Source organism: Rhizobium sp. WYCCWR10014 (assembly GCF_001657485.1).
In the GTDB taxonomy this organism is placed as follows: domain Bacteria; phylum Pseudomonadota; class Alphaproteobacteria; order Rhizobiales; family Rhizobiaceae; genus Rhizobium.
On sequence record NZ_LXFU01000035.1, the window covers coordinates 286,193 to 398,314 of the forward strand.

General features: G+C 61.8%; 107 protein-coding genes, 1 tRNA gene, 1 other RNA gene, 1 pseudogene and 1 riboswitch (2 of these 111 only partly in view). Of the genes and pseudogenes, 46 read left to right on the forward strand and 64 right to left on the reverse strand.

The window, feature by feature from the left end:
- Both A6U98_RS15630 and A6U98_RS15635 read right to left on the reverse strand, forming a co-directional pair.
- Positions 1-206: the 5' end (the start) of a 3-oxoacyl-ACP reductase family protein gene (locus A6U98_RS15630; protein WP_064651196.1), read on the reverse strand. It extends 535 nt beyond the left edge of the window; the window shows 206 of its 741 coding nt (coding positions 1-206); its start codon is at positions 204-206; its stop codon lies beyond the left edge, outside the window.
- Between the two features lie 74 nt (positions 207-280).
- Complete coding sequence (locus A6U98_RS15635) at positions 281-859, reverse strand: TetR/AcrR family transcriptional regulator (protein WP_064651198.1); 579 nt, start codon at positions 857-859, stop codon at positions 281-283.
- Positions 860-1,077: 218 nt separating this feature from the next.
- On the opposite strand from A6U98_RS15635, the gene A6U98_RS15640 reads away from it, so the two are divergent.
- The 3 genes from A6U98_RS15640 (at position 1,078) to A6U98_RS15650 (ending at position 4,128) form a co-directional block, all read left to right on the forward strand.
- Positions 1,078-1,878, forward strand: coding sequence for an inositol monophosphatase family protein (locus A6U98_RS15640; RefSeq protein WP_064651200.1), 801 nt, complete (start codon positions 1,078-1,080; stop codon positions 1,876-1,878).
- A gap of 111 nt (positions 1,879-1,989) precedes the next feature.
- Complete coding sequence (locus tag A6U98_RS15645; protein ID WP_064651202.1) at positions 1,990-3,093, forward strand: MotA/TolQ/ExbB proton channel family protein; 1,104 nt, start codon at positions 1,990-1,992, stop codon at positions 3,091-3,093.
- 3 nt (positions 3,094-3,096) lie between these two features.
- Complete coding sequence (locus A6U98_RS15650) at positions 3,097-4,128, forward strand: peptidoglycan -binding protein (RefSeq protein WP_064651204.1); 1,032 nt, start codon at positions 3,097-3,099, stop codon at positions 4,126-4,128.
- Between the two features lie 87 nt (positions 4,129-4,215).
- Here the strand turns inward: A6U98_RS15650 and A6U98_RS15655 are convergent, their stop codons facing one another.
- The 5 genes from A6U98_RS15655 to A6U98_RS15675 form a co-directional block, all read right to left on the reverse strand.
- Entirely contained in the window at positions 4,216-5,481 is a 1,266-nt protein-coding gene (locus tag A6U98_RS15655; RefSeq protein ID WP_064651206.1) for a DUF6596 domain-containing protein, read from the reverse strand.
- 7 nt (positions 5,482-5,488) lie between these two features.
- The gene (locus A6U98_RS15660; protein ID WP_064651208.1) at positions 5,489-5,827 is read right to left on the reverse strand and encodes a YciI family protein; all 339 of its coding nucleotides are present in this window, start codon (positions 5,825-5,827) and stop codon (positions 5,489-5,491) included.
- A gap of 272 nt (positions 5,828-6,099) precedes the next feature.
- Complete coding sequence (locus A6U98_RS15665) at positions 6,100-6,288, reverse strand: YegP family protein (RefSeq protein WP_064651210.1); 189 nt, start codon at positions 6,286-6,288, stop codon at positions 6,100-6,102.
- Between the two features lie 282 nt (positions 6,289-6,570).
- The gene (locus A6U98_RS15670) at positions 6,571-7,563 is read right to left on the reverse strand and encodes a tripartite tricarboxylate transporter substrate binding protein (protein WP_064651212.1); all 993 of its coding nucleotides are present in this window, start codon (positions 7,561-7,563) and stop codon (positions 6,571-6,573) included.
- 143 nt (positions 7,564-7,706) lie between these two features.
- On the reverse strand, positions 7,707-9,509 hold the full coding sequence (locus A6U98_RS15675; RefSeq protein ID WP_064651214.1) for an ABC transporter transmembrane domain-containing protein: 1,803 nt from the start codon (positions 9,507-9,509) through the stop codon (positions 7,707-7,709).
- Positions 9,510-9,701: 192 nt separating this feature from the next.
- On the opposite strand from A6U98_RS15675, the gene rpmE reads away from it, so the two are divergent.
- Positions 9,702-9,923 carry a 50S ribosomal protein L31 gene (gene rpmE / locus A6U98_RS15680; protein ID WP_003542805.1) on the forward strand — a complete coding sequence of 74 codons (222 nt, stop codon included), beginning with the start codon at positions 9,702-9,704 and terminating at the stop codon, positions 9,921-9,923.
- A gap of 191 nt (positions 9,924-10,114) precedes the next feature.
- On the opposite strand, the gene A6U98_RS15685 is transcribed toward rpmE, so the two are convergent.
- From A6U98_RS15685 to A6U98_RS15695, 3 genes are all read right to left on the reverse strand, one after another.
- The gene (locus A6U98_RS15685; RefSeq protein ID WP_003542804.1) at positions 10,115-10,630 is read right to left on the reverse strand and encodes a DUF1465 family protein; all 516 of its coding nucleotides are present in this window, start codon (positions 10,628-10,630) and stop codon (positions 10,115-10,117) included.
- Between the two features lie 391 nt (positions 10,631-11,021).
- A complete protein-coding gene (locus tag A6U98_RS15690) occupies positions 11,022-11,213 on the reverse strand; it encodes a DUF1192 domain-containing protein (protein ID WP_003542803.1) in 192 nt (63 codons plus the stop codon).
- 41 nt (positions 11,214-11,254) lie between these two features.
- A complete protein-coding gene (locus tag A6U98_RS15695) occupies positions 11,255-12,553 on the reverse strand; it encodes an MFS transporter (RefSeq protein ID WP_064651216.1) in 1,299 nt (432 codons plus the stop codon).
- Between the two features lie 172 nt (positions 12,554-12,725).
- Here A6U98_RS15695 and A6U98_RS37175 point away from each other — a divergent pair, with 172 nt between their 5' ends.
- On the forward strand, positions 12,726-12,890 hold the full coding sequence (locus tag A6U98_RS37175) for a hypothetical protein (protein WP_003542801.1): 165 nt from the start codon (positions 12,726-12,728) through the stop codon (positions 12,888-12,890).
- 45 nt (positions 12,891-12,935) lie between these two features.
- On the opposite strand, the gene A6U98_RS15700 is transcribed toward A6U98_RS37175, so the two are convergent.
- From A6U98_RS15700 to tkt, 8 genes are all read right to left on the reverse strand, one after another.
- Complete coding sequence (locus tag A6U98_RS15700) at positions 12,936-13,859, reverse strand: PhzF family phenazine biosynthesis protein (protein WP_064651218.1); 924 nt, start codon at positions 13,857-13,859, stop codon at positions 12,936-12,938.
- Positions 13,860-14,015: 156 nt separating this feature from the next.
- Positions 14,016-15,041 (reverse strand): class I fructose-bisphosphate aldolase, encoded by a 1,026-nt coding sequence (locus A6U98_RS15705; RefSeq protein ID WP_027683188.1) that lies wholly within the window; start codon positions 15,039-15,041, stop codon positions 14,016-14,018.
- A gap of 224 nt (positions 15,042-15,265) precedes the next feature.
- Positions 15,266-16,468 carry a phosphoglycerate kinase gene (locus A6U98_RS15710; RefSeq protein WP_064651220.1) on the reverse strand — a complete coding sequence of 401 codons (1,203 nt, stop codon included), beginning with the start codon at positions 16,466-16,468 and terminating at the stop codon, positions 15,266-15,268.
- A 71-nt stretch (positions 16,469-16,539) separates the two neighbouring features.
- On the reverse strand, positions 16,540-18,414 hold the full coding sequence (locus A6U98_RS15715) for a potassium/proton antiporter (RefSeq protein ID WP_064651222.1): 1,875 nt from the start codon (positions 18,412-18,414) through the stop codon (positions 16,540-16,542).
- A gap of 490 nt (positions 18,415-18,904) precedes the next feature.
- Complete coding sequence (locus A6U98_RS15720) at positions 18,905-19,084, reverse strand: hypothetical protein (protein WP_064651224.1); 180 nt, start codon at positions 19,082-19,084, stop codon at positions 18,905-18,907.
- Positions 19,085-19,322: 238 nt separating this feature from the next.
- Positions 19,323-19,637 (reverse strand): hypothetical protein, encoded by a 315-nt coding sequence (locus A6U98_RS15725; protein WP_064651226.1) that lies wholly within the window; start codon positions 19,635-19,637, stop codon positions 19,323-19,325.
- A 251-nt stretch (positions 19,638-19,888) separates the two neighbouring features.
- Positions 19,889-20,899 (reverse strand): type I glyceraldehyde-3-phosphate dehydrogenase, encoded by a 1,011-nt coding sequence (gene gap / locus A6U98_RS15730; protein ID WP_064651397.1) that lies wholly within the window; start codon positions 20,897-20,899, stop codon positions 19,889-19,891.
- A gap of 81 nt (positions 20,900-20,980) precedes the next feature.
- Positions 20,981-22,954, reverse strand: a complete 1,974-nt coding sequence (gene tkt / locus A6U98_RS15735) for a transketolase (protein ID WP_064651228.1) — start codon at positions 22,952-22,954, stop codon at positions 20,981-20,983.
- A gap of 333 nt (positions 22,955-23,287) precedes the next feature.
- Here tkt and A6U98_RS15740 point away from each other — a divergent pair, with 333 nt between their 5' ends.
- From A6U98_RS15740 to ssrS, 3 genes are all read left to right on the forward strand, one after another.
- Complete coding sequence (locus A6U98_RS15740) at positions 23,288-23,563, forward strand: DUF4164 domain-containing protein (RefSeq protein ID WP_012758879.1); 276 nt, start codon at positions 23,288-23,290, stop codon at positions 23,561-23,563.
- Positions 23,564-23,578: 15 nt separating this feature from the next.
- The gene (locus A6U98_RS15745) at positions 23,579-23,956 is read left to right on the forward strand and encodes a cell division protein ZapA (RefSeq protein WP_064651230.1); all 378 of its coding nucleotides are present in this window, start codon (positions 23,579-23,581) and stop codon (positions 23,954-23,956) included.
- A 69-nt stretch (positions 23,957-24,025) separates the two neighbouring features.
- Positions 24,026-24,184: non-coding RNA, 6S RNA (gene ssrS / locus A6U98_RS15750), on the forward strand.
- 81 nt (positions 24,185-24,265) lie between these two features.
- Here ssrS and A6U98_RS15755 read toward each other — a convergent pair.
- The 4 genes from A6U98_RS15755 to A6U98_RS15770 form a co-directional block, all read right to left on the reverse strand.
- Entirely contained in the window at positions 24,266-25,753 is a 1,488-nt protein-coding gene (locus A6U98_RS15755; RefSeq protein ID WP_064651232.1) for an esterase-like activity of phytase family protein, read from the reverse strand.
- Between the two features lie 246 nt (positions 25,754-25,999).
- Positions 26,000-26,983, reverse strand: coding sequence for an NAD(P)-dependent oxidoreductase (locus A6U98_RS15760; RefSeq protein ID WP_064651234.1), 984 nt, complete (start codon positions 26,981-26,983; stop codon positions 26,000-26,002).
- Positions 26,984-27,080: 97 nt separating this feature from the next.
- Entirely contained in the window at positions 27,081-27,617 is a 537-nt protein-coding gene (locus A6U98_RS15765; RefSeq protein ID WP_064651237.1) for a helix-turn-helix transcriptional regulator, read from the reverse strand.
- A 76-nt stretch (positions 27,618-27,693) separates the two neighbouring features.
- Positions 27,694-28,026: a metalloregulator ArsR/SmtB family transcription factor gene (locus A6U98_RS15770; protein WP_064651239.1), complete on the reverse strand. Its 333-nt coding sequence runs from the start codon at positions 28,024-28,026 to the stop codon at positions 27,694-27,696.
- Between the two features lie 69 nt (positions 28,027-28,095).
- On the opposite strand from A6U98_RS15770, the gene A6U98_RS15775 reads away from it, so the two are divergent.
- The 3 genes from A6U98_RS15775 to A6U98_RS15785 all read left to right on the forward strand — a co-directional run bounded on the left by A6U98_RS15775 (position 28,096) and on the right by A6U98_RS15785 (position 32,067).
- Positions 28,096-28,578 carry an SRPBCC domain-containing protein gene (locus A6U98_RS15775; RefSeq protein WP_064651241.1) on the forward strand — a complete coding sequence of 161 codons (483 nt, stop codon included), beginning with the start codon at positions 28,096-28,098 and terminating at the stop codon, positions 28,576-28,578.
- A gap of 137 nt (positions 28,579-28,715) precedes the next feature.
- Entirely contained in the window at positions 28,716-29,747 is a 1,032-nt protein-coding gene (gnd, locus tag A6U98_RS15780) for a phosphogluconate dehydrogenase (NAD(+)-dependent, decarboxylating) (RefSeq protein ID WP_064651243.1), read from the forward strand.
- Between the two features lie 208 nt (positions 29,748-29,955).
- On the forward strand, positions 29,956-32,067 hold the full coding sequence (locus A6U98_RS15785; RefSeq protein ID WP_064651245.1) for a mechanosensitive ion channel family protein: 2,112 nt from the start codon (positions 29,956-29,958) through the stop codon (positions 32,065-32,067).
- 6 nt (positions 32,068-32,073) lie between these two features.
- On the opposite strand, the pseudogene A6U98_RS15790 reads toward A6U98_RS15785, so the two are convergent.
- Positions 32,074-32,450 (reverse strand): annotated as a pseudogene (locus A6U98_RS15790) (DoxX family protein).
- Between A6U98_RS15790 and A6U98_RS37180 the strand changes: the two are divergent.
- The 3 genes from A6U98_RS37180 to A6U98_RS15800 all read left to right on the forward strand — a co-directional run bounded on the left by A6U98_RS37180 (position 32,367) and on the right by A6U98_RS15800 (position 36,669).
- Positions 32,367-32,570 carry a hypothetical protein gene (locus A6U98_RS37180; RefSeq protein WP_197496397.1) on the forward strand — a complete coding sequence of 68 codons (204 nt, stop codon included), beginning with the start codon at positions 32,367-32,369 and terminating at the stop codon, positions 32,568-32,570. The pseudogene A6U98_RS15790 and the gene A6U98_RS37180 sit on opposite strands and share 84 nt — an antisense overlap.
- A gap of 116 nt (positions 32,571-32,686) precedes the next feature.
- On the forward strand, positions 32,687-35,290 hold the full coding sequence (gene mprF, locus A6U98_RS15795; protein WP_064651247.1) for a bifunctional lysylphosphatidylglycerol flippase/synthetase MprF: 2,604 nt from the start codon (positions 32,687-32,689) through the stop codon (positions 35,288-35,290).
- Complete coding sequence (locus A6U98_RS15800) at positions 35,287-36,669, forward strand: AcvB/VirJ family lysyl-phosphatidylglycerol hydrolase (RefSeq protein WP_064651249.1); 1,383 nt, start codon at positions 35,287-35,289, stop codon at positions 36,667-36,669. Before mprF ends, A6U98_RS15800 begins: the two co-directional genes overlap by 4 nt.
- 50 nt (positions 36,670-36,719) lie before the next feature.
- Here the strand turns inward: A6U98_RS15800 and A6U98_RS15805 are convergent, their stop codons facing one another.
- From A6U98_RS15805 to ruvC, 10 genes are all read right to left on the reverse strand, one after another.
- Positions 36,720-37,283, reverse strand: a complete 564-nt coding sequence (locus A6U98_RS15805) for a DinB family protein (protein ID WP_064651251.1) — start codon at positions 37,281-37,283, stop codon at positions 36,720-36,722.
- 91 nt (positions 37,284-37,374) lie between these two features.
- Complete coding sequence (locus A6U98_RS15810) at positions 37,375-37,887, reverse strand: NUDIX hydrolase (RefSeq protein ID WP_064651253.1); 513 nt, start codon at positions 37,885-37,887, stop codon at positions 37,375-37,377.
- A 6-nt stretch (positions 37,888-37,893) separates the two neighbouring features.
- A complete protein-coding gene (locus tag A6U98_RS15815; RefSeq protein ID WP_064651254.1) occupies positions 37,894-38,796 on the reverse strand; it encodes a metallophosphoesterase in 903 nt (300 codons plus the stop codon).
- Positions 38,797-39,837 (reverse strand): Holliday junction branch migration DNA helicase RuvB, encoded by a 1,041-nt coding sequence (ruvB, locus tag A6U98_RS15820; protein ID WP_017968121.1) that lies wholly within the window; start codon positions 39,835-39,837, stop codon positions 38,797-38,799.
- Positions 39,834-40,238 (reverse strand): PIN domain-containing protein, encoded by a 405-nt coding sequence (locus A6U98_RS15825; protein WP_082933914.1) that lies wholly within the window; start codon positions 40,236-40,238, stop codon positions 39,834-39,836. Before A6U98_RS15825 ends, ruvB begins: the two co-directional genes overlap by 4 nt.
- A complete protein-coding gene (locus A6U98_RS15830; RefSeq protein ID WP_064651256.1) occupies positions 40,235-40,519 on the reverse strand; it encodes an AbrB/MazE/SpoVT family DNA-binding domain-containing protein in 285 nt (94 codons plus the stop codon). Before A6U98_RS15830 ends, A6U98_RS15825 begins: the two co-directional genes overlap by 4 nt.
- A 74-nt stretch (positions 40,520-40,593) precedes the next feature.
- Positions 40,594-41,208, reverse strand: a complete 615-nt coding sequence (gene ruvA / locus A6U98_RS15835) for a Holliday junction branch migration protein RuvA (protein ID WP_064651258.1) — start codon at positions 41,206-41,208, stop codon at positions 40,594-40,596.
- Between the two features lie 13 nt (positions 41,209-41,221).
- Positions 41,222-41,635: a type II toxin-antitoxin system VapC family toxin gene (locus tag A6U98_RS15840; RefSeq protein ID WP_064651260.1), complete on the reverse strand. Its 414-nt coding sequence runs from the start codon at positions 41,633-41,635 to the stop codon at positions 41,222-41,224.
- The gene (locus A6U98_RS15845) at positions 41,635-41,886 is read right to left on the reverse strand and encodes an AbrB/MazE/SpoVT family DNA-binding domain-containing protein (protein WP_017961997.1); all 252 of its coding nucleotides are present in this window, start codon (positions 41,884-41,886) and stop codon (positions 41,635-41,637) included. The genes A6U98_RS15840 and A6U98_RS15845 overlap by 1 nt, the downstream gene beginning before the upstream one ends.
- Positions 41,887-41,943: 57 nt before the next feature.
- Positions 41,944-42,453 carry a crossover junction endodeoxyribonuclease RuvC gene (ruvC, locus tag A6U98_RS15850; RefSeq protein WP_003542749.1) on the reverse strand — a complete coding sequence of 170 codons (510 nt, stop codon included), beginning with the start codon at positions 42,451-42,453 and terminating at the stop codon, positions 41,944-41,946.
- A gap of 243 nt (positions 42,454-42,696) precedes the next feature.
- On the opposite strand from ruvC, the gene A6U98_RS15855 reads away from it, so the two are divergent.
- Together A6U98_RS15855 and A6U98_RS15860 are read left to right on the forward strand one after the other, a co-directional pair.
- The gene (locus tag A6U98_RS15855; protein WP_064651262.1) at positions 42,697-45,012 is read left to right on the forward strand and encodes a methyl-accepting chemotaxis protein; all 2,316 of its coding nucleotides are present in this window, start codon (positions 42,697-42,699) and stop codon (positions 45,010-45,012) included.
- A gap of 125 nt (positions 45,013-45,137) precedes the next feature.
- The gene (locus A6U98_RS15860; RefSeq protein ID WP_064651264.1) at positions 45,138-46,139 is read left to right on the forward strand and encodes an LLM class flavin-dependent oxidoreductase; all 1,002 of its coding nucleotides are present in this window, start codon (positions 45,138-45,140) and stop codon (positions 46,137-46,139) included.
- A gap of 62 nt (positions 46,140-46,201) precedes the next feature.
- Here A6U98_RS15860 and A6U98_RS15865 read toward each other — a convergent pair whose 3' ends face one another.
- Entirely contained in the window at positions 46,202-46,948 is a 747-nt protein-coding gene (locus tag A6U98_RS15865) for a YebC/PmpR family DNA-binding transcriptional regulator (RefSeq protein ID WP_011653412.1), read from the reverse strand.
- Positions 46,949-47,089: 141 nt separating this feature from the next.
- Here A6U98_RS15865 and A6U98_RS15870 point away from each other — a divergent pair, with 141 nt between their 5' ends.
- Positions 47,090-47,593 carry a pyridoxamine 5'-phosphate oxidase family protein gene (locus A6U98_RS15870; protein WP_064651266.1) on the forward strand — a complete coding sequence of 168 codons (504 nt, stop codon included), beginning with the start codon at positions 47,090-47,092 and terminating at the stop codon, positions 47,591-47,593.
- A 137-nt stretch (positions 47,594-47,730) separates the two neighbouring features.
- Here A6U98_RS15870 and A6U98_RS15875 read toward each other — a convergent pair whose 3' ends face one another.
- From A6U98_RS15875 to A6U98_RS15905, 7 genes are all read right to left on the reverse strand, one after another.
- On the reverse strand, positions 47,731-48,576 hold the full coding sequence (locus A6U98_RS15875) for an MBL fold metallo-hydrolase (RefSeq protein ID WP_064651268.1): 846 nt from the start codon (positions 48,574-48,576) through the stop codon (positions 47,731-47,733).
- Positions 48,577-48,745: 169 nt separating this feature from the next.
- Positions 48,746-49,570: a TIGR00282 family metallophosphoesterase gene (locus A6U98_RS15880; protein WP_025395924.1), complete on the reverse strand. Its 825-nt coding sequence runs from the start codon at positions 49,568-49,570 to the stop codon at positions 48,746-48,748.
- A 3-nt stretch (positions 49,571-49,573) separates the two neighbouring features.
- Positions 49,574-50,161, reverse strand: coding sequence for a 5-formyltetrahydrofolate cyclo-ligase (locus tag A6U98_RS15885; RefSeq protein WP_064651270.1), 588 nt, complete (start codon positions 50,159-50,161; stop codon positions 49,574-49,576).
- Between the two features lie 117 nt (positions 50,162-50,278).
- Entirely contained in the window at positions 50,279-50,974 is a 696-nt protein-coding gene (locus tag A6U98_RS15890; protein ID WP_064651273.1) for a hypothetical protein, read from the reverse strand.
- Between the two features lie 59 nt (positions 50,975-51,033).
- Positions 51,034-51,951: an NAD(P)-dependent oxidoreductase gene (locus A6U98_RS15895; RefSeq protein WP_064651275.1), complete on the reverse strand. Its 918-nt coding sequence runs from the start codon at positions 51,949-51,951 to the stop codon at positions 51,034-51,036.
- On the reverse strand, positions 51,948-52,787 hold the full coding sequence (locus A6U98_RS15900; RefSeq protein ID WP_064651277.1) for a glycosyltransferase: 840 nt from the start codon (positions 52,785-52,787) through the stop codon (positions 51,948-51,950). The genes A6U98_RS15895 and A6U98_RS15900 overlap by 4 nt, the downstream gene beginning before the upstream one ends.
- A gap of 328 nt (positions 52,788-53,115) precedes the next feature.
- Positions 53,116-54,336 (reverse strand): NAD-dependent epimerase/dehydratase family protein, encoded by a 1,221-nt coding sequence (locus A6U98_RS15905; RefSeq protein WP_064651279.1) that lies wholly within the window; start codon positions 54,334-54,336, stop codon positions 53,116-53,118.
- A 119-nt stretch (positions 54,337-54,455) separates the two neighbouring features.
- Between A6U98_RS15905 and ybgC the strand changes: the two genes are divergently transcribed.
- From ybgC to serA, 15 genes are all read left to right on the forward strand, one after another.
- The gene (ybgC, locus tag A6U98_RS15910) at positions 54,456-54,911 is read left to right on the forward strand and encodes a tol-pal system-associated acyl-CoA thioesterase (protein WP_064651280.1); all 456 of its coding nucleotides are present in this window, start codon (positions 54,456-54,458) and stop codon (positions 54,909-54,911) included.
- A gap of 376 nt (positions 54,912-55,287) precedes the next feature.
- On the forward strand, positions 55,288-56,007 hold the full coding sequence (tolQ, locus tag A6U98_RS15915; RefSeq protein ID WP_003552507.1) for a protein TolQ: 720 nt from the start codon (positions 55,288-55,290) through the stop codon (positions 56,005-56,007).
- Positions 56,008-56,025: 18 nt separating this feature from the next.
- Complete coding sequence (gene tolR / locus A6U98_RS15920) at positions 56,026-56,481, forward strand: protein TolR (protein WP_003542730.1); 456 nt, start codon at positions 56,026-56,028, stop codon at positions 56,479-56,481.
- 8 nt (positions 56,482-56,489) lie between these two features.
- Complete coding sequence (locus tag A6U98_RS15925; protein ID WP_064651282.1) at positions 56,490-57,626, forward strand: hypothetical protein; 1,137 nt, start codon at positions 56,490-56,492, stop codon at positions 57,624-57,626.
- Positions 57,627-58,073, forward strand: a complete 447-nt coding sequence (locus A6U98_RS15930) for a cell envelope integrity protein TolA (RefSeq protein WP_064651284.1) — start codon at positions 57,627-57,629, stop codon at positions 58,071-58,073.
- A 22-nt stretch (positions 58,074-58,095) separates the two neighbouring features.
- Positions 58,096-59,403 carry a Tol-Pal system beta propeller repeat protein TolB gene (tolB, locus tag A6U98_RS15935; protein ID WP_064651401.1) on the forward strand — a complete coding sequence of 436 codons (1,308 nt, stop codon included), beginning with the start codon at positions 58,096-58,098 and terminating at the stop codon, positions 59,401-59,403.
- A 152-nt stretch (positions 59,404-59,555) separates the two neighbouring features.
- On the forward strand, positions 59,556-60,089 hold the full coding sequence (gene pal, locus A6U98_RS15940; protein ID WP_027683223.1) for a peptidoglycan-associated lipoprotein Pal: 534 nt from the start codon (positions 59,556-59,558) through the stop codon (positions 60,087-60,089).
- A gap of 163 nt (positions 60,090-60,252) precedes the next feature.
- Positions 60,253-61,239, forward strand: coding sequence for a tol-pal system protein YbgF (gene ybgF / locus A6U98_RS15945; RefSeq protein ID WP_064651286.1), 987 nt, complete (start codon positions 60,253-60,255; stop codon positions 61,237-61,239).
- A gap of 11 nt (positions 61,240-61,250) precedes the next feature.
- Positions 61,251-62,744: a tRNA lysidine(34) synthetase TilS gene (gene tilS / locus A6U98_RS15950; protein WP_064651288.1), complete on the forward strand. Its 1,494-nt coding sequence runs from the start codon at positions 61,251-61,253 to the stop codon at positions 62,742-62,744.
- 96 nt (positions 62,745-62,840) lie between these two features.
- The gene (ftsH, locus tag A6U98_RS15955) at positions 62,841-64,772 is read left to right on the forward strand and encodes an ATP-dependent zinc metalloprotease FtsH (protein WP_017961979.1); all 1,932 of its coding nucleotides are present in this window, start codon (positions 62,841-62,843) and stop codon (positions 64,770-64,772) included.
- 241 nt (positions 64,773-65,013) lie between these two features.
- Positions 65,014-66,366: a phosphoglucosamine mutase gene (glmM, locus tag A6U98_RS15960; protein ID WP_027668280.1), complete on the forward strand. Its 1,353-nt coding sequence runs from the start codon at positions 65,014-65,016 to the stop codon at positions 66,364-66,366.
- Between the two features lie 300 nt (positions 66,367-66,666).
- Entirely contained in the window at positions 66,667-66,906 is a 240-nt protein-coding gene (locus A6U98_RS15965; protein WP_064651403.1) for a hypothetical protein, read from the forward strand.
- Positions 66,907-67,200: 294 nt separating this feature from the next.
- Positions 67,201-68,037, forward strand: coding sequence for an outer membrane protein (locus tag A6U98_RS15970; protein WP_064651290.1), 837 nt, complete (start codon positions 67,201-67,203; stop codon positions 68,035-68,037).
- Between the two features lie 188 nt (positions 68,038-68,225).
- The gene (locus tag A6U98_RS15975) at positions 68,226-69,404 is read left to right on the forward strand and encodes a phosphoserine transaminase (protein WP_064651292.1); all 1,179 of its coding nucleotides are present in this window, start codon (positions 68,226-68,228) and stop codon (positions 69,402-69,404) included.
- An 81-nt stretch (positions 69,405-69,485) separates the two neighbouring features.
- Positions 69,486-71,081 carry a phosphoglycerate dehydrogenase gene (serA, locus tag A6U98_RS15980; protein WP_026158859.1) on the forward strand — a complete coding sequence of 532 codons (1,596 nt, stop codon included), beginning with the start codon at positions 69,486-69,488 and terminating at the stop codon, positions 71,079-71,081.
- A gap of 158 nt (positions 71,082-71,239) precedes the next feature.
- Here serA and A6U98_RS15985 read toward each other — a convergent pair whose 3' ends face one another.
- A complete protein-coding gene (locus A6U98_RS15985) occupies positions 71,240-71,506 on the reverse strand; it encodes a hypothetical protein (protein ID WP_011653392.1) in 267 nt (88 codons plus the stop codon).
- 165 nt (positions 71,507-71,671) lie between these two features.
- On the opposite strand from A6U98_RS15985, the gene A6U98_RS15990 reads away from it, so the two are divergent.
- The 3 genes from A6U98_RS15990 to A6U98_RS16000 all read left to right on the forward strand — a co-directional run bounded on the left by A6U98_RS15990 (position 71,672) and on the right by A6U98_RS16000 (position 75,685).
- On the forward strand, positions 71,672-73,825 hold the full coding sequence (locus A6U98_RS15990) for a bifunctional diguanylate cyclase/phosphodiesterase (RefSeq protein WP_082933916.1): 2,154 nt from the start codon (positions 71,672-71,674) through the stop codon (positions 73,823-73,825).
- A 448-nt stretch (positions 73,826-74,273) separates the two neighbouring features.
- Positions 74,274-75,473 carry a tRNA 2-thiouridine(34) synthase MnmA gene (mnmA, locus tag A6U98_RS15995; protein WP_064651293.1) on the forward strand — a complete coding sequence of 400 codons (1,200 nt, stop codon included), beginning with the start codon at positions 74,274-74,276 and terminating at the stop codon, positions 75,471-75,473.
- Positions 75,474-75,608: 135 nt separating this feature from the next.
- Positions 75,609-75,685 (forward strand) — tRNA-Met (locus A6U98_RS16000).
- Between the two features lie 448 nt (positions 75,686-76,133).
- Here the strand turns inward: A6U98_RS16000 and A6U98_RS16005 are convergent.
- The 7 genes from A6U98_RS16005 to pobA form a co-directional block, all read right to left on the reverse strand.
- The gene (locus tag A6U98_RS16005; protein WP_280950234.1) at positions 76,134-76,982 is read right to left on the reverse strand and encodes a VCBS domain-containing protein; all 849 of its coding nucleotides are present in this window, start codon (positions 76,980-76,982) and stop codon (positions 76,134-76,136) included.
- Positions 76,983-77,372: 390 nt separating this feature from the next.
- A complete protein-coding gene (locus tag A6U98_RS16010; protein WP_064651296.1) occupies positions 77,373-78,089 on the reverse strand; it encodes an ABC transporter ATP-binding protein in 717 nt (238 codons plus the stop codon).
- Positions 78,070-78,834 carry an ABC transporter ATP-binding protein gene (locus A6U98_RS16015; RefSeq protein WP_064651298.1) on the reverse strand — a complete coding sequence of 255 codons (765 nt, stop codon included), beginning with the start codon at positions 78,832-78,834 and terminating at the stop codon, positions 78,070-78,072. Before A6U98_RS16015 ends, A6U98_RS16010 begins: the two co-directional genes overlap by 20 nt.
- Positions 78,831-79,835, reverse strand: coding sequence for a branched-chain amino acid ABC transporter permease (locus tag A6U98_RS16020; protein WP_064651300.1), 1,005 nt, complete (start codon positions 79,833-79,835; stop codon positions 78,831-78,833). Before A6U98_RS16020 ends, A6U98_RS16015 begins: the two co-directional genes overlap by 4 nt.
- 1 nt (position 79,836) lies before the next feature.
- Positions 79,837-80,700: a branched-chain amino acid ABC transporter permease gene (locus A6U98_RS16025; RefSeq protein WP_064651302.1), complete on the reverse strand. Its 864-nt coding sequence runs from the start codon at positions 80,698-80,700 to the stop codon at positions 79,837-79,839.
- Positions 80,701-80,771: 71 nt separating this feature from the next.
- Positions 80,772-81,944 (reverse strand): ABC transporter substrate-binding protein, encoded by a 1,173-nt coding sequence (locus A6U98_RS16030; RefSeq protein ID WP_027683256.1) that lies wholly within the window; start codon positions 81,942-81,944, stop codon positions 80,772-80,774.
- A gap of 211 nt (positions 81,945-82,155) precedes the next feature.
- Positions 82,156-83,328 (reverse strand): 4-hydroxybenzoate 3-monooxygenase, encoded by a 1,173-nt coding sequence (pobA, locus tag A6U98_RS16035; RefSeq protein WP_064651407.1) that lies wholly within the window; start codon positions 83,326-83,328, stop codon positions 82,156-82,158.
- Between the two features lie 127 nt (positions 83,329-83,455).
- Between pobA and A6U98_RS16040 the strand changes: the two genes are divergently transcribed.
- Positions 83,456-84,346: a helix-turn-helix domain-containing protein gene (locus tag A6U98_RS16040; protein WP_064651304.1), complete on the forward strand. Its 891-nt coding sequence runs from the start codon at positions 83,456-83,458 to the stop codon at positions 84,344-84,346.
- Between the two features lie 68 nt (positions 84,347-84,414).
- On the opposite strand, the gene A6U98_RS16045 is transcribed toward A6U98_RS16040, so the two are convergent.
- From A6U98_RS16045 to A6U98_RS16055, 3 genes are all read right to left on the reverse strand, one after another.
- Positions 84,415-84,600: a hypothetical protein gene (locus A6U98_RS16045; RefSeq protein ID WP_064651306.1), complete on the reverse strand. Its 186-nt coding sequence runs from the start codon at positions 84,598-84,600 to the stop codon at positions 84,415-84,417.
- Between the two features lie 169 nt (positions 84,601-84,769).
- A complete protein-coding gene (locus A6U98_RS16050; RefSeq protein WP_064651308.1) occupies positions 84,770-87,154 on the reverse strand; it encodes a phosphoketolase family protein in 2,385 nt (794 codons plus the stop codon).
- Positions 87,155-87,225: 71 nt separating this feature from the next.
- Positions 87,226-88,404, reverse strand: a complete 1,179-nt coding sequence (locus tag A6U98_RS16055) for an acetate/propionate family kinase (RefSeq protein WP_064651310.1) — start codon at positions 88,402-88,404, stop codon at positions 87,226-87,228.
- Between the two features lie 293 nt (positions 88,405-88,697).
- Between A6U98_RS16055 and A6U98_RS16060 the strand changes: the two genes are divergently transcribed.
- Complete coding sequence (locus A6U98_RS16060; RefSeq protein ID WP_064651312.1) at positions 88,698-90,299, forward strand: inorganic phosphate transporter; 1,602 nt, start codon at positions 88,698-88,700, stop codon at positions 90,297-90,299.
- A 9-nt stretch (positions 90,300-90,308) separates the two neighbouring features.
- Here A6U98_RS16060 and A6U98_RS16065 read toward each other — a convergent pair whose 3' ends face one another.
- On the reverse strand, positions 90,309-91,880 hold the full coding sequence (locus A6U98_RS16065) for a bifunctional diguanylate cyclase/phosphodiesterase (RefSeq protein ID WP_064651314.1): 1,572 nt from the start codon (positions 91,878-91,880) through the stop codon (positions 90,309-90,311).
- 450 nt (positions 91,881-92,330) lie between these two features.
- Positions 92,331-92,885 carry a histidine phosphatase family protein gene (locus A6U98_RS16070; protein ID WP_064651316.1) on the reverse strand — a complete coding sequence of 185 codons (555 nt, stop codon included), beginning with the start codon at positions 92,883-92,885 and terminating at the stop codon, positions 92,331-92,333.
- 106 nt (positions 92,886-92,991) lie between these two features.
- Positions 92,992-93,067, forward strand: a riboswitch (cobalamin riboswitch).
- Positions 93,068-93,118: 51 nt separating this feature from the next.
- Here A6U98_RS16070 and A6U98_RS16075 point away from each other — a divergent pair.
- The 3 genes from A6U98_RS16075 (at position 93,119) to A6U98_RS16085 (ending at position 94,874) form a co-directional block, all read left to right on the forward strand.
- Positions 93,119-93,328, forward strand: coding sequence for a CbtB domain-containing protein (locus tag A6U98_RS16075; protein ID WP_003542661.1), 210 nt, complete (start codon positions 93,119-93,121; stop codon positions 93,326-93,328).
- 116 nt (positions 93,329-93,444) lie between these two features.
- Complete coding sequence (locus tag A6U98_RS16080) at positions 93,445-94,191, forward strand: CbtA family protein (protein WP_064651318.1); 747 nt, start codon at positions 93,445-93,447, stop codon at positions 94,189-94,191.
- A 50-nt stretch (positions 94,192-94,241) separates the two neighbouring features.
- Complete coding sequence (locus A6U98_RS16085; RefSeq protein ID WP_064651320.1) at positions 94,242-94,874, forward strand: hypothetical protein; 633 nt, start codon at positions 94,242-94,244, stop codon at positions 94,872-94,874.
- Here A6U98_RS16085 and A6U98_RS16090 read toward each other — a convergent pair.
- Positions 94,859-95,521, reverse strand: coding sequence for a sulfite oxidase-like oxidoreductase (locus A6U98_RS16090; RefSeq protein WP_064651322.1), 663 nt, complete (start codon positions 95,519-95,521; stop codon positions 94,859-94,861). The genes A6U98_RS16085 and A6U98_RS16090 overlap by 16 nt on opposite strands.
- Before the next feature lie 185 nt (positions 95,522-95,706).
- Here A6U98_RS16090 and A6U98_RS16095 point away from each other — a divergent pair, with 185 nt between their 5' ends.
- The 6 genes from A6U98_RS16095 (at position 95,707) to A6U98_RS16120 (ending at position 103,569) form a co-directional block, all read left to right on the forward strand.
- A complete protein-coding gene (locus tag A6U98_RS16095) occupies positions 95,707-97,509 on the forward strand; it encodes a sensor histidine kinase (RefSeq protein WP_064651324.1) in 1,803 nt (600 codons plus the stop codon).
- The gene (locus tag A6U98_RS16100) at positions 97,506-98,840 is read left to right on the forward strand and encodes a sigma-54 dependent transcriptional regulator (protein ID WP_017961950.1); all 1,335 of its coding nucleotides are present in this window, start codon (positions 97,506-97,508) and stop codon (positions 98,838-98,840) included. Before A6U98_RS16095 ends, A6U98_RS16100 begins: the two co-directional genes overlap by 4 nt.
- Before the next feature lie 229 nt (positions 98,841-99,069).
- Entirely contained in the window at positions 99,070-100,053 is a 984-nt protein-coding gene (locus tag A6U98_RS16105; protein ID WP_029872004.1) for a tripartite tricarboxylate transporter substrate-binding protein, read from the forward strand.
- A 212-nt stretch (positions 100,054-100,265) separates the two neighbouring features.
- Positions 100,266-100,727 carry a tripartite tricarboxylate transporter TctB family protein gene (locus tag A6U98_RS16110; protein WP_029872005.1) on the forward strand — a complete coding sequence of 154 codons (462 nt, stop codon included), beginning with the start codon at positions 100,266-100,268 and terminating at the stop codon, positions 100,725-100,727.
- A 9-nt stretch (positions 100,728-100,736) separates the two neighbouring features.
- Positions 100,737-102,242 (forward strand): tripartite tricarboxylate transporter permease, encoded by a 1,506-nt coding sequence (locus A6U98_RS16115; RefSeq protein ID WP_029872006.1) that lies wholly within the window; start codon positions 100,737-100,739, stop codon positions 102,240-102,242.
- A gap of 157 nt (positions 102,243-102,399) precedes the next feature.
- Positions 102,400-103,569, forward strand: coding sequence for a M20 aminoacylase family protein (locus tag A6U98_RS16120; RefSeq protein WP_064651326.1), 1,170 nt, complete (start codon positions 102,400-102,402; stop codon positions 103,567-103,569).
- Positions 103,570-103,651: 82 nt separating this feature from the next.
- Here A6U98_RS16120 and A6U98_RS16125 read toward each other — a convergent pair whose 3' ends face one another.
- The 9 genes from A6U98_RS16125 to A6U98_RS16165 all read right to left on the reverse strand — a co-directional run.
- Positions 103,652-104,497, reverse strand: coding sequence for a metal ABC transporter permease (locus tag A6U98_RS16125; RefSeq protein WP_064651328.1), 846 nt, complete (start codon positions 104,495-104,497; stop codon positions 103,652-103,654).
- Positions 104,494-105,354, reverse strand: coding sequence for an iron/manganese ABC transporter permease subunit SitC (gene sitC / locus A6U98_RS16130; protein WP_003542639.1), 861 nt, complete (start codon positions 105,352-105,354; stop codon positions 104,494-104,496). The genes A6U98_RS16125 and sitC overlap by 4 nt, the downstream gene beginning before the upstream one ends.
- Positions 105,351-106,256 (reverse strand): manganese/iron ABC transporter ATP-binding protein, encoded by a 906-nt coding sequence (locus A6U98_RS16135; protein ID WP_064651330.1) that lies wholly within the window; start codon positions 106,254-106,256, stop codon positions 105,351-105,353. Before A6U98_RS16135 ends, sitC begins: the two co-directional genes overlap by 4 nt.
- Positions 106,253-107,185, reverse strand: coding sequence for a metal ABC transporter substrate-binding protein (locus tag A6U98_RS16140; RefSeq protein ID WP_064651332.1), 933 nt, complete (start codon positions 107,183-107,185; stop codon positions 106,253-106,255). The genes A6U98_RS16135 and A6U98_RS16140 overlap by 4 nt, the downstream gene beginning before the upstream one ends.
- Before the next feature lie 288 nt (positions 107,186-107,473).
- Positions 107,474-109,261, reverse strand: a complete 1,788-nt coding sequence (locus A6U98_RS16145; protein WP_064651333.1) for an adenine deaminase — start codon at positions 109,259-109,261, stop codon at positions 107,474-107,476.
- Entirely contained in the window at positions 109,258-110,178 is a 921-nt protein-coding gene (locus A6U98_RS16150; protein ID WP_064651335.1) for a nucleoside hydrolase, read from the reverse strand. The genes A6U98_RS16145 and A6U98_RS16150 overlap by 4 nt, the downstream gene beginning before the upstream one ends.
- A gap of 4 nt (positions 110,179-110,182) precedes the next feature.
- Positions 110,183-111,208: an ABC transporter ATP-binding protein gene (locus A6U98_RS16155; RefSeq protein WP_064651337.1), complete on the reverse strand. Its 1,026-nt coding sequence runs from the start codon at positions 111,206-111,208 to the stop codon at positions 110,183-110,185.
- Positions 111,201-111,980 (reverse strand): ABC transporter permease, encoded by a 780-nt coding sequence (locus A6U98_RS16160; RefSeq protein WP_064651339.1) that lies wholly within the window; start codon positions 111,978-111,980, stop codon positions 111,201-111,203. Before A6U98_RS16160 ends, A6U98_RS16155 begins: the two co-directional genes overlap by 8 nt.
- A protein-coding gene (locus A6U98_RS16165; protein WP_064651341.1) for an ABC transporter permease crosses the window boundary here: on the reverse strand, positions 111,977-112,122 show its final stretch. Its footprint extends 682 nt past the window's final position; the window shows 146 of its 828 coding nt (coding positions 683-828); the start codon falls outside the window, past its right edge — the gene reads right to left on this strand; the stop codon is at positions 111,977-111,979. Before A6U98_RS16165 ends, A6U98_RS16160 begins: the two co-directional genes overlap by 4 nt.

The window sequence follows — 112,122 nt, forward strand, 5'->3', positions numbered from 1 at the left end:
GCATCGGCACTGTCGGCCCGGATCGCCAGCGCCTTGCCGCCAGAAGCCTCCAGCTCGGCAACGATTGCCTTCGCCCTGTGCTCGGAGCTGGAATAGGTGAAGGCGACGGCGGCGCCGTCAGCGGCGAGCCTTCGGACGATGGCGGCACCGATGCCGCGCGAACCGCCGGTGACGAGGGCGATCTTGGTGGAAAGGGATTGAGACATGCAGGTTTCCTTTGTTTTTGGATTGATCAGTCTAGAATTGGCCGTGGAAAGGCCGGTTCGGAGTTGCCCCGTCGTCAGCGAAGGCTTCTGATTGCCATGCGTGCGATAGCGCGGAGCGTCTCGGGTGGGGCGCCGTTTCGGGCGCTGACTTTCATGCCCGACAGGGCAGCGCCGAGAAACGGAATGGCGTTGGCGATATCGATATCTGTTGCGAGGTCTCCGGTCCTGCGAGCCTCACCGAGAAGGCTCTCGATCGCCGCGTGAAGCGCGTGGCCGGCGCTGTCGGTAAGAGCTGCGACCTCGGCATCGGTGCGGCCGAATTCGCAGATGGCGCTGACACCGAGGCAGCCGCGCCGCGCCTCGGCAGCGGGACGCGAGGCGAAGGCGACGAGAGCACCTTCCAGCGCCTCGATCGGCCGGCCTTCGCGGCGAAGATCGGCGATGATCTTGTCGATGCTTTCCACATTGTAGCGCTTCAGCGCTTCCAGATAGAGGCCGCGCTTGTCGCCGAAAGTGTCGTACATGCTTTGCCGGCTGATCTTCATCGCCGTCAGCAATTCCTCGGTCGAGGTGCCTTCATAGCCGTGCTCGGAAAATACGCCGATGGCGGCATGAAGGGCGGTGTCGCGATCGAATTCCTTGTGTCTAGCCATGACCAGGCTTCTACTATTATTGGACTGATCTGTCCAGAATAAAATTAATGGTTTCCGGCGCCGCAGGGCAGCCATGCGCGCCTCCCCTTGAAATTTCCCTGATTTTGTGGTCTTGAGGCCGCCAATCTTCGCAGCGCTGCCTGTCATGCATGTTCAGGGACACTTCCCGCCCCTGGCAGCGCGCGCGCCCCGTATCAGTCCCAAGGAAAAATGCGCCGATGGCCCGTTCAGCTCTTCTCAATGTCATGGTTCAGGCTGCCCTCAAGGCAGGAAAGTCGCTGGGACGTGATTTCGGCGAAGTGCAGAACCTGCAGGTTTCCGTGAAGGGACCGGGCGATTTCGTTTCCACCGCCGACCGCAAGGCCGAAAAGATCGTCAGGGAAGAGCTGATCAAGGCGCGTCCGACCTATGGCTTCCTCGGCGAGGAAAGCGAGGAAATCAAGGGCACCGACGGCGCGCATCGCTGGATCGTCGATCCGCTTGATGGCACGACGAACTTTTTGCACGGCATCCCGGCCTTCGCTGTCTCGATCGCGCTCGAACGCAATGGCGAGATCGTTGCCGCCGTCGTCTTCAATCCGGCGACCGACGAGCTCTATACCGCCGAGCGCGGCGGCGGGGCCTTCCTTAACGACCGACGCCTGCGCGTCGCCGCGCGCCGGGCGCTGTCGGATTGCGTCATCGGCTGCGGTGTGCCGGCGCTCGGCAAGCGCAATCACGGCAAGTTCCTGGTCGAGCTTCGCCACGTGATGGGCGAAGTTGCGGGCATCCGCCGCCTGGGCTCACCGACCCTCGACCTCGCCTATGTCGCGGCCGGGCGTTTCGACGGTTTCTGGGAAGCGGAGCTTGCGCCCTGGGATATGGCGGCCGGCATCCTGCTCATCCGTGAAGCCGGCGGTTTCGCCACCGACTGGGACGGTGGCGCAACGATGCTCGAGAGCGGCACGATTGTCGCCGGCAACGAGATCATCCACAAGGCGCTGATCGAAGTCGTCAAGCGGCCGGTTCCCGCCAAGTGACCGAACGAAAATCTGGCTGTTGTAAAGTCACGGTTTTCGCCCCGGCATACTTCAATTCGGCACAATGTTGCTCTAGTCTCCGCCAGCAATGACTCCGGAGGCAGCGACCCTATGGAAAATGTGAATGTGGCGGAGATAGGCTCCACCGAAAAGACGGCTGGCACTTATGCCAACAGGCTTTCGAGTCCCATGCCCTTCCTCTGGACGATGCTGCTTTTCCTCGTCATCGTCGGCTTTATCGCCGCCATCCTCTTCCGCCAGACGCAAACCGCCTTCATGCACAATCCAGGCCTCAACGGCCTGATCGTCGGCGTTCTTGGCGTCGGAATCATCCTTGTTTTCAACCATGTACTGGCGCTTCGCCCCGAAGTACGCTGGTTTAATTCGTTCCGCGCCGCCGGCAGCGCCGACAAGGTCAACCGCAATCCGCGGCTGCTTGCGCCAATGCGGGCGCTGCTCGGCAGCCGCAAGTCCTCAGCGGCGCTGTCGACGACGGCGCTGCGCTCTATCCTCGATTCGATCGCCGCCCGCCTCGACGAATCACGCGACGTTTCGCGCTACCTGATCGGCCTCTTGGTCTTCCTCGGCCTGCTCGGCACCTTCTGGGGCCTCATCGGCACGATCGGCTCGATCAGCATCGTCATCCGGTCGCTCGATGCCGGCTCGAACGGCACCGGAGACGTGCTCTCGGCGCTGAAGGAAGGGCTCTCAATGCCGCTTTCGGGCATGGGCCAGGCCTTCTCCTCTTCGCTGCTCGGCCTTTCCGGTTCGCTCATTCTCGGCTTCCTCGACCTGCAGGCGGGTCGGGCGCAAAACCGCTTCTACATGGAGCTGGAAAACTGGCTGTCCTCGGTCACGGATGTCGGCTCCGATCTTGCCCCGGCTCTCGAGGCCGTTTCCGGCGCGTCCTCGGACGACATGCGCGCGCTCTCCGACTATCTGCGCAAGGTCTCCGAAGAGGGCGGCGCCGGCAGCCAGCGTTCCGTCGCCGCCATGGCGAGCCTTGCCGAAGGTATTCAGGGCCTCGTCAAGAACATGCGCAACGAGCAGCAGATGCTGCGCGACTGGATCGAAGCACAGCAGGACGAGGCCAAGGCGATGCGACGCACGCTCGACCGGCTTGCCGAACGCATCGGCGTGCAGGAGCGCTCAGGTGAGAGGGGCGAGCGTTTGCGCGACCGCGCCAGCCAATCAGAAAAGAGCGAGGGCAAGTAAGCCATGGCTCTTGCCCGCAACCGGCGCCGCGAACGCACGGTGGATTATTGGCCGGGTTTCGTCGATGCACTGTCGACGCTGCTCATCTCCATCATGTTCCTGCTGACGGTCTTCGTCGTGGGGCAGTTCATCCTCAGCCGCGAGATATCAGGACGCGATGAGGTGCTCAGTCGCCTCAACAGCCAGATCAACGAGCTGACTCAGCTTCTCGCGCTCGAAAAGGGCAGCAACCAGGATCTCCAGGATTCGGTCGCCAATCTACAGGCTTCGCTTGCCAGTGCCGAAGGCGACCGTTCGCGGCTGCAGGCGCTGCTGAATGCCGGTTCGGGCGGTCAGGATGCGGCGCAGAAGCGGATCGGCTCGATGACGCAGGAGCTCGACGAACAGAAGCAGGTGAGCGAACGGGCGCTCAGCCAGGTCGAACTGCTGAACCAGCAGATCGCGGCACTTCGCAGCCAGATTGCCGCTGTCGAAGCAGCCCTTCAGGCGTCGGAGGATAAGGACCGGGTTTCGCAGACCAAGATCGCCGATCTCGGCAGCCGTCTCAACGTGGCGCTCGCCGCGCGCGTGCAGGAGCTGAACCGCTACCGTTCCGACTTCTTCGGTCGGTTGCGGGAGATCCTCTCGGACCGCGAGAATATCCGCATCGTCGGCGACCGGTTCGTGTTCCAATCGGAAGTGCTGTTTCCCTCGGGCGGCGCCGACCTCAATCCGGAAGGGCAGACCGAGATGGCGAAGCTTGCTGCCGCCCTTCTCGATCTCGCTAAGGAAATTCCATCGGAGATCAACTGGGTGCTGCGCGTCGACGGCCATACCGACAATGTGCCGCTTGGCGGAACGGGCCGCTATCGCGACAACTGGGAGCTCTCCTCCGCGCGCGCGATTTCGGTCGTCAAGTTCCTGATCGCACAGGGCGTGCCGGCCGACCGGCTGGTTGCCGCCGGCTTCGGCGAGTTCCAGCCAATCGCCCCGGGCGACACGCCGGATGCGCGCTCCACCAACCGCCGCATCGAGCTGAAGCTCACCGAGAAATGATTCAGAGCCGCGCGTCTTTTCAGACGCGCAAAGGACGCTGTAACACTTTGAATTGCTGGATAATTTTATTCTTAAATCGATTCCGATTTAAGGAATTATGCAGTGGCCTGACATTTTCTGCCGCGCCTCCTTTAGCCGACCGGCAAGAAAATCGCGCACGGCGGGGCTGTCGCTGAGGCCGATCGCTGTCATATAGGCATCGGCTGCCGCGGTATCATCGCCGGCCTGGGTCAGGAGGAACGCACGCACCGCCCAGTAGGGCTGGTAGCTTGCGATGTGGCGCGGATCGAGCTTGTCGAGCCGCTCCAGGCCGGCAGTGGCGCTCAAGGCCCTGCCGATCACCGCAGCCTGGCTGACACGTGCACCCAGCGTCGGCTTCATCATCACCAGCGCCGCGTAGAGTGTCGTCAGCGCCTGCCAGTCGGTCGTTCCCGACAGCCGGCGCGCTGCATGCACGGACTGGATTGCCGCCTGACACTGGAAGGGGCCGAAACGGTCGAAGCCGCCGGCCTTGCGCAGCAGTGCATCCGCCTCGGCAATCATGATCGCGTTCCACGCGGCCCCGTCCTGCTCGTCCAGCGGCACATATCGGCCGCTATCGTCGCGCCGGGCGCTGCGGCGGGCTTCGCAGTGAAGCATCAGCGAGAGCAGGCCGATCGCTTCTGGTTCGTCCGGCAACACTGCCAGAAGCGCACGGCCGAGCCAGATCGCCTCGCCAGCGAGTGAATGGCGCTCTTCCTCACCGTCGAGACCGTCCCAGCCGAGACCGTAAGCCGCGTAGATCGCCGAAAGCACCGTGGCGAGCCGCCCGGGCAATGCGAGGCGAGGCGGGACGGCGAAGGGAATGCCGGCATCGCGGATCTTCACCTTGGCCCGCACCAGCCGCTGGCTCATCGCCTCTGGTGAGACGACGAACGATCGGGCGATGGTCTTTGCCTCGATGCCGAGAACGGTCTGCAGCATCAGCGCCGTATGCACGGAGCTGTCGATGGCGGGATGGGTGCAGGCGAAGAGCAGCTTCAGCCGCTCATCAGGAAAGACGGCGTTGCCCGCCGCGTTCATGCGTTCCTCCGCCTCCTCGAAGGCGACCGATATCGTCGTTTGCGCATTGGCCTCGACGATGCGGTGGCGGGCCGCCTGCATGAGGTTGCGGCGGGCAGCCACCAGCAGCCAGCCTTCCGGATTGCTGGGAACGCCGCGCTCCGGCCAGACGCGAAGGGCCGAAGCCAGCGCTTCCGACAATGCGTCTTCTGCCGCCGGCACGTCGCGCGAGCGGGCGGCGAGAAAGGCGATCAGTTTGCCGTAGGACTGACGCGCCACCTTTTCGGCAGCGCGTCCGGCATCGGGCGGCATAACCGCCTCACATCTGGAGGCGCGGGCGTACCTCGACCGAACCCTTGTCGGAGATCGGAACGCGGGTCGCCCATTCGAGCGCGGTGTCCATATCAGGGACGTCGATCAGATAAAAGCCGCCGAGCTGTTCTTTGCCTTCCGGATAGGGACCGTCCTGAACATCATGGTCCTCGCCTTTGCGGCGCACGATCGTGCCGGTCTCCGGGCCCGTCAGTCCGGCGCCGCCGGTCATGATTCCTGCTTGGGCGAGCGCCTGGCTGTAGGCGACCCAGCCGTCGCGATAGACGGGATCGCTGCGGCGGGCGAAATCCTCGGCGGCTTCGCGAATGATGAGAGCATATTGCATGGAAAACTCCTGATCTCGTTGCTGACGTTGATCCGAGCCTCCCGGTATCGGGGATCGAGATCCCGAAAGCCGTGAAGCCCGGCGGAGCGGCGCGGCCGTTCCGAAACAATGAGGCGCGGCCACCGGTCGTTTCGACATGGCTTTCAAAAAAATATGCGAAAAAGAAAAATGGCGCCGAAAATCGCAAGCAAGCGAGCCGAGCTCAACGGCGCCGGCGCTGCTCAGGGGCGCGAAAGGGCAGGGCGGCAATCACGCCGCCGCTGCCGGTCTGCTCAGGACTCGGCCTTCGTCTGGTCGACGACCTCGGCGCTTGGCGTGTTCTTCTTGATGGATTCAATGGCACTCACGGCGGACGCCTTCGCCTTGTAGCCTTCGGACAGGAACATGGTTTCCCCGTTCGATGCCTTGAAGCGGAAGCGGAACTCGCCGGCTTTATCCTTATAGACTTCGAATTTATACATAGATGTCTCCCGAAATCCCAAAACGCTGAATTGCAACCATCAGCTTAGTGGAGGCTAGATCAAAATGGCGAGCTTTTCCACTGCCTTAATCAGGATTGGGTTGCTTAGCGTCCAATTGTCACCGTTTCTATTGGACGCAAGCGAATGAGGGCGCCAGCGCCTATCCCCGAGAACAGGATGATTTCAGGCCGATCGGCCTAAAATCTGAATCCTGTTCTCATTTAAAGAATAGAGCGTGACGTCATCCGAAAACCGCTCACACTTTGCGGATCATGCTCGGCATCACTCCATCTGGATGTTCGCGCCCTTGACGACCGGTCCCCATTTGGCGAGTTCGGCCTTCACATGGGCGGCGAGTTCCTCCGGCGTCGAGCCGACGATGGTGGCGCTGAATTCTTTCATCCGTTCGGCGACGGCTGGGTCGGCGAGCGCCTTTTTAGCCGAGGCGTTGAGGCGCGTCACGACCTCGCTCGGCGTCTTGGCCGGGGCGAAAAGCGCGTTCCAGGTGTAGGTCTCGTAACCTGGAATGCCCGACTCGGCGACGGTCGGTACGTCGGGGAAGGAGGGCGCGCGCTCGGCCGTGGTCACCGCCAGCGCCCGCAGAGTGCCGGCCTTGATGTGGCTCGACGAGGAGGGCAGGTTGTCGAACATGATCGGCACCTGGTTACCGATGACGTCGTTCAATGCCGGACCGGCGCCCTTATAGGGGATGTGCTGCATGCTGACGCCGGCCATGGACTTGAAGAGTTCGCCGGAAAGATGCAACGGCGTGCCGTTGCCCGACGAGGCGTAACTGTATTTGTCGGGCTCGGCCTTCAGCAGCGCGACCAACTCCTGCACGGTCTTTGCCGGCAGTTGCGGATTTACCACCAGCACGTTCGGCACGACCACAAGCAGCGAGATCGGCGCGAAATCCTTTTCGGCGTCATATGGCGTCGATTTCAGGATCAGCGGATTGAGGGCGTGGGTCGCGACCGTGCCCATCAGGATGGTGTAGCCGTCCGGTTCGGCGCGGGCGACGTTACCGGCGCCGAGATTGCCGCCGGCGCCGGCGACATTCTGGACGATCACCTGCTGGCCGAGATCCTCCGACATCTTCTGCGCGACGATGCGGGCGACGACATCGGTCGAGCCGCCGGCCGCGAAGGGCACGACCATGGTGATCGCGCGATCGGGAAAATCCGCAGCAGCGGCAGACCCGCCGACGGCAAGGGCCGCAAGCGCACCGAAACCGAGCGCAAGGCCCGTACGTCGCGTCATATCGAAAAGCGCCATTCCTATCTCCTCCCAAGAATTTCAGCAGCAATATCCCCACCCCGGGGAATGAAGAGGTTAGGGCAGGACGCGCGAAAGACAACCGCAGAGGGGCGCGGCGGGTTCAGACTTTAGTCGCTGTCGGCGGGAGAAGTGCGCGCCGGCTATTTCGCGGCGGCGAGCACATCCTCATTGGCGGCGTCGAATTGCAGCCGCGCCAGCCGCGCATAGATGCCGCCATGGCGGATCAGGCTCTGATGCGTGCCCTCTTCGACGACCCGGCCCTGGTCCATGACGAGAATGCGGTCGGCCTTCAGCACGGTTGCCAGGCGATGGGCGATGACGAGCGTCGTGCGGCCGTCCACCAGTCCGTCAAGCGCCTTCTGCACCAGCGTCTCGCTTTCGGCGTCAAGCGCGGAGGTTGCCTCGTCGAGCAGCAGCACGGGTGCGTTCTTCAGGATGGCGCGGGCAATGGCGATGCGTTGGCGCTGGCCGCCGGAGAGCGTGATGCCGCGTTCGCCGACCTCGGTCTCGTAGCCCTGGTCCAGCCGCGCAATGAATTCGTCGGCCTGCGCGGCAAGAGCTGCGGCGCGGACCTCGTCACGCGAGGCGCCCGGACGGCCGAAGGCGATGTTGTCATGAATCGAGGCGGCAAAGATGGTGACGTCCTGCGGTACGATGGCGATGCGCTGGCGCAGCTCGTCGGGCGTCGCCAGCTGCGCGTCGACACCATCGATCTTCACGCTGCCCTGCTGCGGATCGTAGAAGCGCAGCAGCAGCGAAAAGACGGTGCTCTTGCCGGCACCGGAAGGGCCGACGATGGCGACGGTCTCACCCGGCGTGATCGCGAAGCTTAAGCCATGTAGCGCCGATTTGCCGGGGCGCGAGGGATAGGCAAAATGAACACCTGAGAATTCGACGCGGCCGCGGCTGGGCGAAGGAAGCGGCTCAGGGCTGGCGGGGGCTGTGATCGGCGAGACCTCGTCGAGAAGCTCGGTCAGCCGGTCTGCGGCACCGGCTGCCTGCGAGAGTTCACCCCAGACCTCCGACAGCGCGCCCAGCGAACCGGCGGAGATGACGGCATAGAGCAGGAACTGGCCAAGCGTGCCGGCCGAAAGCGTGCCGGCAAGCACGCTGTGAGCGCCGAACCAGAGCACGGCAACGACGCTGCCGAAGATCAGCGTGATGGCGATCCCGGTCAGCAGAGCGCGCGAGCGGATGGCGGCGCGGGCCGCCTCGTAGGCGGATTCGACGGCGGTGCCGTAACGCGTCGCTGCGGCATCCTCGCCATTGAAGGCCTGGACGGTGCGGGTCGCGGCGATCGTCTCGTTGGCGAAGGCGGAGGCATCGGCCAGCGTATCCTGGGCGGCGCGCGAGCGCTTGCGTACCGAGCGGCCGAAGGCGACGAGCGGGAAGACGATCAGTGGGATCGCTCCGATGACGAGGCTCGAAAGCTTCGGCGAGGTGACGATCATCATGCCCATGGCGCCGATACAGAGGATGAAGTTCCTGAGCGCCACCGAGGCGGTGGCGCCGACGGCAGACTTGATCTGCGTCGTATCGGCGGTCAGCCGCGAGACGATCTCGCCGGATTGGTTGACGTCGAAGAAGGAGGGCGACAGCCGGGTCACATGGGAAAAGACATCGCGGCGAAGATCGGCGACGATGCGCTCGCCGATGGTGATGACGAAATAATAGCGCAGCGCGCTGGCGACCGCGAGCACGATGGCCATGACCATCAGCATGGCGAAGTAGCTGTTGATGAAGCGGCCGTCGGATTGGGTGAAGCCGTGATCGATCATGCGACGCACGGCGAGCGGCAGCGCCAGCGAGGTGATGGCGGCAAGCGCCAGCGACATCAGCGCACCGGCCACCAGGCCACGATAACGCATGAGATAGGGCGTCAGCCTGCCGAGCGGTCGCAGCGATCGCTTCTTGTTTTCCTCTGCCCGTGCCTGCTCTGCCAATTCGTCTCCGATCGCCTGCAGGACCCGCGCAATGCGGCCTGTTGGCTCTTGTTATCTAGGCGTCATTCATGTATAGGCACCGCATCCTAATGGGAAGCCGTAGCCATCCGACTGCGGCTTCATTTATTCAATCGGTTCGTTGGCCGCAACTGCATGCGGCAAATTGAACTCCGGTATCGCAGGAAGATTGTTATGAAGGCAGGCATCCATCCCGAATATCACATGATCAAGGTGGTCATGACCGATGGCACTGAGTACGAAACCCGCTCGACCTGGGGTTCGGAAGGCGCTGTCATGAACCTCGAAATCGATTCCAAGTCGCATCCGGCCTGGACCGGCGGCAACCAGCAGCTCATGGACCGCGGTGGCCGCGTCTCCAAGTTCAACAAGCGTTTCGGTGGCCTCGGCCTCTAATCGCTTTTGCTCGACGGAATTCGAAGAGAGCCCGGTTTCGCCGGGCTTTTTTGCGTTCGCAACGGCTTACAGCGCCGCGCGTCTTTTGAGACGCGCAAAGGACGCCGTGGGGAATGGTGGTGTTTAGAGGCAAACAAAAAACCGGCCGCGTAAGACGCAGCCGGTTTGTATTCGAATTTCTGCAGGTCCGGTCAGTTGTTGCCGAAGGCGGTCTGCAGCAGGGAAAGCTGGGCCTGGACGCTGTTCTGATTATCGTGAACGATCACTGCTTCGGACGGGCGGTAGATCTCGCGGTCGAGCAGGGCAATGCGGTTCTGCAGACGCAGCGAGCGTTCGACGAGGTCGCGGAAGGATTCCGGCAGGTCGCCCCAGCCGGGCGCGGCGCGGTCGACGTTGAAGCCGTCGAGGCGAACCTTGTTCTTTTCGGCGAGCACCTGGTCACGGGACATTTCGCCGTTGTTGACGGCCCGCTGCAACAGCAGCCAGGAGGCCATCTGCATCAGGCGGGTGGTGAGACGCATTGATTCCGCGGCGTAGAGTACCGAGGCCATCCGCGGCAGAACCTTGGAAGCGGCGCGGCCCTGACCGTCGAGATAGGCGGCAGTCTCTTCGACCAGCGACATGCCTTCCGCATAAAGTGCCTTGAACTGCGAGGATGCAGCGGCGCGGCCTGCAAAACTGATCGTGTTCAATCCAACTTCCGACATCGCAATAGTCCCTGTTCGCACGCAGCTACATATATTCAGGTAACGCCGGCACCGACGGAAAAGTTTCCAGGCCCGGTCTTTATGACTTTAAGATGGTATCATTAGCCCAAATGCGCAAGCCGTTTCTTAAGAAAGGGTTAATCTCCACAGTTTCGTGGAAGTGCGCCGGCCATAGGAAAAAGAAGAGCCGCAAACGCGGCTCTCAAGGTAAAACAGGGAGAAAAATCAGACCAATTCACCGCTTGGAAAACTGTCTGAGATCCAGAGGAAATCCGGATGAATACAGTAATACCTTATAAAGCTTAATATTTTATTAACATTGTGCCGGATTAAGACTTGAGGCGGGCTATCTTATCCGCCTATAGCCTTGTTTTTCGGGGTTTTTATCGGATCACGAGCGGAAGAAGCTTTCCGCCGCCTGCCGCCCGGAGGCTTTGCGGGCGGCCTCGGCCTCGAGACGGGCGATCTCCGTCTTCAGCAATTCCACCCGCGCTTTCAATTCGTCGACCGAAAGCATGGAGAGATCGGCGCCGATCTCGTGGGCGACTTTCTTCTGCGGCCGGTCATCATCGATGAAGCTCATGGTTCGTCCTCCGTTCGCTGCACACTTTTGCTGGAGTTGCTCTAGCCAAACTTTACAGCAGGATCGCCGCTTTCGGGAGACTTTCCGGTTTCGGCAGGTTTACCGGTGCCGCGATCGGCAAGCGACATGCTTTGCGGTGTCAGCATCGGCGAGGTGCCGGTCGGGATCGTCGTGTAGGCATCGCGGTCGCTGGCGGGGACCGCGGCGCGGATGCGGCTCCTGATGATGGCATAAACGGTGATCAGCACATGGGCGATGGCGGTGACGAGGAAAAGCGCATGCGGCGTGATCGCCGACATGACGGGACCGCTGAGCGTCGGGCCGATCACCGTGCCGATGCCATAGAGCAGCAGCAAGCCGCCGGAGACCTTGACGAAATCCTCTGACGCCGCGAAGTCGTTCGCGTGGGCGACGGCGATCGGATAGAGCGTATTCGCCACTGCGCCGTAAAGGACGACGAGCCCGATCAGCAGAGCGGGGGACGTCGGGTGGAGCAGAAAGATCAGCAGGCCGGCAAGGGCGGCGATCCCCGACATGGCGGCGAGCACGTAACGCCGGTCGATGCGATCGGAAAGCCGGCCGGCCGGCAGCTGCATCACCGCCCCGGCGAAGATGGTGGCGCTCATCATGACGGCGATGCTGGTGTCGGACAGGCCGGCGCCGGCGCCGAACACGGCGCCGAGCGTGCCGTAGGCACCGTTGGCGATGCCGACGAGCAGGATGCCGAGGCAGGAGACCGGCGAGTTGCGATAGAGCGCCGGCAGATCGAGGCGCACCGCCTTCAGCGGCTGCGGTGAAGCGGCGGTCGACAGCGTCGTCGGCAGCATGGCGATGCAATAGAAGATGCCGCAGATCATGAACAGCACCGGTGTGCGCACATCCTCGAGCGGGATCATCATCTGGCCGCCGACGACGCCGATGAGTGTGATGCCGATATAGAGCGAGAAGATCATGCCGCGGCTCTCGTTGCTGGCACGCTCGTTCAGCCAGCTTTCGATGATCATCGACGTGCCGGCGGTGGAGAAGCCGGTGACGGCGCGCAGGACCACCCACCAGACGGGATCAATGATGATACCGCTGACCAGCGCAATGATGGCGATGATCGATATGAAGCCTGAAAAGGCACGCACATGGCCGACGCGGCGCACAATCTTCGGCGCAATCAGGCAGCCGATGACGAAGCCCCCCGCCCATGAGGTGCCGAGCAGGCCGAGCGTCGTCGTTGCGTAGCCTTCGAGATTGCCACGCACGGGAAGCAATATCCCCTGCAGGCCGTTGCCCATGAAAAGGAAGAGCGTGCCAAAGAGCAGCGCAGCGACGGACAGCAGATTTCTCTTCATTTCCCCAGACTCGGTCTTAGCGATTTGCAATGAGATAAGGCAGGACCTGCGTCAGCCCAGCCTCAAGATGATTGATTGTGCCCCGGAATGTCTTTACGGCGTGTCGAGATCCTCTTGTTCGCGCGGAAAAATGTCCGTCCTGTGACATTCCGAAAAACGGAAAAAATAAAGCATGACAAAGCTGATAGCCTTGCTGCTCATCCTTGCCATGGCGATACAGGTGATCAAGCCGCTCGGGCTTCCCGGCCTCAGGCGGCGGATGGATTTCTGGAAGCTCGCGCTGATTGCTTTCGCCGTCTGGGCAGTGGCTCTGCTGTCGCGCGACTTCCTGATGTAGCCCCGGATTGCGTCCAACGCGGGGGTAAGGTCCGACCTGCAACCGTCAATCTTGCAAGCTAATTTCTCCACGCATGACGGAAACGCAGCCTCCCGAGATGACGACATCGGTGACGATGCCGCCTGATTTCAGGACATCAAGGGTGATGACGCTACGACGGCCCATTTCGACGCCCTGTTCGATGGTGATGCGGACGTTCATATCGGCGTCCGGCGCAAGCGAGACGAGATAGGCGCCGAGTGCCGCCGAAGCGCTGCCCGTTGCGGGATCTTCGGGCACATTGTCGAGGGGCGCGAACATGCGGGCGCGAATATTCCATGGATTTTCGGCTGTCCTCACATAGAGGAAGAGCGAGAAGTCGTGGCCGCTGGTCGTCTGGCGGCCGGCAGCTGCCTGGAACCCGGCAAGGTTCGGGCGGGCGCCGGCCAGCGCTTCGAGCCCGTTCAGCTCAGCGATGGCGAAGTTCAGCCCGACGGAGGCAAAGGCCGGGGCATGCGTGGCGTTGACGATGACGCCCGGGTCGAGCGAGACGCAGCCGGCGATGGTTTGCGCGGCGATGGTGTCGCCGATCGTCAGCGGCTGCGGCGCGCGGATGGCGGCAGCAGCAACTTTTCGGCCGCTGCGTTTCAAGCTGACTTCGACGATGCCGGCCTTTTCCTCGAGACGCAGCGTATCGCCGACCGGCTTGCCGAAAATCTCCGCCTGCTGGCCGAGCACATAGGCGGTGCCGACGTTCGGATGGCCGGCAAAGGGTATTTCCATCGTCGGGGTGAAGATGCGCACGCGGGCGGAATTTTGCGGGTTTTCCGGCGGCAGGACGAAGGTGACTTCGGAATAATTGAACTCGGTGGCGATCTTTTGCATCGCCGCATCGCTCAGACCGCGCGCATCGGAGATGACGGCAAGCGGATTGCCTTCGAAACGGGTGGAGGTGAAGACATCGACGGTGATGTAGGAGAGGGTGTTCATGGCGGCTCCTGTTGTGACAGGGCGCTATGAGTAATCACGGTTTTTCGCGGAACGAAGCGGTTTCTTGTCGCCGTGACAATGAGAGGAAGGAAACGGCAGAGCGGGCAGGAAGTTGCGTTGGCCGCTCCCTGCCCATTAGTTCAAAGCTCCAAAAACTCAGGCGGCCTTTTCCAGGTCTTTCTTCCAGTTGCCCTTGGCGGCGAGGCTATTCATCTCGGCGCGGTGGGTGAATTCGCGCTGGCCGGCGGCGACGTTTTCCTGCTTGCCGTTCCAGGCCTTGAGCGCGCTGTCCTGCAGGGCGCGGCCGTAGGAGAAGGTGACGAACCAGGGCAGGTCGCCGGTGGCATTGATCGCCGACAGATGGGCTGTCGCCTCTTCGGTCGTCTGGCCGCCGGAAAGGAAGGCGATGCCGGGAACGGCAGGAGGAACGGTTGCCTTCAGCACCTTGACGGTGCGTTCGGCAACTTCCGCGACCGAGGCCTTGCGGGCGTTCTTGCCGTCGATCACCATGTTCGGCTTGAGGATCATGCCTTCGAGGTTGACGCGGGCATCGGCGAGTTCCTCAAAAACGATGCGCAGGGTGGATTCGGTCACTTCGGCGCAGCGGTCGATATTGTGGTCGCCCGGTTTGCCGTCCATCAGGCATTCCGGCTCGACGATCGGAACGATCCCGGCTTCCTGGCAAAGTGCGGCATAACGAGCAAGCGCCTGAGCGTTGGCGCGGACGGAACCGCGGGTCGGCAAGGTCGATGAGATGGCGATGACGCCGCGCCACTTGGCGAAGCGGGCGCCGGCTTCATAATATCTGGCAAGGCGCTCGCCGAGGCCATCGAGGCCTTCGGTGATGGTTTCAGCGGGATATTTGGCCATCGGCTTGGCGCCGGTATCGACCTTGATGCCGGGGATGGCGCCGGCTGCGCGGATGATATCGACGAAAGGCGTGCCGTCAGCGGCTTTCTGGAACAACGTCTCTTCGAAGAGGATGACGCCGGAGATATATTTCTTCATCGCCTCGTCGGAGCGGAAGAGCATTTCGCGATAATCGCGCCGGCTGGTTTCGGTCGATTCGAGATTGATCGCGTCGAAACGCTTCTTGATGGTGGAGGTCGATTCATCGGCGGCGAGCAGCCCCCGGCCGCCCGTAACCATCTGCACTGCAATGTCTTCCAGTCGTTCGCTCATTTCGTTCTCTCCACAACAATAAACATCGGCACTTCAGGAATATAGAACGCGGATAACAGAAGTTTATAGGGAGGAAAATGGAAGGCTAAGTCATTGAAACGATTGAATTCAATTCAATCGTTTGAAAGTTGGGATTTTTTTCGTCCTCTGAGCAAAAGACCGCGGAAGCTGTTTTGCTTCCGCGGTCTATCCACATGTAAAATCTGCGAAATCAGTCTTGCGGATTATTTTGCCGCGTTGAGGACCGCGACGCCGGGAAGCTCTTTGCCTTCCATCCATTCGAGGAAGGCGCCGCCAGCCGTCGAAACGTAGGTGAAATCGTCGGCAACGCCGGCATGGTTGAGCGCCGAGACGGTGTCGCCACCGCCGGCAACGGAGGTGAGCTTGCCGGCTGCCGTGCGCCCAGCGGCGTATTTCGCGGCAGCGACGGTTGCGGCATCGAAGGGTTCGATTTCGAAGGCGCCGAGCGGGCCGTTCCAGACCAGGGTTGCAGCGCGCTCGATCCAGGCGTTGATGGCCTCGACGGATTTCGGGCCGACATCGAGCACCATGGCATCCGCAGGAATGGCGTTGATATCGACCGTCTCGTTGGCGGCGCCCGCCTTGAACTCCCGGGCGATCACGCCATCCTCCGGCAGGATGATGGCGCAGCCGGCGGTCGCGGCCTCGATCATGATCTGCTTGGCGGTTTCGGCGAGATCATGTTCGCAGAGCGACTTGCCGACATTGGTGCCGCGGGCGGCGATGAAGGTATTGGCCATGCCGCCGCCGATGACGAGCGCATCGACCTTCTTCACGAGGTTCATCAAGAGGTCGATCTTGGTGGAGACCTTGGCGCCGCCGACGATCGCAACGACAGGGCGAGCGGGATCACCGAGGCCCTTTTCCAATGCTTCCAGCTCGGCCTGCATGGTGCGGCCGGCATGGGCCGGCAGGTGGTGGGCAAGACCCTCGGTCGAGGCATGGGCGCGGTGGGCGGCCGAAAAGGCGTCGTTGACGTAGATGTCGCCGTTGGCGGCAAGCGCCTTGGTGAAGTCGGAGTCGTTGTTTTCCTCGCCCTTGTGGAAGCGGGTGTTTTCCAGAAGCAGGATATCGCCGTCATTCATCGCGGCAACGGCGGAGGCGGCGGCCTCGCCAATGCAATCGGAGGCCGTCAGCACGGCATGATCAAGCACTTCCTCGACGGAAGGGGCGATCAGCGACAGCGACAGATCCGGCGAAGGGCCATCCTTCGGCCGGCCGAAATGGGCGAGCAGGATCACCTTGGCACCCTTTTCGGACAATTCGAGGATCGTCGGCGCCACACGCTCGATGCGCGTCACATCGGTGACCTTGCCGTCTTTCACCGGGACGTTGAGGTCGACGCGGACGAGAACGCGCTTGCCGCGGATGTCGGAAAGATCGTCGAGGGTCTTGAAAGAAGGCATGGGGGAGGATCCTGTCGTGGTTGGCGAAAGTTGCGCCGAACATAGCAAGGATCATTCGAGACGCAAGGCGTTCAGCGGCCGTTTTCGTGTGTGCCTTCGTCGCGTCCGGCCGGCGGTTTCGGCGTGCTTTCGGAGGCTGCGGTTTCACGGTTCCGGCGTCCGTTCAGTCGGTCGCGGATGCGCTGGATGATGTCCTTGAGATTGAGGAAGATCGGCAGCGTAATTGCCGGTTCGACTGCTTCGAGCGACATGCCGACGGAGGTGATGTGGTCGTGCTCGTCGAGATCGCGGACGATGAGGATGATCGAGCCGAGGCGGACGCGGTCGGCATAGTCGGCCTTGCCGCCGAGACGCTGCCGCATCAATTCGGCGATCGTCAGGCCCTTTTCGGATTCGTTGAGCAGGCCGGGGCCATAGGCGGCATCGAGATCGGCTGCGGGGCGGGCGGGAGAGAGCGCGAAGGCCCCGAAGAACTCGGCATCGTCGTCATCCACCGGCGCCCGGCTGGCGAAGAGCCGGTCGAGCAGGCGGGAATAGCTCGGCACGATGAAGAGGTAGACGAGATCGTGCTCGCGCAGCCGCCCGGCATATTGATAGCGCATCGACTTGCCGTCGCGGATGACGAGCGAGGGGGTCGCCCAGCGCGGAATGCGCTCGCCGCGCAGCACCGGGCTATCCTTGATGACGCGGTAGGAGAGCAGTTCGTGGTTTGCCGCGCCCGGCAGGTCGACCTCGACCTTGTCGACGGCGCCGATGCGCGGCGGAATGATCAGGCCGAGCTTCTTGGCGACGGGCTTGATCGTCCAGCCCTGGAGGAGCAGCGAGACCAGCACGATGATGAAGGCGGTGTTGAAATAGATCTGGCCGTTCTCGAGCCCGCCGAGGATCGGCATGATGGCAAGCAGGATGGAGACGGCGCCGCGCAGGCCGACCCAGGCAACGAAGCCGATTTCCTGCTGCGTGTAATCGAAGGGAAGCAGCGACAGCCAGATCGCCAACGGCCGGGCGACGAAGATCAGGAAGAGGGCGAGCAAGATGGCCGGCACAATGATGACAGGGAATTGCGACGGCGTGGCGAGCAGGCCGAGCACCAGGAACATGATGATCTGCGCCAGCCAGGTCATGCCGTCCTGGAAGCGCTTGATGGTGCCGATCGCCTGCATCTTGCGGTTTCCGGCGTAGATGCCGGCGACATAGACGGCGAGGAAGCCGCTGCCGCCGACCGCGCCGGTGAAGGAGAAGACGAGAAGAGCGAGCGCCAGCACGAAGATCGGCGTCAGGCCGCGATCGGTATCGAGCTTGCTGACGATCAGCACGATCATCATGCCGCCGAGCAGGCCGAGAATGACGCCGAGGCCCATCTGCTGCACGAACATGGCGAGCATGCCGATATTGATGCCGGCATAACGCTCGCCACTCGCCAGTACCTCGACGAGGGCGATGGTGAGGAAGATCGCCATCGGGTCGTTGGTGCCGGATTCGACTTCCAGCGTCGAGCGCACCTTGTCGCGGATGTTGATGCCGCCGATGCGCAACAGGAAGAAGACGGCGGCGGCATCCGTCGACGCGACGATCGAGCCGAGCAGCAGACCTTCCAGCCAGGTGAAATTCAAAAGCCACATGGCGGCGAAGGCAAAGAGCGAGGCGGTGATCAGCACGCCGACCGAGGCGAGCGCCAGAGAGGGCACGGCCGCCAGCCGGAAGGCTTGCATCGGCGTGCCGAAGCCGGAATCGAACAGGATGACGGCCAGCGCGATGGAACCGAGAATATAGGCGAGATAATTATTGCTGAACTCGATGCCGAGGCCGTCGACGCCGGCAGCAAGGCCGATCATCAGGAAGAGCAGCAGCAGGGGGGCGCCGAAGCGGAAGGCGAGCAGGCTCGAAAAAGCGGCAAGAAGCACGAGCGCCGTCGAAACCAGCACCACGATATAGAACGCTTCCATGCCCACCCCTTTCCATCGACTGCTTCGCGAACACAGCCGCCCCGGCCGATCCGCCTTTATTCAACCCCTCCGTCACGCGCGGCGATCCGTCAGTAAACGGCAAAACGTCAGAGAAGGGTAGGCCATGCGGCTTAACCTCGTCGCGATGCTGCTTCATGCTGCTGAACGGCTGCCGGACGGCCAACCGACACGGAATGCTACGGGAGAAATTCTCTATAAAGAATGTATAGGAAAATCAGGCGAGAGCAGGGCAAAAAAGACAGGCACGGATTTTTCCTGCCGGTATCTGCGAATGGCAACAGAATAAGACACTCCTCCTTTCACGCGGCCCGTTTGCCTTGTCCAATGACGGCAAGAATGGATTGCCGGCGCGGATGCGGAGAGCGGGGAAAATGAACGCGGAGATTTTTCGATATCGGGTGGAAATGCCGGCCGCCCAGCGAGGACAGCCGGCTGTCGTTTTGTGCCAGAAGCGGCCGGCCTTGCTCTGCTATCCCAACACTGCCTGAAGTATGGCGATGGTGAGAAACGAGAGGCCAATGAACGCGGCGACCCGGATGACCAGACGATTAGCCTTTGCCAATACGGCAGGTCTGACATCCCGCTTGGGGTGAAACCGTTGCCGCCGTTTGAGGGTGGTGTGGGACAAGCGTTTTTGTGCCTCTGCCATTTATCACCTCCACTGGGCTCACTCTAGCTATTGTGCAGTGCTGCGCATTTCCTCAATCTAGCACGCTTGGCCAGCGGATTACCAACCCGTGTTCAATCCTTGCGGCCAGGGATTTCGTCGGTGATGAGGACGCCTATCGAATTCGAACCCGAGGCAGCCTCAACTGCACCGCCATCCTGTCCTGCGAACGGCGGCGCTTCTATATGACTTCAAAACCGAAAAAGATGCGGATCGGCGGTCAGTCTTCTGTTTCCTCGCCCTCGTCGGTCAGATCCGCGACCGGGACCAGGAACACGACGAACTCGTCCTCGATGGTCCGTTCGGGATCGTCGTCGAATTCATAGGCGTGCTCGACTTCGCTTGCTTCCTCGGTGGTCGCCTTGCGCAGGCTCAGGGCTGCTTTGCGGTCCCAAAGAGGCTTGCCTTCGGATTCAAGGACGGTCAGATCGTCGCGAAAGTCTTCCGCCTCGAAGAAATGCGTCGCTTCCTCATGATTTTCCGAGCGAAAACTGGCAACGGCGCGGCCGGCGATTTCAACGGTAAAATAATCCATCCATCTCTCTCATTTTCATGCGGGCATCAGTGCTACCGCACGGGTATTGGCGTTCCGCGCCTGGCCGTCGGCCGATGCGGAGCGAGGAAACCGGGCATTTTGCAATGTCCAGCCAAGTTATTCTAACAGATCCCATCCCGACAATGGACGAAAAGATACCAGAGCAGGGAAGGCTGGAGTCGTTCGCAGGCACGGCAACAAAAAGCGGCCCGGTTTCCCGGGCCGCTCGCATGTGGATGCCTCAAGAGCGCTCAGATGAGCTTGGCGAAAGCGACTGCCGTGTCGGACATGCGGCTGGAGAAGCCCCACTCGTTGTCGTACCAGGACAGGACGCGGACGAAGCTGCCTTCCATGACCTTGGTCTGATCGGTTGCGAAGATCGAGGAGTGGCTGTCGTGGTTGAAGTCACGGGAGACGAGCGGCTCGTCGGTGTAGCCGAGGATGCCCTTCAGCTTGCCGTTTGCAGCAGCCTGGATGGCTTCGTTGATTTCGCCAACACTGGTCGCCTTCTTGGCGACGAACTTGAAGTCGACGACGGAAACGTTCGGGGTCGGAACGCGGATCGAGGTGCCGTCGAGCTTGCCCTTGAGGTGCGGCATGACGAGGCCAACGGCCTTTGCAGCGCCTGTCGAGGTCGGGATCATCGAGAGGGCAGCAGCGCGGGCGCGATACAGGTCCTTGTGCATCGTGTCGAGCGTCGGCTGGTCGCCGGTATAAGAGTGGATGGTCGTCATGAAGCCGTGGTCGATGCCGACGGCGTCGTCGAGAACCTTCACGACCGGCACCAGGCAGTTGGTGGTGCAGGACGCGTTGGAGATGACCAAGTGCTCCTTGGTCAGCTGGTCATGGTTGACGCCGAAGACGACCGTCAGGTCGGCACCATCGGCGGGCGCCGAAACGATGACGCGCTTGGCGCCGGCCGTCAGGTGAGCCGCAGCCTTGTCGCGGGCGGTGAAGATGCCGGTGCATTCCATCGCGATGTCGACGCCGAGTTCGCGGTGCGGAAGCGTTGCCGGATCCTTGATCGCCGTGACCTTGATCGGCTTGCCGTTGCCGACGATGATCGAGTCGCCCTCGACCTTCACCGTTGCCGGGAAGCGGCCGTGGATCGAGTCGTAGCGCAGCAGGTGGGCGTTGGTTTCAACCGGGCCGAGATCGTTGATGGCGACGACTTCGATGTCGGTGCGGCCGGATTCGACGATGGCGCGAAGGACGTTGCGGCCGATGCGGCCGAAACCGTTGATGGCAACCTTGACTGTCATGTTCATTCACTCCCGATAGAGTAGGGCCCGAAGGTGAGGGCCTGGAATTGAGGAGATGGAGAGCGCCTCAAGGCGCCCTCATTAAAGCTTTGCTTCCGCGGCCGCAACGACGGCGTCGGCGGTGATGCCGAAATGCTTGTAGACTTCCTTGACCGGGCCGGAAGCGCCGAAGCTCTTCATGCCGATGAAGGTGCCTTCCGGTCCGATGAACGCATCCCAGCCTTCGCGAACGGCGGCTTCGACGGCGATCTTGACCGGCGAGTTGCCGAGGATTTCCTTGCGATAGGCTTCCGGCTGCTCGAAGAACAGTTCCGTGCAGGGAACCGATACGACGCGGACGGTGACGCCCTTGGCTTCGAGTGCCGTACGGGCTGCAACGGCGATTTCGACTTCGGAGCCGGAGGCGAAGATCGTCACCTTGGCGTCGGCATTGCCGGCGAGCACATAGGCGCCCTGTTCGCAAAGGTTCTTTTCGCTGTATTCGGTGCGGGCTGCGAGCAGGTTCTGACGCGTCAGAGCAAGGCCCGAAGGACGGTTGTGCGTCTTGATGGCGATCTGCCAGCATTCCGCCGTTTCCGTGGCATCGGCCGGACGGAAGACCATCAGGTTCGGGATGGCGCGCAGACCGGCGAGCTGTTCGACCGGCTGGTGCGTCGGGCCGTCTTCGCCGACGCCGATCGAGTCATGCGTCAGGACGTGAATGACGCGGATGCCCATCAGCGAAGCAAGGCGGATCGGCGGGCGGCAATAATCCGAGAAGATCAGGAAGCCGCCGCTATAGGGGATGAGGCCGCCATGCAGCGCAATGCCGTTCATGGCAGACGCCATGCCATGCTCGCGGATGCCCCAATGCATGTAACGACCGGCGAAATCCGTCGGGGTGATCGAATGCATCTGGCTGGTCTTGGTGTTGTTCGACGGCGTCAGGTCGGCGGAGCCGCCGAGCGTTTCCGGCAAGAAGCCGTTGATGACCTCGAGCGCGTCTTCCGAAGCCTTACGGGTCGCAACCGTCGGCTTGGTCTCGGCGAGCTTCTTCTTATATGCGCTGATTGCGGCGTCGAAACCTTCCGGCAGCTCGCCTGCCATGCGGCGGGTGAACTCGGCTTTGGCCGGAGCCTTGGCGAGGCCGTCTTCCCAGGATTTGACGAGGTCGACGGAGCGGGCGCCGGCTGCACGCCAGCTGTCAAGGACGTCCGACGGGATGACAAAGGCTTCGGCTTCCCAGTTCAGCGCCTTGCGGGTGGCCGCAATTTCCTCGGCGCCGAGCGGGTTACCGTGGACCTTGTGGGTGCCCTGCTTGTTCGGGGCACCGAAGCCGATGATCGTCTTGCAGGCGATGAAAGTCGGGCGGTCGGACTTGTGGGCCGCTTCGATCGCGTCGGCGATGGCGGCCTGATCGTGACCGTCGATCTCGATCGTGTTCCAGTGAACGGCCTTGAAGCGGGCGATCTGATCGGTGGAATCCGACAGCGACACGGCGCCGTCGATGGTGATCGAGTTGTTGTCCCAGAACAAAACGAGCTTATTGAGCTTCAGGTGGCCGGCGAGCGCGATGGCTTCATGGCTGATACCCTCCATCAGGCAGCCGTCGCCGCAGATCGCATAGGTATAGTGATCCTGGAGATCGGAACCGAACTCCTCGCGCAGCTTGCGTTCGGCAATCGCCATGCCGACGGAATTGGCAATACCCTGGCCGAGCGGACCGGTCGTCGTTTCGATGCCGGTCGCGTGACCGTATTCCGGATGGCCGGCGGTCTTCGAGCCGAGCTGGCGGAACTGCTTCAGATCTTCGATCGTCATGTCAGGATAGCCGGTCAGATACAGCACCGAATAGAGCAGCATCGAGCCATGGCCGGCCGACAGCACGAAGCGATCGCGGTTCGGCCAGTGCGGCTTCTTCGGATCGAACTTCAGATATTTGGTGAACAGGACCGTTGCCACGTCAGCCATGCCCATCGGCATGCCCGGGTGGCCGGAGTTCGCCTTTTCAACGGCGTCCATGGCGAGAAAACGGATCGCATTCGCCATCCGGTCGTGTTGTTCGGGAGAGGTCATGGCTTTTCCGCAAGTTCCGGGTGTCGGGGGATGGCCTCGAGCCTCCAAGACCATCGAGTGAAAGCGGCAGAGACATAGCAGTTGGGACGGGCAAGTCAATAAATGGCAGGCCAAATCCGGGCTGGCAGTGGCGATTTTTGACATTTGATCGCGCGATTGTACAAATGACGAATTTGATACGACGAGCCTATGTAAAACGTTCATCCACAGGATAGGCTGGCGGACAAGTGACAGGATTTATTGACGGGCCGTCGGCGAGCTGCATATCCTTTTGAAATCGCAGGATCGGCGCGGCGTGCCGATTCGCGGATCCTGCGCGGGAATCGGAAAGACATGATGCCCACAGGCAAAACCATGGAAGCAGCGCTCAACGAATTGAGACAGGCGATTTCGAGCCTCGAAAACGCCGTCGACATGCGCGTCGAGCGGCAGCGCGAGCAGGGCGAGATCGAGGGCGAGGTGCGGCGCGTGCACGCCGACCGTTCGCGGCTGGCGCAGGAGCTCGACCAGGCCGAATTCCGCGCCAACCGGCTGGAAGAGGTCAATCGCGAGGTATCGCGGCGGCTAGTGACGGCTATGGAAACGATCCGCGCAGTTCTGGATCGCTGATAGAAAGAGTTTGGCATGGCGCAGGTGACGGTAACGATCGACGGCAAGGCCTATCGCATGGCCTGCGAGGAAGGGCAGGAGGATCACCTGACCGATCTCGCCACCCGTTTCGACCGCTATGTCGGCCATCTCAAGGACCAGTTCGGGGAAATCGGCGATCTCAGGATCACCGTCATGGCCGGCATTATGATCGTGGACGAGATTGCCGAGCTGACGCGCCGCGTCGCCGGGTTGGAATCCGAGCTCGAGACGCTGCGCGGCAATCGCGATACGGTGCTTGCCGCCACAGCCCGGACCGAGGAAAATCTTGCGGCAGCGCTGAGCGAAGTGTCGAGCCGCATCCGCGGCATTACCGACAAGCTGAATGGTCGGGCTGCCCCCGAACTCAATTGATCTCAAATAAATAGGGGCGGCCTTCCGTCGCCACTGGCGCGTCAGCACAAACGACCTTATATATCGCCATGCGGTCTGCGCCTCTCGACAGGAACCACAATCCCTGGGGCCATACTCGATCCAAAGGGAGCTGTCCCTGGCCAGGCCCGTGGGCCTGGACACACGGCGCCCACCTACGTTTGTAGGCACCCAGGATCGTAAACATCCATCGGTGGTCGTGGATCGCACCCTTTCCTTCCATTTTCAGCGAAGACGCCGGATCGATAGGGCGAACGCGCAGCTTGCGCGTCCACCGCTTTTGCGCGTCCGTTACTTCTTCAGGCCTGGAAGGGTGACCTGGAAGACCTGGAACATGGTGTCGACGTCGGCACCGCCATCCGCCTTGTAGGCTGCACCCACCTGGAAACCATCCTGCGTCAAGAAGTCGTTGTCATTGGCGACGAACAGGAAGTAGTCGTCCGGCAGGTTCGGGTCGAGAACGCTCGCCAGACCCATGGCCTCCCATTTTTCCGACAGATTGTTTTTGTCGTTCGGCGCGCCGTTGTGCAGGCCGAAGCGGGCGAGATCGGCCTTGTCGTTGAGGTCGATGAAGGGTGTCAGCCTTGCCGGCGTCAGCGAGGGATCGACGACGCCCTTCGGTGCGATCGGCTTGCCGTCATCGAAATCGCTGCCGGCGATGTCGGTCGCGGCGGAAACGTCGACGATGTCGACCTTGCGGTAGAGCGAGGTGTCGCCTTTCAGGCCCTGGCCGTTGCCGCTGTCACGGGCGAGCATCAGGAAGGTCTTGTCGGAAAGAGCGACGATTTCGCTCTCCGCGGCGATCGTCGTCTTGTCCTTGGCGTCCTTGAAGACCGGCAGCGGCACGACATATTCGTGCACCAGTTTCAGGTGATCGGGATCGGCGGCATCATAGATCAGCGCGCGGGTATTCTGCCGGGTCGAGCCGGAATCGCCGCCGTCCTGGCGGGCTGCCGATTGCAGCACTGATATGATGAACTTACCATCAGGCGTCATCGCCATGCCTTCGAGACCCTGATTGTTCTGGCGGCCGGTTTCCGGATCCTTCGGGTCAGGCGCGGACGCGCCGGGGCCGGGATTGTTGGAGGCAAAGCTCAACGCGCCCTTGCGCATCGGCAAAAGCGCCTTCGGCGGCTGGGTGGCAGACAGCAGGTGGCCGTCAGCGGAGAAGTGATAGATATAAGGGCCGTATTCGTCGCTGACGAACATGGTACCGTCGGTCATGCGGATAATGGCTTCGTTGTCGAGCGCGATCTTGCCATTGGTCGCCTGCGGCAGCGGCGGAAAATTGCCGGCAGCTGGGCGGACGCCGGATTCCGGGTCAAGACCGGTCATGTCGCCACCCTTGTCATCAACGAAGAGCGTGGAATCGACGAGCTTTGCGTCGATGCCAGACTGTTCCTTGCCGGCCTCGGGTGCCGCACCCGGAGCGGTCGGCGTCAGGCCGATCGAGATGGTGTTCAGGCGCGGCCGATAGTCGACGGTGCCGACGGCGTTGTAACCGCGGTCGGGCAACAGGTAGAGCGTGCCCTTGTAGCCGGCGCCGTCGCGGCTCCAGGCGGCGGGATCGATCGCCATGCCCGAGCCGGAACCGAAAGTCTCGCCGAATTTGTCACGCTGATTGGCCGGAATGCGGCCGATGCCCACCGGGCCCTTGTTGACGAAGGTGAGGCCGCCGACGGTGGCGGAATTCTCGGCCATTGCGACGGCCGGAACCGCGGCGGATGCCGCGAGAGCCGCGGCGAACAGCCGCGCTGTGTAAGGTCTGAAATTCTTCATGGAAATACCCTCTCGGTCAAAAGCGCTCTCGAAACGGCATCCGCCCGCAGGCTGGACACCGCTTCAAATGACACCCCGGCCTGGATTCGATTTCCCGATGGCGCAACACGCCCTGGATTTCGTCGCCCCATATCCCCGGCAGACGGTCTATGACGGGATCGTGATATCTGGATGACACTTCTCAGCGAAAGCGTCATGCTGGAGAGGAAGCCGGGCTTTCGCGTGTCCGCATTCCAGCTTGCTGTTCTATCCGACCGGGTAAGGCCCTTCGGCGAAGACCTCATCGTGGTAACCCTTGGAGCCGACATTCAGCGCCAAGGGGCTTCGCCACTCCTTGTTGTCGCGCAGGCAATCGAGCACGAAACGGAAATCATATCGCGGCTGCCAACCGAGTTCCCGTCTTGCGCGTTCGTTGACATAGACGCGGTCGAGCGAAGGAAACATCTTCCAGCCCCGTGACGCGTAAAGGGCGCCTGCACCAGGGAGCAGTCGTTCGACGACGTGAGGCGCATCGCGCCGGATCGCGGCGAGATCACTTGCCGAAAACGGCGTCGTGGCAGAGATGATGTAGCGGCCAAAGCCGATTGCCGGCGCCTTTTCGAGCGCCAGCAGATGGGCGCCGACCACGTCGCTGATATCGACGCGGCGGTGAAGAAGCTCGTTGGCCTGGGCATTCTCTGCCGAATAGCCGTTGCGAATGTCAGGATCGTCGTCATTTTCGGGAAAGAAACGCGACGTCCTGAGAATGGCGACCGACAGGCCGGACTTGCGGGCGAAGAGTTCGCAGAGACCTTCGGCGGCGAGTTTCGTTACGCCGTAGATGTTTTTCGCAACGGGAAGCACGTCCTCGGTCACCCATGCCGCCGGTTCGCCGGCGGCCGGCGTCAGTGCCGCGCCGAAGGTGCTGGTGGTGCTGGTGAAGACGAAGCTTGCAACGCCTGCTGCGACCGCTTCTTCGAGCAGGTTGAGGGTGCCGGCGATATTGGTGTCGAGGAAATCGTAATTGCCGTGGGTTGCCACATGCGGCTTGTGCAGCGTTGCGGCATGGATGACGTGGCTGATGCCCGACATCGCCTGCCCGACGAAGGCGCGATCACTGATCGAGCCGACCATGTCGGTGAAAGCCGAGGGCTTGATATCGATGCCGCGCACCCAGCGGCTTTCCGCCCTCAAGGTCCGCATCAGCGCCTCGCCGAGATGGCCGGCACTTCCCGTCACCAGTATCGTCATCACATCGTCTCCTGACCGTTCGGCGGCGGACGCTATAAAGACTAAGGCTTTCAGACAACGCATAAATTATGCATGGGAATGCAGGAAAGCTGCAGGCTCAGCCGATGGTCGTGACGAGGCGGCCGGCGCTGCCGTCGGAAAGCATGATCCTTTCCCAGGTGACGCGGCCGGCGGCGATCGGCAGCAGCACATTGCCGTTGGCGCCGGTATCGAGGGTCAGCGACGAGAGCCTGCCCTCATGCCAGCCGCGCTCTTGGAGCAACTGCTCGGCGGCGGCGATTTCGGCGGAGGCGTAGGAGAACAGAGAACGGCCGAGAAAGGTGCTGAGCGGCGCCTGCCACTCCGCCTGCCGCGGGCGAGAGGCGGAGAGCAGCCGGTGGGTGCGGTCGCAGATCAGATGCACCGGCCGGACTGAATCCTCGACCAGCCGCTTGAGCGCCGCATCGACTGCTGCATGTTGCGGTGAGGCGAAAATCCGTTCCAGCTTGATGGACTGCTCGGGCGAGAGAGCGAGTTGATCGCGCTCCCAGCGTGAGACCGTCGCCTGGTTGACCCCGAGGAGTTCGGCGAGATGTTGCTGCTTCATGCTGCGCAGCAGCCGCAAGCGGCGTATGCCGGCGCCCGATATCGTCATCTGCCTGATCCCGTGCCGTTTTGGCCAGCATAAGGCTTCGGCTGGCCGACCGGCAAGCTGTTGGGCGGCCAGATCATTATTCGGGCTGGCCCTCGAGGTCGCCTTTCAGCCGGTCGAGTATAGAGAGCGCATGGCCGGCATAGGTGCTGATCCAGCGGTCATAGATGTGTTTGATCGGCAGGCTGTTCAGGTGGTTCCAGCGCTCGCGGCCTTCCTTCCTGGCGATGACCAGGTCAGCCTCTTCCAGCACCTTGAGATGCTGCATCACCGTACAGCGATCCATCTGCGGAAACATCTCGCAAAGGGTCCCTGTGGTTCGGGGGCCATCCTTGAGTAGATCGAGGATTTCGCGGCGGCGATGATGCGCCAGCGCCTTGAAGACTGGATCGTCGGTTGATTCGCTTGACATGTTATATTTTTATAACATAATGGCGCCAAGGACAATGGAACAGGCACACTGGAGAAGAGGAGAAGTGTCATGTCTCTCGGAATCCGCGTTTCCGGCCGTGTGGGCCGCCCCGTTGCAGAGGTGTTCGATGCCGTCGTCAACCCGAAGAAGCTCAGCAGCTATTTCACCACGATCGGTGGAGCGAGCGCACCGCTCGTGAAGGGCACGACGGTGACCTGGTGGAAGGATGCGCCGGTCGAGGTCGTCGAACTCGTGCCGGAAAGCCGCATCGTGCTGCGCTGGGATGGCGGCACCGGCGAAGACAAGACGACCTATAAGACGCTGGTGGAGATGAACTTCAAGCCGCTGGAAGACGGCGGCACGCTGGTGACCATCGCCGAGACCGGCTGGCGCGAGGATGATGCTGGCCGGCGCGGCACCTATCTCAACTGCGAAGGTTGGACGCAGATGCTTTGCTGCATGAAGGCCTTCGTCGAATATGGCATCAATCTGCGCGAAGGCATGTTCCTCAGCGAAATGAAGGGTGAGCCGGCCAGCGCGCCTGACGTTTGAACGAGTGCGTCGGTATCAAGGAGATCGGCAGCGCAATCGTCGCATTCGCCAATATCACCGAGACTTTGCTTGCCTGTCACACTGCGGGTGCTAATTTCCGGATTCGATACTTCATTTCGGTTTCCAGGAGATTCATTATGCAGCTTGGCATGGTTGGTTTGGGCCGCATGGGCAATTATATGGTCCAGCGCTTGATGCGAGGCGGTCACGAATGCGTCGTCTACGACGCCAGACCGGAAAGCGTTGCCGCGCTCGCAGGCCTCGGCGCGACCGGCAGTGCCTCGCTCGAGGAGTTCGTCTCGAAGCTCGCCCATCCGCGCGCCATCTGGCTGATGCTGCCGGCAGCGATCGTCGACAAGGTACTGGCGAGCCTGGTGCCGCTGCTTGAGAATGGTGATATCGTCATCGACGGCGGAAACTCCTATTATCATGACGACATCCGCCGCGGCGCCGACCTCATCACCAAGGGCATCCACTATGTCGATGTCGGCACAAGCGGCGGCGTCTTTGGCCTCGAGCGCGGTTATTGCCTGATGATCGGCGGCGAGAAGGGCATCGTCGAACACCTCTCCCCGATCTTCGCGACGCTGGCGCCTGGCGTCGGCAAGACGGAAGCCTCGCCGAACCGGAGCGCCGAAGCGGCTGCGGTCAGCACCGCAGAACAGGGTTACCTGCATTGCGGCCCACATGGCGCCGGTCATTTCGTCAAAATGGTGCATAACGGCATCGAATACGGCCTGATGGCCGCCTATGCCGAAGGTATCAATATTCTGAAACACGCCAATATCGGCGCTGCCTCGCACGTGGCCGATGCGGAGACTGCGCCGCTCGCCCATCCGGAACATTTCCAATATGATTTCAACCTGCAGGATGTCGCCGAAGTCTGGCGCCGCGGCAGCGTCATCACCTCCTGGCTGCTCGATCTCACGGCCGATGCACTGCATGCCGATCCCGCACTTTCGAAATATGCCGGTCGCGTCTCGGACAGCGGCGAAGGCCGCTGGACGATCATGGCGGCAATCGACGAGAGCGTGCCGACGCCGGTGCTGAGCGCTGCGCTCTATGGTCGCTTCTCCTCGCGCGACAACGACGAATTCGCCAACAAGGTGCTGTCGGCGATGCGCGCGGGCTTCGGCGGCCACGTGGAAAAACCGGCCGCGAAATCCTGAAGGCGAGCGACTTCACTCACCGTTCCGACAAAGCCGTCATCCTGAAATAGCGAGCGCAGTGCTTTGTTTCGAGGAGGCGGCGCCGCTTGCCTTTACTAGCCATCGGTATGGTTTCCCTACTGCTTGCTGGCGGCAACGGTCGCGGGTATCCATTGCAAAATGTCAGCGCTGCCTTCTACAAGTGACCGACATTTCATTGGAGGCGGTGATGGAGCGTGGCATGGCCGGGGGCTTGAAGGCCGTCATATCAGGCATACTGGCATTGCTTGCGCTTTTTTCGGCGGTTTCGCCTGGCTTTTCCCAGACGCCGCCAGCGCAAGTGCCGGCCGCGGCCGCTCCGCCGGCCGAGGTGCGTCAGATGATGGAACTGATGCAGACGCCTCAGGTCAAACAATGGATGTCGACGCAGATGGCGGCGACGCCCGCGAGCGATTCGGCGGCCGGTGACCAGATGTCGGTGCTCTCAGGCCTGCTCCAGCATGCCCGCCGGCACGTCTCGATGGTCTCCGATGCGGCGATGACGCTGCCTTCGCAGGTCGGCCATGCTTCTTCGCTGTTTTTCGGCGAGATCGCCGCCGCCGGCTGGCCGCGCATGGTGGCGCAGTTTCTGGCGATTTTCCTGCTTGGCACCATCGTCGAGCGCATTGCCCGCTATGCCTTTCGCCGCCGCCGCCAGGCGGCACAGATGGCGGGCATGCATCTCGCCCCGCGCGTTATCCCGGCGCTGATCTTCGCCGTGGCGACGGCGCTTGCTCTTCTCAGCGTCAGCTGGCCGCCGGTCAGCCAGAGCATCGCGATCGTTTGCGTTGTCGCGCTCGTGGTCCAGCGCTTCACGATTTGTCTCGGCGGCGTGCTGGTCGATCTCATCGGGCTGGCGCGGGCGGAGGAAGAACGGCAGGGCATCACAGCTGCGATCATGCCGGCGCGCGCGGTCGCATTCTTCTGGTACCGGCGCTGTGCGACCTTCGTCATCTATTTCATTTTCGGCTGGGCGGTGATCCAGTCGATGGAGCCGCTCGGTTATTCCTCGAGTGTGCGGCTCCTCGTCGGCTATATCCTCGGCATCGGCCTGTTGTTGATTGCGATCGAGGCGGTCTGGTCGCGGCCGCACAAGGACGAGAAGCGTGGTCACGGGACATCCTGGGCGCTCACCGTCTACTTCCTGTTGCTCTGGAGCCTCTGGGTCGCAGGCTTCAATTGGCTGCTCTGGCTCGGCATTTACGTGCTCCTGCTGCCCCGCGTGCTTGCCGTCTCGACGATTGCGGTAAAATCGCTGCAGCAGACCGAAGCGAGCTTCCTTGCCACGCGCCGCATTGCAGCCGTGCTGCTCGACCGCGGTGTGCGGGCGCTGATCATAGCCGTTGCCGCCATCTGGCTTGGGCATATGCTCGGCGTCGGCGCCGATACGATGGCCGCCGGCGAAACGATGATCGACAAGATCGCGCGCGGCGTGATCGGCGGCATCGTCATCCTGCTTGCCGCCGATCTGCTCTGGCATGTCATCAAGGCCTATATCGACGGCAAGCTGCTTGAATCATCCGTGGATGGCGGAGCAACGGATGAGGAAAAGGCCAAACGCGCGCGGATACAGACGCTGTTGCCGATCTTCCGCAATATTCTCGCCGTCGTCATTGCCGTCATTGCCGTTCTGATGGTGCTCTCCGGCCTCGGTATCGAGATCGGGCCGCTGATCGCCGGCGCCGGTGTCGTCGGCGTTGCGGTCGGTTTCGGCGCGCAGACGATCGTCAAAGACGTCATCAGCGGCATGTTCTATCTCTGGGACGATGCCTTCCGCATCGGCGAATATATCGAAAGCGGCAGCCACAAGGGTGTGGTCGAGGCCTTCAGCCTGCGTTCGGTGAAGCTGCGTCATCATCGCGGACCGCTGACGACGGTACCGTTCGGCGAACTCGGCGCGGTGAAGAACCTCAATCGCGACTGGACGATCGACAAGATCAGCCTCAACGTCAAATACGACACCGATCTCGTCAAGGCGAAGAAAGTAATCAAGCAGATCGGCCAGACGCTGCTCGAAAATCCGGAATTCGGCCCTCATATCATCGAGACGCTGAAGATGAAGGGTGTCGAGCAGTTCGGCGAATTCGCCATCGAAATCCGGCTGTCGATGATGACAAAGCCCGGCGAACAATTCGTCATCCGCCGCAATGCGCTGGCGATGATCCGCAATGCCTTCCAGGAAAACGGTATCGAATTCGCGGTGCCGACTGTGCAGGTGGCGGGCGACCGCGACGCGGAGGTGGATGCTGCCGTCGCGCGCTACGCCGCGCATGCGCGGGCAGGCGGAGAGCCGGCGGCATGAACCGCCTCACATCGCGCCGGCGGCTGCGATCAGCAGGCCGCCGATGATCGCCATGTTGGTTTTCCAGGTATTGATCGCGCTGTCGCGCGCCGTTCCCTGCATGTCCCAGAAATTCAGCAGCATGATGGTGGCGGCCAGCGTGAAGACGATGAGACCGAATGCCGCTGCCGCGACGAACAGCCCGAGCATCAGCAGGATGCCGGCGACGATCTGGAACATGCTGCCCAGGATCAGCACCCATTTTGCAAAAGGAACGCCGCGGGTTTCGATGCCTCGGTCAGCGGCACGATAACGAAAAAATGATGAATGCCGCCAGCGACATAGAGGCCGCCGAGCAGCAGGCGTCCGAGGGCAAGCATCACGAAGGCCGAACCATCCTGCATATCGAACCTTTCTCCCGCGTCTCGACTCTCCATCCAGGGCAAGGCTCTGCCGAAGCTTACGAAAATGCAATGCACCGTGACGCCCGGCTGCGCAAATTCGCCCCAATTGAGGATGATTGAGGCGCAGGCGGCGGGGCTGGGGTAGCGGCGACATGGTTCATAGAGCTTATATGCCTCTCATGTTACGTCATCTGAAATGATTCCCGCCAAGCTGGCAGTTGCAGCAGGGTACGAGAATGTCGGGGCACGGCAATTTGGAAGAGATGGAAGAAACGGGCGGGTTTTCTTTTGGCGGGCTATTCAGACGGTACAGAACGCCGCTGCTGGCAGCCGCGTCACTGGTGGTCTTCTGCCTCGTCGGTTACGCGATCATGCAGCTCACCAACGAGGTGCGCTATGACGACGTCGTCGGTGCGCTGGCCGCGACCAGGCCGAGCGCGATCCTGCTTGCGTTGTTCTTCACCGCGCTCAGTTTCCTCGCGCTGATCTTCTACGATCTCAACGCCATAGAATATATCGGCAAGAAGCTGCCATTTCCGCATGTGGCGCTGACGGCGTTCAGTGCCTATGCCGTCGGAAATACCGCCGGTTTCGGCGCCCTTTCTGGGGGCGCGATCCGCTACCGCGCCTATACGCGTCTCGGGCTCTCGCCAGAGGATATCGGCCGCATCATCGCCTTCGTCACGCTGTCCTTCGGATTGGGGCTTGCGGGCGTCGCGGCGATCGCCCTCATCGTCATCGCAGACGAGATCGGCCCGCTCGTCGGCGTGAGCCCCTTCCTTCTGCGGCTGATCGCCGGTTCGATCGTCGCCATTCTGGGCGCGGTGATGGTCATCGGCCGTGACGGGCGTGTGCTCGATCTTGGCCCTGTAGCAATCCGCCTGCCGGATTCGCGTACCTGGTCGCGGCAGTTCCTCGTCACCGCCTTCGATATCGCCGCCTCGGCGTCGGTACTCTATGTGCTGCTGCCGCAGACGGCCATCGGCTGGCCGGTCTTCCTCGCCGTCTATGCGATCGCCGTCGGTCTCGGCGTGCTCAGCCATGTTCCGGCCGGGCTCGGCGTGTTCGAGACCGTGATCATCGCCTCGCTCGGCAGCGCGGTGAACATCGATGCCGTGCTCGGATCGCTGGTCCTCTACCGGCTGATCTACCATGTGCTGCCGCTGCTGATCGCGGTGCTCGCGGTCTCGGCGGCGGAGCTGCGTCGTTTCGTCGACCATCCGGCTGCCTCCAGCATGCGGCGTATCGGCGGACGGCTCATGCCGCAGCTGCTGTCGGCTCTCGCGCTGCTGCTCGGCGTCATGCTGGTGTTTTCGAGCGTCACGCCGACGCCGGACCAGAACCTCGAATTCCTCTCCAACTATCTGCCGCTGCCGATGGTCGAGGGCGCGCATTTCCTCTCCAGCCTGCTGGGGCTGGCACTCGTCGTCGCCGCGCGCGGCCTCGGCCAGCGCCTCGACGGCGCCTGGTGGGTGGCCGTGTTCTCGGCGCTTGCCGCGCTGACTTTGTCGCTGCTGAAGGCGATCGCGCTCGTCGAAGCCGCCTTTCTCGCCTTCCTCATCTTCGGGCTCTTCGTCAGCCGCCGGCTCTTTACCCGTCAGGCCTCGCTGCTCAATCAGGCGCTGACGGCGTCCTGGCTGATGGCGATCGCCGTGATCGTCGTTGGCGCCGTCGTCATCCTGCTCTTCGTCTATCGCGACGTCGAATACAGCAACCAACTCTGGTGGCAGTTCGAATTCACCGCCGAGGCGCCGCGCGGGCTGCGCGCCGTGCTCGGCATCACCATCATCTCGTCGGCGATCGCCGTCTTCAGTCTGCTCCGGCCGGCGAGTTTCCGGCCGGAACCGGCGACGGACGAGGGACTGGCGCGTGCCGTCGAGATCGTCATGAAGCAGGGCAATGCCGACGCCAATCTGGTGCGCATGGGCGACAAGAGCATCATGTTCTCGGAAAGCGGCGACGCTTTCATCATGTATGGCCGGCAGGGCCGCTCCTGGATCGCGCTGTTCGATCCGGTCGGCGACCATCGTGCCGTGCAGGAACTCGTCTGGCGTTTTGTCGAAGCGGCGCGCGCCGCCGGCTGCCGGGCCGTGTTCTACCAGATATCGCCGGCGCTGCTGTCCCATTGCGCCGATGCCGGCCTGCGCGCCTTCAAGCTCGGCGAACTGGCGGTGGCCGATCTCAGGACCTTCGAGATGAAGGGCGGCAAATGGGCGAACCTTCGCCAGACAGCAAGCCGCGCCCAGCGCGACGGGCTGGAATTCGCCGTCGTCGAACCGCAGGACGTGTCTTCGGTCATCGACGATCTAGCCGCCGTTTCGACGGCCTGGCTCGAGCATCACAATGCCAAGGAAAAGGGCTTCTCGCTCGGCGCCTTCGATTCCGATTACGTCTCCTCGCAGCCGGTCGGCATCCTGAAAAAAGACGGCAGGATCGTCGCCTTCGCCAATATCCTCGTGACCGAATCCAGACAGGAGGGCACGATCGATCTCATGCGCTTCTCGCCGGACGCGCCGAAGGGCTCGATGGACTTTCTCTTCGTGCAGATCATGGAATATCTGCGCGGGCAGGGTTTCACCCACTTCAATCTCGGCATGGCGCCTCTCTCCGGCATGTCGAAACGCGAGGCGGCGCCCGTCTGGGACCGCATCGGCAGCACCGTTTTCGAACACGGTGAGCGCTTCTATAACTTCAAAGGCCTTCGGGCATTCAAATCCAAGTTTCATCCGCACTGGCAACCGCGCTATCTTGCGGTCTCCGGAGGGGGCAATCCGATGATCGCGTTGATGGACGCGACATTTCTGATTGGGGGCGGATTGAAAGGGGTAGTGAGAAAATGATCAAGACAATCCTTCTTGCCACGGCATGCGCCTGCATGCTCGCGGCCGCATCGGCTGACGCCGCCGAGGAGACCACGCAGAGCTTCGAAACCGGGCTCATCCCGTCGCCGCACATCTTCCTGCCGGAAGGGGAGGTGAAGGGCGCGGTGATGCTGATCTCGGATGCCGCCGGCTGGGGCGATTATGAGAAGGGCGAAGCCGACAGGTTGGTCGCTGAAGGCGCCGTCGTCATCGGCGTCGACTTTCCATCCTATATCCAGGCGCTCGGCCGGTACGACGTCAGCCTCAATGACGGCTGCGTCTACATGGTGTCGGACATCGAATCGCTGAGCCAGCAGGTACAGCGCGCAACCGGCAACAACGCCTATCACCTGCCGATCGTCGCCGGCATCGGCGAGGGCGGGGCCTTGGCGCTGGCGATCGCCGCGCAAACGCCGGATGCGACGATCGGCCAGACACTTGCCGTTAATCCGGTCGCCGGCATTCCGCTTGCCCAGGCGCTTTGCACGCCGGCGTCCAAGCAGGTAGCCGGCGAACGCACGGTCTATGGTCTCAGCGACGGCGTCCTGCCGGACCCGATCATTACCGTCTTCACGCCTGATGCCAACAAGGATGGCCGGGCGCATGCCGAGGCGCTGAAGAAGGCCCATGACGCGATCGAGATTCGCGAATCCACCGACGATGCGCAGACGGCGTTTGCCGATACGCTCGACGATCTCGTCACCGCCTCCGGCGCCTTCGGCAACCCGCTTGGCCTGCCGCTGGCGGTGCTCGAGGCAACGCCGGCCCTCGATACGATGGCGGTGATCTATTCCGGCGACGGCGGCTGGCGCGACATCGACAAGGAGGTCGGCGGCACGCTGCAGAAGGAAGGTATTCCGGTCGTCGGCGTCGATTCGCTCCACTATTTCTGGAAGGAGCGCAAGCCGGAGGAGACCGCCGCCGATCTTTCGAAGATCATCGATTTCTACCGCAAGCAGTGGAAGGTGAAGCACGTGCTGCTCGTCGGTTATTCCTTCGGCGCCGATGTCGTGCCCGCCACTTACCAGCTCCTCAAGCCAGCCGAAAAGTCGGCGGTGGCGCAATTGTCGCTGCTGTCGCTTTCGCACGAGGTCGACTACGTCATCTCCGTTCTCGGCTGGCTCGGCCAGAAAACGGAAGGGGCGGGAGGCGATCCCGTCGGCGATCTGAAGAACATCGATCCGAAGCTCGTGCAATGCATCTACGGCAAGGACGACGATGACGATGTCGCCTGCCCGGCGCTGAAAGACAGCGGCGCCGAGGTGATCGAACTGCCGGGCGATCATCACTTCGACGAGAATTACGACCTTCTCACGAAGACGATTATCGACGGCCTGAAGAGACGGCTGCAGGACTAAAGCGCAGCGCGTCCGATAGGACGCGCTAAGGATACTTTAACACTTTCAAATCAGCGCATCAGCGTTTCTTCGTTCCAGCCGAGCGCGGTGAGTTCTGTGCCACGAAACCGCGCATCGTCGGCAACGATGAATTCGTCGAGTTGCGGCGGAGCGACGCTGGTGCCGGAAAGCATCGCATGCACCTGTCCGCGATGATGGGTCTGATGCTGGAAGAGGTGGCCGAGTACGTCTTCCATCCGCTCCTCTTGGATGCGGGCACCGCGATGGAGGCTGATGGTCGAGGTGAGCCTCTCCGGCGTCAGGGCCTCGCAAAGCGCCGTCAGGCGCTGATCGACCTTCGCCTGCGCTTCTGCCAGCGAGGAAACGTCATCGAATGGTTCGTCGACCTCGAAGGCCTTGAGCCCGAGCGTGCCGCCTTCCAGGCCGTCGACATAGAACCAGTCGACCGTGATGATATGGTTCAAGGTTTCCTTGATCGAGGGGAAGAAGCTGGTGCGCGGCGCTTCGAATTCGCCGGGCTTCAATGTCGCGCAGGCCTGAAGCAGGCGGCGGTTGGCGAGAGCGTTGTTATAGGCAAGTTTGCGGAATGGCCTGACAGGATCGAAGGTCGGCATCGGCGCATCTCCTCTTTAAGCGCTTTTGGCTACAGCACCGGGCGCCTTTTGAGGCGCACAAGGGGCGCTGTAACATCTTGAATTGCTTGCGTCAGTCTTTGCCGTCGAGATCGCCGTCCCGCCAGACGAGGTGACGTGGCGCAACGGGCAGGCTCTCGATTTCATCGGCGATGAAATAGGGCGGGATGTCGAGTGCGGTCAGGGCACTACGCGTTGCCGGCACCCATTTGAATTCGAGATGGTTGTCGCCGTCCTCGATCCGATGGATGATTTCGCCTGGCCGGAAGGGGAGTTCCGGCGGGATCTCCATCAGATAATAAAAGCCGAGTTCATGCCAGTCGCGCTGTTCGTAGCGGAAGAAGTTCTCGACGATCCAGAGTAGGCGGGAGACTATGACTTCGACGCCCAGTTCCTCCACCATCTCCCGCATCAGCGTTTCCTCCGACGTCTCGCCGATTTCCGCCCTGCCGCCTGGAAAGGTCCAGAAGGGCTCATGCACGGCGCGATGGACGAGCACGTGGCCGTCGCGAAAGCCGAGGCCGGCAATGCGATAGTTGAAACGCTCAGCGCCCGCATTCAGGCGGATGAGAGTGCGCTTGGTCATGTCATTCTATCCAAGATCGATCACGACAATTTCCGGCGGCACGCCGAAGCGCACCGGTGCAATGGAGCAGCCGAGTCCACCGGAAACGATGATATTACGCCCCTGCTCGATCATATGGCCATAGGCGTAGCGGTTACCGTAGCGCGAGGGCACGATCGGCGAGCGGCCGAGGAGGCGGATCTGTCCGCCATGGGTGTGGCCCGATAGCGTCAGCGAGACCCGCTCGGGCACGCGCGGAAAGATATCGGGTTCATGGGCAAGCAGGACGACGGGTGCATCGTCCGTCACCTGAGCCATCGTTCCATCGAGATCGTCGAGGCCGAGCATCTGCGTGCGGCCCCATTTCCGGCCGGGCAGCAGCGCCAGTTGATCCTCGAGGCCTGCCAGCCAGAAGCCGCGGCCATCCTTTTCGAGCCGAACGGCGCGGTTGCCGTAGACCGCGATGCCGACATCAGCGAGGGCTCGATGTCCGAATGTTTCCATCCCGCCGTTCTTCTGGGCGGTCCTGTCCTCCCACCAGTCGTGGTTGCCCATGACCGCATGGACGCCGAGAGGGGCCTGCAACGTGGCGAGCGCCTTCGACCATTGGCTCGAATGCACGTACTGCGTCACCATATTCATGCCGGCGGCGTAATCGCCGAGCAGGACGGTGACATCGCCTTCGAGTTCATTTGCCCTGTGGCAGATCGCGGCAATGCGGCTTGCCGACATCCAGGGTTCGCAGGCATGGAGATCGGCGAGCGCAACGACGCGCAGCTTGAGCCCCGGGGTCCACCCCGGCGGCGTCAGCTGATAGCGGGTGATGGCGAGCCGCGCGAGCGGTTCATAGGCAAAGGCGTAACCACCGAGCGACATGACGCCTGCGACACTGCCGCCGAGAACCTTGAAAAATCCGCGGCGGGTGATCACTCAGTTGTCCTCCTGGAACAGCCGGAACTGTGCAGCCTCCATATCCTTGGGCGGTTGCATTCCCAGATGCTTCCACGCGATTGCGGTCAGAACACGGCCGCGTGGCGTGCGCTGAATGAAACCCTGCTGGATCATGTAGGGCTCGATGATGTCCTCGATCGCGTCGCGCGGCTCGGAAAGGCCGGCGGCAATGGTTTCGATGCCGACCGGGCCGCCGCCGAAATTGACGGCGATCATGTTGAGGTAACGTTTGTCGAGCTGGTCGAAGCCGACATTGTCGACCAGCAGACGGGTCAGCGCCTCGTCGGCGATCTCGCGAGTGACGGCTTCCGCCCTTGCCACCTCGGCGAAGTCGCGCACGCGCCGCAGCAGCCGGCCAGCGATGCGCGGGGTGCCGCGGGCGCGTCTTGCGATCTCGCGGGCGCCCTCCTCGGTGATCGGCAGGTTCATCAGCCGCGCGCCACGGCGCACGATCAGTTCCAGCTCCTCGACGGTGTAGAAACTCAGGCGCACCGGAATGCCAAAGCGGTCGCGCAGCGGCGTCGTCAACAGGCCGAGGCGGGTGGTGGCCGCCACCAGCGTGAATTTCGACAGGTCGATCTTCACCGAGCGAGCGGCAGGGCCTTCCCCGATGATCAAATCGAGCTGGAAATCTTCCATGGCCGGATAGAGGATTTCCTCGACGGCGGGATTGAGGCGATGGATTTCGTCGATGAAGAGCACGTCGCGCTCCTCGAGGTTGGTGAGCAGGGCAGCGAGATCGCCGGCCTTGGCGATAACAGGCCCCGACGTCGAGCGAAAGTTGACGCCGAGCTCCTTGGCCATGATCTGCGCCAGCGTCGTCTTGCCGAGGCCAGGCGGACCGACGAAGAGCACATGGTCCAGCGCTTCGCCGCGGTTTTTCGCGGCCTCGATAAAGACCTTGAGATTGGCGCGCGCCTCCGCCTGGCCGGTGAATTCGTCCAGCGATTGCGGGCGCAACGTGATATCAAGGTCTTCGCCCCGCTTTTCCGGCGATATCAGGCGGGCGGATTCGCTCATGAAAGAAGCTCCATACCTGGCACGGTGTTGAACGCGTGCCGGTCAAATGTCTTGGTCGCCTGGCATCCCTCATCCGCGGCGCGGTAGCCGATCAAGGCATCGGCAAAATCGGCGTTTCGCGTTTCCGCGGCCCTCAGGGCCTTGATAACGAGGGTCTGGTTCTCGATGTCCAATCCCCTGACGCGTGTCAACTTGCCGATTGCCTCGACAACGTCCTTTTTCTTGAAGCCGAACCGTGCGCGCAGCGCCCAATCCAGTTCCAAGAGGTTCAGCAAGGAGAGAAATCCACGATAATCCCTGCCGATGCCTTCACCGAATTTCAGGGCGGCCGCCCTTTGCTCCGGATCATCGTCGACGATGAGCCTCAGCAGGACGTTTGTGTCCAAGCCATAGGCCATCATGCCGCTACATCCGATTTCGATCGCGTGGCTTCGTTGACGACATCGCTGCCCGCAGCGTCGGTGACGGTTGCGTCGATCTCTTCCAGGGAAGCACGACCATTTGGAGGCGATCCCAGAAGGCCTGCAAGATCATTGAAGTTGATCGATTTCGGTGTAATCACGACTTCTCCGTCGATCATCGAGAAAACAAGCTGATCGCCAGGCTGAAGGCCGAGCGTGTCCCGCAACTCTTTCGGAAACGTTATCTGGCCTTTCGGTGAAAGGGTAAATTCTCCCCGCATGGATCAGCAGTCCTATTTTTGTGCGCCAGTCGGAAAACTTGTCAATCGGCAGAAAAATGACATTTCATCCTACTCTATCGCGCCAGCTCCTTCAATCCCAGCCTGATCAGCTTGGCGCTGTCGGCGCCGTCGCCTGCAGTCTTCATTGCCGCGGCAATCGCGTTCGCCGCCTGGTCGCGGGAATAGCCGAGGTTGGTCAGCGCAGATACTGCATCGGCGACCGGCGCGGCCGCGACCCCTTCGCCGAGTTCCTGCTTAAGGGCGATATTGATCGCTTCCCCGGCAAAGGCCGGCGCCCGGTTCTTGAGCTCGGTAACGAGGCGCATCGCCACTTTCGGGCCGACGCCCGGCGCACGCGAGACAGCGGCGCGATCCTGCAGGGCGATCGCATTGGCAAGTTCGCCTGGCGTCAGCGTCGAGAGCACGGCGAGCGCCACCTTGGCGCCGACGCCCTGAACGCTCTGCAGCAGGTTGAACCATTCCCGCTCCAGCGCCGTCATGAAACCGAAGAGCCTCAGCTGATCCTCGCGCACATAGGTTTCGATGAAGAGCACGCAGGCCTCGCCGGCCGAGCCGATTTTCGACAGGGTGCGGGCCGAGCAATGGGCGACGTAGCAGACGCCGTGCACATCGACGAGCACATAGTCTTCGCCGATCTCGTCTATGGTGCCTTTCAGCTTGCCTATCATGGGTCGCGGTCTCTCAAGGATGCGTTTCGGGGGTTATAAGGTCAACGGAGGGGAAATAGGAGCGGTATCCGCTGGGATCGCGGGTCAAAATTCTGTAGCCCCTTATCGCCGCATGCGCGCCGATGAAGAAATCGGGCAAGATCCGTTCGCGCCCACCGCCGGCGCGACGGTAAAGCCGGAAGGCCGCAGCAGCGGCGAATGCAGCCGGCCAAGGCAGATTCTCGCGTCGGAACTCATCCTGCGGCAGCAGTCGATCGACTTCGTCCACGTCGTCGTACCGAACGGAAAATTCGGAATAGATGATGGGGTTTATGAGGACGGGACCGTCTTTGAAGATGTCAAGCATCTTTCGACGCGACCAACCGTGCCAGTCCGAACCGACCACGGCCAGGTCGACAAGTATGTTCGTATCGACAAGTGTGGCCATCAGCGATCACGGGTCATCGACATAAGGTCTTCGGCATCGATCTCCTGATCGCCAGTGCCCTCGAGACGACGGATCGTCTGTATGAAACGATCCAGGCGGCCCCGATCCTCGATCTCCTGCTTGCCATTCTTCGGCGAGAGAACGAGCTTACCGCCCTCTATCGAGAAAATGACCTCGCTATTGGCCTCGATGCCGACAAGTTCCCTGAGATCGCGAGGAATGGTGACCTGCCCTTTGGACGTAACGCGCATCTTGTTGCTCCTTCATAGTAAGAATTATCCTTACCAATGGAACAAGTCAAGAACAACCTATCCGGCCAGCGCCTGTCGCATCCGGTTGCTGCCGCGATTATGTGCATGGCAGATGGCGATCGCCAGGGCGTCGGCGGCGTCGTTGCCCTTGAATTCGACCTTCGGCATCAGGATCTTCAACATCATGTGGATCTGCTGCTTTTCGCCATGGCCGACGCCGATGACGGCCTTCTTCACGGCGTTCGGGGCATATTCGGAGACCGGCAGACCGGCGCGCGCCGGCACCAGCATGGCAATGCCGCGGGCCTGGCCGAGCTTCAGGGTCGCCACCGCATCCTTGTTGACGAAGGTCTGTTCGACGGCGGCCTCATCCGGCTTATAGCTGTGGACGATCTCCGCCAAGCCGTCATGCAATTGGCAAAGGCGGGAGGCAAGGTCCATGTCGCCATCGGAGGTCACGGTTCCGGATGCCACAAACCGCAGGGAATTGCCTGATGTCTCGATGATTCCCCAGCCGGTGCGGCGAAGCCCGGGATCGATGCCGACGATGCGAATCGTATTTTGCATGGTTCAACCTATAGCGATTGCGAAATAACTGCCATTGATATGTGAACAAAACAAAAACGTTCCCGGATTTCGGCCCTGCCATTTACCGCGAATTAAAACAGATGCCCGAATTCTAGTCATCGAATACGAGAGGGCTTCTTTTCGCGAAGATTAAAGCCCCCGTTGTTCTGTTTATAGGTCAGTGATCAGGCATGCGCTGCGTGCCCGTGCTTGGCAGGCGCGTTCAGAAGGGGTTCGTCGTACATGGCTCGGAGATTTCAATCCCTGTCCTTTAAGGTCATCGCCACATTCATTCTGCTGACCGTGCTGTCGATCGCGGTCATCGATGTGCTTGCCTATTTCGCCAGCAGCCGCATTTCCGACGAGCAGGCGCTGAAGGCCAAGGAAAGCGTGCTGATCTTTCGCGGCGACATGCTGCAGGACCAGCTGACGCAGCTTGAAAACCAGGCAAACTCCATCGCACGCATCGAGGCGCTGCAGATGTCGATCACCAATCTGAAGAGCGGCTGGAAGACCATCGAGAAGACCGCGGGTGATGCCCGTGCCGAGCTGAAGAAGGTTTTCATAGCAGGCAACCCCAACCCCGCCGACCAGCGCGAGAAGCTCATCAAGCCGGAAGGGCCGAGCGGCTTTTATTATTCGAGCCACGAAAAGACGCAGGGCGAAGTCGCCCGCGACCTCGAGGATACCGCCTTCAGCGATCTGCTGATTGTCGATCTCGAGGGTACCGTGCTCTATTCCTATAAGAAGGAAGATGATTTCGCCGAAAATCTGAAGTCGGACGCCTGGAAGGCGACCGGCGCCGGCATCGCTTTCGCCAAGGCGATCGAGAATACCGCCAAGGCGACCGATGACGCCGCGCCCACAGGCTTTTCCGGCCTTCGCGTCGATGCCGGCAGCGGCAAGTCGGCGATCTTCTATGCCGTACCGATCGTCAAGCTTGGGGCGGCCAAGGGCATCATCCTCTTCAAGGTGCGCGACGACATCGTCACCGGCATCCTCGCCAAGGGCATCGTCCAGGGCAGCACGGCGCGGGCGGCGATCGTCTCCGGCGATGGCTCCGCTGTCGGGCTCGACGGAAGCGGCAAGCTTGCGACGCTCGATACGACGCCCTTCACCTTCATCAAGAGCGCGCTTGCCAGTTCGGCGATGACGGTGGCCGATTTCGGCCGGGCGGATGGTGCGGCTCGTGCCTATGTCCGCGGTATCGACTATCGCGGCGATCGCTTCCTCGTGGTCGAGAGTGTGCTCTTGAGCGAGCTCAATGCCGGCTCGATCGAGATCGCCACCCTGCTGACGATGATTGGTATCGGCGTGCTCGTCGTCATGGCGATCACGACCGGGCTCGTCACCAATTTGCTGTTTTCGCCGCTTGCGCGGCTTGCCGGCGTCACCCGCGATGTCGCCGACGGCAAGCTCGACAGCGAGATCGGCAGCCTGAACCGCAAGGACGAGATCGGCACGATGGCCAATGCGCTTGACCGCTTCCGCCACTCGCTGATCGAAAGCCGCGCACTCGAAGCTGCCAGCGAAGAGACGCGCCTGCGGGCCGAGCAAGATCGCCAGCAGAATCTGGCCGAGCGTGAGGCCGAGGCAAAAACGCTGCAGCAGGTGGTCGAGGCGATTGACGAGGGCCTGCATCATCTGGCGAGCGGCGATCTCGCCTATCAGATCGATACCCGTTTCCCGAACGAGCTCGAAAGCCTGCGCGTCAATTTCAACGAGGCGCTGGCGACGCTCAGCGAAACCATGACGGCAATCGGCGGCAACTCGATGGCGGTGCGCGCCGGTTCCGAGGAGATGCGCACCGGCGCCGACGACCTTGCCGGGCGCACCGAGCGCCAGGCCGGCTCGATCACCGAGACGGCGAATGCGATCAGCGCCATCACGCAGTCGGTCCGCCGGCAGATCGAGCGGGCCGAGCAGGCCGAGCGCATCGCCCGCGACGCCAAGAAGGAGACGACCGGCTCAGGCCAGATCATGCGCGAGACGATCGCGGCGATGGAGGCAATCCAGGCCTCTTCGCGCCAGATCAACACGATCATCTCCGTCATCGACGACATCGCCTTCCAGACCAACCTCCTGGCGCTCAATGCCGGCGTCGAGGCGGCGCGTGCCGGTGAATCCGGCAAGGGCTTCGCCGTCGTCGCCATGGAAGTGCGCGAGCTGGCCCAGCGTTCGTCGAGTGCGGCCAAGGAGATCTCCAGCCTGCTGCAGAAATCAACGCATGAGGTCGAAAGCGGCGTTACGCTTGTGGAAAAAGCGGGCGTCGCCCTGACTGGCATCGGCGCCCATGTCGAGGCGATCAACGGGCAGATCAACGAGATCATGAGTGCGACCCGCGAGGAGGCCAATACGCTGCGCGAGATCAATAGCGCCGTTGCCGAACTCGATGCGATGACGCAGCAGAATGCCTCAATGGTCGAAGAGACGACGGCGGCGATCCACCGGCTGGCGACGGAAGCCCTGGAAATGGACCGCCAGCTCGGCAATTTCACGCTGCCGCCCGGTCACCACCAGCCGAGCGCGGAGGTGCATGCGCTGCGCCGTCACCGATAAACGATCGCTTCTGACCTTGCACAAGGGTCGCGCTCGCGCGGCCTTTTTGTTTGCGCGCATGGTTTGGAATGGTGCGGGCGCGAACCTACATAGACGGCATCGTTCAACTGCCCGGCAGGTTTCCCATGGTTCCCTTCTCCATACTCGACCTTTCCCCCGTTGCCGCAGGCAGCACCGTGCGCCAGTCCCTCGAGGGCTCGGCGCGGATGGCTGTGAAGGCCGAGGAATTCGGTTACAAGCGCTTCTGGCTTGCCGAACATCACGGCATGCCGGGGATCGCCAGTGCTGCCACCGCCGTTGTTATCGGCCATGTCGGGGCCGCGACAAAGCGCATCCGCATCGGCTCCGGCGGTATCATGCTGCCCAATCATTCGCCGCTCGTCATCGCCGAGCAGTTCGGCACGCTGGAGGCGCTCTTCCCCGGCCGCATCGACCTCGGCCTTGGGCGCGCGCCGGGAACGGACATGCGCACGGCACAGGCGCTGCGGCGCAACCTCGAGGCCGGTGCAAACAGCTTCCCGAACGACGTGGTGGAACTGCAGCAACTCCTCGATACGCCGGTCGAGAACCAGGCGATCCTCGCGGTTCCCGGCAATGGCTCACATATCCCGATCTGGCTGCTCGGCTCCAGCCTCTACAGTGCCCAGCTCGCAGGCATGCTGGGCCTTCCCTATGCCTTCGCCTCGCATTTCGCGCCCGACATGCTGCTCGATGCAATCGCGATCTACCGCGACCGCTTCCAGCCTTCGGCATCGCTCGACAAGCCCTATGTGATGGTCGGTGTCATGGGTGCGGTGGCGGCGACGGACGAGGAGGCTCGCTATCATTTCACTTCCGCAGAGCAGCAGTTCGTCAATCTGCGCCGCAATGTCCGCGGCCCGTTCCCGCGTCCAGTGGCCGATATGGGGGACTTCTGGTCGCCGATGGAAAAGATGAATGTCGAACACACGCTGCGTTATGCCGTGGTCGGCTCGCCGAAGACGGCCGAGGCGAAACTGACGGAGTTTCTACAGGAAACGCAGGCCGACGAGGTGATCATCTCGATGCCGATTCACGACATCCAGGCGCGGCTGAAATCGGTGGAACTGTTTGCAGGGCTGGGGAGCTTCATGCGGGCCGCCGCATAGGTTCTCGGCAAGAAAAAACCCGGCGTTGCAGCCGGGTTTACGGTGACGAGTGTCTGAAAAAATCAGGCCGAGAGTTTCGCCAGCACTTCTTCCGAGACCTCGAAGTTGGAATAGACGTTCTGCACGTCGTCATCGTCTTCCAGGCTGTCGATGAGCTTCAGCAGCGACTGGGCTTTTTCCTCGTCTACCGGCACGTTGTTCTGGGCGCGCCAGACGGCCTTGACGGTTTCGGCTTCGCCGAGGCTCGATTCCAGCGCTTTTGCCACTTCGCCGAGGGCTTCGAAGGCGCAGGTGATGTAGTGGCCGTCTTCGTCGGACTCGACGTCGTCGGCGCCGGCTTCGATCGCGGCTTCCATCACCTTGTCGCCATCGCCGACGGAAAGCTTGTAGGTGATTTCGCCGACATGGTCGAAGGAGAAGGAAACGGAACCGGTTTCACCGAGAGCGCCGCCGGCCTTGGTGAAGCTCGAGCGGACGTTGGAGGCGGTGCGGTTGCGGTTGTCGGTCAGCGCCTCGACGATGATCGCCGTGCCGCCAGGGCCATAACCCTCATAGCGGACTTCATCATAATTTTCGCCGTCTGCACCGGCTGCCTTCTTGATGGCGCGGTCGATATTGTCCTTCGGCATGGACTGAGCCTTGGCATTCTGGATCGCCAGGCGAAGGCGGGCGTTCATCGTCGGGTCGGGCAGGCCGGCCTTGGCGGCAACGGTGATTTCGCGCGCAAGCTTCGAGAACATTTTCGACCGCACGGCATCCTGACGGCCTTTGCGGTGCATGATGTTTTTAAACTGTGAATGGCCAGCCATGGCACCCCTGTTCACGTCTCATTGTTCGGAATGGGCCGCCTTATAAGAGTGAAACGGCACCCGTTCAAGGAAAAAGCAGTTCGGAACAAAGGCGGAGGGATGACGTTTCAACCGAACTCCATCCAACGGAAAGGAACGGTCATGGCAAGTCTCAGTGAGGCGCAGGAACATCCAGCACGTCAGCTCTGGGATCAGGTCAACGGCGTTCATGCCGGCATGCTCGGAATTTCCGGACTGGACATGCACATGCAGCCGATGGCGCCGCATGCCGATCCCACCACCAACACCATCTGGTTCTACACCAAGACCGACGCCGACATCGTGCGAGCCATCAAGCCCGGCAGCCGCGCGCATTTCTGCGTTATCGGCAAGGATCACGACTATCACGCCTGCCTCGCCGGTGTGGTCGAGGTGCATCCTGACCCTTCCAAGATCGAGGAATATTGGAGCTCGATCGTCGCGGCCTGGTATGACGGCGGCAAGAAGGACCCCAAGCTCACCATGCTGTCCCTCCATGTCGACGATGCCGAGATCTGGGTTTCCACAGGCAACAAACTGAAATTCGGCTGGGAGATCGCCAAAGCCAATCTCGACGACGACAAGATGCCGGATGTCGGCATCAAGCGTCACCTGCAGTTCGCTTGACGTGCAGTGCCCCTGCATAATTCCTTAAATCGGAATCGATTTAAGGATAAGATTATGCAGCAATTCAAAGTGCTACAGCGTCCTTTGCGCGTCTGAAAAGACGCGCGGCGCTGTAGAAGGAAAGCCGCCGGGCCTATTTACTGCACACCCTTCAACACATAGATCAGCGGCTTTTTCGGCAGCGTGCGCATCGAGACGGTGATGCTGTCATCGGGCGCATTGGCGACGTCGAAATCCTTTCCGAACATCGAAACGAAGGCTTCGACTGGCGGGCCGCGCCGGTGCATCGGCAGGATCAACGACGAGCGAAGCCGCTTGATGACGCGGCTCATGCTGTCGGCGCCCATGGTCAGGCCGCCATCGACGGGGACCATGACGACGTCGAGGCGGCCGATCTCGGTATAATGGGCATCGGTCAGCTCATAATGCAGGTGGCCGAGATGGCCGATGCAGAGGCCGGCGATCTCAAAGATGAAGATGGAGTTGCCGTTCTCATGCGCGCCGCCGAGGCCGTAGCTGAAGCGGATATCCGTGGGGACGTTGCGGATATAAGCATCGCCGACGACGAGATTGATATCGGCCTTCTCGCCCGGAATGTCGCTCCACCCATGCAGCACATGCTTAATGCCGGGATCGGGGGTCAGGGTATAGTGGGTCGTGTGGGCCTTGTTCATGGTCACGGCATCGGGCGGCGTTGCCGGCCTGTACCAGCCATTATAGTCGGTTGCGATAACGATGCCGCCGGGCGTATCGATCTCGAAGGTCGAATGGCCGAGGAAGGTCAGTTTGACGTCCTCGCCCTCGGAGACGGCAGGCACCAGCGGCGGGGCGCCGGAAAAGCTTGCGAAGGTCACCTTGGGGATCGTTTGCGCGATCGCCTGGCACTGGCTGACCGGTGGCCGCGGCTCTTGTGCCCCGGCAAGATTCGGCGCGGCGAAGGCCGCAAGGCATGCGATAGCGAGGATAAGATATCGCGGCTTCATGCCACCCCTCCGGCGCTCTATCACCCTTCAATCGGCGCCTAATCCTTTCCGAAAATCGATTCCGATTTTCAGGGTTATGCGCGAGTGGCGGGGAGGATGCGGCATGAGGCCGCAGGGGTCCAGACGGCGGGTTCTCACAATTGCGTGTTGGACGGCCGTCCGTCGCCTGTTACCGCCAGAACTCCGGCACCGTTTCGGCCAACCGCGGCCCGAGTCGGAGCGGCGCGATCTTTTCCGCAAGCCCCGTCGTATCCGAGATCTCCACGCCGACGCCGCAGATCGTCGCGGGGCCGTTCGCGGCTTCCATGCGGCCCTTCGGCATCTTGGAGATGAAGCGGTTAAGCGGCTCCTCCTTGTCCATGCCGAGGGAGGAGTCGTAGTCGCCGCACATGCCGGCATCCGACATATAGGCGGTGCCGCCGTTCAGGATCTGTGCGTCGGCGGTCGGTACATGCGTGTGGGTGCCGACAACGAAGCTGGCGCGGCCGTCGACGAAATGGCCGAAGCACTGCTTCTCGCTGGTCGCCTCGGCATGGAAATCGAAGATGATCGCGTCGGCCTGTTCCTTCAGCGGGCAGGCGTCGAGGATGACCTCCGCCGATTTGAAGGGGTCGTCGAGCTCGGGATGCATGAAGACCCGGCCCATGACGTTGGCGACGAGCACACGCGCGCCGTTCCTGGCATAGAAAAGGCCGGAGCCGCGGCCGGGCGTGCCTTGCGGATAGTTGGCCGGCCGCAGGAATTGATCGTGGCGGCCGGCAAAAGCGACGGCTTCCTTCTGGTCCCAGACGTGATTGCCCGTCGTCACCACGTCGGCGCCGGCATTGATCGTTTCCAGAAAGATGTCCTCGGTGATGCCGAAGCCGCCGGCGGCATTCTCGCCGTTGACGACGACGAAATCGAGCTTGAGGTCGGAAACCAGGCCAGGGAGGCGGTCCCACACCGCCGTGCGTCCCGTCTTGCCGACCATGTCACCCAGAAAAAGCAGCCGCATTCCCTATCCAATCCAAGAGGCAAAAAAGCGAAGGCCGCTTTCTGTCAGGATGGCATCCAGGCTTATATCGTGCGGCTCGTCGGGCACATGTGCCACTTCCTGGCAGTCGAATGCAATGCCGATCAGCTTCGGATGCAGGCCTTTTTGCCTTAGCCGGTTGATGGCGCGGTCGTAGTGGCCGGCGCCGTAGCCGATGCGGTGGCCGCGGGCATCGAAGGCCGAAAGCGGCACCAGCATGATTTCGGGATCAAGAACGGCGGCATCCGCGCTAGGGCCGACCGTGCCGAAACCGGTATCGACGAGGGGCGCGCCTTCCGCCAGCTCGCGAAAGACGATGGTCTGCCGGTCAAGGATCGCCGGCACGCAGAGCCGCGCCCCGCGCACGGCAAAGCGCGCCATCAGTGGCCGCAGATCTGCTTCCGAACGGATCGGCAGAAAGCCGGAGACGATCGTATCCAGCGCAAAACCGACGGCCTCGCCGGCATGGTCGGCCATTGCGAGGCTTTTGGAGGCACGTTTCTCGGCGGGGATGGCGTCGCGGGCGGACAGCCGTTCGTTGCGCAGCTGCGCTTTCAATTCTTTCGCGGTCATTGGATCTGCCGGTTCTGAGAGATTTGACCGAGCATAGACGGCTGGATGTCCGATGCAAATGCAGGATGCGACAGCATCACGTTCGTTTCATGCCTCGCCCGCCTACGGCAGCGGTCGTCAGACGACGATGCTTGTCGGTATTGTCGCCGTGGCGATGGAGAAGCCTGCCATATTGGCCCCGGCCTGCCGGTCCTGCTGCCGCAACTCACGCATCGCCTTTTCGAGCACTTGCTTGAGTTCACGCACGACCGCCTTGAACTCTTCCATCGTTTCGCGATCATCGGCCGAAATGCCTGAAAATTTCGGGGCATCCTCAGCGACGCTGGCATAGGCGTTGCGGGCGTTGGCGGCGGCGTCCAGTTCCAGCGAGCCGGTCTCGCCGGCCGCAATTTCTCCTGAGGTATCCGTCAGTGCAGAAGCGGCCCCGCTCGTTGCGACTGCTGTCGCACCCGTGGGTGCATCCACCTGAACAGCCGTTGCCGGGCTGCCGGTCGCGACTGATGATGCGAATTCGGAGGCGGCGGTGCCGACCTTGCGCGCCAGTTCGGCAGCCAGCCGGGCGACCACCTCAGGTGCCATGTTGGAGCTGCGCAGCATCTCCAGCTCCTGTTTTGCCTCTTCGAGCTTGCGTTGAGCCTTCGCCTTGGCCTCGTCTCCCGAGTTCGCCAAGGTCTGGCGCATCTGCTGCAGCGCCTGGGTGGCGCGCTGCAGCTTTAGCACGCCTTGATCGGTCTCGCTTCCGGCGGCCGTAATGGCTGCCGTCGAAGACGCGCCGCGCAAGATGATGGAGGCAGACGTGGTTGCAACCTGCATGAACAATTCCCCGATTTTTAATTCGGGCCCCGATTGCGATTCGGGCGCATTCTGCAACGTCAGACTTGCGTGGACCTGTGTCTCTGGGATTCGGGAAGCGCAGCGGCCAGCCGCTGCAACGTCTCCTCGAACAGAGGGGCTCCGCCGGGTGCCCAGCCGAGCGCGCGGATTTTCGCAGTGTTCATGGGATTGAGCGCGGCGCTGTCGGCAGGGGCCGGCAGCGCGTGCCGACAGCCCGTCTCGCGGCGGATGGGTGAAAGGATATCGCGCGTGTCGACTGATATGTCCGAGACGTTGAAGACCTCGCCGGAGATGCGGGTGCTTTCCGTCTCCAGCATCAGTCTCACCGCCCGACCAAGGTCGCGGCCATGAACTTCCGTTCCCAGGCGGGCAGCAACCGGCCGACCGGCGAGGTAATCGGCGATGAGGCCGTCCCATTTGTTCGGGGAGAGATCGCCATAGACGCCGGTCGCCCTCAGGCTTACGCCGGCAAAACCCGGCGTGGAGAGATGGGCAAGCGCGCGTTCGGCATCGAGCTTGACCTGGCCGTAGAGTGTTTCGGGCTTGGCCAGCATCGTCTCCGCCAGTTCGGTTCCTGGCGGGTGTTCGCCATAGGCGGCGCGGCTGGACAGGAAGACGCAGCGGCGCGTGCCGGCGCGTTTGGCGGCTTCGAAAAGCCGGACGGTGCCGTCGAGGTTCAACCTGTGGAAGGTCTTGGGATCGTCGCCCTCGCCGCCACGATATTTGCCCGGAACATGACTGAAAGCGGCGTGGACGAAGAAATAGGCGTCATCGAAGACATCGATCTGATCCTTGTCGGGATCGAGCGAAAGCGCCGCGAACTCGACCGGGCGGGAGAAGAGGCGGGGCAACGGCGCGCGGCGCCCGCCGACGATCACCTGATATCCGGCGGCCAGCAGTTCCTCGACGACATACCGGCCGACGAGACCCGTTCCACCCGATACAAGTACCTTCATGCTGCCCCTTCCGGATTGTCCAGCGCCGTAATCTCAGGCACGTCGCCGCCATCGTGAAAACGGTGCCACAGATCGATCAAAGGTTGTAGTTGCGCTGCCTTGGGATGATCCTTTTCCCACGGTTTTTCATACTGGTAATGCAGGATCGAAATGCTCTTCCAGTCCCAAAGGTCCGGCATGGTGAACCATACATATTGCAGCATGTTGAAATAAACCGGCAGGCCGTGCCAATCCGGGAAGAATGTCTCGAGAAAGGTCTGATCGGTGCGCCGCCAGAAGGCGTCCGGCCTGTCGAGCCTTTCGAGCATGTGCCGGAATGTGTCATGCGAGGGCGTCGCGACGAAGACGCCGGAATTCATACGGCGGAAGTCGGCGAGGTTTTCGTAGACATTGGGGGCGGCTGACAATTCTGGATAGCGGAAGAGCCTGTCGACATTCTTCAGCACGAGGGCGTCGGCGTCGATGAAGACGCAGCGCTGATATTCGACGAGCTGCCAGAGCCTGAGCTTGCAGAAATTGTCGAGCGGCGAATGGAAATCCGGCTTGCGGCCCTTGGTGAAAGGGGCTGTCGAATGGAGCTGACCGCGGGCGTGGCGCTCGTTGAAGGCGTCGGAGAGCGGCAGGTGCTCGACCTCGATCAGGCGGCAGTCGAGTGCTTGCAGAGGCGTGAGGGTGGCAGCATCGACGCCGCCGGTGTGGAGAATGACGATGTCAGCGCCAGTGCCGGTTCGGCGCAGGGAGCGGGCAAGCGCGGTCGCACCCACGGCGTAGTCGGCATTGGTGACCAGTGTGACATAAGCGAAACGATGAGATGGTCGCGTGGTTACGTGCGCCATTGCCGCACTTCCTTGTTCCCGTCCTTGGTCCGGCCCAAGGACGGGACGGAGGAGAGGTCGTGCCGTGGCCACCCCCCTCTGCCCTGCCGGGCATCTCCCCCATAGGTGGGGAGATTGGCTGGGCGCACTGACTTCCCCAAGCAACCGGCGTCCAGCACAGCAAAACGGTAAATGGGTGGGAAGCGCGAGCCGCTTGTGATCTCCCCACCTGTGGGGGAGATGCCCGGCAGGGCAGAGGGGGGCTCACACGGTATGCCCTCTCCTTCCCACATAAACTGACTTGGTAAGGGAGTCTCTATGGAGCCTTCCAATATGAACACGCCCTCGCTCAAGAGACGGACTTCAGCCGCTTGCCTTCGGGATCGTGATTGATCGTCGCGGCGATGTCCTTGGTCCAGGCGGAGACGGCCGGCACGCGCGCGCGGTCGACGCGATAGGCGAATTTCTTCGCGACGTCGACGATCTCGCCGAGCAGGCCCGCTTCCAGCGTGATCGGATCGAGGCCGAGATCGCGGAATTTTTCGTTGCGGACGATCAGCTCGTTCTCGGCGGCTTCCTTGCGCGGGTTGGGCAGCCAGGCAATCTTGGCGCCGCTCATCCTGGCGATCATTTCGGCGAGGTCGCGCACCCGGTGGGTTTCGGTCATCTGGTTAAAGATCTCGACGCGGGCGCCGCGGGCCGGCGGGTTTTTCAGCGCCAGCTCGATGCAGCGCACGGAGTCCTGGATGTGGATGAAGGCGCGGGTCTGGCCGCCGGTGCCGTGCACCGTCAGCGGATAGCCGATCGCCGCCTGGATGAGGAAGCGGTTCAGCACCGTGCCGTAATCGCCGTCATAGTCGAAACGGTTGATCAGCTGCGCGTGGCGGCGCGTCTGCTCGGTGTGTGTGCCCCAGACGATGCCCTGGTGCAGATCGGTGATCCTCAGGCCGTCATTCCTTGCGTAGAACTGGAAGAGGAGCTGATCCAAGCACTTGGTCATGTGATAGATCGAGCCGGGATTGGAGGGATAGAGGATCTCCTGGCTGACCGTCTCGCCGCCTGCGGTTTCGATGCCGACCGGCAGGTAACCCTCGGGAATCGCCGCCCCGACCGTCGAATAGCCGTAGACGCCCATGGTGCCGAGATGGATGAGATGGGCATCGAGATTGAGTTCCGTTAGCGCGTTCAGCAGGTTGTGCGTGGCGCTGACATTGTTGTTGACGGTGTAGTTCTTGTGGCGGTCGCTCTTCATCGAATAGGGCGCGGCCCGCTGCTCGGCAAAATGGATGACGGCATCCGGGCGATGTTCGGAAAGCCAGTTCTTCAGGAGTTCGTAGTCCTTGGCGAGATCGATCAGATTGAAGTGGATGCGGCGCCCGGTTTCGGCATGCCAGATGCGGGTGCGCTCCTGGATCGAATCCATCGGGGTCAGCGACTGAACGCCAAGTTCGGTGTCGATCCAGCGGCGCGAGAGATTGTCGAGGATATGGATGTCGTGCCCGGCATCGGAGAGATGCAGCGACGTTGGCCAACCAATGAAACCGTCTCCGCCCATAACCGCAATCTTCATCGCATCGTCTCCTGATCGGTCGCTCGTTGTCGGGAATAGTTAGGAATTGTGACAGTTATTCAATGCTTGCCTGTCTGGAAGCGTTGCGCCAAAGAGGGCACCTCAGTTTGGAGAAAATTATGACGGAACGCCCTTTTTCCATTTCGGGAGAGCTGACGGAGGCCGGACACCGGCTCGTGCAGCGGGTCTACTATGAAGATACGGACTTTTCCGGCCTGGTCTATCACGCCCGCTACCTGCATTTCCTGGAGCGTGGCCGTACCGATTATCTGCGCTGCCTCGGCGTCGAGCAGCGCGAGCTCGTCAGCGCCGACGAGGAGGGGCTGGTTTTCGTCGTCCACCGCATGGAGATCGACTTCAAGAGCCCGGCGCGCATGGACGATGTGCTGACGATCCTGACGCATACGGAAAAGGCCGGCGGCGCCAAGATGGTTCTCAATCAGCAGATTCGCTCTGGCGAGACGCTGCTGATCGCCGCCAAGGTGATCATCGCCGTCATCAACGCCCGGGGGCGGCCGAGGCGGCTGCCGGAAACATTGGCGATGAAATTCCTGGAAGGCAGCACGCCGCTATAGTCCGCCATCACTTGAAATTCGGACCTTGTCAAAACTTGAACTTTATGTGAAGGAATTCCCGCGCCGCAGGATGAGCGCTCTTTCGGCAGCCGGACCTTGCTCCGGTCAAGTAATCCATGGAACGAAATCTTCCAAATACAGGCTTACTGTCACAGTCCGGCACTAACGATCTATTAACCATAATAGTGTCTTACTGGGAAAGTCGGAGTTTGTGCGGTGCACGCCTTCCTTTGACCAAATTTGACGGCAAGAAGGCGGAAGATGAGCTTGGAAGTTTGACCAGGGCTTTGGGCGGCGGCCGCCGGACACTTCTTGCGAGATCAGTTTGTGCCGCCCGGTCCAGCACCGGGCGTTTGGATTCGGGGATTTTGGACCAATGGAACAAGTAGGATTGGCAGCAGCAACGACGGACGTCAGCCTCTGGTCGCTTTTCATGCAGGCCGGCATCGTCGTCAAGCTCGTCATGCTCGGGCTCATCGCAGCCTCGGTGTGGACGTGGGCGATCGTCATCGACAAATATCTGGCCTATGGCCGCGCACGGCGCCAGTTCGACAAGTTCGAGCAGGTGTTCTGGTCGGGCCAGTCGCTGGAAGAACTCTACCGCTCGCTGTCGGAACGCAGCAATACGGGGCTGGCGGCGATCTTCGTGGCCGCGATGCGCGAGTGGAAGAAATCCTTCGAACGCGGCGCCCGTTCGCCGATCGGCCTGCAGATGCGTATCGATCGCGCGATGGACGTGACGCTCGCCCGTGAAACAGAATTTCTCGGCGCTCGCCTTGGATCGCTTGCGACCATCGGCTCGGCCGGGCCGTTCATCGGCCTGTTCGGCACGGTCGTCGGCATCATGACCTCGTTCCAGGCAATCGCCGGCTCGAAGTCGACCAACCTTGCGGTCGTCGCGCCCGGTATCGCCGAAGCGCTGCTTGCCACCGCGATCGGCCTCGTCGCCGCTATCCCGGCGGTTATCGCCTACAACAAGTTTTCTGCCGATGCTGGCAAGCTTTCGGGCCGCATGGAAGGTTTCGCGGATGAATTCTCCGCCATACTTTCGCGCCAGATCGACGAGAAACTGCAGCCGCGCGCTGCCGCTCAGTAACCAACGGAGTATTCTGACATGGGTATGGCTGTTGGAGGCAATGGCGGCGGGGGCGGCGGACGCCGCCGTCGTGGCGGTCGGAACAGGGCCGTGATCTCGGAAATAAACGTAACGCCGCTCGTCGACGTCATGCTGGTGCTTTTGATCATCTTCATGGTCGCGGCACCGATGATGACCGTCGGCGTGCCGATCGACCTGCCGGAAACGCAGGCCAAGGCGCTGAATTCCGAGACGCAGCCGATCACCATCTCCGTCAAGAATGACGGCGAGGTGTTCCTGCAGGAAACGCCGATCCCGGCGGCGGAGATCGCCGCCAAGCTCGAGGCGATCGCCACCACCGGCTATAATGAACGCATCTTCGTGCGCGGCGACGCGACAGCGCCTTACGGCGTCATCGCCGACGTCATGGCCCGTATCCAGGGCGCAGGCTTCAAGAATATCGGCCTCGTGACGCAGCAGAAGAAGGACCAATAGCGCACAAAATGAAGGCCAGTGTCATCACATCTGCTGTTTTGCACGGCCTGGTGCTTACCTGGGCGATGGTGTCGCTCGGCGCTCCGGAATCCTTCAAGGTAGAGGATTTCGAGGCGATGCCGGTCGATCTCGTGCCGGTGGAGTCCATTACCCAGATGCAGCAAGGCGACAAGAAGGCTCCGAAAAAGGAGACTTCCGCGCCCGTGCCGACGACACGGCCGCCGATCGCACAGCCCGCCGAGAATGCCGGCGACAACAATGTCGATCTGAAGACGCCGCCGGTTCCGAACGCCAAGCCCAGCAATAGCGAAGCGGCCGCAGCGAATTCGAGCGAAAAGCCGATGCCGAAGACCGATCCGGTCCCGAACGATGTCAAGGATATCGTCAAGGAGGAAACGGAAGTCGAGCAGCCGAAGCAGGTCGCCTCCATTCCACCGCCGAAGCCGGTCGAAGTAACGCCGCCGAAGCCTGAGGAAAAACCGCCGGAAGAGCAGGCCAAGCCTGAGGAACCGCCGAAGCCGGATGCCGAGGCGCTGCCGGACAATGTGCCGACCCCTGTCGCCAAACCGCAGGTGAAGCCGCCGGAACCACAGAAGCCCGTCGAAAAGCCGCCGGAAAAGACTGCGGATCAGCCGAAGACCGCCGAGAAGCCGACCGAAAAGAAGAAGGCCGATCAGAAGCAGGAGACGGCGAAATCCGCTTCGGCGATGAAGAGCGATTTCAATGCCGATGAGGTTGCGGCGTTGCTGAACAAGACCGATCCTTCAGCAGGCGGGGCTAAGCGCTCGACGCAGGAGGCATCGCTCGGTGCGAAGAAGAGCAATGGCGGCTCCAAGCTTTCGATGAGCGAGATGGATGCGCTGAAGAGCGCCATCGCCGGCAATTGGTCTGTCATTCCCGGCATGGAAGGCGTGAGCGATGTTCGCATCAAGGTGCATATGAATCTCGATCAGGACGGCAACATCGTCGGCGAACCGGAAGTCGAGGCGGTCGGTGGCGATAACGAATCCACGCGTCGGGCACTCGCCGGCGGCGCTTATCGCGCCATCATGAAATCGGCTCCTTTCTCGTCGCTTCCAAAAGACAAATACGATGCCTGGAGCGAAGTCGTCGTCAACTTCGATCCAAGCGATCTAGGAATTTAGATGCTGAAGAGCCTGTCTAATTTCGCGAAGTCTTTCGGGATACGTGCGGTGCTGATGGGGATCGTGATTGGCATGGCGTTGCCGCTCGAAGCAAATGCGGAGACGGTTGATCGGGTAAATGGCAGCAAGGAAGCAGCCGCTATCAGCTCGGCTACCGCTGTCGCGATGCGAGATGCAATCCAAAGGCAGTTCAATATCGATACAAGGCTGGAAGGCATCGGCAGCGTGCGTATGACGATTCACCTAAAGCTTGATAGAGATGGCAAGATCGTAGGCGTTCCTGACGTGGAGGCCAGTGGTGGTAGTGAGAGCACGCGAAAAAGCATTACCAATGCCGGCGTTCGCGCAGTTCGTCGCGCAGCTCCTTTTACGATGCTTCCAAAAGATAAATATGATGCCTGGAAGGAAGTTATTTTGAACTTCGACACCAGCGCTCTTACGCAATAAGATGCTGAAAGGCTTGTTTGATATGGTCAAGTGTTCCCTTATCCGCGCGCTCGTAGTCGCCGTAGGCATGGCTGCCGCCGCTCTTGTTGCATCGCCAGCGAACGCGCTCGTCGAAATCAACATCAACAAGGGTAATGTCCAGCCGCTTCCGATCGCGGTGACTGATTTCCAGGGCGACATGGGCGCGCAGGTCTCGCAAGTCATCGCCGCCGACTTGCAGCGGTCCGGTCTCTTCGCACCCATCAACAAAACCGCCTTCATCGAGAAGATTTCTAATCCCGACGCTTCGCCGCGGTTTGAGGACTGGAAGGTCATCAATGCCCAGGCGTTGGTCACCGGCCGGGTTACCAAGGAAGCGGATGGCCGCCTTCGCGCCGAATTCCGCCTGTGGGATACTTTTGCCGGACAGCAGATGACCGGTCAGCAGTTCTACACGCAACCGGAGAACTGGCGCCGTGTGGCTCACATCATCGCCGATGCGATCTACAAGCAGATCACTGGTGAGGAAGGTTATTTCGACACCCGCGTCGTCTTCGTCTCCGAATCCGGCACCAAGCAGCAGCGCAAGCGCCAGCTGGCGATCATGGATCAGGATGGCTTCAACGTGCGCATGCTAACGGATGGCAGCGATCTCGTTCTGACGCCGCGCTTCTCGCCGAGCCGGCAGGAAGTGACCTACATGTCCTTTGCCAACCAGCAGCCGCGGGTCTATCTGCTGCAGCTCGAAACCGGGCAGCGCGAGGTCGTCGGCAATTTCCCCGGCATGACATTTTCGCCGCGCTTCTCGCCGGATGGGCAGAAGGTGATCATGAGCCTGCAGCAGGATGCCAATTCCAACATCTATACGATGGACCTGCGTTCGCGCACGACGACGCGGTTGACCTCGACGGCGGCGATCGACACGTCGCCCTCCTATTCGCCTGATGGTGCGCGCGTCAGCTTTGAAAGCGACCGCGGCGGAAAGCCGCAGATCTACGTGATGAACGCCGATGGTTCCGGCCAGACCCGTATTTCCTTCGGCGACGGATCCTATTCGACGCCGGTCTGGTCGCCGCGCGGCGATCTCATCGCCTTCACCAAACAGGCCGGCGGCAAGTTCTCGATCGGCGTGATGAAGCCGGATGGGTCCGGCGAACGCATCCTGACGACCGGCTTCCACAATGAGGGCCCGACCTGGGCGCCGAACGGCCGCGTCCTGATGTTCTTCCGCCAGGCGGCGGGGTCGGGCGGTCCGCAGCTCTATTCGATCGATCTGACCGGTTACAACGAGCAGCTCGTGAAGACGCCGACCTACGGCTCCGACCCGGCCTGGTCGCCGCTTATGGAGTAGGCGATGCGCTGCTGCCTTCTTGTCGCCCCAAAGTCATGGAACCGAGCGACCAAGGGACAAAGTAGCAAATCGTTAACCATAATCTTTGAGGGGCGGTTAACCGAGTGCGGTTACTGTCCGGAAACCCTGATGAAATCGCAAGGAGACCGGCCATGAGCCGAATTCATACCCCGGCAATGAGCCGCATGCAGAATTTCGCCCGCAACCCCGTCATGATCGCGCTTATCGCCGGCCTCGCGCTCGCAAGCTGCGCCAAGAAGCCGCCGAACAGCGCCGGCGACCTCGGCCTCGGCACCGGTGCTGGTGGGGCTGCAACGCCGGGCTCGGCCCAGGACTTCACGGTCAATGTCGGCGACCGCATCTTCTTCGATACAGACTCCTCGTCGATCCGCGCCGATGCTTCGCAGACGCTCGACCGTCAGGCCCAGTGGCTCGGCCGCTACCCGAACTACCAGATTACCGTCGAAGGCCATGCCGACGAACGCGGCACACGCGAATATAACCTCGCGCTCGGTGCCCGCCGTGCGGCTGCCGCGAAGGACTATCTCGCTTCGCGCGGCGTCCCGGCGCAGCGCCTGAAGACGATCTCCTACGGCAAGGAACGTCCGGTCGCCGTCTGCGACGATATTTCCTGCTGGTCGCAGAACCGCCGCGCGGTTACCGTGCTTGGCGGCGCCGGCATGTAATTGCCGAGCAACAATTCGCTTTTTCGACAGGCGGTCCCATCAGGGGCCGCCTTTTCTTTTTGACCACACTTTGGCCAGACTCCGTTGCTTTTTGAAAGCAATTGGAAAAGTCTCCTGTTCGTGCCATCGAGGTGCGAAGAATCACTGGGACAGGACGATACATATGAAGAAACTTGTCGTGGCAGGCATGCTGTGCCTCGCGGCTGTGACCGGAAGCGAACGGGCGGCCTATTCCGCCTCGTTCTTCGGGCTACATCTCGGCGGCCGATCCGCGGAAAACCAGGCGGCGCCGCCTGTTGTCAAGGTGCAGAGCGGCGATGCAGAGGTCCGCGTGCAGCAGCTCGAAGAGCAACTGCGGCAGTTGAACGGCCGGATCGAGGAGATGAGCTTTCAGCTTCTGCAGATGCAGGAGACGATCCGCAAGCAGCAGGAAGACAATGAATTCCGCTTCCAGCAACTCGAAAAGACGGGTGCCGGCGGCGGCGCCAAGGCCCCTGTCAAGAAGAGCGAGACGGATGCCGCTCCGGCCGCCTCCGGCGGCGACGACATTGCCAAGGTGATCCAAGCACCGCAGGGAGCCGAGACGGCTCCCTCCACCAGCGTGCCGGAGAATAGCGGTCTCGGCCAACCGCCGAAGGAACTCGGCTCGATCGATTTCGATCAGAACGGCAATCCGATCGGTGGAAGCGTCGACGAAAATGCCACGATCGGTTCCGGTCCGATTCCCGATGCCAATAGCAAAACGCCGCAGCAGACTGCCTCGCTCGGCAGCGAGGCCGACCAGTACAAGGCCGCCTATGGCCACGTATTGTCCGGCGACTACAGCACGGCCGAACAGGAATTCACGCAGTACATCACCCGCTACCCGAGCAGCGCACGGGCGGCGGACGCCAATTTCTGGCTCGGCGAAGCGCTCTATTCGCAGGGCAAGTACAATGAGGCGGCCAAGACCTTCCTCAATGCGCATCAGAAATACGGCACATCGGAAAAGGCGCCGGAAATGCTGCTGAAGCTCGGCATGTCGCTTGCGGCTCTCGACAATAACGAGACGGCCTGTGCGACGCTGCGCGAAGTGTCGAAGCGTTATCCAAAGGCTTCGCGTGCCGTCATAAGCAAGGTTGCGAGCGAACAGAAGCGCCTCTCCTGCTAAGGTCTTCCGGAATGTCTCCGGAAGCCGCATCGCCTCAACTGGCGATCCTCCAGTTTCTCACGTCGCTTCAAAGCCCCGCACGCATTCTCATCGCGATATCAGGCGGCAGCGATTCCACCGGCCTGCTTCTTCTGCTCGATGAAGCCGTGAAGGCCGCGCCCCATCTCAAGATTTCCCTTTGCGCTGCAACCGTTGATCATGCGTTGCGCGCCGGCTCCGCAGACGAGGCGCGTAAAGTCGCAGCCCTCTGCGCATCGCTCGGCATTCCCCACACCATTCTGATCTGGCAGGGCGACAAGCCGAAGACCGGCATCATGGCGGCTGCCCGCGAGGCACGCTACGGCCTGCTTGCGGCTGCCGCCGAAAGTTTCGAAGCCGATCTCATCGTTACGGGCCATACGCTTGACGACCAGCGCGAAACGCTTGCCATGCGTGGGATGCGAACGGAGCAGGTTTCGACCGGTATTGCAGATGCGGTGCTCTTCGACCGGCGTTTCTGGACTTTACGGCCGCTTCTTTTCTCCACGCGGGCCGATATCCGCGCTTTCCTGAAAGAGCAGGGCGTGCCGTGGATCGACGATCCCAGCAACGAGGATATCAAGTACGAGCGCGTGCGGATGCGCCGGCAGCTTTCGGCCGATGCAGGCGTGGAGAAGGATATTGGCGCGGCCTGGGAGGAGCGGCTGGTCCTGTCGTCCAGAGGAGCCGAATGGTTGGATCGTCATTTCCGGCTTCACGGCGGCCTACTCGGGCAGGTGATGCCTGACGGGTTGCGGCAGGACCGCCTCGTCCTCGACTATGTGCTCGCCCGTCTGGCAGCCGTTTTCGGTGGGCATCCGTTCGTGCCGGGCAGGGCGCAGATGGAGCGGGTTCTTGTCTTCGCCGCAGGCAGCCAGCTTGGGCGAATGACTGCCGGCGGAGTGGTTTTTGATCTCAGGCGTGACGGGCTTTACCTAGTGCGCGAGAGCAGGGGAATATTGCCTCTGGTTCTGCAGCCGGGGGAGGCTGGGGTTTGGGATGGCAGGTTCGAGTTCGAAAACAGGTCAGGGGCGACCATCAGGATCGAAGCTCAGGCCGGGCAGTCCCTCATTCCCTTCCTCGGGTTTCATCCGAGGGATGTCACAGGAATCCAACCACCGCGCGTCGGCGCGGTGAATGACTCAACAATGCGTGAAGAGTCTCCCGCGCCCAAGGACTTGGGCGCGCTGGATTCCTGTGACATCCCTCGGATGAAACCCGAGGACAGGGATGAGGGCGGGTTGGGCAGGGGCCTTCCCAAGGGCGCATGGAAGCGCGCCATCGCTTCGGCGCCGGTTTTATCTGCCGAAGGAAACCTTTTATCTGAGGAATCCGCCCGCATGGTCGAACTGACACCCTATTTCGCACCCTTCGACCGCTTTTTGACACGATTTGACTTCATCTTTGCCAATAGGCTTTCGGCGGTTTTCGCGACGGCGCCCTATGCGAGGCTGCCTTTAAGAAGTATTGACGGAAAAACCATCTGACTTAGGGGATCGCCTTGGCAATCGCACGGCGCAACCCTATGTTAGAAACGAATAAGACGGTCGCCATGAGGCGGCTGTTCCATGCTGGGGAGTTCAATGAACCCTAACTTACGTAATTTCGCCTTGTGGGCGATCATAGCGCTTCTGCTGATCGCCCTTTTCAGTATGTTTCAGACGGCGCCGGCGCAAACGGGCTCCCGCGAAATCCCTTATTCGCAGTTTCTGCGTGAGGTCGATGCGGGCCGTGTGAAGGACGTCGTGGTCACGGGCAACCGTCTCTCCGGAAGCTATGTTGAAAATGGCACCACCTTCCAGACCTATTCGCCTGTGATCGACGACAGTCTGCTCGATCGCCTGCAGTCGAAGAACGTCCTGGTTTCCGCCCGTCCTGAAACGGACGGCTCTTCGGGTTTCCTCAGCTATCTCGGCACGCTTTTGCCGATGCTTCTGATTCTCGGCGTCTGGCTGTTCTTCATGCGGCAGATGCAGGGCGGTTCACGCGGGGCGATGGGCTTCGGCAAATCCAAGGCCAAGCTGCTCACCGAAGCGCATGGCCGCGTGACCTTTGAAGACGTCGCCGGTGTCGACGAGGCCAAGCAGGATCTCGAAGAAATCGTCGAGTTCCTGCGTGATCCGCAGAAGTTCCAGCGTCTCGGCGGCAAGATCCCGCGCGGCGTGCTGCTCGTCGGCCCTCCGGGTACCGGCAAGACGCTGCTCGCCCGCTCGGTTGCCGGCGAAGCCAACGTGCCCTTCTTCACCATTTCAGGTTCCGACTTCGTCGAAATGTTCGTCGGCGTCGGTGCAAGCCGCGTGCGCGATATGTTCGAGCAGGCGAAGAAGAATGCGCCCTGCATCATCTTCATCGACGAAATCGATGCCGTCGGCCGTCATCGCGGCGCCGGTCTCGGCGGCGGCAATGACGAACGCGAGCAGACGCTGAACCAGCTGCTGGTCGAAATGGACGGCTTCGAGGCGAATGAAGGCGTGATCCTGATCGCCGCCACCAACCGTCCCGACGTTCTCGATCCGGCGCTGCTGCGTCCCGGCCGTTTCGACCGCCAGGTCGTGGTGCCGAACCCCGACATCGTCGGCCGCGAGCGTATCCTCAAGGTACATGCCCGCAACGTTCCGCTGGCGCCGAATGTCGATCTCAAGATCCTCGCCCGCGGCACGCCCGGTTTCTCCGGCGCCGACCTGATGAACCTCGTCAACGAAGCCGCCCTCATGGCCGCCCGCCGCAACAAGCGCGTCGTCACCATGCAGGAATTCGAGGACGCCAAGGACAAGATCATGATGGGCGCCGAGCGCCGTTCCTCGGCGATGACCGAGGCGGAAAAGAAGCTCACCGCTTACCATGAGGCCGGACACGCCATGACCGCGCTCAATGTCGCCGTCGCCGATCCGCTGCACAAGGCGACGATCATTCCGCGCGGCCGTGCGCTCGGCATGGTCATGCAGCTTCCCGAGGGCGATCGCTACTCGATGAGCTACAAGTGGATGGTCTCGCGCCTCTGCATCATGATGGGCGGCCGCGTTGCCGAAGAGCTCACCTTCGGCAAGGAGAACATCACTTCGGGTGCCTCTTCCGACATCGAGCAGGCCACCAAGCTTGCCCGCGCCATGGTCACGCAGTGGGGCTTCTCCGATCAGCTCGGTCAGGTCGCCTATGGCGAGAACCAGCAGGAAGTCTTCCTCGGCCACTCGGTTTCGCAGTCGAAGAATGTTTCGGAAGCAACGGCGCAGAAGATCGACAATGAAGTGCGCCGCCTGATCGACGAAGCCTATACGCAGGCCCGCACGATCCTGACGGAAAAGCATGACGAGTTCGTCGTGCTTGCCGAAGGTCTGCTCGAATACGAGACACTGACCGGCGAAGAGATCAAGGCGCTGATCCGCGGCGAAAAGCCTTCCCGCGATCTCGGTGATGATTCGCCGCCAAGCCGCGGCTCGGCTGTTCCGAAGGCCGGCGCACGGCCTGCCACCAAGGGTGACGAGCCCGAAGGCGGCCTCGAACCGCAGCCGCATTGAACAGCGGCACTACCCTGAACAAGGCCGGATTTCCGAAGTGGGAGATCCGGCCTTTTCCATTGGTAACGGGATATAATCATTTTTCTTGCTAATTTACGTGCCGTTCGCCGCATTTTGTGGCATTCCGCTGAATTGAGGCAAGCATGAATCACGCTGCTGGAGTGACGACATTCCACTGAAGCCGGATTCGCTTGGAACGGTGCGCTGCCTTGAATGGCGCGCGGAAAGCACAGGAGTGCAGATGAAAAGACGCTATTTCGGTACCGACGGCATTCGCGGCCAATCCAACGTCTTCCCGATGACGCCGGATCTCGCCATGCGGGTCGGCATTGCCGCCGGCACGATCTTCCGCCGCGGCAATCATCGCCACCGCGTCGTCATCGGCAAGGATACGCGCCTTTCCGGCTATATGCTGGAGAACGCCATGGTCGCGGGCTTCACGGCCGCGGGTCTCGACGCCTTTATTCTCGGCCCGATTCCGACACCCGCTGTTGCCATGCTGACGCGCTCACTGCGTGCCGATCTCGGCGTGATGATCTCGGCTTCGCACAATCCTTACGAGGATAACGGCATCAAGCTCTTCGGCCCTGACGGCTACAAGCTGTCCGACGACATCGAGGCCGAGATCGAGGACCTGCTCGAAAAGGACCTGAATGCCCAGCTTGCCAAGTCCGACGATATCGGCCGCGCCAAGCGTGTCGACGGGGTGCATGACCGCTACATCGAACATGCCAAGCGCACGCTGCCGCGCGACGTGACACTGCAGGGCTTGAGGATCGCCATCGATTGCGCCAATGGGGCTGCCTACAAGGTGGCGCCGGCCGTGCTCTGGGAGCTCGGCGCCGAGGTCGTCACGATCGGCAACGAACCGAACGGCACCAACATCAATCTCAATTGCGGGTCCACCAGCCCCGTCGCGCTGCAGAAGAAGGTCGACGAGGTGCGCGCCGATATCGGCATTGCGCTCGATGGCGATGCTGATCGCGTCATCATCGTTGACGAGAACGGCTCGATCGTCGACGGCGACCAGCTGATGGCCGTCATCGCCGAGAGCTGGGCCGAGAGCCAGCAACTGCGCGGCAATGGTATCGTTGCGACCGTCATGTCCAATCTCGGCCTCGAACGTTTCCTCAATGACAAGGGCCTCGGCCTTGCCCGGACGAAGGTCGGTGACCGTTACGTCGTAGAGCATATGCGCCAGCACAATTACAATGTCGGCGGCGAGCAGTCTGGCCACATCGTGCTTTCGGACTACGGCACGACCGGCGACGGTCTCGTTGCGGCCTTGCAGATCCTCGCCGCGGTCAAGCGCACCGGCCGGACCGTCAGCGAGGTCTGCCGCCGCTTCGAGCCGGTGCCGCAGCTCCTGCGCAATGTCCGCATCAGCGGCGGCAAGCCGCTGGAGGATATCCAGGTGCAGAAGGCGATCGCAGATGCCGAAGCCGAGCTTGCCAGGAACGGCCGCCTCGTCATCCGCCCTTCGGGCACCGAGCCGCTGATCCGCGTCATGGCCGAGGGTGACGACCGCGCCCAGATCGAACGCATCGTCAACGAGCTGATCGGCACGATCTCGAACGTCCGCACTGCCGCCTGATTTTTCGGGACGAAATGTCAAAAGCCGGTACGCAAGTGCCGGCTTTTTCGTTATTGGCGCTTTCGAAGATCCACCTCGGATCGACTTCCCGCCGGAACCGTTTCCGCCTTCCGGAGACAGCAGTCAGGGATTTGCCGGCTTGGCTTCCGGCAGGGAGCAAGCCTCGGCAGCCGCAGCATGTCGGGGCGCGGTGAGCACCGAGACGGCATCCACGGAAATTTGCCGATGCCTTTGGTGACAGCGCTGTCAACCTCCACACGCGGATGCTACACGGCGGCGTTTGCATTCAAAGGAAATATCATGAAAAAATTGGTGCGCCTGCTGCTGACGATCGCTCTCGCATTCGTCGTCTTTACCGGTTTCCGCTGGTATCGCTACATCACCAACACCGACAGCCCCTATGATGAAATCGGCATCACGCTCAACAACGCCATGCCAGGCCCGATCAATGCCTGGGGCTGTGCCAAGCTCAAAACGACCTTTGGCAGCTCCTTGCCCCCGTATGGCTGCGCCGCCGAAAACGCGACGCAATGGAAGTAACAGCAGAATTGTCGATTGGAGCAGCCGATCGATCTGACGGCGAAGGAAACCGACCAGCGATTTGACGGGGCGGGTTCATGGTGTTGCAGCTGGCGGTCTTTAGCGAGTCCGGCGGCTGCCAGCCTCAGCCTAGCTTCACGATATCGAGGAATTTGCCGCCAATCTCTCTCTTAACGTTTCTTCCCATTTATAGTTAAGCAGCTTTTAACGTTTCCAATTCATTATCCATACGAAGCGTACCAGATTGGCGGCGATTGAGCCTGCCGACGCAAACGGGATTTTGGAGTGGGATCCATGAAAAGAAGCTTGTCCGGCATCTTCGCCGCATTGTTGATCGCGACAAACGCCTATTCCGCGGACTTCGCCCCTGCCGAGCCTATCCCGGAGCAGCCGCCTGAGGTGACGGTCACCGAAGCGACCGGCTGGTACCTGCGCGGCGATGTCGGCTATGCCTTCACCGATCTGCGCGGCGCCCGCTATTTCCAGGGCAGCAACGCCACGGAAGTCGATTTCGACGATGCCGATCTGGACGACGCATGGACTGTCGGCGGCGGTGTCGGTTATCAGATCAACAGCTATCTGCGCACCGATCTGACCTTCGACTATCTCACCCAGGCGGATTTCAAGGGTTCGACTGTTGGGCAGTGCGGCTTTCCGCTTGTGGACTGCACCTCGAGCGACCGCTCTTCGCTGACAGCCTATACGCTGCTCGCCAACGCCTATGTCGATCTCGGCACCTACGGCTACGTCACGCCTTATGTCGGCGCTGGTATCGGTGGTTCCTACGTGAAGTGGAAAAACCTGCGTAACGTCGCCTGCGCCGATGACGGCAGCTTCTGCGACGACCAGGTCACCCATGGCGGCAAGGGCAACTGGCGCTTCACTTACGCCCTCATGGCCGGCGCTTCGATCGACGTGACCTGCAACATCAAGGCCGATGTCGGTTACCGCTACCTGCATATCGATGGCGGCAACATGTTCGGCTATGCCGACAATGGTGGCCCGGGCCGCGACAAGGGTCTCACTGCCCACGAAGCCCGCGTCGGCGCCCGCTATCTCTTCGGCGGCTGCGCCCAGGCGAGCTACGAACCGCCGCCGGAAATCCCGCTGCAGCAGCCTGTCTACAAGTAAGTCCAATTCCCAGACATTTGAAAGCCGCCCCAACCGGGCGGCTTTTCGTATTGCGGCCCCTACCGCTCTGCGTCAAAATATGTTCCGCCCGCGACACTTCGATCTTGACTATGACGCGCCGCATCCATACACACGGCGGCGGGACACCCTTCCCCAACGAAGGGCTTTCTATCTGAGAGGATAGCATCATGGCGAAGACCGCAAAGCCGGACATCCGTCCGCACAATACCCATTTTTCTTCTGGCCCCTGCTCGAAGCGCCCCGGTTGGTCGCTCGAAGCCCTTTCCGACGCGGCCCTTGGCCGTTCGCACCGCGCGAAGGTCGGCAAGGCCAAGCTCAAGCAGGCCATCGACCTTACCCGTGAAATTCTCGAAGTGCCGGCGGATTACCGCATTGGCATCGTTCCGGCGTCCGACACCGGCGCCGTCGAAATGGCGCTCTGGTCGCTGCTCGGCGAACGCGGCGTCGATATGCTCGCCTGGGAAAGCTTTGGCGCCGGCTGGGTCACCGATGTCGTCAAGCAGCTGAAGCTCAAGGATGTGCGCAAGCTCGAAGCTGGTTACGGCGAGCTTCCCGATCTCTCCGCCGTCGATTTCGACCGCGATGTCGTCTTCACCTGGAACGGCACCACCTCGGGCGTGCGCGTGCCGAACGCCGATTTCATCCCTGATAACCGCAAGGGCCTGACGATCTGCGACGCCACTTCGGCGGCTTTCGCGCAGGCACTCGATTTCGCCAAGCTCGACGTCGTCACCTTCTCCTGGCAGAAGGTTCTGGGCGGCGAGGGCGCCCACGGCGTCATCATTCTTTCGCCGCGCGCCGTCGAGCGTCTGGTCACCTACACGCCGGCCTGGCCGCTGCCGAAGATCTTCCGCATGACCTCGGGCGGCAAGCTGACGGAAGGTATCTTCCAGGGCGAGACGATCAACACGCCGTCGATGCTCTGCGTCGAGGACTATATCGATGCGCTTGTCTGGGCCAAGGGCCTCGGCGGCCTCAAGGGGCTGATCGCGCGTGCGGACGCCAATGCCAAGGTCATCCACGATTTCGTCGCGGCGAATGACTGGATCGCCAATCTCGCCGTCAAGGCGGAAACGGCCTCGAACACCTCCGTCTGCCTGAAGATCGTCGACAAGGACATCGCAGCTCTTGACGACGACGGCCAGGCGAATTTCGCCAAGGGCCTGGTCGGCCTCCTGGAAAAGGAAGGTGTCGCCTATGACGTCGGCCACTACCGCGACGCGCCGTCCGGCTTGCGCATCTGGGCCGGCGCCACGATCGAGGCATCCGACATGCAGAAGCTGATGCCCTGGCTTTCCTGGGCTTTCGAAACGCAGAAGGCGCAGCTCGCTCAGGCCGCCGCCTGAGGTGAACGCATTCGGCTCCGCCATAGGGCGGAGCAGCATTCCTGATTCATTCATCGCTGAACACTTTTGAAGGAGGCCCTCATGGCACCTCGCGTTCTCGTATCCGACGAATTGTCGGAAACCGCCGTCCAGATTTTTCGCGACCGCGGCGTCGAAGTCGATTTCGAACCGCAGCTCGGCAAGGACAAAGATCGTCTGCTCGAAGTCATCGGCAAGTATGATGGCCTGGCCATCCGCTCCGCCACCAAGGTGACGGAAAAGATCATCGAGCGGGCGACGAACCTCAAGGTCGTCGGCCGTGCCGGCATCGGCGTCGACAATGTCGATATCCCGGCCGCCTCGCGCCGCGGCATCATCGTGATGAACACGCCCTTCGGCAACTCGATCACGACGGCCGAACACGCGATCGCGCTGATGTTTGCCGTCGCCCGCCAGCTTCCGGCAGCCGATACCTCGACGCAGGCCGGCAAGTGGGAGAAGTCGAAATTCATGGGCGTCGAGATCACTGGCAAGACGCTCGGCGTCATCGGCGCCGGCAATATCGGTTCGATCGTCTGCGCCCGGGCCATCGGCCTGAAGATGCACGTCGTCGCCTACGATCCGTTTCTCTCCAAGGAGCGCGCCGAAGAGATGGGCGTCACCAAAGTCGAGCTGGAAGAGCTTTTCGCCCGCGCCGACTTCATTACGCTGCATGTGCCGATGACCGACAAGACACGCGGCATCCTCAACAAGGAAGCACTGGCGAAGACCAAGCCCGGCGTGCGCATCATCAACTGCGCCCGCGGTGGCCTGGTCGATGAGGCAGCGCTTGCCGAGGCGATCAAGTCGGGCCATGTCGCGGGTGCCGCCTTCGACGTGTTCGAGGTCGAGCCCGCCAAGGAAAGCCCGCTCTTCGGCCTGCCGAACGTCGTCTGCACGCCGCATCTCGGTGCCTCGACGACCGAGGCTCAGGAGAACGTCGCTTTGCAGGTGGCCGAACAGATGGCGGACTACCTCGTCAATGGTGCGGTCTCCAACGCCATAAACATGCCGTCGATCACGGCTGAGGAAGCGCCGATCCTGAAGCCCTTCATCCGCCTTGCCGATGTTCTCGGCGCCTTCGTCGGCCAGGTCACCGAAGAGCCGATCAAGGAAATCGAAATCCTCTATGACGGCATCACCGCCAACATGAACACGCGGGCGCTGACGAGCGCTGTGCTCGCCGGCCTCATCCGTCCGCAGGTCGCCGACGTCAACATGGTTTCGGCGCCGATCATGATCAAGGAAAAGGGCATCGTGCTTTCCGAGGTCAAGCGCGACAAGACAGGTGTCTTCGACGGCTATATCAAGCTGACGGTGACGACCGAAAGCATGACGCGCTCGGTCGCCGGCACGGTGTTTTCGGATGGCAAGCCGCGCTTCATCCAGATCAAGGGCATCAACCTCGATGCCGATGTCGGCTCGCACATGATCTACATCACCAATACCGACGTTCCCGGCATGATCGGCTTCATCGGCACGACGCTTGGTGCTGCCGGCGTCAACATCGCCAACTTCCAGCTCGGCCGTGACAAGCAGGGCGGCGACGCCATCGCGCTGCTCTATGTCGACGGTAAGGTTGATGACGCCGTGCTTGCTGAGTTGACTGCCCACCAGGCGGTTCGCCAGGCAAAGCCGCTGACCTTCAATATCGACTGAGTTTTTCCTCCCGAGGAAATGAAAAACCCGGCGCTGGAAACGGCGCCGGGTTTTTGCTGCGTCAGGAGCAGGTGAATCTCAAAGCGCGTCGCGCTTTAAGTCTTTATTTGATGCATGTCGTGGTCCCAAAACCGCTGCACACTTTTGGGCGACATGCATTAGTGGTGCCGGCGTTTCCGGCGGAGGATTTTGCCGAAACGGGCGACATCGTCTTCAGCCTTCGTGCGGTGAAGGAAGGCGAGCCTGCTGCCGTCGAGACCCTGGAAGAATTCGTCCCAGGAAATCTCTTCCTGCGTTTCAGAGGAAAAATCGACGCGGACGGTTTCACTGTCCGGTGCGTTCTTGATCCGGGCGGGATGGCCGCCGCGCTCCTCGATCCAGTGTCTGATCCTGCTGTAATCCGTCGTCGTGCCGAACCTGCCCATGAAACCCTCCTCAGCAATTCGATTGCGACTTCGATGCCCAAGAACGGACGATCGAGGGAATTGTTCCGTGGTGCCTCAAATATTTTATCGAGGACCGAGATCGCGATGGCAAACTGCCGCTTTTTGCACATTCTGAAGGCGAAAGCCTAAAGTTTAACCCTGAGTATGATTCTGATTTTATTTAACTTTTCTCAGTATACCCGTGCCATCGGCATCAACCGCACGCGAATTTCCATGGCCCCCTTGCAGAAGACCGAGCAGACCGAAGCACCGAACGACGACTTCCGGTCATTGTTTGCAACGCATCCGTCGCCGATGTGGGTCTATGATCCGATATCGTTGCATTTTCTCATCGTCAACGAGGCGGCGGCAGCACTTTACGGCTATGGGGCGGACGAGTACCGGCGCATGACGGTTCTGGATATCCGCCCTGAGCATGAGCGGGAACGGATGAGCGACGCCGTCAGCGGCCGTACCGACATGGAAAAGGCGGAACGCTGGGTTCACCTCAAGGCGAGCGGCGAGACCTTCGAAGTGCTGACCTATGGCCGAGAAGTGCGTTTCGAGGGCCGGGCCGCAATCCTGGCGATCGTGCAAGATCGCACCGAGGTCAACGCCGCCAGACGCCAGATGAGCGATACGCGCTCGCTTCTCGACAGCATCGTCGACAACCTGCCGGTCGGCGTCTTCGTCAAGGACATGGAAGCGGACGGGCTTTACGTTCTCTTCAACGAGGCCTGCGGCGATATCGTCGGCATGAGGGCGGAGCACGTGGTCGGCCGAACCGACCGGGCGCTGTTTCCTCCCAGTCAGACAGACGCCTTCCGCGAGCAGGATCGCCGGGCCTTCGAAGCCAATGCGACGATCAGCTTCGAGGAGACCATGCTGCGCGCCGATGGCGTGCCGCGCGTCCTGCGCACCGTCAAGCGCGCCCTGCCGACACCGGAGGGCCATGCGCCGCGTTATCTGCTCGGCATCTCGCAGGACGTGACGGAGGAGCGCACAGTCGAGGCAAAGCTTGCCCATCTCGCCATGCACGATTCGCTCACCGGCCTGCCGAACCGGGCGGCATTTTCAAACCATATCAACCAGCGGGCGGTCGAAGCGGCCGCCGACAGCCCGATCGCGCTGCTCTATATCGACGTCGATCATTTCAAGCATATTAACGACAGCAAGGGACATGCCGCCGGCGACGCGCTGCTTTGCCAGGTGTCGGAGCGGTTGCTGCAGCTGGCGGAGGAGGGCGATCTCGTTGCCCGTCTCGGCGGCGACGAGTTCGCCGTCGTGCTGGAGCTCGACGAACCGGAGCGGGCCGGGCGTTTTGCGCAGCGGCTGCTCAAGGCGTTGAGCCGTGCCTTCGATCTCGACGGCGCCCGGGAGCATGTCACCTGCAGTATCGGCATCGCCTTGGCGCCCGATCATGCCGGCGACGCGGATGTGTTGATGCGGCATGCGGATCTGGCGCTCTATGCCGCCAAGGAGAGCGGGCGCTCGACCTATCGTTTCTACGAGACGGAGATGCGGCTTGCCGCTGAACGCCGGCACGTGATGACCGCCGAATTGTGGGAAGCGCTGGAGAAGCGCCACTTCGAGCTGCATTACCAGCCGATCGTGCAGCTCGACAATGACGGCATCGGCGGCTTCGAGGCGCTGATCCGCTGGCGCCATCCCAAGCGCGGGCTGGTGGCGCCGATGGAATTCATTCCGCTTGCCGAGGAAACCGGCCTCATCGTGCCGATCGGCGACTGGGTGATCCGGGAAGCCTGCCGCGCGGCTGCCGGCTGGCCCGCCCATTTGAGGATCGCCGTCAATCTCTCTGTCAGCCAGTTTCGGCATGCAAGCCTGCTTTCGACCGTGGTCTCGGCGCTCGACGAGACCGGCCTCAATGCCGACCGGCTTGAAATCGAAATCACCGAATCCGTATTCCTGACCGATGCCGACCAAAGCCTGCCGCGGCTGCGTGCATTGAAGGAACTCGGCGTTCGCATCGCCATCGACGACTTCGGCACCGGTTATTCGTCGCTGAGCTATCTCAGGTCGTTCCCCTTCGACAAGATCAAGCTCGACCGCAGCTTCGTTTCGGGCATCGAGACGGATGCCGGCAATCTCGCCATCGTGCGCGCCGTCGTCGGCATCGGCTCCGGCTTCAACGCGACGACGCTGGCTGAAGGGATCGAGACGGAAGAGCAGTTGCAGCAGCTGCGCGCTGAAGGCTTCAGCGAGGTGCAGGGCTATCTGCTCGGCCGGCCGATGCCGCAGCACGAGGCGGAGGCGCTGATCCATGGTCGCGCGCTGAAGGCCGCTTCATCTCGCAGATAGAAGTGCTTGCGCGGCAGCTGGGATCAGCCGTCCAGCAGAGGCATGCCGCCTGATGCCATCAAGCATTCGTCATTTTGAGAACGGCGGCAGAAGCGGCATAATCGTCGCGGGCTGGAAAGGAGGATGTCTATGAAACGCTATTCATTCTCGATGATCGGACTGGCGCTCGTAACCGCCATAATCGCCAATCCGAGCATCGCATTCGCCTGCAACAAGCTGATCGGCACTTGAGCCGCACCCCCCGCTCCAAGGCGCGGCTTCGGCTGCGCCTTTCTTTGTGTGGGAATGCGAAACTATCGGGTGCCGAAGGCCGCCCCTTGCGTCCAGGGACAATCCTTTCTATATCGGTGCCTCATCGAGAGACGGCGGTCGATCCCGCCGGAGATCAGCAATCCGCCGCAATTGCAGCGCAAGGGCGGATCGTGACCGCGCAGAATTGGCACCATCGTTGAACACACTGGATTTTGACAAGAAGCCGGAAGAGACCCGCGTCGTCGTCGCCATGTCGGGCGGCGTCGATTCATCCGTCGTCGCCGGCCTTCTCAAACAGCAGGGTTACGATGTGCTCGGCATCACGCTGCAGCTTTACGATCATGGCGCCGCCGTTCACCGCGCCGGCTCCTGCTGCGCCGGCCAGGATATCGATGATGCGCGCCGCGTCTGCGAAACGCTCGGCATTCCGCATTACGTGCTCGATTACGAAAAGCGCTTTCGTGAGACGGTGATCAACCCCTTCGCCGAAAGCTATGTGGCGGGCGAAACGCCGATCCCTTGTGTTTCCTGCAACCAGACCGTCAAATTCGCCGATCTTCTGGCGACCGCCAAGGAGCTTGGCGCCGATGCGCTGGCGACCGGCCACTATATCCGCTCGGGACGGAATCCTTCGCCGGACAATCCCGGCCGCCGCGCGCTTTTCCGACCGGCCGATGCCGACCGCGACCAGAGCTATTTCCTCTTCGCAACGACGCAGGAACAGATCGATTATCTCCGCTTTCCGCTGGGCGGCCTGCCGAAGGCCGAAACCCGCAGGCTTGCCGAAGAGATGGGCCTCGTCGTTGCCAAGAAGGCCGACAGCCAGGACATCTGCTTCGTGCCGCAGGGCAAATATTCCGACGTCATCACCAAGCTGAAGCCGAATGCGGCGCTTGCCGGTGAGATCGTCCATCTCGACGGCCGCGTGCTCGGTAGCCATGAAGGCATCCTGCACTTCACGATCGGTCAGCGCCGCGGCATCGGCATCGCCACCGGCGAGCCGCTCTATGTCGTCTTTCTCGACGCCCGCTCGCGCCGCGTCATCGTCGGACCGAAGGAGGCGTTGGAAACGCACCGCGTCTACCTGCGCGACGTCAACTGGCTGGGCGACGAGACGCTTGCGGAAGCCGCCGCCGGCAAGGGCTTTGCCTGCTACGCCAAGGTGCGCTCGACACGGGCACCGGCGCCGGCCGTGCTGCATGTCGATGCAACCGGCACCTATGTCGACCTGACGGTCGGCGAGGCTGGCATCGCGCCCGGCCAGGCCTGCGCGCTTTATTCCGCCCCCGGCGACAACGCCCGCGTCTTCGGTGGCGGCTTCATCGAACGTTCCGAGCGCGAGCCTTCGGCGGAAGCCTGCCTGAAGGCCCTTCTGGCCAGCCCCGTCGCCGCCTGAAACCCATCGGAAACGGGAGGCGGCAAAGCCCACCGTTTTTCTCGATCATGCGCTTGACACAAAGCCGAAGCGCACCTTATAAGCCGCTCATCCCACGAACCGGCATCGCTTCGCGAGCGGGTATCGTTGACCAGTGGCGGAGTAGCTCAGTAGGTCAGAGCAGAGGAATCATAATCCTTGTGTCGGGGGTTCAAATCCCTCCTCCGCTACCATCTCCTTATTGCAGAATTAGCGATTTTGCGGCTCGGTTTTAAGCCGGTTCCGAAGGCCGTGCTAGCAGATTGATCGCAGCGCCAAACGTGGCGTCGAGGGGACGAAAGCAGTTCGGCCCCTGATCTGCAGCATTTCCGCCAACGCCGAGGGCAGGCCTATCTGTAGAGCGCCAAAAGCAACAGAGGCATCTTCGTCGCCCAAAGGTGCGATGCGACAGCGATAATAATAGCCCATACGGCGAGCGAGAACATGACCGCCGCTAACCTCATCCCGACTGGCTGCATCATTTCCTCCATCCCAGCATAACCGTGCCTCCTCGCACGATCCTATGTTAGCAAGACGCAACCCGGTCAGCTATCGCAAGATATTGCTATCAGATAGCCACAGCAGAGCGAACTTGGCAAAGATGCAAAGATTTCGGCGATACGACGCCCTTTTCCCCCTCCGTCAAACGATGAAATGAAAGTTGTCGTATTGCGCACCATAATAATCCGGGCCGCTCGTCTCTGTGATGACGGGCTCCGTGTCGAGCACGAGGGAGTCGATTTCGCCGTAGGCGCTGAGATCGATCACTTGCGGGTCATGAATGCTGTCGGCGGTGACGTTGACCGTGACCAAGAATACGGTATCGCCGTCCAGCTTACCTTCGATCGTCAGAACGTTGTCATAGTCCGATGTGCCGTTTGCGACACTGAATTGCTCGATCTGAAAGTTGCCGCCATCGGCGGCTTGGATGGGCGTCCAGAACACACCTCCTCCCAGATAGTGGTTGCCATCCGCTTCCTCCCGCACAGTCGCGTCGTCACCATCGTACCAAGCGCCCCAATCGAAGCCTTTGTAGCCCGTCGGGAAGTCGTGGTTGCCGACATCCTCGAAATTGACGAAGACGTCGCCGCGTTCCGGCAGGTCTATTGCGATACTGAACGCGCCAACGTCGGTGGCGCCTTTGCCGTCTGATATCTTGAAGGTGAACTTTTCGACGAGCGCATCTCCCGGTCCGAGCGCTGCCACCACCGGGTTGGAGTGATTGAGCGCATAGGTGTAGCTGCCGTCGGAGTAAACGGTGAGCGTACCATAGTCTCCTTCAATCGTCGTGCTTGTGGCCGGGGATCCATTGGCCGGTTGCGGAATGCGTTGTCCATTCACGAAATTGAGGCGTACCGCATCTCCGTCGACATCGGTGGAACTGGTATTTTCGAGAATGTCGCCGCTGATCGGGTCGTTGATATCGAAAACAGGCAAGTATACGTCGCCTGCGACCGGCTTGTGGTTTGCCATTTCTACCTCCCGTGTGATGTTCAATTCGACTATGCAACCTTGTCGGGTATCTGGCAACCGAAATTGATGCAGCGGCAGAGCAATTCCGCCCCGTCAACGTCACAAATTCCGGTCGATTACAGCTCAACTATTCAAGTAAAGGGAGCGGCATAAACGTCGATCCTGTTGATGAACCAGGATTTACGTCTTGTCTTACGTTGCTGCCCCTTCATCGATCGTGGTGTTTCTCGCCTTTTCAGGCGATCCATCAATTCGTCCAGCGGAAAACTTGCAGGCAGGATAATAATGACAGGTCATTCATGACGTCGTCATGACGATATACTGCATCAATTGCTCGGCGCGCCAAGAGCAATCTTGACGGCGAAAGGGGAGCAATCAGCAGAGCCTGAGCTTCTGCCGATCATCCAATCAATGCAGGCCGCCGACCCCGAGCAGGCTCTCGACAGCCTCGTGATCCCTGGTGAGATTTTCCGGCGTTCCGCTCCAGGCCAGTCGTCCTCGTTCGAGAATGACGACCTGATCGGCGAAATCGAGCGCGCTCTGGATGCGCTGCTCGACCAGCAGGATGGTCATGTCTCCCGTCTTGGCGAGGTCGGTGAAGGCCGCCATCAGTTCCTCGCAGATAACGGGGGCGAGGCCCTCCAGCGGTTCGTCGAGCAGCAGGACGGAAGGGCGGCCGAGAATGGTGCGGGCCGTGGAGAGCATCTGCTGCTCGCCGCCGGAAAGCTGGCTGCCGAGGTTGCGGCGGCGCTCCTTCAGGCGCGGGAACATTGCATAGGCCTCCTCTAGCGCCGTCTTCGGTCGCGCCTTCAAGCCGACGAAGAGATTTTCTTCGACCGTCAGCGTCGGGAAGACGCAGCGTGCCTGCGGCACATATCCGAGGCCTTTATGCGCGCGTGCAGCACTCGGTGCCGTCGTGACATCCGAATTGCCGAGGCGGATGCTGCCCTCGTATCGCCTGGTCTGCCCGGCAAGCGTCGCCAGCAGCGTGGTCTTGCCCATGCCGTTGCGGCCGAGCACAGCAAGCCTGGCACCTGCCGGCACGGAGAAGGAAATGCCTTCGAGCACTCTCGTCGGCCCATATCCGGCCGACAGATTTTCGACCTCAAGCGATATGGCTGGCATTGGCATAGCTCCCGAGATAGGCCTCGCGCACGCGCGCATCCTTGGTGACGTCATCAGGCAGGCCATCGAAGATGATCGCGCCTGATGCAAGCACGATGACGCGTCTGGCAAAACGGAAGACGAGATCCATGTCGTGTTCGATCATCAGCACGGCGAGATCGGCGGGCAGATCGGCCAGCGCCTGCTCGATGCGGCCGGTATCGCTTTGCGGCACGCCCGCTGCCGGCTCGTCGAGCAGCAGGACTTTCGGCTTCAATGCCAGCGCCACGGCGATCTCGAGAAGCCGCTGCTGGCCATAGGCGATTTCGCTGACCTTGCGATGCATCAGGAAAGCCAGCCCGAGCTTGCCAAGGAGATCATCGACCTCCGCCATGACATCGGGCATACGCAGGAAATTGCCGAACATGTGCCCAGTCTTTCCATCGCGTTGAAGGACGGCAAGCCCCACATGTTCGGCCGGCGTCATGTCCTGGAAGAGCCGCGTCACCTGAAAGGAGCGGACAAGACCGCGTCTGACCCTGCCGATCGCATCGACCTTCGTCACCACCTCGCCGCCGAGACGAACCTCGCCGGAATCGGGCGATAGATTACCGGTTACGAGGTTGACGAAGGTGGTCTTGCCGGCGCCGTTCGGGCCGATCAGCGCGATGCGATCGCCAGGCGACATCGTGAGCGAGACATCATTGGTGACGGCAAGGCCGCCGAAGGCCTTCTTGAGATTGACGACTTCGAAGACCGGGCTCATGAGCGCTGCTCCCTGCGACGGCCAACGAAGGCTGCGGCCGTGCCATAGAGACCTTTCGGCGCAAAGAGCACGACGGCGATCAGTAGCACGCCGACCATGGTCAGCCAGTGGAAGGGATTGGCGGCGGAGACATAGTCCTCGAAGAGCATGAAGATGACAGTGCCGGAGAGCGCCCCGAAGAGAGAACCGGTGCCGCCGAGGACCAGCATCACAAGCGCTTCGGCCGACTGCGTGAAAGACAGGCTGTCGAGGCCGACGACCTGTGTCGAAATCGCATTCAGTGCGCCGCCGACACCGGCGACGGCGCCGGAGATCGCGTACATCCTGATCAGAGCTGCCTTTGGCGAAGCGCCCATGGCGCGGATGCGCAACGGGTCCTGCTTGATGGCGCGGCAGAGCATGCCGAAGGGCGAGCGAACCAGAACCCTCAGCAGCACGAAGACGATCAGCAGCAGCGCCATTCCGAAGAAGAAGGCGGTGTGACCGTAGAGATCGAATTCGAAGAGGCCGAAGACCGAATCCGGCGCAATGCCGGAAAGTCCATCGCTGCCGCCTGTCCAAGACGAGGCCTTGTTGGCGAATTCATGGAAGAGGTTGATCAGCGCAATCGACAGCACCAGCTGCGGCAGCCCATGCGCACGCAGGATGATGGCGCCGCAGAGCAGTCCGGCAACCGCGCCACCTGTGATGCCGGCAAGCATCATCAGCAGCGGGTCATTGATGCCGTAATGCGCCGACAGGATCCCGGCGGCATAGGCGCCGGAGCCGAAGAGCGCGGCATGGCCGAGCGTTGCGACGCCGCAATAACCGGTCACCAGATCGAGCGACAGGACAAGCAACGCGATGGTGATCATCCGGGTCAGAAGGGCGAGATTATCGGGGAAGGCGAAATAGCCGATCGCGGCAATGGCTATGATGACCGCTATTCCGATAATATCGCGGCCGATAAACCCGCGACGATGCTGTAGACCTTCGTTTTCGTTGTTCATGACAAGCGCCATCTTATTTCGCCCTTCCGGCAAGGCCGCGCGGGAAGACGCAGATGATTGCGATCACGGCGAGATAGAAGAAGAATTCGCCGAATTCCGGCATCAGATACCGTCCTGTCGTATCGATCGCGCCCAGCAGCAGGCAGGCAATCAGCGCGCCCGGAATGGAACCTGCGCCGCCGACGGAGACGACAACCAGGAAGGTCACCATGTAGCGCAGCGCGTAATAGGGTTCGACGGGCAGGAGTTCGGCCCCGACCACGCCACCGAAGGCGGCAAGCCCGACGGCAACGGCAAAGCTCACCGCATAGATGATCTCGGTGCGCACGCCGAGTGCCGCAGCCATCGCCGCATCATCGACGGAGGCGCGCAGCTTGACGCCGAAGCTCGTCCTGTCGATCGCAAACCAGAGGGCGAGCGCCACGGCCAGGCCGCAGAGGATGACGAAAAGCCGGTGAACGGGAATGGTGCGGAAGCCGAGATCGGCTGACCCCTGCAGCGCACCGGCAAGCGGAATGGTCTTCAGCGTCGGCCCCATGACATAATTGGCGATGCCGATGACGCAGAAGGTGATGCCGATGGTCATCAGCACCTGGGTCAGTTCCGGCGCGCCATAGATCCGGCGGTAGAGAAAACGCTCGATCGGAATGGCGACGATGATGGTGATGACAATGGCGGCGATGACCGCCGTGGCATAACCAAGGCCGAGGTCGCGAGCGACATAGGAGGCGATATAGCCGCCGATCATTGCGAAAGCGCCGTGAGCGAGGTTGACGACACGCATCAGCCCCATGGTCACCGAAAGGCCGATCGAGATCACGAAGAGCACCATGCCATAGGCAAGGGCGTCGACGGCTATGCTGAAGACTGTCTGCATGGAAATCCCTTGCTTCGACGGGCTCGGCCTGATCGCAGGCCAAGCCCGTCGCCTGTCTTGACGCTCGATGTTTACTTGACGGCGGCCAGGCCCGGATCGCCCTGCTTCTCGAAGGTCTGGACCTCCTTGTTGATGTAGGTCCCGTCATCGGCTTTGGTGACTTCGCGCAGATAGATATTCTGCGTGATGTGGCGGCTTTCCGGATCGATCGAAACGGGGCCGCGCGGGCTCACCCAGGCAAGGCCCTTGACCGCATCGACGGCCTTCTCAGCATCCTGCTTGCCGCCCGTCGCCTCGATCATCTTGTAGATCACATACATGCCGTCATAGGCGCTGACTGAGGGGAAGGAGAGTTCGGCCTTGTTGCCGATCGCTTTGGTCGCCGCCTCGACGAAAGCCTTGTTCTCCGGAGAATCATGCGACACGGCGTAGTGGAAAGTCGTCTGGATACCGAGTGCCGCATCGCCGAGGGCCGGCAGATCGGATTCCTGGGTCAGATCGCCCGGCGCGAAGAACTTGATGCCGGCGGTCTTCAGGCCATTATCGTTGTAAGCCTTGACGAAGCCGAGCGTCGTCGGACCTGACGGCAGGAAGGCGAAGACGCCCTCAGCTCCGGAATCCTTGATGCGCTGCATGATCGGGCTGAAATCGTTGGTCGCAAGCGGCATGCGGATCGCCTCGACCACCTGACCGCCGGCCTTTTCGAAGCCGGCCTTGAAGGCGTTCTCGGCGTCGATGCCGGGGCCGTAATCGCTGACGACGGAAATCACCTTCTTGACGCCGGCGTCGAAGGCGACCTTGGCGATCGGCGTCGAGGTCTGCCAGGTGGTAAACGAGGTGCGAACGACGAGCGGGCTCTTGGTCACGATCGCCGAGGTGGCGGCGTTCATGATGACCATCGGCACATTGCCCTGCTTCAGGATCGGCGTCACCGCCATGGCATCGGGCGTGAAGTAGAAGCCGGCGAGATACTGGACCTTCTCCTTGACGATCAGTTCCTGCGCCAGCGCCTTGGATTGGGCGGGATCGGCCTGCGGCACATCGCGATAGACGATCTCGACCGTGTCGTTGCCGACCGTGTTGCCGTTGACCGCCATATAGGCGTCGATGCCGGCCTTGAAGTTCTTGCCCTGGAGCGCGAACGGACCGGAGAACGGCCCGATGACCCCAACTTTGATGGTGTCGGCATAGGCGCTCGTGCCCATGGCGACTGCCGCAATGGCGGCCAGAAATAGCTTCTTCATTCTCTCTCTCCCTGTTTGGCGCACTCCAGCGCCGTATTTCGCTAGCCGCTAAAATTTAGCGCTAACCTGTCATGCGAAATGGTGATGTAAAATGAAATAAATACCGCAATCCATAACTGTACAATTATGATTTCGTATCGAAGAGCGGAACTATCGGCGGCCGGTTCTACGGTCGAAATTCTGGTCCACGGCCCCACCTCAGGCACTCCTATCAGAATGGCAGTCCCACATAGTTCTCCGCAAGCGCCGTCGAGGCGGCGCGAGAATGGGTGAGATAGTCGAGTTCCGCCTCCTGGATCTTCTGGTCAAAATCCCCGGTATCCGGAAAACGATGCATCATCGTCGTCATCCACCAGGAAAACCGCACGGCTTTCCACACACGGGCGAGCGCCTTTTGCGAGTAGGCGTCGATGCCACTATTCGAGCCTTCGCGGTAGTGCTCGATTAGCCCGGAGAAAAGGTAATGGACGTCGCTGGCCGCAAGGTTCAATCCCTTGGCGCCGGTCGGCGGGACGATATGGGCGGCGTCGCCGACCAGGAAAAGCCGGCCGAAACGCATCGGTTCAGCGACGAAGGAGCGCAGCGGCGCGATCGATTTTTCGAAGGACGGTGCGGTCGCCAATGCCTCGGCATGATGCGTCGGCAGGCGCCGTCTCAACTCGTCCCAGAAGCGATCGTCGCTCCAGTCCTCGATCTTTTCGTCGAGCGCGCATTGGATGTAGTAGCGGCTGCGGGTCGCCGAGCGCATCGAACAAAGCGCAAAGCCCCTCGGATGGTTGGCGTAGATCAGCTCATGGCTGACGGGCGCCACGTCGGCAAGGACCCCCAACCAGCCAAAGGGGTAAACCTTCTCGAAACTCTTGATCGCCCGTTCCGGGACGGTCTTGCGGCTGGCGCCGTGAAACCCGTCGCAGCCGGCGATGAAATCGCAATCGATGCGCTTGGCAACACCGTCTTTCACATAGGTGACGAAGGGTGAATGGCCGTCGAAGTCATGCGGCGTGACATCGACGGCATCGTAGATCGACAGGGAGCCGCCTTCTTCGCGCCGCTCCATGAGATCGCGCGTCACTTCGGTCTGTCCATAAACCGTAACGCGCCTGCCGCCGGTCAAGTCGTGAAGGTCGATGCGATGGTCGCGTCCGTCAAAGGCCAGCGAGAAACCGTCATGCGGCAGGCCCTCGGCATGCAGCCTCGCGCCTGCTTTGGCTTGATCCAGCAGCCCGACGGTGCCTTCCTCCAGAACGCCGGCTCGAACCCGGCCAAGGATGTAGTCCTTGTTCACACGATCGAGGATGACATTGTCGATGCCGGCTTCGGTCAGAAGCTGGCCGAGCAGCAGGCCGGATGGCCCCGAACCGATGATGGCGACCTGCGTTCGCAAATGCTGCCTCCCTGCATTTTTGCGTTTTGCCAGATTCTGCCGTGCCGCGCTTGCCGCAGCAATGGACATCCCAACCTTAAAATTGCACTAATCGAACATTGGTGCCGGCGAAGCCCTAAGGAGCCCCATGAGCAGACAGGTCCCTACTTATGAACTCTACGGCGAAAAGACCGGGCGAGAACCGGATTTTTGGGTGCATTGCGAAACTATTCGCTCTCGCAGCAGTTTGCATCAATGGGAGATTCGCCCGCACCGCCACGAGAGTTTCTTTCAGATATTGTACATCGAAAGCGGTTCGGGCGATGCGATCTTCGGCGAAAAAAGCCACGCCATCCGTCCGCCGGCCATCATCACCGTGCCGCCCGGGCTCAATCACGGCTTTCGTTTTTCACGCGATATCGACGGCCTGGTGATCACCCTATTGAGATCCCATCTCAGCCATCCGCCTGGCGAGCGAAGCCATCTCGGCGAATGGCTGGCGGCGCCGCATCTGACGCCGCTCGATCCCGATCATGCCGAGGCAGCCTATGTCATGCAGACGTTGAGGCGGCTGGGCGACGAATTCGAAAACCGCCGCAGCGGCCGCAACGAGGCGTTGGCCGCCTATGTCGCCCTGGCGCTGCGGCTGACCGCGAGGATTTCCCATGAGGGGAATGCGCACGAGCTTCCGGCCAACGAGAACGAGCGGCGGATGGAAATGCTGAGCGAGCTCATCCAGCAACATTTTCGATCACACAAGCCCGCGTCGTTCTACGCCAGAGAGCTTGGTGTTTCGCCGACCCATCTCACCCGCATCGTCCGGTCGATGACCGGAAACACTCCCCATGAACTGATCGCCGGCAAACTCGTCGAAGAGGCGAAACGCCAGCTGGTTTTCACGCTTGGTAGCGTTCAGGAGATCGGGTTTCGGCTCGGCTTTGCCGATCCCGCCTATTTCTCGCGCTTCTTTTTTAAATATACGGGAGAAACGCCGCGGGTCTGGCGCATGAAGGAAAAAGTCCGGCTCGAACGTGCGTAGGGTTCCGGCATTCCGGGTGCGACGCGTGCGCGGACAGGCATCCGCGAGGACACCCGGTGGGGATCGCCTTACCAGGCTTCAACGCCGTCTTCCGTGTTGCGGCCGCGTTCGCCGGCGCGGGTCTCGTATGCCTCGCGTTCCCCAGCTGGCTTGACGGCATCGGCTGAGCCATCCGGCCGGGCTTCGGGCGTCATGTACAAGGCGAGCGCCTTTTCCAGCCGGGCGGCGGTGAGCGTGGCAGCGAAACCCTTCATGTCGTTTCCTCGGTCAGTGGCTTACAGCTTTCCCAAGACACATAGCCTACGATATGGCCATTATGAAACAGCGCCCTGATCGTTTTCACCAACTTTAGACCTGCTGACGATTACTCCCGCCGGATGATCTCCGCCGACCATTTCCGTGCGATTCCGTTTGGTTTTCGCTTCACGCCATCGGCCATTTCCAGTTCCGCACCTCCGGCATGTCCTCACCATATTCGCGGACATAGTCGTGATGTTCTGCAAGCTTGCCACGGAAGGCGGCGAGCGCTTCTCCTGCTTTTTCCTTCAGGCCCGGCACACGCTCGATCGCTTCGATGGCGAGGTGAAAGCGGTCGAGTTCGTTGAGGACGGTCATGTCGAAGGGGGTGGTCGTCGTGCCTTCCTCGATGAAGCCGCGGACGTGGATATTGCGGTGGTTGGTGCGTTTATAGGTCAGGCGGTGAATGAGATAGGGATAGCCGTGATAGGCGAAAATGACAGGCTTGTCGGCGGTGAAGATCGCATCGAATGCCTCGTCGGTCAGGCCATGCGGATGCTGATCCCTGGATTGCAGTGCCAGGAGGTCGACGACGTTGACGGTGCGGATCTTCAGTTCTGGAATGGCCTGGCGCAGCAGGTCGACGGCAGCAAGCGTTTCCATGGTCGGCACGTCGCCGGCGCAGGCCATGACGAGATCGGGCAGAATGGTGTCGTCCTCGTTACTCGCCCAGCGCCAGATGCCGATGCCGGCCTCGCAATGTTTCACCGCCTCGTCCATCGATAGCCATTGCGGCTCCGGCTGCTTGCCGGCGACGATGACATTGATGCGGTCGTAGGTGCGCAGGCAATGGTCGCCGACCCAGAGCAGGGTGTTGGCATCCGGCGGCAGGTAGATGCGGACGATATCGGCTTTCTTATTGGCGACGAGGTCGACGAAGCCGGGATCCTGATGGCTGAAGCCGTTGTGGTCCTGACGCCAGACATGCGAGGTCAGCAGGTAATTCAGCGACGAGATCGGCTTTCTCCACTCGAGTTCCCGCGTCACCTTCAGCCATTTGGCGTGCTGGTTGAACATGGAATCGATGATGTGGATGAAGGCCTCGTAGCAGGAGAATAGGCCGTGCCGGCCGGTCAGCAAATAGCCTTCCAGCCAGCCCTGGCAGAGATGTTCGCTCAGCACCTCCATGACACGTCCATCCCGGGATAAGTGGACGTCGTAGGGTTCGATACCCTCCATCCAGACACGGTCGGTGACTTCGAAGACGCTGCCGAGGCGGTTCGATTCGGTCTCGTCGGGGCCGAAGATACGGAAATTGGCGGCCTCTGCGTTGCGCTTCATCGTATCGCGCAGGTAATGGCCGAGGATTTCCGTCGATTGCACCATGGCGCTGCCGCGCTTGCCGATATCGACCGCATAGTCGCGGATATCGGGAACATCGAGTTCCTTGCGCAGCAAGCCGCCATTGGCGTGCGGATTGGCGCCCATGCGGCGCTCGCCGACAGGGGCTAGCGCCCGCAGCTCGGGTTTCAGCCGACCGTCGCTGCCAAACAGGTCCTCCGGATCATAGCCGCGCATCCAATCCTCGAGGATCTTGCGATGCCCTTCATTCTCGCGGCAATTGGAGACCGGCACCTGGTGGGCGCGCCAGAAGCCTTCGACCTTCTTGCCGTCGACTTCCTTCGGTCCTGTCCAGCCCTTCGGGCTGCGCAGCACGATCATCGGCCAGCGCGGGCAGATATCGGGTGCCTTGCCCTTGCGGGCTTCCTCCTGGATTTCGCGAATGCGGTCGAAAACCCTGTCGAAGGTTGCGGCCATCTGCTGGTGCATGTCGCGCGGCTCGTGACCCTCGACGAAGAAGGGCTCGTAGCCGTAGCCTTCAAAGAGGCTCTGCAAATCCTCGTGACTGGCGCGGCCAAGAATGGTCGGATTGGCGATCTTGTAGCCGTTCAGATGCAGGATCGGCAGCACGGCGCCATCGCGGGCAGGGTTCAGAAACTTGTTGGAATGCCAGCTCGCAGCCAGTGGCCCGGTTTCGGCTTCGCCGTCGCCGATGACGCAGGCAACGATCAGGTCGGGATTGTCGAAGGCGGCGCCATAGGCATGGACGAGGGCGTAACCGAGCTCGCCGCCCTCGTGGATCGAGCCCGGTGTTTCGGGTGCCGCGTGGCTCGGAATGCCGCCGGGGAAGGAGAACTGCCGGAAGAGCTTGCGCATGCCCTCTGCGTCGTCGGAAATATCGGGATAGATCTCGCTGTAGATGCCTTCGAGATAGGTGTTGGCGACCATGCCCGGCCCGCCATGGCCGGGGCCGCACATGTAGATGATATCGAGGTCGCGGGCGCGGATCAGACGGTTCAGATGCGCATAAATGAAGTTGAGGCCGGGCGTCGTGCCCCAATGGCCGAGCAGGCGGGGCTTGATGTGCTCTGATTTCAGCGGCTCGCGCAGCAGCGGATTGGCCAGCAGATAGATCTGGCCGATGGAGAGATAATTGGCGGCGCGCCAATAGCGGTCGATCAGGGTGAGTTCGGCATCGGTAAGAGCGGCGGTCGAGACATGCTTTTCCATGGGTTTCTCCCGTTCGAAAACGTCTTCAACGTCAATTCTACCGGCGGATGCCGGCAAGCTGTTGATCTGGATCAGCCACTGCCAAGAACGGACAGCGCCTCCTCAGCGATGATCTGCTCCTCATCGGTGGCGATGACATGGGCGGCGATGTTGCTTTCCCGCGTGCTGATCGTGAAAGCATTGGCAGCATTGGCCTTTTCGTCGATTGCAAGGCCAAGCCAAGACAGCCGCTTGGCGACGCTAGCGCGGATCTCCGGTTGATGCTCGCCGATGCCGGCGGTGAAGACGATGGCGTCAAGGCCACCAAGGGTTACCGCCATGCGGCCGATTTCGCCGGCAATGCGCAATGTGAAGAGGTCGATCGCCTGGCGCGCCTCCGGCCGTCCGTCCTTCAGCAGGTCGCGCGTATCGGCGCTGATGCCGGAGACGCCGAGCAGGCCGCAGCGGTGATAGAGCAGGTCTTCGATCTCCCCGAAGGACTGTTTCCTCTGACCGGCCAGATGCAGGATGACGCCGGGATCGAGCCAGCCCGGGCGCGTCGCCATCGGGATGCCGTCGAGCGTCGAAAAGCCCATGCTGCAATCGCGGCTGATGCCCTCATCCAGCGCACAGAGGCTGGCGCCGCTGCCGAGATGGGCGACAACCACCTTTGCCGCGCGCGGCGCCTTGCGGCGAAGCTCTCCGGCGATGAATTTATAGGAGAGGCCGTGGAAGCCGTAGCGCTTGATGCCCTCGTCATGCAGCGCGCGGGGAATGGCGAAGCGGCGAACGAGATCGTCCTGCGTGGCGTGAAAAGCCGTGTCGAAGGAGGCCGTCTGGGCAAGATGCGGTTTCAGATGCCGGAGGGCGCGGATGAAACGCAGCGACTGCGGCTGGTGCAGGGGCGCAAGTGGGGTCAGCGCATCGACGGCATCGATTGCGGCGGCGTCGAGGCAGATCGCCCTGGTGAAGCGGTCGCCGCCATGGACGACACGGTGGCCGGCAGCACGCGTCGCCGTCATGTCGAAGTGATCGGCGAGACGCGCAAAAGTCTCATCGATGACGCCGTGCAAGTCTTCCGTCACCTCGGCCTTCAAAGGCATCTCGACTATCTGCAGCCCTTTCGTCAGGCCGAGCGACAGCGGTTCGGCGCGGAAATCGATCACGCCCTTGCCGATGCGTCGTGCCTCGGCGCCGTCTATCGCGAAGATGCCGATCTTAACGGTCGAAGAACCGGTGTTGAAGGTCAGCAGCAGGTCGGTCGATGACATGTCCTCTAAGACTCCGCGCGGGTGTGAGATGACCGAACTTAGCGTCGGATGTCCAGGCGGGAAGGATTTATTCGCTCGGGGCGCGCTTTTGTCATTGCGTAGACAACCATCGTCCGCCGCTTGGGATCGCAATGCGGCATCTCTTATGGAGGCGACGGTACCAAGCGCATCACCGTCAATATCGTCCGACATCAGTGGCTTACGGGGCGGGCCGGGTGGGGCGTCATGAGAGCTTCACGCTGCGGAATTATTAACAAAAGGCAAATTTGCAAAACGGAATAAGGAACTATGCCATGGCCGATATTGCCCCCAGCCAGGTTCATAGCGACGCTTCCCACCCGCTCCACAGTTCGAATTCGGCCAGCAAGTGGTTCTTGCCGCTGTTCGCGCTCGTTCTGGTTTGCGGCCTTGGATATGTCGCCTATGCACTCGCCCGCGACCTGACAACCGCAGTCGCCGTTCCCTGGATTCTCCTAGGCCTTGCGCTGCTCATCGCGCTCGGCTTCGAGTTCGTCAACGGTTTTCATGATACGGCCAATGCCGTCGCCACCGTCATCTACACCCGTTCCATGCCGGCGGAATTCGCCGTCATCTGGTCCGGCTTCTTCAACTTCCTCGGCGTGCTGACCTCAAGCGGCGCCGTCGCCTTCGGCATTCTGGCGCTGCTGCCGGTGGAACTGATCCTGCAGGTCGGTTCCGGCTCCGGCCTTGCCATGGTCTTCGCGCTGCTGATTGCCGCGATCGTCTGGAACCTCGGCACCTGGTATCTCGGCCTGCCGTCGTCGAGCTCGCACACGCTGGTCGGCTCGATCATCGGCGTCGGCCTCGCCAACCAGTTCCTGGCACCGGCAGGCACTGCGACCAGTGGCGTCGACTGGTCGCAGGCGACCAATATTGGCCTGTCGCTTTTGATCTCTCCGCTGATCGGCTTCGGCCTTTCCGCGGTCCTCCTGCTGGTCATGAAGCTTCTGGTGCGCAACAAGGCGCTCTATGCAGAGCCGAAGGGCAACCAGCCTCCACCGCTCTGGATCCGCGCCATCCTGATCTTCACCTGCACCGGCGTCAGCTTCGCCCACGGCTCCAACGACGGTCAGAAGGGCATGGGCCTCATCATGCTCATCCTGATCGGCTTGGTGCCGACGGCTTTCGCGCTGAACCGCACGCCCGATGTCAACTATCTCGAAGCCTACAAGTCGGCATCGGCCCAGGTGGAAACCGCGCTCGGCAAATATGTGAAGCCAGGCGTGACGGTTTCGGACTACAAGGCCGAGGTCAGCAACGCCGTTAAGAACAAGACCTGGACGGATGCGACGACGCTGGCTCTGCAGCTATATATCCACCAGACCAGTGGCGAAGTTGCCGGTTTCCCGACGCTCGAAGCAGTGCCGACCAATCTCGTCGGCAACGTCCGCAACGACATCTACCTGATCGGCGAAGCGCTGAAGCTGATCGACAAGCAGAAGCTGCTGCCGATGGATGCCGGCGACCTCAGCGCGGTGACGAACTACCACAAGGCGGTCGACAACGCGACGAAGTTCATCCCGCTCTGGGTGAAAGTGGCGGTCGCGATCGCGCTCGGCCTCGGTACGATGGTGGGCTGGAAGCGCATCGTCGTCACCGTCGGCGAAAAGATCGGCAAGACTCATCTGACCTATGGTCAGGGTGCGGCAGCCGAAGTCGTGGCGATGGTCACCATCGCCTCGGCCGATCATCTCGGCCTGCCGGTCTCGACCACGCATGTGCTGTCATCCGGCGTTGCCGGCACCATGGCGGCGAACGGTTCCGGCCTGCAATGGTCGACCGTGCGTAACATGCTGATGGCCTGGGTGCTGACGCTGCCGGCCTCGATCGCGATCGCCTTCGTGCTGTTCGTGATCATGCGTCAGGTTTTTTAAGGCGTCCCGTCAGGCCGTGGAGGCCAGATTGGCATTGCGATCGCTGATGAAGATGTCCGCCTCGGCGGCGGGCATCGCCTTGCCGAAGAGATAGCCTTGGCCGATGTCGCAGCCAAGCTGCAGCAGGAAGGCGAGCTGGCCGTGCTCCTCGATACCTTCGGCCGTCGTCTTGATGTTGAGACTCCTGCCGAGGCCGAGCATGGCGCGGACGATCTTTTCCTGCCGCTCGTCGTCGCGATAGGTGGCGATGAAGCTTTTGTCGATCTTGATCTTGTCGAAACGGTAGCGGGAAAGCTGTGCGAGGCTCGAATAGCCCGTGCCGAAATCGTCGAGTGCGATCTGGATGCCGGCGGCGTGCAGCTCGTCGAGAATGAGGGCGGCGATGGCGGGATCCTGGATCAGAGCGTTTTCGGTGATTTCCACTTCCAGGCGCTGCGGCGGCAGCCGGCTTGCCGAAAGCACCTTGAGAATACGCGACGTCAGCAATCTGTCTTCCATCTGTACCGGCGAGACGTTGAAGGACAACGTCACATGCTCCGGCCAACTGAGGGCGTCGTTGCAGGCCTGGGCGAGAAGATCTTCGAACAATGCGGTGATCATGCCGGTTTCCTCGGCGATATCGATGAATACCGGCGGCGGAATGTTGACGCCGTCGTCGCCGATCCAACGCGCTAAGGCCTCGAAGCCGCAGAGCTGGCCGGTCTTCAGGTCGATCAGCGGCTGATAGAAGGGCTTGATCGCCTTGTTGGAGATTGCGGCGCGCAGCCTGGTTTCCAGCGCGGCGCGCTCCGTTACCTTGTCCTGCATTGAAGGTTCGAAGACGAAATGGTGGTTGGGTCCGCGTGACTTCGCCTCGTACATGGCGAGGTCGGCACGGTGAGCGGCATCTTCCAGCGGCTCGGTTCCCTCGGCCCAGCGGTCATAGCCGACGCTGGCGCCGACTTCGACGGCAAAGCCATCGATATGGATCGGTCGGGTGACGGCCTGGATCAGCAGTTTGGCAAAACGCTCCTCGCGCTGCGCCGTCAGGGCGAAGGCGACGATGATGAATTCGTCGCCGCCGAAGCGATAGACGCAATCGGCATTGCCGAGCGCGCAGATGCGCCTGGCGACCTCGATCAACAGGACATCGCCGCCCTTGTGGCCGACAAGATCATTGACCTTCTTGAAGCCGTCGAGGTCGACGGAGAAGATGGTGACGTTGCGGTCCCACTCCTCGATCTCGGCCTCTTCGTCCTTGATCGGCCGTGAGAGGATCTTGCGCTCGAAGGCGTAGCGGTTCGGCAGCTTGGTCAGATGGTCGTGGGTTGCGGTCCAATCGGCTTTTGCCTGGGCGGACGCGCGCAGTTCCATTTCCTTGCGCAGGTCGGCGATGCGCAGCACCGAATAGACGAAGCTCATGGCGCCGGCGATGCCGAGCCCCAGAACGAGCTTGTCGGCGCCGTACTCGCCGAAACCCGTCATGAAGGAGACCAGGCTGTCGTCGAGCTGCAACAGCGTGCCGAGGAGCCAGAGGGTTACCCCAAATCCGACGATCGACACACATTGCCTTCCGGCCCTGCTTTGGAAAAACACCGGCATTATGCCTTCTCCATCTCCCACCTTCGCGGAGATATCACGAAAGTCTGAAATGTTTGTTGAAACCAGAAGGCGAATTATCGGAGGCGGCAGCCTGTTGCTGTGCCGCTGAGAGACCCGACGGGGCTTGGGAGGAACCAGGGCGTCGTTGTAAGCGCGATACCCTTTTGAAGACCGGTTGATACGGGAAAGAACGAAGGCGAGCGTGCAAATGCATCGCTCGCCCTTTCTCGTGCTTCAGGCGGTGACGATCAGCAGTGGAACGCTGACGATGAGACCGACCAGAACCGTGACTGTGGCGACCCGCATGAAACGCAGGCGTCGCGTGCGCTCGCCACTCCAATCATATGTCATTCTTCCATCTCCTTGGGACAAGGAAGTAGTCCCCGCAAAGCCGGGTTCAACAGAGATGACGCGATTTGCTTGTGCAAAGCTGGATAAGATCAGCAGTCGCTAATGCTGGAAGCGCAGAGACCAGCGCTGTGCGTTGCTGGTCATGCGGATGACGGAAAGCGGCTCGACGTCGCTCAGCCAGAAGGAGGAGAGCGGCGCCTGCAGCACATGCACGATCGATGCCCGGATGACGGCCGCATGGCTGATTGCAATGATGTGGCCGCCCAGGACTGTCTGGCCATCCATCCAGCCGGCGATGCGCGTGCGCAGATCAAGAAGGCTCTCGCCGCCATGCGGGGCCGCTTCCGGATCGCTCATCCAGCCCATGAGGTTCTCCGGCTCTTCGGTCCCGATCGCCGCGATTGATCTGCCGGCCCAGCGGCCATGGTCGCAGTCGCAAAGCGCCTGATCTATTTGGGCTTCGAGGCGGAGCGCGTCAGCAGTCTGACGGGCGCGCAAGGCGGGGCTCGTGGCAATACGGTCGGCGCGGAGCGGGGAGATCATCCTGCCGGCTTCCTCCACTGCCTTGTCCTCCAGCGGTTCGTCGAGCGGGAACAGGGCCTTGCGGCTTGCTGCCGTCGCGCCATGGCAGATCCAGGTGAGGCGCGTGTTCACGGTCGTTCTTGTCTCCCGGAATGCGGCGACAGTGTCCTTCGCCGGCTTGTGAAGTTTCGTTGACAGTCTCTTCGGCGTGCAGATATAACCGTGCTGTTGCGGGTTTGGAAGCCGGTGTAAGTCCGGCGCGGTCGCGCCACTGTGACCAGCGTGTCGAAAGCTCTTCGCGCTGGAAGTCAGACCCTACTGCACAAGCACTCTTTCGACTGAACGCGTCATTCCCGGAGGAATACATGTCTGACACCACTTTCGCGCCCGTTGCTGTACCGGCGCCGATCCCCGTAGGAGAGATCCTGCCCTGGGCGATCTTTGGCGGCCTGCTGATGCTCATCGTCCTCTATTTCGTCGGCACCGAGGAAGGCGCGATGGCGCTGTTCAACGGCATGTATGTGCACGAATTCGTGCATGACGGCCGCCATCTCCTTGGCTTTCCCTGCCACTAAAGCGCGTCGCGATCTTTCAGATTCGCTCATCGCGCTTTAGGTTTTGTTTTTACGCATGTCGTTATCGCAAAACCGCTGCACACTTTTGCGCGACATGCTTTAGGGGAGTTCCTGACATGGTTGGAAACCTTCTGCTTCGCGGCATGCTCGCGGGCCTGTTTGCCGGCATCCTCGTTTTCGCTTTCGCCCATACCTTCGGCGAGCCGCTGGTCGATGCGGCGATCGCCTTTGAGCAGGCGAGTGCCCAGGCGGCCGGCGAAGCTGCCGAACCTGAAATCGTCAGCCGCGCCACGCAGGCCGGTCTCGGCCTTTTCACCGGCGTCATGGCCTACAGCGTCGCCGTCGGCGGGCTCTTCGCGCTCGCGTTCGCCTTCGTGCATGGTCGCTTCAGCAGCCTTTCGCCGCGCGGCACCTCGGCCGTCATCGCCATTGCCGCCTTCGTGGCGGTCGTGCTTGTTCCCAGCATCAAATATCCCGCCACTCCGCCGGCGGTCGGCAATCCCGACACGATCGGCGTCAGGACCGAACTGTTCTTTCTGATGATCGTTGTTTCGCTTGCCGCACTCGTTGCCGCGGTGGCGCTGTCACGTCGTCTCTCCGAGCGCTTCGGTCCCTGGAACGGCGCGACCATCGCCGGTATCGCCTATCTCGTCTTCATCGGCCTCGTGCTCTATCTGCTGCCGCCGATCAACGAGGTGCCGGAGAACTTTTCGGCGATGGTGCTATGGGGCTTCCGCACGACCTCGCTCGGCATGCATGCGATTCTCTGGGCAACGCTCGGCCTCGCCTTCGGGGCGCTGGCAGAAAAGCGGTTTGCGGTTAAGGGCGGGCAACGCGGCCGGCCGGCAACGGCATTTCACTGAATGCATCGAAGGGCGCCGCTTTGCCGGCGCCCTTAACTTTTCGGGCGATTATGAAAAACGACAGAGCCAGACCACTGCTGCTGACGGCGTTTTCTGCCGCCGCGTTTTTTTGTGTGGTCGCTGGAAGCGCTTTTGGCCATAGTCGCGGCGACGGCGGCAGCCATGCCGGGCTGGATATTCCGCAAATCTCCCATGGCGAGATGGCTGTCATGTCTGACTATCGCGGTCGGATCATCAATCTTGCATCCCGCGCCGTCGAGACGAACGAGCCGTTCCGGCGCGTGCTGAACTATGCCGAAATCCAGTATTCCTACTGCCTATGGGGCCGGATGCCGGGCAGCGTGACGGATGAGGAAAGCCCGTTCAACGAATGCGCCCATGCCTATCTCGCCGCGACCAAGGCGGTCTTGCTTTCGATGCGCGAGATGCCGCGGGAGAGGGCAGCGGCGGGTGAAATCATTTCCGCTGTCGATGCCGATATGGTGCGGCGCGGTCTTGCGCTCATCACCTGCCGGTTCAGCGGCGAGGCCTTCAACACCGCCGATATCGTCAAGCCGCGCTGGAGCGGGATCCCATTCCATGCCGCCAGCATGGCGTCGCTGACGGGGCTTGCCTCTTTGTTCGGCCTTGGCGTGTTTGCGCTTCGCCGTTTCTCGCGGCCGAAAGCTCAATCGCCGGAATAGCGCTGCTCGCGCCACGGATCGCCATAGATGTGGTAGCCGTTCTTTTCCCAGAAGCCGGCCTGGTCGGCGGGCATCAGCTCGATGCGGCGCAGCCATTTGGCGCTTTTCCAGAAATAGAGATGCGGCACGATGAGGCGCATCGGGCCACCGTGCTCCGGTGTCAGCGGCAGGCCTTCCCAGGCGGTGGCGAGGATCGCATCCTCGGCGGCGAAATCGGCGAGCGGCAGGTTGGTGGTATAGCCGTCATAGCTCGTCAGCATGACGTAAGCTGCTTCCGGCTTCGGCATTGCGAGGTCAAGGAGATCGCGCGTCGAAACGCCCTTCCATTTGTTGTCGTAGCGCGACCAGGTGGTGACGCAGTGGATATCGCTCACCCCCGTGCTCTGTTCGATCGCCTGGAAGTCGGCCCAGGTGAGTGTGCGCGTCGTTTCGACGAGGCCGCGCACCTCGAGCCGCCAGGTCTCGGTCGAGATGACAGGCTGCTGGCCGAGGTCGAGTACAGGCCAGTTCTTGACAAGGTGCTGGCCGGGCGGCAGGCGCTCGGCCTCGGGACGGCTGATACGGCCGGTCAGGAACTTGCCCTCTGCCGCCCAGCGACGCTTGGATGTGGTGAGTTTGCTGTCGGCGGGCGTCTGGTCGTCGCTCATGGGCGGGGCCTCCTTGCGGTGCAGCAATAGGACATCTGCCCCTGCCGGGTGTCAAGTTTCGGCTGCCCCTTGGAAATCCCTACCCACCCCTCTAAACTCGGTGCGTCGGGTATGCCTCGCTGGGGAGTGGAGGCAGAAAAGGGGAGGAGCCGGTTCTGTCTTCGAGATATCGTGCGATAGCGGCGTTGCTGGCGGTGCCGCTGATCATCTTCGCCTTCTTTACCTATGGGAGCGCGATTGCGACGCGCGCCTATATGGAGGAAGCCTCGGCGCAGGCGGGAACGGCGCTGCGCCTTGCCGTTTCGGCACTCAGCGGCCATCTCAACCGCTACGAGGCGCTGCCGGCGCTGATCGCCGATCATGACGACATCAAGGAACTGGTGAGCGCGCCTGAAGATGCGGCGCTGCGCGATGCGGCCAATCTCTATCTCAAGGAGATCAACGGGCTGCTGAAATCCTCCGATATCTATGTGGTGAAGCCAGACGGAGAGACTATCGCGGCCAGCAATTACGATGGGCCTGCAAGCTTCGTCGGACAGAATTTCAGCTACAGGCCCTATTTCCAGGATGCGATCGAAGGCCGGCAGGCTCGGTTTTACGCGCTCGGCACCACCTCGCTGAAGCGCGGCTATTATTTTGCCGCACCGATCCGAACCGGCGCGGATATTCGTGGCGTCATCGTCTTCAAGGTCGATATCGACATGATCGAATCCTCCTGGGGTGGCGGCGAATACAAGATTTTCGTCTCCGATCCTGAGGGCATCATCTTCATGTCCGGCAGCCCGGAATGGCTCTATGGCGCCATCCTGCCGCTGACGGCCGACCGCGTCGCCCGCACCGAGGCGTCGCGGCGTTATGCCAATGCCAGGCTGGCTGCGTTGCCGGTGACGCGTCACCACTTCGAGCAGCACGAGCTGATGACGCTGGCCGGCGAGCGCGGTTCGAGCGAATATCTGGTGCTCTCGCATTACATGCCGGCCGAGGACTGGACGGTGAACGTGCTGATGGAGACGAGTTCCATCCGTGCCCAGGCACGCACGGCGCTTGCGGCAGTCTTTCTCTTCCTCTGTATCGCCGGGCTCACGGTCGCGGTTCTGCGCCAGAGGCGGGCGCGGCTTGCCGAGCGCATGCAGATGCAAGCCGAAGCCCGCAACGAGCTGGAGCGGCGCGTCGAAGAGCGCACAGCCGATCTTGCCCGCGTCAACAGCCGCATCGAAGAAGAAATCGCCGAACGGCGGCTGACCGAGCACCAGCTCCGGCAGACGCAGGCCGATCTGATCCAGGCGGGCAAGCTTGCCGGGCTGGGACAGATGTCGGCTGCCCTTTCGCACGAGTTCAACCAGCCGCTCGCCGCCGCCAAGACCTATACGGACAGCGCTTCCGTTCTCATCGACCGTGGGCGGACAGAGGAGGCGCGGGACAATATCCGGCGTATCGGCGGGCTGATCGACCGTATGGCTGCGATCAGCCGGCACCTGCGCAACTTCGCCCGCAAGCCGAACGAGAAGCTTGGTCCCGTTTCCCTCGACGAGGCGATGCGCGATACGCTCGAGATCATCGCCTGGCGGCTGAAGGCGGCGGATGCCGAACTGTTGCTCGCTCTCGGGCCGCGTCCGCCGGTGGTGCGCGCCGGTTCTGTGCGTCTCCAGCAGGTGCTGGTGAACGTGATCTCGAATGCGGCCGATGCGGTGGAAGGGCTGGATGATCGGCGTATTGAGGTTTCGGCCTTCGAGGAGGCCGGCAAGGTGGTGCTGACTGTCCGGGACCATGGGCCGGGTGTGCCGGCGGCGATCGCCGAGCGTATCTTCGATCCCTTCTTCACGACGAAGGGCGTCGGCAAGGGGCTCGGCCTCGGGCTTTCGATCTCCTACAACATCATCAAGGATTTCGGCGGCAGCCTTACAGCTGCCAATCATCCCGAAGGGGGCGCGGTGTTCCGCATCGAGCTGCGATCGGCGGCAGGGCTGATGCCGGAGGCAGCGGAATGAACGATGCGAAGATCCTGCTGGTTGACGACGAGGAGGAACTGCGCCGCTCCACGGCGCAGGCGCTGGAGCTCTCCGGCTTCAGTGTCGAGACCTATTCGAACGGCGACCACGTGCTCGAACTGATCGGCTACAGCTTTCCCGGCGTCGTCGTCAGCGATATCCGCATGCCCGGCATGGACGGCATGACGCTGATGCAGAAGATTCGCGAGCTCGACCCGGAGGTACCAGTCATTCTCGTCACCGGCCACGGCGACGTTCAGCTTGCGGTGAAGGCGATGCGCGAAGGGGCCTATGATTTCATCGAGAAGCCGTTCACGCCGGAGATGCTTGCCGGCGTCATCCGCCGGGCGATGGAGCGGCGCGGCCTGGTGCTTGAAAACCGGCTGCTGAAAGCGGTTGCCGGCAAGCGCGACGATATCGAGGCGCGGCTGCCGGGGCGCACGCAGGTGATGGTGGATCTGCGGTACCGCATCCGGGCGATCGGGGCTAGCGATGCCGATACGCTGATCGTCGGCGAGACCGGGGCCGGCAAGGAGGTGGTGGCGCGGGCACTCCACGACATCAGCGCCCGGGCGAGCCGGCCGTTCATCGCTATCAATTGTGCCGCACTGCCGGCGAACCTGATCGAGAGCGAGCTTTTCGGCCATGAGGTGGGGGCCTTTCCGGGCGCGGTGAGGCCGCGTTACGGAAAATTCGAACATGGGCGCGGCGGTACGATCCTGCTCGACGAGATCGGCTCCATGCCCTTCGACCTGCAGGCGAAGTTCCTGCGGGTGCTGCAGGAGCGGGTGATCTCCAGGCTCGGTTCGAACGAGGTGGTGGCGCTCGACGTGCGCTTCATCGCGACAAGCAAGGTCGATCTGGAGGCGGAGGTGGCGGCGGGGCGCTTTCGCGCCGACCTCTTCTATCGGCTGAACGTCGCAACGCTGCACGTGCCGTCCTTGTCGCAGCGGCGGGCGGATGTTCCGCTGCTTTTCCTGCAGCTGGTGCGGGAAGCGGCGGCCCGCTACGGCCGCGACGAGATGGCCGTGCCGCCAGACGTGATTTCCGACATTGCTCAGCGCGACTGGCCCGGAAATGTGCGTGAACTTCGGAACGCCGCCGATCGTCTGGTCCTCGGTCTCGACAATGGCGGGCGGCAAGCCGAGGAGGCGACCGGGCTTGCGGAGCGCGTCGCTGAATTCGAGCGCGGGGTCATTGCCAGCGCGCTGGTGGCGCATGGCGGCAGCCTCAGGCCGGTCTATGAGTCGCTCGGCATTTCGCGGAAGACCCTCTACGAAAAGATGCAGAAATATGGTCTCGACAAGCGGATGCTGACAACCGAAAGCTAGCTCGGAGCTGGGGCGGTGCTGCAATCTCGCGGTGCGATGGGTGGATTTCCACCCATCGCCAGAGCCGTTTGTTTCCAAATCGACCCATGCTGCATCGCACTGTCGTAAAATCGTCTTTCGAAAGCGACTGCAATGATTGCGGGTCGATTTTTCCTGGCGGCAAATAGGTTATCCGAACCGGCGCGGAGGATGCGTCGGCGGGCTTGCTTATTTCATCAGGGAGGAAACGATGAAAATTCTGAAGGCCATGCTCGGCCTGACCGCGGCTGCCGCGGTCTCTCTTCTCGCCGGCGCTGCTTCGGCGCAGACCTATCCCGAGCGCACCATCACCATGGTCGTGCCCTTTGCGGCCGGCGGCCCGACGGATACCGTCGCGCGCCTGGTTGCCGAATCCATGTCGAAGGATCTCGGCCAGCAGATCGTCGTCGAAAATGTCGGCGGCGCCGGCGGCACGCTCGGCGCTGGCCGCGTGGCGAATGCCGATCCCGACGGTTACACCATCCTGCTGCATCATATCGGCATGGCGACCAGCGCCACGCTCTACCGCAAGCTCGCCTATGACACGCTTGGCGCTTTCGACTATGTCGGCCTCGTCACCGAGGTGCCGATGACGATTGTCGCCCGCAAGGACATGGAGCCGGCCGACCTCAAGGGGCTGATCGATTATATCAAGGCCAACAAGGACAAGGTGACGGTCGCCAATGCCGGCATCGGTGCGGCTTCGCATCTCTGCGGCATGATGTTCATGAGCGCCATCCAGACGCCGCTCACAACCGTTCCCTACAAGGGCACCGGCCCTGCCATGACCGATCTGCTCGGCGGTCAGGTCGACGTCATGTGCGACCAGACGACCAACACGACGAAGCAGATCCAGGGCGGCACGATCAAGGCCTATGCCGTGACCTCGCCCAAACGGCTCGACGTGATGAAGGACATTCCGACGGCCGTCGAAGCCGGTCTGCCGGGTTTTGAAGTCGGCATCTGGCACGGCATCTATACGCCGAAGGGCACGCCGGCTGAGATCAACGAACGCCTGTCGAAGTCGCTGCAGGTGGCGCTGAAGGATGCGAATGTCGGCGCCCGCTTCGCCGAGCTCGGCACGGCGCCATCCTCCGACGCCGATGCGACGCCGGCTGCGCTGAAGGCCAAGCTCGAAAGCGAGATTGCGCGCTGGAAAACGGTGATCGAGGCCGCTGGCGAATATGCCGACTGAGGATTATCCTCGTCAGGACATGCCGGATAAGCCCCTCACCCTAACCCTCTCCCCGCTTGCGGGGAGAGGGGACTTGCGTCACTCAACGGCGGCAAGGGGCGAAGGGCTTGCAGCTATTTCTCTTCTCCCCGCATGCGGTGAGAAGGTGCCGGCAGGCGGATGAGGGCAATCGCAGCAGCAGTGCGTCACGAACCATCTCCCCAGGAGACACCATGAAATCCATCAGTTTCGATACCACCAATGCGATTTGCGGCGCGCTTTTCGTCGCGACCGGCGCTTTCTTCGCCATCCAGTCGCTGGGGCTCGACCTCGGCACGACGGTGCGCATGGGGCCCGGTTATTTCCCGCTGGTGCTTGCCGGTGTGCTCGTGCTTCTCGGCGCGATCATCTTCATTCAAGCGCTGCGGGTTGAGGGCGAGCCGATCGACCCGTTTGCCTGGCGCGGCATGCTCTTCATCCTGCCGGCGCCGGTGTTCTTCGGGCTGACGGTGCGCGGGCTCGGCTTCGCGCCGTCACTGTTCCTCACCGCCTTCATCGCCTGCTTCGCATCGCAAAAGATGAACGTGTTCCTCGCGATCGTGCTGTCGTTGCTGCTGACCATCTTTTCGGTTGGGGTCTTCAGCTACGGGCTCGGGCTGCCGTTCGAGCGCTTCGGCCCCTGGGTCCGGTTCTAGGAGACGATGATGGATCTTTTCAGCAATCTCGCGCTCGGTTTTGCAACAGCCGGCACTCCGGAAAACCTGCTCTTCTGCTTGATCGGCGTGCTGCTCGGCACGCTGATCGGCGTGCTGCCCGGCATCGGCGCCACGGCGACGATCGCCATGCTCTTGCCGATCACCTTCCAGCTTGAGCCAGTTTCCTCGCTGATCATGCTAGCCGGCATCTATTACGGCGCGCAGTACGGCGGCTCGACGACGGCGATCCTGATCAACATGCCGGGCGAATCCTCCTCGGCCGTGACCGCGATCGACGGCTACCAGATGGCCCGCAAGGGCCGGGCCGGCGCAGCGCTTGCGATCGCGGCGCTCGGCTCGTTCTTTGCCGGCACGGTCTCGACCTTTCTCGTCGCGATCTTCGCACCGCCGCTGACCGCAATCGCGCTGCAGTTCGGCTCGGCGGAATATTTCTCGCTGATGATCGTCGGCCTCGTCTCCTCGATCGCGCTCGCGCATGGCTCGATCGTCAAGGCGCTGGCCATGGTGGCGCTTGGGCTGCTGCTCGGCCTCGTCGGCACCGACATCTACACCGGCACGCCACGCTTCACGCTCGGCATCCGTGAATATGCGGACGGGCTGAACTTCGTGGCGCTTGCCGTCGGCGTGTTCGGGGTGGCGGAAATCCTGCGCAACCTCGAGGGCGAGTCGACACGCACGGTGCTGATGGCCAAGGTCACCGGCCTTTTGCCGTCCCGCCAGGAATTCAAGGAGATGATCGCGCCGGTCATTCGCGGTACGGCGATCGGCTCGGCGCTCGGCATCCTGCCGGGTGGTGGTGCCATTCTGGCGGCCTTTGCCTCCTATACGGTGGAAAAACGGATGTCGAAAACGCCGGAGGAATTCGGCAAAGGCGCGGTCGCCGGCGTTGCGGGACCGGAATCGGCAAACAATGCCGGCGCGCAGACCTCGTTCATTCCGCTGCTGACGCTCGGCATTCCGGCCAATCCCGTCATGGCGCTGATGGTCGGGGCGATGATCATCCAGGGCATCGTGCCCGGTCCGAACGTCGCCACCGAGCAGCCGGCTCTGTTCTGGGGCATCATCGCCTCGATGTGGATCGGCAACCTGATGCTGGTCATCCTCAACCTGCCGCTGATCGGGCTCTGGGTGAAGCTCCTGACCGTGCCTTACTACGTGCTCTTCCCCATCATCATGGCCTTCTGCTCGATCGGGGTCTACAGCGTCAACGCCAACGTCTACGATCTCTATGCCGTCGCCTTCTTCGGGCTCATCGGCTATGTACTGGCGAAGCTTCGCTGTGAGCCGGCGCCGCTTCTGCTCGGCTTCGTGCTCGGGCCATTGCTCGAAGAGAACCTCCGGCGCGCCATGATCCTGTCGCGCGGCGATCCGACCACCTTCGTTACGCGGCCGATCAGCGCCATTCTTCTGGCCATTGCCGTCGCCGTCCTCATTGTCGTCTTCCTGCCGAGCGTCAAGAAGAAGCGTGAGGAGGTGTTCGTCGAGGAGGGCTAGAGCATGATGCCGAAAAGTGTGAGCGGTTTTCGGACGACATCCTGTTCTGGGGGTTGAACTTACTGCCCGGTTGATGAACAAGAGATAATCTGACGCGGGCGCCGGTTGGGCGCCCGTTTCGTTTGACAGGATATCCAGGCCCCTGGAGCATTGCGCGATGAGCATTCCCGCCCGGATCAAGGACGATCTGCCGTTTCTGACCTCCCTGCGCCGCGACCTGCACGCCCATCCCGAACTCGGTTTCGAGGAGGAGCGTACCGCCGGCATCGTCGCGAGGCTTCTCGAGGAAGCCGGCATCACGGTGCATCGAGGTCTCGGCGGCACCGGCGTGGTCGGCACGCTGCAGTTCGGCAACGGCACGCGCAGGATCGGGCTGCGCGCCGACATGGATGCGCTCGCCATGCCTGAAATGGCGGAGCGACCCTATAAATCGACCGTGCCCGGAAAGATGCATGCCTGCGGCCATGACGGCCATACGGCGATGCTGCTTGGCGCCGCGCGGCATCTAGCGGCAACGCAGGATTTTTCCGGCACGGTGCATTTCATCTTCCAGCCGGCCGAGGAAGGGCGAGGGGGAGCAAGGCGCATGGTCGAGGAGGGGCTGTTCAAGCTTTTCCCCTGCGACGCCGTTTATGGGCTGCATAACATGCCTGGGCTTGCGGTCGATGAGATCGCCGTGGTCGAGGGGCCGCAGCTTGCCTCCTCCGACAGCTGGCGCATCACCTTCCGTGGGACCGGCACGCACGGCGCCAAGCCGCATCTCGGCCGCGATCCGATCACGGCTGCCGGGACCTTCCTGTCATCGCTGCAGACGATCGTCGGCCGGGTGGTCGATCCGCTGCAGCCGGCCGTCGTCAGCGCCTGTTTCCTGCAGGCGGGCGACCCGAAGGCGCTGAACGTCATTCCGGATATCGTCGAGATCGGTGGGACGGCGCGGGCCTATTTACCCGATGTGCGCGACCAGTTGGAGACCGAGATCGGACGATTGGCGCATGGCACTGCGGCCATGTACGGAATTGCTGTGGACTATGCATTCGAGCGGCGGATTCCGCCTGTCATCAATGACGCGGATGCGACCGCACGGGCGCTGGCAGTGGCCGGCTCGGTTTTCGGCGGGAAGGTGCAGACAAGCTTTCCGCCGTCGACGGCAGGCGACGACTTCGCCTTCTTCGCCCAGAACGCGCCGGGCTGCTATGTCTGGCTCGGCAACGGTCCGGCGGTGGATGGGGCGCTGCATCACAACACGGCCTATGATTTCAACGATGAAGCGCTTGGATATGGGGCGGCCTATTGGGTGGCGCTGGTCGAGAGGGAGTTGAAGGTTTGATTATCTGCTGCCTAATTGCCCAAATCGGAATCGATTGTAGGAATTAGGCCGCTATTCAAAGTGTTACATTCGTCAATGTCCATCAGTCCATCGGCGATTCCTCAACCCGGACCGTCCCGCGCGTGGCATGGATGAAGGCGAGCACGAAGCCGATCGCCAGCACCAGCACGATGGTCGGCGCCGGCGCGCTGTCGATGAAGAAGGACAGGTAGACGCCGACGAAAGAGCCGATCACGGCAATGACGACGGAGAGGAGCAGCATCGTGCTGAACTTGCGGGTGAGCAGGAAGGCGATGGCTCCCGGCGCAATCAGCATGGCGATCGAAAGAATGATGCCTACCGCCTGCAAGGCACCGACGATCGTCAGCGAGATGAGGGCGAGAAGGCCGTAATGCAGCAGGTTGATCCTGAGACCCACCGCCCTCGCCTGGGCGGGGTCGAAGGCGTGCAGCAGGAAGTCCTTCCACTTCACACCAAGAATGGCAGACGTGATCGCAGCGATGACGGCCGACTGCCCGATGTCGCGCCAGGAGACGCCGAGCATGTCGCCGAACAGGATGTGGTCGAGATGCACGTCGGACTGGATCTTCACATAAAGAACCAGGCCGAGCCCGAACATGCCGGAGAAAACGATGCCCATCACCGTATCCTGTTTGATGCGGCTGTTATCTTTCAGGAAACCGGTGGCGATAGCGCAAAACATGCCGGCCACGAAGGCGCCGACCGCGAAGGGTATGCCGACGATATAGGCGATAACCACGCCGGGGAAGACGGCGTGGCTGATGGCGTCTCCCATCAGAGACCAGCCTTTCAGAACCAGGAAGCAGGATAACAGCGCCATCGGGATTGCGACCAGCACCGAGATCACCAGCGCATTGACCATGAAGCCGAACTGGAAAGGCGAAAGAAGCGTGTCGACCATATTCATGGTGCTGCCTCCAGCGCCTGCGCGGCGCGTCTGCGCGCCGCCAGCATGCCGTGTTTGGGTGCAAAGAAGAACGCGATCAGGAAGATTGCCGTCTGCAGCACGACGATGATGCCGCCTGTCGCGCCATCGAGGAAGTAACTTGCATAAGCGCCGACGAAGCTGGTCATCGATCCGATGATGACCGCGATCACAAGCAGCCGCGGGAAGCGGTCGGTCAGCAGATAGGCGGTCGCGCCGGGCGTCACCACCATGCAGATGACGAGGAATGCACCGACGGTCTGCAGCGCCGCAACGGTGGAGGCCGACAGAAGCGTGAAGAAAATGACCTTGAGAGCGGTCGGATTGAGACCGATCGATCGGGCATGGCTCTCGTCGAAGAAAGTGACCATCAGGTCCTTCCATTTGACGAGCAGGACAGCGAGCGACACGAAGCCGATGATGGCGAGTTGCAGCGTATCCTCAGGCGTGATGGCGAGAATGTTGCCGAGCACGATCGTCTGGATGTTGACCGCCATAGGCTGGAGCGAAACCATGAACAGGCCCAGCCCGAAGAAGGAGGAGAAGATCAGGCCGATGATGGCATCTTCCTTCAGCTTGGTGCGCTGGTTGAGGAAAAGCATCGCTGCGGCAGCGAGCCCTCCGGAAAAGAAGGCTCCGATCGAAAAAGGTAGTCCGAGCATATAGGCGCCGGCAACGCCGGGAACGATAGCGTGCGAGAGCGCGTCGCCGATCAGGGACCAGCCTTTCAGCATCAGATAACAGGAGAGGAAAGCGCAGACGCCGCCGACAAGGGCGGACACCCACATGGCATTGAGCATGTATTCATAGGTGAAGGGCTGCAGGAGGTCGGCTATCATTCCCGACCCCCATTGCCACTATCGGGGCCCCGGGCGGTCGCTTTGCCACCCTGCAGAATCAAGGGGCGCTCATCATCGGTTATGACGCCGATCGACGTTGGCCTGCCGTTCTGCGCTCCGCTCAACACGAAATGACGCAGCACGCCGCCAAAGGTCTTTTCCAGATTTTCCTGCGTAAAGGTCTCGACGGTCGGGCCGTAGGCGAGCACCGTGCCCTTGATCAGGATGGTCCGGTCGCAGAATTCCGGCACGGAGCCGAGATTGTGGGTGGAGACCAGCATGACGCGGCCTTCATCCCGCAGTTCGCGCAGGAGCCTGATGATCTGGTCCTCGGTCTTTACGTCGACGCCGGTAAAGGGTTCATCGAGCAGAATGACCCGGCCGTCCTGCGCCAGTGCTCGCGCCAAAAAGACCCGCTTCCTCTGACCGCCGGAGAGTTCGCCGATCTGGCGCTTGCGGAACTCGCTCATGGCGACGCGGGCGAGCGCGGCCGCCACTGCCTCATGGTCTGCGGCCTTCGGGATGCGCATCATGCCCATGTGGCCGTAGCGTCCCATCATCACGACATCCTCGACCAGCACCGGGAAGTTCCAGTCGACTTCTTCCGATTGCGGCACATAAGCGACGAGGTTCTTGCGCAGCGCTTCTTCGACCGGCATGCCAAGCACGCGAATGTGGCCCCTGGCGAGACGCACGAAACCCATGATCGACTTGAAGAGTGTCGACTTGCCGGAACCGTTGACACCGACCAGCGCGGCGATCGTGCCCGTGGGGATCTGGAAACTCGCGTCCCTCAGGGCCGTATGTCCGTTGCGGTAAGTGACGGTCGCATCCTTTACCGTGATCCCCGATCCCGCATCTGAGGATGCGGGACGGACAAGATTACCAAGCTGTACGGTCATTGCGACAACCCATCGGCAAGACCCTTCGCGACAGTATCGGAGGTCACGCGCAGAAGATCGATATAGGTTGGCACCGGGCCGTCGGCTTCGCTCAGCGAGTCGACATAGAGGACACCGCCATAATGCGCGCCGGTTTCGCGCGCCACCTGCCGGGCCGGTTTATCGGAAACGGTGCTTTCGCTGAAGACGGTTGGAATCCGGTTTTCCTTCACCGCATCTATCACCTTGCGGACCTGCTGGGGCGTGCCCTGCTGGTCGGCGTTGATCGGCCAGAGATAGAGTTCCTTCAGCCCGAAATCACGTGCGAGATAGGAAAAGGCGCCCTCGCTGGAAACCAGCCAGCGCTTGTCCTCGGGAATTTTTTCGAGGGTGGCGCGGATCGGCGTGATCGTCGCTTCGATCTTCTGCTTGTAGGCCTCGGCGTTAGCCTTGTAGGTCTCCGCATTCGCCGGATCATATTTTGCGAAAGCATCACGGATATTGTCGACGTAGATCAAGGCGTTCTTCGGCGACATCCAGGCGTGGGGATTGGGCTTGCCTTCGTAGGGGCCTTCCGAGATGCCCATCGGTTCGATGCCATCGGAGACGACGGCACCCGGGACGTCGTGCAGGTTCTGGAAGAACTTTTCGAACCAGCGCTCCAGATTGAGGCCGTTCCAGAGAATGAGCTGTGCACCTTGTGCTCGCTGGATGTCACCCGGCGTCGGCGCATAGTTGTGGATCTCCGCGCCCGGCTTGGTGATCGATTCCACGATCGCGGCATCACCGGCCACGTTTTTTGCCATGTCGGCAATCACCGTGAAGGTCGTCACCACCTTGAACTTCGAATGGGTTGTCTGTTGGGCAGCGGCGGGAAAGGCAACCAGCACGGCTGCGAATGCCACCCCTATCAGTCCGGCCAAAACCGACCGTCTTTCCCTATAGAGCATATATTTCTCCTCTTGCTGCTATTGCGACCGAATTGCAAAAGCCGCGGAAAGTCGAACAAGTTGCGATTCAGAATGATTTGCAAAAAATGCTTGACGACCCTTGCTTCGACTATTGTGCAATTAAGAATGAATTGCAACAATGATCCGAACCGGAGGCCGAAAAAGATGACAGCAGGCCCCGACGGGCTGGCTGCAGTCAACCTCATCGAACAACGCATGGTTCGATCGGTTAGGCGTTTGAGGGGCACACGGCACGCGCTCATGACGGAGCTTGCGCGTCCCTGGCCTTTACAAGACCTTCAGCACCGGGTTTTCCAGCACCTTGCCCGTTACCACATCGGCAATTCCCCGATCGGTCTGATGCGGGCCGATATTGCAGGCGAGCGTTGCGCCGAAGCAGGCCTTGAAGACCAGATAAGGCGGCTTCCACGTGACGACCTTATCCATCGCGTTGCGGATGCTGGCGAAGGCCAGGGCCGTGTCCTTCAGTGAGGCATCGGTCACCAGGCCGGAGAGCGGCAGCGGCAGCATCGCCTCGATCCTGCCGTCCTTGGCGACCGCCATGCCGCCGCCGGCTGATATGACGGCGTTGGCGGCGAGCGCCATGTCGCCGGCATTGCCGCCGAAGACGGTGAGGTTGTGGCTGTCATGCGAAACGGTGGTACAGAAAGCGCCATGCCATTCACCCCAGCCGGTGAGGAAGCCGATGCGCGGGATACCGTCAGCCTTGCCGTGGCGATGGACGACTGAAATCATGGCGCTGCCGGCCGGCGGCACGATGAAACCATCCCTGACCTCGGTTTCGGCCTCGCCCCATTGCGTAAAGCGCGGGCGGTCGATGGTGGCGACGCGGACGCGCTCCCCGTTCGCCGGAATGCGGAAATCATTCTCGGTCAGCGGCGGCAGCTTCACCGAATTGACAAGCGGGGCCGTATCGATCTGTTGGACGGCAACCTGCATGCTGCCGTTGCGAGCAATGATGCGCCCGCCTGATATGACGAGCCGCGCCCGGAATTCCGCGAGGTCTTCGAAGAGCACGATGTCGGCGCGGCGGCCGGCGGCGAGGAGGCCGAGGTCGGAGCGCTTCAGACGTTGTGCGGCATTGAAGGTCGCGGCACGGATGGCCCATTCCGGCTTCATGCCGTAGCGCACCAGGCGCCTGATGACGTCGTCGAGACCGCCGCCTTCCTGGAGTTCGTCCGGAAAGACGTCGTCGGTGCAGAGCGTGACGGTCGGGGGCAGGTGGCCAAGACCGTTCAGTACCTCGACGAACTCCTGCAGCAGATGGTCGTGAGAGCCGCGCAGCTCGATGGTCAGCCCGGCGGAAAGCTTGGCGAGGAGATCGGCGCCGGAGGTAAGTTCGTGGTCGGAGGTGATACCCGATGCCATGAAGGCGTTGAGATCGGCGCCTTCGAGGCCGCGGGCATGGCCGCAGACGAGCTTGCCGGCGGCAAGGCCGGCATTGACGATAGCAGTCATGCGCGGATCGCCGTCGATGACGCCGCGCATATTCATCACTTCGGCGACGCCGCCGATGGCGGAGGAGTGCAGCATCTCGGTGATCATGGAGGCATCGAAATTGGCGCCGGCAAGTTCCAGGCCCGGCGCGGAGGGCACGCAGGAGGGCGCGAGCAGGATCATACGCAGCGGCAGGCTGCGCGCCGCCTCGATCGCCCAGCGCACGCCGTCGAGCCCATGGACGTTGCCGAATTCATGCGGATCCCAGACGATGGTGGTGACGCCGCGTGGCAAGACAGCGCTCGCATATTCGGCCGGTGTCACCATCGAACTTTCGATATGCATGTGCGTGTCGATCAGGCCGGGCGTCAGGATACTGCCCGCCGCATCGATGATCTCGACCGCATCCGCGCGGCTTGCCGGGGCATGGACGCTTGATATCAGCGCGCCGACGAGGCCGATATCGGCTTGCCGGATCAGGCCCGTCACCGTATCGAGCAGCCGGCCGCCGGTGATCAGCATGTCGAAAGGAGCGTCGCCGCGCGCAGCCGTGACGGCGCGGGCACGCAACGCAGGATCGTTGAGATCGGCGGGTTCTTGGCGAGCGGTGACGTTCATTTGCGGGCCTCGTTGACCAGGGCAGCGAGAATGATGACACGCGCCATGTCGGCATCGATGTCGGCGGCGAATTGAGCATTGAAGGTCGCATGCGTGGCGCGGGTCTCGACGACGGTGCGGCCACGGGTCAAGGCGCCCTGCAGCTCGACGTCGATACGGGCAGGGCGGAAGCTGACGATATCCGGAGCGACGAAGGCGACGGCGGCGCAAGGATCGTAAATCGCCATGGCCGAGCGGCCGCGACTGGTGCCGATGCGGATATAACCCGAAAACATATCGGCGATCAGCTCGGCATTGGCGCCGCCGGCATCGCGCACCGGCTCGGCGTCTTCGGGCCTGGCCAGCACCTTGCGGCAGAGGTCGAGATCGACCATGCGCAGCGGCAGGCCATGGGCGATGACGATCGAGAGAGCCTCGGGATCGGCGAGGGCGTTGAACTCGGCGGAGGCCGTATGGTTGCCTGATGTGACGCCGCCGCCCATCCAGACGAGCTCGGTGATGCGGGCGGCAAGATCGGGCCGGGCAAGCGCCACGGCGGCGATGTTGGTGAGCGGGCCAAGCGCCAGGATGCGGTGCCGGCCTTTGCGCTCCAGCCAGCGGCAGAGTGCTGCGAAGGCATCGCTTTCGGCAAGGGCTGGAGCCTGCGGCAGGCTCCTGCCGATGGTCGGGATGCCGGTTTCGCCGAGGATCGCCTGGGCGGTTTCGAGCTTGCCGAGCACGGGCATGGCGCGGCCGGTGTGGATGGGGAACGTCCAGCCGAAGGCGCTGGCGGCGCCGGCGGCGTTTATCCTCACCTGCGGCAGCGGCGTATTGCCGAAGACCAGTGATATTCCGTCGATCTCGAATTCCGACTGTCCCACCACCAGAATGGCGGCGATGTCGTCGAAGCCCATGTCCGTGTCGATCCAGACGCCCATGATTTTACCCGAACCGTTTGAGGCTTGCCGCGCCGGCAACCGGCAGATCGAAGGTAAGCGGGCTGCCGATCTCGTGCGGCGGCAGGCCTGCATCGATCTCGGCCTTGATCGGGCCGAGCGGAGTATCGAGCAGGTATTCGCGGGTATTGCCGGCGAAAGACGTGCCGCGCACGGTGCCCTGGAAAGCACCGGAGCCAAGCTTCACCATGCGCGGACGCCAGGCGAGGCCGGCTGCGGCTTCCGGAACCGGGCCGGAAAGTCCGACCGGCCCATTCGGCGTCGCAAGCTTTCCATCCTTCAGCGCGAAGACATTTTCGAAGCCGACGAAATCGGCGACGAAGGCTGATGCCGGATTGTTGTAGATCTCCTCCGGCGTGCCGATCTGTTCGATAGCGCCGTTCAGCATCACGACGATGCGGTCGGCAAGCGCCAAGGCCTCCACCTGGTCGTGGGTGACGAAGATCATGGTGACGCCGGTCTCCTTCTGCACGCGCTGCAATTCGGCGCGCATTTCGAGGCGAAGGCGAGCATCGAGATTGGAGAGCGGCTCGTCGAGCAACAGCACCTTCGGCTCCATCACCATCGAACGGGCGAGCGCCACCCGCTGCTGCTGGCCGCCGGAGAGTTCGGTGGGCTTGCGGCCGGAAAAAGCCGAGAGCCCGACCGATTTCAAGCCGGCGCCGACGCGGGCATCGAGATCCTGGCCTGAAATGCCCTTGAGACGCAGGCCGAAGGCGACGTTCTCATAGACTGTCAGGTGCGGAAAGAGGGCATAGGACTGGAAGACGAGGCCAACGGCGCGTTTGTTGGCCGAGACGCGGGTGATATCGGCGCCGTCGAGGCGGATGCGGCCACCGGCGGGCGTCAGGAGGCCGGCGATGGCGCGCATCGTCGTCGTCTTGCCGCAGCCGGAGGGGCCGAGAAGCGCCACCAGCTCACCTTTGCCGATCGCGAGGTCGAGGTCCCGCACCGCGACCGTATCGCCATAGGCAAGGGTCAGCTTGTCGAGTTGAAGATAGGCATCAGACATAGCGCGAGAATCCCAGGAAGCGTTCGGCGAGGAAGACGATGCCGATCGAGAGAAAGGCGAGAAGGGCGGAGAGCGCCGCGATGGAAGGATCGTAGGTGGTTTCCATGTAACCCAGCATGTCGATCGGCAACGTGCGGACGCCGGGACCGGACAGGAAGAGCGAGACGGGCACCTGATTGAAGCTGGTGACGAAGCCGAGGATGAAGGCGGCAAGGATGCCGCCGCGAATATTCGGCATCACCACCCGGAAGAAGGCGCCGAGCCGCGAGGAACCGAGCAGAACGGCGGCCTCCTCGATGTCCGAGCGCAGATTGTCGAGGCTCGCCGAGACGACGCGCACGGCATAGGGCAGCACCAGGGCCGTATGGGCGAAGAAGAGCGCCAGCGTGATGTTGAAGCCGAAGGGCACAACAAGATAACGAAGCAGTGCCAGGCCGACGATGATGCCGGGGACGATGATCGGCAGCGACACGATGGTGCGGACGGTCTCGGCCGCGGGCAGCTTGTAGCGGGAGAGGGCGTAGGCGGCCGGGATACCGAGCAGGAGGGCTGCGAGCGTTCCGAAGACAGCGAGGAACATCGACATGGCGAAGCTGTCGCGGAAGCTCTCGATGGTGAAGACCTTCATCACCCAACGCAGCGACAGGCCCTGCGGCGGGAAGGCCAGCGTATCGCCCGCCGATAGCGAAGCGGCGATGATGATCAGGAACGGGCCGATCAGGAAGACCAGCAGCAGGAAAAGCACGATGGGCGAAAACAGGCGCAGCGTCATCGGCGGTTCCTCGCCGTCGCAAGGCGTTTCAGCAGGATGTTCGCGGCAAAGCTCATGACGATCAGGATGAGGGCGATGACGCTTGCCGAGACGAAATCATTGGCGACGGAAACCTGCTGGTACATCAGCGTTTCCAGCATCA

Excerpts from the sequence above, each read along its gene's own strand:
- A6U98_RS15895 (WP_064651275.1), bottom strand. The coding sequence starts at position 51,951 with ATGAAGGTACTTGTATCGGGTGGAACGGGTCTCGTCGGCCGGTATGTC.
- tolR (WP_003542730.1), top strand. The coding sequence starts at position 56,026 with ATGGGTATGGCTGTTGGAGGCAATGGCGGCGGGGGCGGCGGACGCCGC.
- A6U98_RS15900 (WP_064651277.1), bottom strand. The coding sequence starts at position 52,787 with ATGGCGCACGTAACCACGCGACCATCTCATCGTTTCGCTTATGTCACA.
- A6U98_RS15875 (WP_064651268.1), bottom strand. The coding sequence starts at position 48,576 with ATGAAGCCGCGATATCTTATCCTCGCTATCGCATGCCTTGCGGCCTTC.
- A6U98_RS15745 (WP_064651230.1), top strand. The coding sequence starts at position 23,579 with ATGGCGCAGGTGACGGTAACGATCGACGGCAAGGCCTATCGCATGGCC.
- serA (WP_026158859.1), top strand. The coding sequence starts at position 69,486 with ATGGCACCTCGCGTTCTCGTATCCGACGAATTGTCGGAAACCGCCGTC.
- A6U98_RS16020 (WP_064651300.1), bottom strand. The coding sequence starts at position 79,835 with ATGGCGCTTGTCATGAACAACGAAAACGAAGGTCTACAGCATCGTCGC.
- tkt (WP_064651228.1), bottom strand. The coding sequence starts at position 22,954 with ATGACCTCTCCCGAACAACACGACCGGATGGCGAATGCGATCCGTTTT.
- ybgC (WP_064651280.1), top strand. The coding sequence starts at position 54,456 with ATGACGGAACGCCCTTTTTCCATTTCGGGAGAGCTGACGGAGGCCGGA.
- sitC (WP_003542639.1), bottom strand. The coding sequence starts at position 105,354 with ATGATAGCCGACCTCCTGCAGCCCTTCACCTATGAATACATGCTCAAT.
- A6U98_RS15720 (WP_064651224.1), bottom strand. The coding sequence starts at position 19,084 with ATGGCAGAGGCACAAAAACGCTTGTCCCACACCACCCTCAAACGGCGG.
- tolB (WP_064651401.1), top strand. The coding sequence starts at position 58,096 with ATGGTCAAGTGTTCCCTTATCCGCGCGCTCGTAGTCGCCGTAGGCATG.
- A6U98_RS16025 (WP_064651302.1), bottom strand. The coding sequence starts at position 80,700 with ATGCAGACAGTCTTCAGCATAGCCGTCGACGCCCTTGCCTATGGCATG.
- A6U98_RS16065 (WP_064651314.1), bottom strand. The coding sequence starts at position 91,880 with ATGCCGGTGTTTTTCCAAAGCAGGGCCGGAAGGCAATGTGTGTCGATC.
- A6U98_RS16045 (WP_064651306.1), bottom strand. The coding sequence starts at position 84,600 with ATGAAGGGTTTCGCTGCCACGCTCACCGCCGCCCGGCTGGAAAAGGCG.
- A6U98_RS15870 (WP_064651266.1), top strand. The coding sequence starts at position 47,090 with ATGGCAAGTCTCAGTGAGGCGCAGGAACATCCAGCACGTCAGCTCTGG.
- ybgF (WP_064651286.1), top strand. The coding sequence starts at position 60,253 with ATGAAGAAACTTGTCGTGGCAGGCATGCTGTGCCTCGCGGCTGTGACC.
- mprF (WP_064651247.1), top strand. The coding sequence starts at position 32,687 with ATGTCGGGGCACGGCAATTTGGAAGAGATGGAAGAAACGGGCGGGTTT.
- A6U98_RS15880 (WP_025395924.1), bottom strand. The coding sequence starts at position 49,570 with ATGCGGCTGCTTTTTCTGGGTGACATGGTCGGCAAGACGGGACGCACG.
- glmM (WP_027668280.1), top strand. The coding sequence starts at position 65,014 with ATGAAAAGACGCTATTTCGGTACCGACGGCATTCGCGGCCAATCCAAC.
- A6U98_RS15740 (WP_012758879.1), top strand. The coding sequence starts at position 23,288 with ATGATGCCCACAGGCAAAACCATGGAAGCAGCGCTCAACGAATTGAGA.
- gnd (WP_064651243.1), top strand. The coding sequence starts at position 28,716 with ATGCAGCTTGGCATGGTTGGTTTGGGCCGCATGGGCAATTATATGGTC.
- A6U98_RS15650 (WP_064651204.1), top strand. The coding sequence starts at position 3,097 with ATGGCTCTTGCCCGCAACCGGCGCCGCGAACGCACGGTGGATTATTGG.
- A6U98_RS15785 (WP_064651245.1), top strand. The coding sequence starts at position 29,956 with ATGGAGCGTGGCATGGCCGGGGGCTTGAAGGCCGTCATATCAGGCATA.
- A6U98_RS15860 (WP_064651264.1), top strand. The coding sequence starts at position 45,138 with ATGGTTCCCTTCTCCATACTCGACCTTTCCCCCGTTGCCGCAGGCAGC.
- A6U98_RS15665 (WP_064651210.1), bottom strand. The coding sequence starts at position 6,288 with ATGTATAAATTCGAAGTCTATAAGGATAAAGCCGGCGAGTTCCGCTTC.
- A6U98_RS16060 (WP_064651312.1), top strand. The coding sequence starts at position 88,698 with ATGGCCGATATTGCCCCCAGCCAGGTTCATAGCGACGCTTCCCACCCG.
- A6U98_RS15655 (WP_064651206.1), bottom strand. The coding sequence starts at position 5,481 with ATGCCGCCCGATGCCGGACGCGCTGCCGAAAAGGTGGCGCGTCAGTCC.
- A6U98_RS15760 (WP_064651234.1), bottom strand. The coding sequence starts at position 26,983 with ATGACGATACTGGTGACGGGAAGTGCCGGCCATCTCGGCGAGGCGCTG.
- A6U98_RS15635 (WP_064651198.1), bottom strand. The coding sequence starts at position 859 with ATGGCTAGACACAAGGAATTCGATCGCGACACCGCCCTTCATGCCGCC.
- A6U98_RS16040 (WP_064651304.1), top strand. The coding sequence starts at position 83,456 with ATGAGCAGACAGGTCCCTACTTATGAACTCTACGGCGAAAAGACCGGG.
- A6U98_RS15885 (WP_064651270.1), bottom strand. The coding sequence starts at position 50,161 with ATGACCGCGAAAGAATTGAAAGCGCAGCTGCGCAACGAACGGCTGTCC.
- A6U98_RS16145 (WP_064651333.1), bottom strand. The coding sequence starts at position 109,261 with ATGAACGTCACCGCTCGCCAAGAACCCGCCGATCTCAACGATCCTGCG.
- A6U98_RS16050 (WP_064651308.1), bottom strand. The coding sequence starts at position 87,154 with ATGGAAAAGCATGTCTCGACCGCCGCTCTTACCGATGCCGAACTCACC.
- A6U98_RS15690 (WP_003542803.1), bottom strand. The coding sequence starts at position 11,213 with ATGAGCTTCATCGATGATGACCGGCCGCAGAAGAAAGTCGCCCACGAG.
- A6U98_RS37180 (WP_197496397.1), top strand. The coding sequence starts at position 32,367 with ATGATGAATGCCGCCAGCGACATAGAGGCCGCCGAGCAGCAGGCGTCC.
- A6U98_RS15905 (WP_064651279.1), bottom strand. The coding sequence starts at position 54,336 with ATGAAGATTGCGGTTATGGGCGGAGACGGTTTCATTGGTTGGCCAACG.
- A6U98_RS15800 (WP_064651249.1), top strand. The coding sequence starts at position 35,287 with ATGATCAAGACAATCCTTCTTGCCACGGCATGCGCCTGCATGCTCGCG.
- A6U98_RS15695 (WP_064651216.1), bottom strand. The coding sequence starts at position 12,553 with ATGAAGAGAAATCTGCTGTCCGTCGCTGCGCTGCTCTTTGGCACGCTC.
- A6U98_RS15925 (WP_064651282.1), top strand. The coding sequence starts at position 56,490 with ATGAAGGCCAGTGTCATCACATCTGCTGTTTTGCACGGCCTGGTGCTT.
- A6U98_RS15670 (WP_064651212.1), bottom strand. The coding sequence starts at position 7,563 with ATGGCGCTTTTCGATATGACGCGACGTACGGGCCTTGCGCTCGGTTTC.
- A6U98_RS16085 (WP_064651320.1), top strand. The coding sequence starts at position 94,242 with ATGAAAAACGACAGAGCCAGACCACTGCTGCTGACGGCGTTTTCTGCC.
- A6U98_RS37175 (WP_003542801.1), top strand. The coding sequence starts at position 12,726 with ATGACAAAGCTGATAGCCTTGCTGCTCATCCTTGCCATGGCGATACAG.
- A6U98_RS15725 (WP_064651226.1), bottom strand. The coding sequence starts at position 19,637 with ATGGATTATTTTACCGTTGAAATCGCCGGCCGCGCCGTTGCCAGTTTT.
- A6U98_RS16115 (WP_029872006.1), top strand. The coding sequence starts at position 100,737 with ATGGATCTTTTCAGCAATCTCGCGCTCGGTTTTGCAACAGCCGGCACT.
- A6U98_RS15810 (WP_064651253.1), bottom strand. The coding sequence starts at position 37,887 with ATGACCAAGCGCACTCTCATCCGCCTGAATGCGGGCGCTGAGCGTTTC.
- A6U98_RS16120 (WP_064651326.1), top strand. The coding sequence starts at position 102,400 with ATGAGCATTCCCGCCCGGATCAAGGACGATCTGCCGTTTCTGACCTCC.
- A6U98_RS15705 (WP_027683188.1), bottom strand. The coding sequence starts at position 15,041 with ATGAGCGAACGACTGGAAGACATTGCAGTGCAGATGGTTACGGGCGGC.
- A6U98_RS16110 (WP_029872005.1), top strand. The coding sequence starts at position 100,266 with ATGAAATCCATCAGTTTCGATACCACCAATGCGATTTGCGGCGCGCTT.
- A6U98_RS15985 (WP_011653392.1), bottom strand. The coding sequence starts at position 71,506 with ATGGGCAGGTTCGGCACGACGACGGATTACAGCAGGATCAGACACTGG.
- A6U98_RS16140 (WP_064651332.1), bottom strand. The coding sequence starts at position 107,185 with ATGCTCTATAGGGAAAGACGGTCGGTTTTGGCCGGACTGATAGGGGTG.
- A6U98_RS15645 (WP_064651202.1), top strand. The coding sequence starts at position 1,990 with ATGGAAAATGTGAATGTGGCGGAGATAGGCTCCACCGAAAAGACGGCT.
- A6U98_RS16090 (WP_064651322.1), bottom strand. The coding sequence starts at position 95,521 with ATGAGCGACGACCAGACGCCCGCCGACAGCAAACTCACCACATCCAAG.
- A6U98_RS16015 (WP_064651298.1), bottom strand. The coding sequence starts at position 78,834 with ATGAGCCCGGTCTTCGAAGTCGTCAATCTCAAGAAGGCCTTCGGCGGC.
- A6U98_RS15865 (WP_011653412.1), bottom strand. The coding sequence starts at position 46,948 with ATGGCTGGCCATTCACAGTTTAAAAACATCATGCACCGCAAAGGCCGT.
- A6U98_RS15685 (WP_003542804.1), bottom strand. The coding sequence starts at position 10,630 with ATGTCGGAAGTTGGATTGAACACGATCAGTTTTGCAGGCCGCGCCGCT.
- A6U98_RS15830 (WP_064651256.1), bottom strand. The coding sequence starts at position 40,519 with ATGCGGGGAGAATTTACCCTTTCACCGAAAGGCCAGATAACGTTTCCG.
- A6U98_RS16080 (WP_064651318.1), top strand. The coding sequence starts at position 93,445 with ATGGTTGGAAACCTTCTGCTTCGCGGCATGCTCGCGGGCCTGTTTGCC.
- A6U98_RS16075 (WP_003542661.1), top strand. The coding sequence starts at position 93,119 with ATGTCTGACACCACTTTCGCGCCCGTTGCTGTACCGGCGCCGATCCCC.
- A6U98_RS15660 (WP_064651208.1), bottom strand. The coding sequence starts at position 5,827 with ATGCAATATGCTCTCATCATTCGCGAAGCCGCCGAGGATTTCGCCCGC.
- A6U98_RS15770 (WP_064651239.1), bottom strand. The coding sequence starts at position 28,026 with ATGTCAAGCGAATCAACCGACGATCCAGTCTTCAAGGCGCTGGCGCAT.
- A6U98_RS15855 (WP_064651262.1), top strand. The coding sequence starts at position 42,697 with ATGGCTCGGAGATTTCAATCCCTGTCCTTTAAGGTCATCGCCACATTC.
- A6U98_RS16030 (WP_027683256.1), bottom strand. The coding sequence starts at position 81,944 with ATGAAGAAGCTATTTCTGGCCGCCATTGCGGCAGTCGCCATGGGCACG.
- A6U98_RS15700 (WP_064651218.1), bottom strand. The coding sequence starts at position 13,859 with ATGAACACCCTCTCCTACATCACCGTCGATGTCTTCACCTCCACCCGT.
- gap (WP_064651397.1), bottom strand. The coding sequence starts at position 20,899 with ATGACAGTCAAGGTTGCCATCAACGGTTTCGGCCGCATCGGCCGCAAC.
- A6U98_RS16155 (WP_064651337.1), bottom strand. The coding sequence starts at position 111,208 with ATGTCTGATGCCTATCTTCAACTCGACAAGCTGACCCTTGCCTATGGC.
- A6U98_RS16105 (WP_029872004.1), top strand. The coding sequence starts at position 99,070 with ATGAAAATTCTGAAGGCCATGCTCGGCCTGACCGCGGCTGCCGCGGTC.
- A6U98_RS15755 (WP_064651232.1), bottom strand. The coding sequence starts at position 25,753 with ATGAAGAATTTCAGACCTTACACAGCGCGGCTGTTCGCCGCGGCTCTC.
- A6U98_RS15930 (WP_064651284.1), top strand. The coding sequence starts at position 57,627 with ATGCTGAAGAGCCTGTCTAATTTCGCGAAGTCTTTCGGGATACGTGCG.
- A6U98_RS15975 (WP_064651292.1), top strand. The coding sequence starts at position 68,226 with ATGGCGAAGACCGCAAAGCCGGACATCCGTCCGCACAATACCCATTTT.
- A6U98_RS16100 (WP_017961950.1), top strand. The coding sequence starts at position 97,506 with ATGAACGATGCGAAGATCCTGCTGGTTGACGACGAGGAGGAACTGCGC.
- ruvC (WP_003542749.1), bottom strand. The coding sequence starts at position 42,453 with ATGCAAAATACGATTCGCATCGTCGGCATCGATCCCGGGCTTCGCCGC.
- A6U98_RS15805 (WP_064651251.1), bottom strand. The coding sequence starts at position 37,283 with ATGCCGACCTTCGATCCTGTCAGGCCATTCCGCAAACTTGCCTATAAC.
- ruvA (WP_064651258.1), bottom strand. The coding sequence starts at position 41,208 with ATGATAGGCAAGCTGAAAGGCACCATAGACGAGATCGGCGAAGACTAT.
- A6U98_RS15825 (WP_082933914.1), bottom strand. The coding sequence starts at position 40,238 with ATGATGGCCTATGGCTTGGACACAAACGTCCTGCTGAGGCTCATCGTC.
- A6U98_RS15990 (WP_082933916.1), top strand. The coding sequence starts at position 71,672 with ATGATTCTGATTTTATTTAACTTTTCTCAGTATACCCGTGCCATCGGC.
- A6U98_RS16135 (WP_064651330.1), bottom strand. The coding sequence starts at position 106,256 with ATGACCGTACAGCTTGGTAATCTTGTCCGTCCCGCATCCTCAGATGCG.
- A6U98_RS15965 (WP_064651403.1), top strand. The coding sequence starts at position 66,667 with ATGAAAAAATTGGTGCGCCTGCTGCTGACGATCGCTCTCGCATTCGTC.
- A6U98_RS15715 (WP_064651222.1), bottom strand. The coding sequence starts at position 18,414 with ATGGAAGCGTTCTATATCGTGGTGCTGGTTTCGACGGCGCTCGTGCTT.
- A6U98_RS15640 (WP_064651200.1), top strand. The coding sequence starts at position 1,078 with ATGGCCCGTTCAGCTCTTCTCAATGTCATGGTTCAGGCTGCCCTCAAG.
- A6U98_RS15710 (WP_064651220.1), bottom strand. The coding sequence starts at position 16,468 with ATGCCTTCTTTCAAGACCCTCGACGATCTTTCCGACATCCGCGGCAAG.
- A6U98_RS15845 (WP_017961997.1), bottom strand. The coding sequence starts at position 41,886 with ATGCGCGTTACGTCCAAAGGGCAGGTCACCATTCCTCGCGATCTCAGG.
- ruvB (WP_017968121.1), bottom strand. The coding sequence starts at position 39,837 with ATGAGCGAATCCGCCCGCCTGATATCGCCGGAAAAGCGGGGCGAAGAC.
- A6U98_RS15970 (WP_064651290.1), top strand. The coding sequence starts at position 67,201 with ATGAAAAGAAGCTTGTCCGGCATCTTCGCCGCATTGTTGATCGCGACA.
- A6U98_RS15840 (WP_064651260.1), bottom strand. The coding sequence starts at position 41,635 with ATGGCCACACTTGTCGATACGAACATACTTGTCGACCTGGCCGTGGTC.
- A6U98_RS16125 (WP_064651328.1), bottom strand. The coding sequence starts at position 104,497 with ATGAATATGGTCGACACGCTTCTTTCGCCTTTCCAGTTCGGCTTCATG.
- rpmE (WP_003542805.1), top strand. The coding sequence starts at position 9,702 with ATGAAGGCAGGCATCCATCCCGAATATCACATGATCAAGGTGGTCATG.
- ftsH (WP_017961979.1), top strand. The coding sequence starts at position 62,841 with ATGAACCCTAACTTACGTAATTTCGCCTTGTGGGCGATCATAGCGCTT.
- tolQ (WP_003552507.1), top strand. The coding sequence starts at position 55,288 with ATGGAACAAGTAGGATTGGCAGCAGCAACGACGGACGTCAGCCTCTGG.
- A6U98_RS16010 (WP_064651296.1), bottom strand. The coding sequence starts at position 78,089 with ATGCCAGCCATATCGCTTGAGGTCGAAAATCTGTCGGCCGGATATGGG.
- pal (WP_027683223.1), top strand. The coding sequence starts at position 59,556 with ATGAGCCGAATTCATACCCCGGCAATGAGCCGCATGCAGAATTTCGCC.
- A6U98_RS15765 (WP_064651237.1), bottom strand. The coding sequence starts at position 27,617 with ATGACGATATCGGGCGCCGGCATACGCCGCTTGCGGCTGCTGCGCAGC.
- tilS (WP_064651288.1), top strand. The coding sequence starts at position 61,251 with ATGTCTCCGGAAGCCGCATCGCCTCAACTGGCGATCCTCCAGTTTCTC.
- A6U98_RS15890 (WP_064651273.1), bottom strand. The coding sequence starts at position 50,974 with ATGCAGGTTGCAACCACGTCTGCCTCCATCATCTTGCGCGGCGCGTCT.
- A6U98_RS16160 (WP_064651339.1), bottom strand. The coding sequence starts at position 111,980 with ATGACGCTGCGCCTGTTTTCGCCCATCGTGCTTTTCCTGCTGCTGGTC.
- A6U98_RS16150 (WP_064651335.1), bottom strand. The coding sequence starts at position 110,178 with ATGGGCGTCTGGATCGACACGGACATGGGCTTCGACGACATCGCCGCC.
- A6U98_RS16055 (WP_064651310.1), bottom strand. The coding sequence starts at position 88,404 with ATGTCATCGACCGACCTGCTGCTGACCTTCAACACCGGTTCTTCGACC.
- A6U98_RS15775 (WP_064651241.1), top strand. The coding sequence starts at position 28,096 with ATGTCTCTCGGAATCCGCGTTTCCGGCCGTGTGGGCCGCCCCGTTGCA.